Consider the following 115,343-nt stretch of genomic DNA (forward strand, 5'->3'; position numbering starts at 1 on the left):
GGCCAGGTTAAAAGTGCTGATAGCCTGTTGGATCTAGCGCTCAGTTTCCCTAAAGAATTCGGCGGCGAGGGTGGTAACACCAACCCTGAACAGCTTTTTGCTGCGGGCTATGCGGCTTGTTTTCATTCTGCGTTGAAATTGGTTGCCGACCGTGAAAAAATCTCTCTAGGGGAAACAACTGTTAATGCCCAAGTCAATGTGCATCCAACGGATGATGATGGCTTCTTTCTAAGCGTTGCATTGCACATTACTGCACACCACGTAATGCAAGCTGATATAGAAGAATTGGTAAATAAAGCACATCAAGTATGTCCTTACTCAAATGCAGTAAAAGGAAATATTGACGTGACATTAGCGGTTAGTATCGCTTAAGTGCAACACACAATTAATGACAGGTTTCTTCTTCATGGAGGGACCTTCTATATCTTATTTTTAGGTGACTGTAATTTTTACAGTGCAGAAAATACACCTTATGCCTCTATAAACCCATTACCTTTGGGATCGTAAAATAAAATATTTGGATGGTTTATTAAAAAATATTCTAAAAATACCTTTTACTATATACATCAATAGGAATGCAAATGTATAAAAAAATACTAAACTCACTCACTTTCACAATGCTTTTGGTAACACTGGTGACCTCAGCCAATAGTCCTACGTTACCAGAGAAAAAAACAATAATAGAGGTTTCTGATCGAGAAATGGATAATGTGAAAAAGGAAAAAAATGTAGCGCATGTTTCAACCAAAGCAGAGTTGATTTCTGCAGTAGCCGATCAAACTATCAGAAAAATTCTCGTATATGAATCACTTTATGATGTGCCTAATTTAAGCCTAAAACCCGGACAATCATTGATCGGTACAGGACCAAATTTATTTATTGATTTTTCAAAAGATATTGATGGATTGCAGCTGAGTGAAAACAATACTATTAGTAATATTACTTTAAAAGTTACACCTACTAAGAGAGCTATATACAATACCTATAATATATTATCTTTTGGTAAGTTTGAACTGGAGGATATTAAAACCATAGGCCAAGTGCAAATTGTAGCTAAAGATAAATTGATTCAAGGCGCACTCAAGATTAATAATCTTCATGTTATATTTTCTGATACTACAGCCACACCAGAACGCCCTAGCACTGGAATCGGCAGCAAAGCAACAAGTAATATTGATATATTACAAGGTGCGGTTACGTTATTGAATCTCCAACAAAGTAAAAACTCTATTATAACTGCGGAAATTCGTGGATTAACGATTGGATTGGCAGAACAACCTGTATATGGTTCAGGACTGCTTATTTCTGGCGGTAAAGGAAATATCTATACCCACTCAGGAGATACTTTAGGTGGACAAGTCAAAGTATCCGTTGTAGAAACTGGTGATGTTTTTAATGATTCTAAGATCCCGGCGGGTACAGATAATCTCATATCTGGCAGCGTATTTATTGCATATGCTAATGCTGAGCAGGTAATCAATCGTGGACGAACTATTTCATACGGCACTAATGGTCTTGGACTCGACAATTGGGGACGAGTGAAAAACTGGACGTCTATTGGCCCAGTTGAAACCTTCGGTGACAGTGGGATGGGAGTTGTCAATTTCGGCGTCCTAAATTATCTATCAGTTGCGTCCATCCAAACTCATGGTAACGGTGCCAGAGCGTTTAATGTACTGACAGGTACTGTTGATAATGCTTATTTTGGTTCGCTGAAAACCTATGGTAATGGTGCGACTGCGATTTTAATATCTCAACCGATTGGCCGCCTCTCTGTTAATAGTAATATTGAGACATTTGGTGCCAGTGCCAACTCACTTACCGCTGGCATTCTTGACAAACAACCTTCCGCGGCTTTGAGAATGTTATCTGGTTCTGCCAAAGAGATATTCATTGGTGGAAATATGGTGACCAGAGGAGAAGGTAGCGGCGCTATTGAGCTTCAGGATGCCACGTTAGAACGATTAGTTGTTCAGGGTAAAATTCAAGCCAGCGGAAAAAATTCCAATGCATTAAAAGTTGTGAACAGTAACTTACCCTTGATTAACCTAGATCTAAAATCTGCTTTCGATAGTGCAATATTTCTCTCTAGAGCCCATATTGTAGCGTTAAGCGGTGTTAAGGCTTCAGGTATACAAGGTGATTTGGTTGTGGAACAAGATTCTTCCATCGTGACGAGATCCCAAAGCACGGAAGCACTTTCCTACAGTTTTGGTAACCACTTCAATATTAGTGGTGCTGATAAGTTAACTATTGAAAATAACGTATTTGTAGACGCAGCCGATTAATGGTTCTGTCGTATTAACAGAGAGATCGCGAACGAAAGTATCTTGATGTATTTGAAAAGCGTTCAAACGTCTACACTATTCTATTGATATTATCACCCAGTGTGTCCACTGGTACCTCGCTTGTGCCTTGAGGTCGACCATTCCACGTTGTGCCGCTGGGTTCTCCGACTGTCTCTATCTACTGGATAAGGCATTCCGTCGGTGTAAGCGTACTATAGGGCGGCGTTGGCGAATAGATGAAACCTCCATAAAATCAATGGACAGTGGAAATATTTGTACCGGGCGGTCGATATGCCAGGTTAGACTGTTGACTTCCTACTGACAGCCAAGCAGGCTACCGTAGCCGCGTTGCGCTTCTTTATATATCAGTAAAAACATATTGCAGCGTCGGTTAAAAGGCGTGATAACCCGTAGCGAACTCAATAAGCCAGCAGTAGCGCTGACAAATAAAAATGCCCGAATAGTGTGGCTACGGGTCAACCAACAATCGAGTTATGAAGCGCGATGGATAACCCTTTATGTAGCAAAAGTAAAAGCCCATAATTTGATGTAACTTAATGACTGACAGGTAGTGCCGACTCTCTGTGAACCTGGTAAACGGATCAGTCTATCGAGACTGTTGAATTAATGAGGACAGAGAGTACGGGTTTTCATCAGGGCTCACTGCAGCCGAATATATGTTTGCGACTATATTGTCATGTCAGAAAAATTCACCCTCCACTTGAATTAAGTCGGTGTCCATATATCGGGTTATCTATATATCTCGGCAGTTCCATTTAAATTATTCTGACCAAAAGCAGAAGTAATACGGAAATATTTCGCTCCAGACTCATTAGCTTTTTGGGATAATTGTTCAGTGAGTGTATCTAGGGTTTCTGCTCCTGTTACGGAAATGACCCCAACTTTCTCTCCGACAGGGGATTTGACTTCAGTAGCAGCTAATGAACCAAATGAAATAGCACTTAATGCTAATAAAGCAATAATACATTTTGAACTTTTCATCTCGTAATCCTATGTTAGTTTTCGACTTACGAAAAAAGCTATACGGTATTTTTCAATTGACAGAATAGTCAGGTACACACTATAAAACCTCAAGTTAACTTTATGTCAATAGATATAAAGAAAAATAAAGGCATTGATTTTAATAGAGCTTTTATTATGGAGCTGGTTGAACAGCCGAAGAGAATCTCACCCTCATACTCTCATGCAACTGACGTTAGGGTAGGAGAGTGAAAATTTCCCTGTTCCACATATCGGGTAGAGCCTGTCAGCGTTGCTGAATGCCCGCAGGGATAAATAGTGTTACGGCTGTAGTAATAAATAATCTGATATTAAACCAGCCCTGTTCTTATCCGTTGCGATTTTTATTGGCAGTGTTCACCGATTCAGAAACTCAGCATACAACGACAGCCAGTTTTCCAAGAGAGATACGACCTGATCACTCTCTTCGCCATATTGAGCCATGACAATGGCACCATCGATAAGCAATGTCATTTGCTTAGCCAGAACCGGCCTTTCCGATGTGGCAGGCAGGAATGTTGCGAGGATTTCTGTCATTTCCTGCTTATGAGATTGCACAACAGGCTGTATTTCCGGTAATGCCTGAGAAAATTCAACGACAGAATTGATGAATGCGCAGCCGCGGAATTCTGCGCTCATAAACCATTTTTTCAGGACTGCTGGAAGCGCTTTTACAAGGGTGCCATAGGCAGACATATCCGCAGCTAATGTCGTACTAAACCAGTGAATCCAGCGCTGATGTCGATAGTCGAGAAAAGCCATAATCAAATCATTTTTAGAGGGAAAATGCCGATAGAAGGTCACTTTGGTGACGCCGGCTTCCTTGATGATACGATCTATCCCGGTGGCCCTAATCCCTTCTTGATAAAAGAGATCATGAGAAACCTGGAGAATACGTTCACGTGCAGTTGAGCTATTTTTTGACATAGAACCTCCTTTAATAAAATTATCAACTAAGTAGACAGAGTTGTCTAAACAAAGAAACCGCGATTGAAAAAGTTCGTTTGGCTGAAGATGCCTGGAACAGTTGTGATCCTGAGAGAGTTTCAGGTGTATACGCTCCAGATACTCATTGGCGAAATCGTGCAGAGAGTGTTGATGGGCGTGAAGCCGTAGTGGAATTTTTACGCCGAAAATGGCTCAAGGAGCTGGAATACCGATTGATTAAAGAGTTATGGGTCTACGATGAGAACCGTATTGCAGTCAGATTCTCCTATGAATGGCATGACGATTCAGGCAACTGGTTTCGTAGCTATGGTAATGAAAACTGGGAGTTTAATGAACAGGGGCTTATGATCAACAGATATGCCTGTATTAATGATATGCCGATCAGGGAAGAAGAACGCCTCTTTTTATGGCCGCTGGGGCGCAGACCTGATGATCACCCTGGGCTTTCAGAATACGGGCTTTAATGGTCTGTTTTGGCATAAATACAATGAGTGATAAGAAAGGATATCTCTTGGTCAGTTAAAACTAGCCAGCATGATTTTAAACTATTTCTTTAGCTTATTGAGGGGTAGATCATATTTATCATGCACTTTATTCTCCCTCGTTCTGTGAGGGAGAATAAAGCAAGTCCAAAATTATTGGATATAAATATTATTCTGTAACAATTAAATATATTGCCTCATACGGTTTAATGTTCATTGCATTATCTATTTTTGTCGCCGATGGATAATTACTGATTAATACCTGCCATGCTTTGTTGGCAAGCGAAGGTTCTGGAGACCAACGCTGTGTTTCATCGCTTAAATTGGCAATGACCAGCAAAGTTTGCTCCTGCCAACGACGTAAATAGCACCAGAGTGATGGATGCTCTGGCAGCAGATCCTGGTAGTCACCGTAGGTCAGAATCGGTTGTTGTTTTCTCAATTTAATCAAATCGCGGTAGCAATAGAAGATAGAATCTTCATCCTGTAATGCGACTTTGGTATTAATTTCTGAGTAATTACGGCAAGGTGCGATCCACGGTATCCCCGTTGTGAAACCGGCGTTTGCCGAATCATCCCATTGCATAGGCGTTCGACTATTGTCACGGGATTTCTGCGCCAGAATGGCCAGGATATCCTCTGGTTGCATACCTTTCTCAATACGCTCTTGATACATATTCAGGCTTTCAATATCCCGATAGCCCTCAATATGCGTAAAGTGAGGATTCGTCATCCCCAATTCTTCCCCCTGATAGATATAAGGCGTACCCTGCATGCCATGTAGCACCATTGCCAGCATTTTAGCCGATATTTTGTGGTACTGATGCTCATCGCCAAATCGGGAAACAATACGGGGTTGATCATGATTACACCAGAAGAGGGCATTCCAGGCTTTTTGGTGCATACCTTGCTGCCAGGTTGAGAAGATCTTTTTCAGTTCAACATAATCGGGTTTCGCGAGAGACCATTTTTCTCCATTTGGATAATCAACTTTTAGGTGGTGAAAATTAAACGTCATGGATAACGCTGTCCTATCCAGAGTACTATAGCGTTGACAGTGTTCAAGGCTCGTGGAGGACATTTCACCAACAGTCATCAACCCTTTGGGTTGGAAAACATCACGGCTCATTTCTTGCAGAAATTCATGTATCCGCGGGCCATCAGTATAGAATCGGCGGCCATCGCCGTACTCATCATCAGGATAGGTTTGCTGTTTTGAGACAAGGTTAATGACATCCAACCGCAAACCATCAACGCCACGATCCGCCCAGAACTCACAGATTTTTTTCAGTTCAGCGCGAACAGGCTCATGCTCCCAGTTTAAGTCAGCTTGTTCTACTGCGAACAAGTGGAGGTAATATTGCTGACTCTCAGCATGCCATTGCCATGCATTACCGCCGAATTTAGATTTCCAATTGTTAGGCAGGGCGTCTTCTGTGCCATCCCGCCAGAGATAAAACTGGCGGTAGGGGCTATGAATATCTTGCGCGGCCTGAAACCACGGATGTTGGGTTGAGGTATGATTGAAAACCATATCCAGGATGATACGAATACCCCGTTGGTGGGCACTTTTCACCAAATGATCAAAATCCGCCATGACACCGTAATCAGGGTTGATAGCACAGTAATCAGCAACATCATAGCCATTATCAATTTGTGGCGAGGGATAAATGGGTGTGATCCAGATGGCATCAACCCCAAGTTGTTGTAGATAATCCAGCCGTCGGGTGATCCCGTTGATATCGCCGGTGCCACAACCTGTACTATCCTGAAAGCTCTTGGGATAAATTTGGTAGATAACGCTATTCATCCACCAGGGTTTTTGTTCCGTCATAAAAAGATACCTAACAAAATTAATTGGCGAGTTCGTTTGCCTTGGATAAGGCGGCTTTGCGTTCATGTCTGTGATAAGCCATAACAGTCAGGAGTAATGGCACAACCACGGCAACGAGCATCGCAATCAGATAAATAACCCAGAATTGTGGCTTAATGGAGAGGATGCCTGGTAGCCCGCCTACGCCGATACCATTGGCAGTCACATGGTTCAGCCCACAAATCAGCCCGGCCAGAGACGAGCCAATCATTGCACAGAACATCGGGTAACGATATTTAAGGTTAATGCCGTACATGGCTGGTTCGGTTACCCCAAGATAGGCTGAAATTGCCGCAGGAATAGAAACTTCGCGCTCTTTTTGCTTCTTGCTTGCCCAGATAATGCCCGCAACCGCAGAACCTTGGGCAATATTAGACAGCGCAATAATCGGCCAAATCGGTGTTCCGCCGGTGCTTTGGATCATTTGCAGGTCGATGGCCAGCGTCGTTTGATGTACACCCGTGATCACCAATGGGGCGTAGAAGAAACCAAATAGCGCGGCGCCGATGGGGGCAAGACTCCCTGTCATTAATCCTTTCACCACCCAGGCAACACCATCGCCAATCGCCCGTCCGGCAGGGCCGATCAGAGCATGGGCGAGGAAGACGGCCAGAAGCAGAGAAGTCACAGGAACAATCACAAGATAGAGGTAGTCTGGAACCCATTTTTTCAGCCGCGTTTCAATCCATCCTAATGCCAGACCGGCTAATAAGGATGGGATGACCTGTGCCTGATAACCGACCTTAGCAATGGTAAACCAGCCGAAATTCCAGACTTCAGGCGTTTGCTGACCAAGCAGATAAGCATTCATCAGTTGCGGGGAAACCAGCGTAATGCCGAGAATAATCCCCAGGATGGGTGTTCCGCCCATTTTTTTGACGGCAGACCAGCAGATACCTACCGGGAGGTAGAAGAATATCGCTTCGCCGATGAGCCAGAGAAAATCATAGACACTTTGCCAGACAGGGTAGAGTTGAGCGAGTGATTTACCTTCACTAAAAGGGATATCCCCGATCAGATTACGAAAACCGAGGATTAAACCGCCGCTGATCAGAGCTGGCAGTAATGGGAAAAAGATCTCAGCAAAATGTGAAATTGCGTTTTCATACCATTTCATATTTTGACGAGCTGCTTGTTTCACCTCTTCTTTATTAACAGATTGTTTCCCTGTGGTTGCTAGCAGTGCTTGATAATAGACATCCACATTCGTCCCAATCACTACCTGAAACTGCCCGGCATTAGTGAAACACCCCTTGACCATAGGTAACGCTTCTATGGCTTTGGCATCGGCATTTTCGGGGGAATTTAGAACGAATCTGAGTCGGGTAATACAATGACTAACGGAAGCGATGTTCTCTTTTCCACCAATCAGCGTAATAAGGTTATCAATATCCTTTTGATTTATTTGTTTTTTCTTCATGCCTTTTCTCCTTATGTGGCAGGAGTGATAAATAACGGGATTTTTCGATTAACAGTGCGATTAACAGAATGATTACTCTCGTGATGAGATAATAAATAGACTGAATTAATAGCGGTTTAATCCTAGACAGATCTTCTTATTCTGGATATGAAAATATGTTTTGTTTGGGTCAAAGATCACATTTCATATGATTGATTTTAAATTAAAGAATTTTTACCTTTTCAAGATTTTTTGTTTTAGTACGTTGAGCTTCTCTGAGCATTAATAGATACAGGTTATGATTGTGTGCCATGGCACGCTTTTTTAATCAATGAAGTGACGTTTCTCTGGCTTGAACCTAAGTCATCAAACAATATACGGAAACGCTCAAAAATAAATCAGAAAAAATATCTACAGCCAAAAATGAATAACATGGCCCTTAATTGGCTGAGGTGATCTGAAAAATACACTTTTTCATTTTTGTTAATGTATGCAATTAAATCCCGTCATAAGAAATCGGTCATGAAAAAATCGTTGCGACAGAAATGGTGACGATGAAATACGTCCGATAATCATGGCGATGTCTTGCCCTACACCAATGCACAGGGTGCATATTGCAGAGTATATTTTTTTGAGTGAAATAAGTGCTATGGATTTTTTAATAATAAAATAATTTGATTTGAACCGGGTTAGGTGCTAGTACTTAACGTAAGCGGATTTAAGGTTATTAACGCCTGATTTTGTTTTTGTATCATTAAGTTAAATTTTCGGGTAGAGAATAAAAACAGCTGAACTACCTTATGTCATGAGTAACGAAAATTTTCAGGTTGATTTTATCATCATAATCAGGCGTTATATTTTTCCCATGATATTAATGAAATGAAATTCTTGATTTACGGTTCTTTCATTGTCTTGACAGCCTATTTTTTATCGTGACTTTTTATTTTTACGTCTAAATTTGTTTTATCTGCTCGATGAGACGATACCTATCAATACTGATCTTTCCCCTTTTTCAACAAACAATTTCCCGTAAAATACGGAGCACGGTATCCGCGCCGCTGCGATTAGGGTTAATGCGGATCATACGTTGTTCCAGTATGGGAGCGGTTTTTTTAAGATAAGGGATTTCAATAAAAAATAGGGGGGATTTCGAAAATTCCCGGCTGTTTGTATTTGGGGGCATAGATGAGTGGGGAAGAGGCATTCATTGAAGTGGAAAATGGCAATAAAAATGATTGCCATTTTCCTCGCGATCAGTCTCGCAATTAAGCGGCTTTAACGTTTTGTGCCAGCCAGTTAGCTACCTGCTGTTTCTGTTCATCGCTGAGCCACATACCTAGTTTTGTACGACGCCAGATGGCATCATCTAACTGGGTTACCCACTCATAATCAACTAAATAACGTAGTTCTGCTTCATATAAACCATGACCAAAGAATTCGCCGAGATCAGCCAGAGTTTCCGCACCTTTTAGGATGATTTGGCTGTGACTGCCGTAAGTACGGGCATAACGCAGTGCGACTCCTTCAGGTAGCCAGGTATAGCGCTGACGTAACAGACGTGCATAACCATCACGGTCGCAGCCTTCCAGCTCACCACCCGGTAATTGACCATTTTTCGTCCATGCTTTGCCTGCGCTGGGATAGTACTGTGCCAACTTATCTATTGCGTGTTCAGCCAGCTTACGATAGGTGGTCAGCTTGCCACCGAAGACGGACAGTAAGGGGGCTTGCCCTTTTTCATCCTGTACATCCAACGTGTAATCACGGGTAATCGCTTGTGGTGAATCAGATTCATCATCACACAGCGGGCGAACGCCAGAGTAGGTCCAGACAATATCATCGCGAACAAGCTGTTTTTTGAAGTGGTCGTTATAGACTTTCAGCAAATAGTCAATTTCTTTATCTTCAATGTTGACGTCTTTTGGATCGCCTTTGTATTCAACATCCGTGGTGCCAATGATCGAAAATTCGTCATTCCATGGGATCACAAACACGATGCGATGATCTTCATTTTGCAGAATATACGCCTGAGATTCATCGTGGACGCGAGGCACAACGATATGGCTGCCTTTGATTAAACGGATACCATAAGGTGATTTCAATTGCATGCCATTGTCGAAGAAGTTTTTCACCCACGGGCCAGTTGCGTTAACTAAACCTTTTGTGCGCCATGTATTGGTTTCACCAGTCTTGAGATCTTTGGCCTCAACCATCCAGTCGCCATCTTCACGCCATGCGCGAGTCACATGGGTACGGGTGCGTACTTCGCCACCGTGTTTTTGAACTTCCTGTGCATTCAGAACAACCAGTCGTGCATCATCAACCCAACAGTCAGAGTATTCAAAGCCACGGCTGATAGAAGGTTTCAATACTGAATTTGCACCAAATTTCAGTCCCTTACTACCCGGTAAGCTAACACGTTTACCCAAGTTATCGTACAGGAACAGACCAACACGGATCATCCAGGCCGGACGCAAGTGTGGTTGGTGTGGTAAGCGGAAACGCATTGGAAATGCAATATGTGGGGCCAGTTTTAACAGCACTTCACGTTCTGCCAATGCTTCACTGACCAAACGAAATTCATAGTGTTCCAGATAGCGTAAGCCACCGTGGATCAGCTTAGAGCTGGCTGATGAGGTCGCGCTGGCCAAGTCTTGACCTTCCAACAGCAGGACAGAAAGTCCCCGGCCAGCAGCATCTGCTGCGATACCCGCGCCGTTAATTCCGCCGCCGATTACAATCAAGTCTTTGGTTTCCATTGCGTATCCTCTGAGATGTTCGAAATAGTTCTTTAATGCTCGTTTTCGCTCATGGATTGTAATCAAAAATTCATCAACCGCCAACTATTAACTGAGAAAAAATACATTTACGTGATACTGGTAACCTATTTTTTACCATAGACATAAGATAAATAGGGTTTTTGCCGGATAATAAGTTGTGTCAGACGATCTGTCCGCGATAGGAAACCCCGCCAGATCTGGTGGGGTTAGGATGACGAGAAAACGTGATCAGCACAGCTCCAGCCTGACACTATGTTGTTCAATAATTTTCTGGAGGTAGGGAGGTGGCGCTTTATCCGTGAACAAGAAATCAATGAGGTTCATATTACCGAGATTCACCATCGCACTCCGGCCAAATTTTGAATGATCGGCAACCAGCATGACACAACGGGAGTTTTCAATAATAGCGCGTTTGGTACGGACTTCGTGGTAATCGAATTCCAGTAGGGAGCCATCATTATCAATGCCGCTGATCCCAAGAATGCCGAAATCAAGGCGGAACTGAGAAATAAAATCCAGAGTTGCTTCACCAATAATGCCGCCATCACGGGGACGTACTTCACCACCTGCTAAAATCAGACGAAAATCTTCTTTGCCCATAAACAGCGTGGCGACATTGAGGTTGTTGGTGACAATCCGTAAATCGCGATGGTCGAGCAGAGCATGTGCTACGGCTTCTGGTGTTGTGCCAATATCAATGAATAAGGTTGCGCCATTTGGAATTTGGGTAGCCACTTGCTGGGCAATACGGGCTTTTTCATCCGATAACATTATCTTACGATCATGATAGGCGGTATTGACGGAGCTGGAGGGCAGTGCGGCACCGCCGTGATGACGCTGGATTTTATTTTTATCTGCGAGATCATTTAAATCACGTCGGATTGTCTGCGGGCTAACATCAAAATGTTCAACCAGCTCTTCAGTGCTGACATAACCTTGAAGGTGCACCAACTCGATTATTGCATCATGTCGCTGAGTTTGCTTCACAACATTCCCCTAATGTTTTTTGCGTCGATGAATTATAGTTGACCCCAATGATCCCCACCCTTTCATGCCGCTGTTGCAACATGAAATGTCTTGGATTTTTGGGCATATTATTGATTTTTTTGTTTACGCAAATTATCCCACAGCCCCATCAATAACCCGATAATTAATCCTGCAACATGGGCGGCATTGGCGATATTTAATGAAAAAAGATCCCAGTAGCCCACCAATAACCAAATGACAGAGATAGCGATTAATCCTCTGGGGGCGCTGATTCCGCGCTTGGGGGACATTTCACCGGTTAACCAGCTATACCCGATCAGGGCGTAAACCACCCCGGATAATCCCCCGAAAGCCACGCCACTGAACAGCGATTGTGCCCAGCCACTGAAAACCGCTGAGACGATTGTGATTTCAAAAAGTTTACCGCTGCCAATCTTTTTTTCTATCTGGCTGCCGAAATACCACCATAATGCGAGATTAAAGAGGAGATGTGTCAGCGAGAAATGCAGCAGAGCCGGGCTGAATAAGCGCCACAACGCCAGGTACTGTTCACGATCTTGAGGCCACGCCAGCCAGTTCATCACAGCCTGATCGCCTGCCACTGCCATCCAAAAGTAGACGAGGATACAGAGTATCGTGATAGCGATTGTCAGCGGCCCCGATTGACTTTTGAGCGTACTCAAATTCAGGTTGTTTGGATACTTAAAGGCGATAACAGGTTTGCCCGTTTGCCAACTGGCTGCTTGATAACGTTCATGAAGCGGATCGCGGGTAAAAAGGTGAAGTTCCTGTTCAACCCGGTTTAGTTGGCTATCATCTTCTAACCAAAGCTCAATGAGTTGCGACTCCTTGTCGGGCCGAATAATCAAATGAATATTTTGGGTCGCCATATAATCAATAAAGGCCTGAGCCAGTCGAGGGTTGGATATAGAGGTTACATGGATCATGGCTCGTCTTCTCTCTGCCTCAAGTTGAAGTGAGTTGTACAGGGATTAATCGTATTTCAATTAGTGTGTTAAAGATTCACAGGGTATGGATAGCCTGGGGATAGGCTTTTTGCCAGGCGGCAAAGCCGCCATTGATACTAAAAACGGCCTCAAAACCTATATTGATCAAGTATTGTGCTGCGCTTTGACTACTATGACCGTGGTAGCACATCACCATAACGGGCTGATCAAAATCGGTTTCCTGTAGAAAATGATTCATTGTTTCATTCGTTAGATGAAATGCGCCTGCTGCGTGCCCGGCACGAAAACTTTGTGGATCGCGGATATCAACCATCACTGCGGTTTTATCGAGCCAATGTTGGTAAGCCTGTTCAGGGTTTATCGTTTGAAAGTGGTCCATAAATACTCAACGTTGTTTCTCAAAATTGCATTTTCAATATATTTATTGCTTGATCGTCGTTGGGTATGACCTTCACACCGTCCCAACGTTTATCGCATTGACGCTGGAAAGGCGTGAAGGTGCGGATATACCCGTCGTCTATGAAAAATCAGTAATAGGAATGTTCACCGCGCTGGTGTTCAGTCAAATCTTTCACGCCTTTCAATTCAGGGAACATCTGTAGTAACTGTTTTTCAATCCCTTCTTTCAGGGTGACATCGACCATTGAACAGCCGTTGCATCCCCCCCCAAATTGCAGAATGGCATAGTTTTCACCCGTGATTTCCATCAGGCTGACACGGCCACCATGCCCTGCCAGTTGGGGATTGATTTGCGATTGTAGAACATATTCAACGCGCTCAATCAGTGGGGCATCATCGTCTACTTTACGCATTTTGGCGTTCGGGGCTTTCAGGGTCAATTGCGAGCCCAATTGGTCGGTGACAAAATCAATCACGGCTTCTTCCAAGAAAGGAGCACTAATTTCATCAACATAGGCAGAAAGTTGGTCGAATTTGAGTTCAGTATCAGTGGCTTCAACAGCATCCGGTGGGCAATAGGAAACGCCGCATTCAGCAGTTGGCGTGCCTGGATTAATGACAAAAACGCGGATCTGTGTGCCCGGCTCTTGATTTGCCAATAGCTTGGCAAAGTGTGCTTGCGCTGCTTCAGTAATATTAATCATGTCATTTGCTCAATAGTTGACTGTTCTAGTTGGTTATAATACGCCCATTTATAAAGGAACTACAAGGTTCGGCATATTGCCCAAGCTTGTACCGAGCAAGCGCCCGCACGAATTAGCAACTGTGAAGCTTCATGTATCGTTGTGCCCGTGGTGATCACATCATCGAAGATGGCGACATGTTGATCAGTAACATGGCCTCGTAATTGAAAGGCGCGTTTAAGATTGGTTTTCCTTTGGGCGGCAGAAAGGCTCTGCTGTGAGAGTGTAGCACGTGAGCGTCGCAAAAAACCGGGGTGATACGGGCATTGCAGCCAATGTGACAGGGAATGGGCTATCAGTTCAATCTGATCAAACCCGCGTTGCCAGCGTTTTCTACTGTGCAGAGGAATACCCAATATGCGATCCGGTTTATGCCAGCGGTTTTCACGATAGCCTTGTAACCAATGTAACAGAAATAAGCGAGCCAGCACCGGTGCAAGTTGTGGTGTGTTGTGATACTTGTAACGGTGGATAAGCTGGCTTAATGGTGGCGTGTAATCGGTGATCGCGATCAAATGTTGCCACGGAGGGGGTTTTCTCACGCATCGCCCACATGGAAAGCGGCCGGATTCAGCAGGCAGCGCACAGCGCGGACAGACAGGTTGCCGCCGCTTTACCTGTTGATGACAAAGACAACAGATCCCATGATGGGGGAAATACAAATTTTGCTGGCATAGCCAACAGTACCCAACCATTGTTAGCATAGTTTCCTTCCTTGGTGACAAATAAAGTGAGAATAACAATGAATCAGTTGTTTTGGCAGACAATCGGTGATGCACCTCGTGATCTTGTGATGCTGCACGGATGGGGGCTAAACGCTGAGGTTTGGCGTTCAGTAGAAACACGATTGGCTTCGCATTTTCGTTTGCATCTGGTGGAGTTGCCGGGATATGGTCGTAGCCAATCTTATCCGGCGATGTCTTTGGCGGATATGGCTGATATTGTCTGGCAGCAGGCACCAGAAAATGCCTTATGGCTCGGTTGGTCTTTGGGGGGATTGGTGGCCAGTCGGATTGCGTTGGATCATACGGCACAGGTTGCGGGGTTAGTGACGGTGGCTTCTTCACCAAGATTTAGTGCTGATGGGGATTGGCCAGGGATTAAGCCTGAGGTTTTGTGTGCGTTTGAACATCAATTGAGGGTGGATTTCCAAAAGACAGTCGAACGTTTTCTGGCTTTGCAGACACTGGGAACCGATAGCGCCCGTCAGGATGCGCGAGAATTGAAATCAGTCATACTGAATCAGCCGATGCCGTCAGTCGATGTACTCAATGCCGGGTTAGAAATCCTGCGTACTGATGATTTAAGGGAGGAATTATCCCGGCTACCATTACCTTTTCTGCGCCTTTATGGTCACCTCGATGGTTTAGTCCCCCGCAAAATTGTTTCACTGCTTGATAGTGCATGGCCACATACGCATTCTGTTATTATGCGTCATGCCGCACATGCTCCTTTTATTTCCCATCCTGATGAGTTTGTCGAAATATTAATGAACTTTGCTTCCAGTATGGAATGGTAATGGATCATTCATCATAAAAAATTACCCATAACATGAAAATGTATGGGTAATAAATCGCATTATTAGACTGGATAAATCTCAGTGACAATTTCTGGTGTATTGACGATGGTATCGAGAACAGGGCAATGATGTTCGACAAACGTAATAAAATCTCGGATCTCTTGTTCAGTATTATCGGCTTTAACGTAAAATTTGGTGGTGATTTTTGAAAATCCTAGTTTGGCATTTTTATTGATCCCGGTAAAACCATCTGTATCCAGCTCACCTTCTATTTTAACCTGAATATCAATTAAATTGATTTTTTGCTGGCGGGCAAAACTTTTTGCCACAATACATTGACATGCACCCAATGCAGACAGTAATGCTTCCACGGGATTCATTGCTTCATCAGTCCCACCGAGATTTTTTGGCTCATCGACATGAAAAGTAAAATCCCGTGATGAACATTTCATTTTGAGATTGCCAGCTGACTCAACTGTCGCAGTAAATAACGCTTTAGGCATAGTAATATCCTTTGGTTATTAATAATGATAGAAATGCAAGTCAAATAATAAGTGTTATTTTTTATTTTTCAATTCTGATCAAACTCATTAAATATTGCGGCCAAACCGATGGGAACATTGATGAGGGAAATCCACCCCCAGTGATAATTGTCGCTAATCCATCCACCGAGGATTGGGTCACAAACCGGGGCAATAATGATAAACAGCCGTACTTCCCCCACCTATTTTGCTAACCAGCCAGTCAAAGGGATAGAGATCATATTAGCAACACCAAATGACGTGATAACCCAAGTTCCTTGTGACACGGATGATCCAAGATCACCGGCAATAGTTGATAATGCTACGTTAGCTATCGTCAAATCCAATATTTGTAGAAACGCAATCATCGCCAAAGATAGGATTAGCCAGTTTATTCAAGCAAAATGAAAGCGCTATCGTTAGATTTGCGTTTGCGAAAACCTTCTTATTAGAAATATTTATTTATGCATGTTTGATATAAAAGTTCGCTCAATGGCGATTGAAAAACACATAATGACTACTGGGATAGATTAAATGTTAAAATCTACTGAGCCGTATGAAAAAATAAAGGAAGTAAATGGTGATGATATGAAATGGTTAATAGAAGATAGTAAATTTATCTATAGCCTTTCAACTGACGAGCAACAAAAATTAAAAAATTACATTATTAGAGATGCCCTTGATAATTTGATTGGTAAGGTAATACAACGACGCAATCCGCTTTTATGTGGTGAACTTAACCACCAATATCTGTCTGGGCTGAATGTGCAAATAGCACTGAAATTAATAAAAGCTGAGTACGAAATATTGTATGATTAATAAGGGAAAAATATCAGGTTGATGGATGGGTTTGGTGTCTGGGGAATAAGGATGTCACTGATTGGTTAACCTTGTCGGTCGTGTATTCAACCTGTTGATTGGCCATCAATAATAGAACTCACGCTCGATGAATGTGCCAATGATCTTGTCATGCATTTCAACTGACTTAGAATAACCCAGCGTCTTGCGATTGAGTCGCTTTAGCCTGTTACGCAGGTTCAGATTTTCTCGTTCAATACGTTGAGTATAAAGTTTACCGGTGATATGTTTCTCATCAGCCAATATGTCATATGCCCCGAAATTATCGGTGCACCAGAATGCCACATCAAAAGCGGATAACTTTTCCAGCAACGTCCTGAGTGTCTGTTTGCTACGGGCGCCAAAAGCGTGAGCGACAATACGTTTCAAGCGAGGCTCCCACGCGTACCACAACCAGCGTTGCCGTTTTTTGTTACTGATGAATGACCACATTTCATCGACTTCACAGATAAGCTGAAGCTCAGGGGTATCCAGCGGCAGCGTGGTTACACATCGCGGCGCGAGTTTTTTAAAGTGCGTACAACAGCGTTAATGCTGACATGAAGTGCCCGTGCCGTATCACGAATACCGGCGTTATTCATGGCAAGCTTGACGATTTGCTCTTTTATACCCGAATGGCAAGCCCGGTAAGTGTATTCGAGCTGGAAGGTTCTACGACAGGACTGGCAATAATATCGTTGATGCCCACCTTCTCCTTTACCGTGTTTTTTAACAGGCGTGGTTTGGCCACAAAACCGACACTTCACTTCAACTAATGCCATCACTATCCCTCACGTATTTACCCTCATTATACGTGAGAAACAACGGGATGAATACGTGACCTTATTTTTTTTTAATATCCTGAATCGATATTTGGGTGTCCATACGATATGGTATTGACAACACCAAAGCACATGCGATGCTTTCTTGAATCTACTCATGGTTAAATCCTTATCTGTTATGGGGATAACGGCTTCGGATTTTCCCATGAGTAGCATTATTGGCAGAGCCAATTTGTTGATGACCACGCCATCAGGGCGTGGTTTTCAGTTATGAATAAAAATTTTTTCGAATCAGTTTATTGTTTCTGGCATTTGCTGTAGTCAATAAAAATCAGTCGCTAACTTAATGACCATTGCAAAACAATCGGTCTAATTCATTGGGTTTAAACTTATTATAGTTGTGTTCATTATACTCATTTAACTTCAAGGTTCTGGTTTGATTTTAAGGTTAATTATTAACATTCAATAATATGAATCGTACCTTCTCATGCATCTTCAAGTTTATTGCGTATATAATTCTTCAGGAATATATTAAGGTATCATTTACTTATCAATTAAAAATCATCATCATTGTTTTCTTCATGAGCTAATGCTGTTACTGTATTAGCCTTAATTTCACGATTAATACTAAAAGCAACCACAAGAGAAAGCATAGAAACTTTAAATAGTATAGTGGCTGAATATAAAGGTATAAAAATAGATTGACTACGTACAAGATATTTATCTAAATCCTTTAACGCATTTACCTTGTTTAATATGTTATAACGGATAAAATTAACGCCTCCTGTCTTCATATAGGGTATGTTTTTTAATGGTAAATAAATATTTTTAAATGCATTCACATTAATATCCACTCCACCACTCGATCTTGGTACTACATTACTTAATATATCCCCCACGCCTTGACGTTCTGCTGATTGTATATTAAACCCCATTTTTTCTAAAAATGGGTACATATTTTCTCGTATAGAACTAGGTGTATATGTTGCTTTAGGTAATTTAAGTACTAATGAACGTTTACCACTATATTGAGGAAATTCAATTTCCTCAATCCATCCCGAGTTTACTGCTTTTTTAAAGGCTTGCCTCACATTTGCTGGCAAAGTAGATGCTCCTCCCTCTACTACCATTCCGGAACGACGACTCAAAACAAATCCAGCTTCTCTGGCTACTTTAGCCGAACGGTAAAATGCTGTAACACCTAATCCACCTAACAGACCCACAACTCCCAGTCCTAAAAATACCCAGCTAAGGATCGCGGAAGCCCTCGGGTCACTCTCTTGAGTCGCCGTGCTGGCAATCCCGCAGGCATCCCCCACAAAACCTACCGCAGTTATAACCCCCATTAAAAGAGCTAAAGATGCGCCACCAGTTGGTACGGCCGAAATTATTCCTAATATCCCTAATCCTAGCCCTATGAACATGCTAATCCCACCAAACACCAGCCCCAGAATACTCACATGTCCACTCGGATCTGTCCGGTTGATGGGATCACCCAAGCAGTAGGCATATGGGTTCAGCCCCCCCTCCCCGAACGGGCTTAAACTGTCCGGCGCCGTAAACCGCATCAGCACCGGATTATACGTGCGGTAGCCGTTGCCTAGATGATACCCTCCCCCAGTTGAGTCCTGCCACTCCCCGTTATAACCCGGTAACGCCGGGTCGCTGTTTGCTGCCGCCTGCTGTCCGTAAGGGGTATAGCGAAAACGCGCGGTCGTGCCATTCTTAACACTCAGCAGCACACTGCCCGGCTTATCCGTGCCCAGTAAATGCACCCCGCTGTCCGTCACCATGGCCGCCGGAACGCTATCAGCTTGTACCAGTCGAGTCACCGCCCCGTTTTCCCGTTGGATTTCTGCTACTCGGCATGAGCCCTGATAGTACAATTCACGGGTGGCCTCTTTGTCACGCTGCTGCAGTGCTAGCCGTCCAATCGCATCATAGCGGTAAGTCTGCGTGGTATCCTCCTGCGTGACTGATGCCAGTCGCCCCAATCCATCATAAGACAATACCCGCCCAGCCTCATCCTCAATCAGCCGACCGGCTTTATCATAAGTAAGTATGATAGTAGACGGATAGGCTGGGTGGCTGTGAGTGATACGCGTGAGCTGACAGGGATCATCCAGATTATCGTAACAAAAGTGAGCACTATCCTGACTACCATCCTCCAGAATAGTGATGCAGGTAAGTATGTTTCCCAGCCGATCATAGGTAAATTGCTGGCGACTCAAGGTATTCCCATACGCATCCTGCGGACATTCGATCCCCGTACACTGGTAATCTATCAGCCAACTGCGGGCCATATCGTAAGTATAGTGTTCTTCTCTCAGCCGCCCAGCATATGATGAATCGGTAATGCGGCTCGCCAGCTGCCCGGTGATGGTATAAGTTTGTTTCAGGGTCAACGTATCCGTCCCATTCTCGATCTGCCGCTCTATTTCCCGGTTGAAATCATCAAAGGTAAGGGTCGTAGTCAATTGTTTCTGGGTTTTATTGTCTAGTACCGTCCAGCAATCCATCCGGCCGGTTGCATCATAGCGCAGGGTCACTGTCACCTCATCATCCACCGCCGCCATGGGACGACCCAGCAAATCAAACTGCAGCTGGTACGATCTTCCGGTCATGTCCTGATAGGCCGTCGGCTGGCCAGTAGGGGAATAGTGATACATTGTACTGTGCGCTGGACCGGCTCCGGCATCGTCAAACTGTACCGTCTCCTGTTGTAACCACCCTTCCGTGGTGTAAGTGTATTGCTGTGTGGCTTGCCCGACAGCTTCAGCCCGAGTCATTTCCCCGCTCTTGGCATCATAGGTCAGTTTCTGAGTAAGGTTTGGCGACTCTACCCGAATCGGGACATTACCCAACCGAGGTTCATACTGAAACTGCACCCTTTGCCCCAGTGGATCAGTCACTATCTCTGGCTCTGGACAAGCCCCCTGATAAGTGGCAGTCTGAGTCCGACCACCAACCGTCGTGGATGTGACCCGCCCCAGACTATCAAATTCACGCAGCCCCAGTGTCTTGCCGTCCACTTCAATTTTAACCACTAAATCACCAGCACTGAACGGCGCGTAGGTTTTCCGCACCTTGGTGTCGTCACTGTACTGAATCAGGCTGACCCGATTAAAGGCATCATAGGTGTAAACGGTTTTCTGATCCTGAGCATCAATGCTGACCCGCAATCTGCCTAGGCCATCATACTGATACCTATGCTGGCCGGCCTGTTGTCCCGCACTGTCATACTGGGTCACACTCAGAGGCTGATGTTGCAAATTATACAGAGTCTCTGTACGACTGAATTTCAGACTCCCGGCTTCGGTCGTCTGCTGGGTGGTAAGGGTCACCGGGTCATAATCCTGCCGAAACTGAGTGCCCGTCGCATCCGTTATCAGGCAGACCTGCCCCCAATTATCATAACCGGTCTGTCGGCTGACTGAAATTTTCTCTAATTGTGCCGGATCTGTTCCGGTCGGTAGCCAGTCGTAATGCGTCTCGCTCACCACCCGCCCCCAGCTGTCCCGTTCAGTCTCAAGAACTCGCAGCCATCCTTGAGCTTCCTGCCCTTTCCGCATTACTTCGTGCTGGTAAGCCTGCCCCTGCCCGTCAAACCAAGTACGACTTAGATTGCCTAAGGGATCCGTCTTCATCGTGTTCACCATCCCCGTTTGTTCAATGGCGTAAGCATATTCGATATTCCGGGTATACTCCGTTCCTATATTAGCCACCTGTTTCAGCAGCCGACCAATAACATCATAATGGTACTGAGTCGTGCAGCTCTGACTGTCTTCCTCATACCACACCTTGCCGCTAAGATAAGAACGGCTTTCTGTATGGGTATCTGTCAGTCCATCGTGACCAATCCACTGTACGGTGCGTTCCAGTGCTCCTTGCTCTGTCAGGGTATAATGGAAGGCCTGCCGATGAGTCCAGCTCTGACCAGCCTGCAATATTCCTGCACCCTGCCCACTGTAGACCGTTTTCTCAACCGTATCCATCCGTCCGTGATGAGGGGAATCCAACTGGTTGACATACCGAGTGCAACTTTCATGCAGTAACTGCCCAGCACTGTACACCCCCTGATACGTGCGCACCACCGCATAAGCACACGGGGCACCCGGCAAGGTTGGTAAGGTATCATAGCGGTAAATAACCTGATGTATTGGTGCATCATCATAGCTACCTACTAGAGAAGGTGTGCCCGGCGTGACGGTTTTTGATTTAACATAACGGACAAACCCGTGCGGGTCAGCGGGACAAGCATCTTTATCGCCTGCCGCCGGATAATACACCCAGTCAGTGCGGGTGCCATCCGGCGCGATCTGGACGGTGGGATTGCCTGTCGAATCAAACTCGGTTTGGGTTTCTTCCTCTCGCTGACCGCTGTCGCTGATAAAGCGAACCGTGGCGGATTCCGGCAACTGGAACTGCTTCGGCTGTTCATCAAATGTCAGCCCTATTCGGGCATAATATTTCGTCTCATGCTGCCGCTGGCAGCTGTTTTGTTGCACATTTTCTGAAATCAGCAGATGGTAGTTATTGTAAAGTCGGGTAATGCTACGCTGCTCATGGCCATTGTCCCAATATTCAGTTGAGCCGTAGTGATAGTCTGTCAGGACACCATAGAGATAATCTTCATCCTCATTCCAGCTCTCTTTACTCCCATAACCCAGAAAATTAGATTCGGTATATTCATAGTGTCTGATGATTTCAGGATTTTGTTTTGAATGTTGTATGTACCGGGTGACATACGGCAAAGGCGGCAAATCTGCCTCTTCGGGAAACTGATGACCGTCAAAATCGTAATCCACAAATTCAGTGTTGCCTGTCGGAGATAAAACTCGGGTTAAAAAACCGCTGTCTGAGTCATATTCCAGCTTCCAGATTAACGTTTGGTTACTCGTCTCATTGTTAATCTGAGTGACTTTATCATTCTCAAAAAGTAACCGGATACCATAAGATTCCGATGATTCAGGCCAGACCGTAATATAGGTATAGGCGGCCGTTTTTTCATGGATTTTTAACAGTATCTGCCCTTCGTCCGATACAGCAGTAAGACGGGGCATGGCTCCCGTATCATAAATCCAGTCCAGTTTCAGGGTATATCCCAACGGGTTGACTATTTGAGTAGGCACTTTGAGATCATAGAGATGCCGGGAACCGTTGAGGATCTCCACTAGACCGGATTTATGGATCACTCGGTAGACATTCTGCACGACATCTTTTTCAAAGCGAACCACATCCTGTTTATATTGTTTTAAAGTGACCTTTTCATCCGTTTCAAACACTTTATACTGCTCACCCGTTGAGAGCATTAAAAGTCGGTTTTTGGCATCATATTGAGTGAGTCCCAGGGAAAAACCGATGCCAAATCCCCTATCCACCCCGTTGAGGGGACTATAAGTAAGTGCGAAAATTTGCTCTGGACCAAGACGGTTATTGCCGATAAGGTGAGCCACCGGCATCACGTAATTAAATAGTCCGGTACGCGGATCGACTCGACCTGTTGCTGTGCTCTGGAAATTAGTCGCCTGAGAAAAGAATTCAGTGCTCATTTTTTCTCCCTATTTTTAACATAATGGAAAATTAATTTTTAGTCCTATAAGTTTCATTCGACTTCGGAAGAAGCAGTAATCCTAATGATTTTTATTTTTTTAATTTAAAATTAAAGCATTCCTGCCAAACACACAGAGTGCATTAATATCTATCTTTAAGATTAACCTGTTCTGTGTCGTCCTGATTTGTATTATTTGGCATCACCCATAACTCTACTTTATTACCATACTGGTCATACACATCAAGATCAAAATCATCTAACCATATATCACTAATATTGATATTTTTCATCTTTACATATAATACAGTAAAACAAATACAATCAATTTTTTCTCTTATTATACAAAAGTTCTACTGCCTCAGTAGTGTATAAATTTAACATACCTACTTCCATATTGATCAGTGGTTTTTTCGCTAAATGATAAATAAGTATTTTGAGCAAACACAGTAAATTCTTTAGCATTATATTTATGTAGGTCCTGAAGTACCGCCTGCATATCCATATCATCCAGACTGTATTGTCTTGCATAAATGGGACGTAACAAAACAAACTCTTCACCTTGATCTCCGTTTAATCCTGTTGAATGCTCACCATCTGGCGCCTTTACTAATACAGCAATTGGTTTATCTTTACCCAATGCACTCGGTAAACAATACACATAATGCCTTATTCTATTTTTATGTTTTTCCTCTTTCTGTGAAGATTGCTGTTTAAATGAAGAATTACTAAATGGTATGGATGTAGTAAATCCATTCGATGAATAAGCATAAGACCATTTATAATCACCACTTTCCAAACAGCAGTTATAGCAGATCTCTTCACCTGTATTAAAATCAATAAGATATAAATTAACAACGATATCTTTATCTGGAACTGAAATATTATTTCTGTTTTTGTCAATTGGTTGTATATAGACATCAATAATTACCTGATGCATACCATTAGAAAAAATAGAAGCTCTGTCACTTCTATCAGCTAATCTAATTTCCAAAGTTGACACACTATACCATGATGGAGATTCTTCATTATTTTTTAAGGTATCCATAATCATCACCTAATCATAGAATGAAATATATAAAACATGCTCCATGTTAAATAACATAATTAGTTTATTTCACTAAAAACCATTCTCATTCACTTAAATAGAATAAAACCCTCATATATAATGTTAGTCTTGATTTGAAATTTATCCATGGGATTTTTTAAAAAAAAACATAACATCAATTAAAGTTATCAAAAACAAAAACAGGAATCACCAGTGAAAATAATAACTAATTATTATTTTTAAATAGTGTTTCAATACTATATTTTCTGGCAATGAGTAAGCATTAAAATAATTGGTCGTGTATTCAACCTGTTGATTGGCCATCAATAATAGAACTCACGCTCGATGAATGTGCCAATGATCTTGTCATGCATTTCAACTGACTTAGAATAACCCAGCGTCTTGCGATTGAGTCGCTTTAGCCTGTTACGCAGGTTCAGATTTTCTCGTTCAATACGTTGAGTATAAAGTTTACCGGTGATATGTTTCTCATCAGCCAATATGTCATATGCCCCGAAATTATCGGTGCACCAGAATGCCACATCAAAAGCGGATAACTTTTCCAGCAACGTCCTGAGTGTCTGTTTGCTACGGGCGCCAAAAGAAAGGGCGACAATACGTTTCAAGCGAGGCTCCCACGCGTACCACAACCAGCGTTGCCGTTTTTTGTTACTGATGAATGACCACATTTCATCGACTTCACAGATAAGCTGAAGCTCAGGGGTATCCAGCGGCAGCGTGGTTACACATCGCGGCGCGAGTTTTTTAAAGTGCGTACAACAGCGTTAATGCTGACATGAAGTGCCCGTGCCGTATCACGAATACCGGCGTTATTCATGGCAAGCTTGACGATTTGCTCTTTTATACCCGAATGGCAAGCCCGGTAAGTGTATTCGAGCTGGAAGGTTCTACGACAGGACTGGCAATAATATCGTTGATGCCCACCTTCTCCTTTACCGTGTTTTTTAACAGGCGTGGTTTGGCCACAAAACCGACACTTCACTTCAACTAATGCCATCACTATCCCTCACGTGTTTACCCTCATTATACGTGAGAAACAACGGGATGAATACGTGACCACCTTGTCAGGTGTTAGTAATCCTTTGTACTGAAAGCAATAGGAGTGTGATGAGCTGGCTCAAACCAGTTTACGCTTCGAATTGGATCGGTTTAATAACGAAGATGGAGTTTTAATTATGCGAACAATGCCGGCATTTTTCCTCTTGTTCGGAACTTTGTTCACTGCAGGTGGATATGGCGCTACCTTTCTTATTTCTGAATATTTTCGGTCACAAGGGGGGAGTGATATTGATACAGGGACGACCCTTAGCGTAGCGCTGATCGGCACTTTAATAGGCGTCCCTTTGGTTGGATGGTTTTCCGGACAGTTGGAAGCGGCGCGTCTTGCAGCCTTCGCGGCATTGTTGATGTCTTGTGGTTATTTTCTTTTCGGTGGCTTCGGTGGTGAACTGAGCTACATACAGAATATCGCGGCGCTTTTGATTGGACTCGGTTGGGGAATGTTTTATATCAGTGGTCCTATGGCTTTGTCGGAACGGGTCACTGACGCAGACAGGGGACATTGGTTTACTCGTTTTAGTGCGTTTCAAATGACGGGAATTTGCGGTAGCCCCATTCTCCTTAGTGTAGTGGTTGAACAGGGTGGGTTTTCAATCCAGATAGCGTTTCTTCTGGTTGGGATTGTTGGGGTTTTCGCTTCACTTCTTCTGGCGATTTTCGGAATTAGGGAGCCGCTTGAGCAACGGAAACTGTTACTGCGGCCTTGGGTGAGAAAAATAACGAAGATCGCGACAACGAGTACTATCCGCCCGATTATCATGGTTGGGTTAGGGGGATGTGTATTCTCTGGAATGATGTCATTTCAGGGGTCACTCGTCGAAGGGACTCGTGCGAATGCAAGTACATTCTTTGCTGTACATGCGGCGACTGCGGTCGTATCGCGTCTTTTGTTGGCACGATATTTATCGATAGTACCCCGTATTCCTCTGATGATTGTGTTGATGTCATGCTTAATCATTGGCCTTTTATCCTTGTTAGGTATACCCGTTCATCCTGTGTTCCAGATTGTTGCGGCCATGTTGACAGGAATAGGGTATGGATTAGTCTATCCTGTCATTCAAACATGGGCAGTAAATGATTCTCCTCTTGAGGATCGCCATGCCGTCCTCACCTGGTTTGTTGTCGCCTATTTTGCGGGTATATTTGGATTTCCGTTGATCGGTGGATGGATATTAGTTGATGCGGGAAAACCTCTTTTTATTCTGGTTCTGGCTGCAATCGCCTTGATTGAGCTCGTAGTCGCGTTATTGGGAGAACGGTGTTTTTGTGACATTAAGTGGCCTAAGCGGGGATGATGAGGCCAGGTACTGAGTTCTCCTCTTGAACAAAACCCGGTTAATACGGGATAGCGCCTTATTGGCATTGAGTCTCAACAACGGAGCGATTCCTTACGTTTTTACGGCGAGCTGGTACACTTTGGTATCACATTTTTGTGTTTCCGGGCACTGCTTGCAGCCCCCGCTGAGGCAGGAGGAAGTATCTACTTCCTCCAGTTTACCCATCATGACAAGCTGTTTGAGTATGGCTTCTACCATTGGCAACGGTACTGAAAACTGATGGCTCAATGATCTCGCATCAGTCCGCCCATTAAGGGCAACCGCATCTCTGATTTTCAGCAGGTCAATCATTTAGGATCCCTCGTCTAATGGCAGTTGCCTTTTGAGCATTCGCAACCACGGTTAGCACTGTTAGTAAACGTCATGGTCACTCTGCTACGTGCACGGCGTAAGCCGATAAAAACCAGTATGTTAAACAGAACCACAGCGGAAATGGTGATCAGGCTGCTTTGTGGATGTGCTGAAAACGTGGCGATTTGGTAAAACAGCGCGGACAGGGAATAAGCGACGTTTAACCCCCACAGAATGGAGAATGTCATCCAGCCACGGCTGGTTTCTCGGGCAATGGCTCCCATGACGGAAACGCAAGGTACATACAGCAGCACGAATATCAGGTAGCTGTAAGCGGAAATCGCAGAGCCAAATTTGGCACTCATGGTGCCCATCGAGCCGCGATCCATATCACCATCACCTTTGCTGGCCTCAATCGGGTTAGAAAGTGCACTTAAGGTAAAGGTTTCTTTCAGGCTGTCCCATGTTTCCGCGACAGCGCCTTTTAATTCATCCAACAGATTAAATTCATCGGGATTGAATGGCGCTTGCGTAATATTTTCTGCGGTATAGAGGGTATTTAGGGTTCCTACCACCACCTCTTTTGCCATGGCGCCGGTGATAAGCCCGACCGTTGCTTGCCAGTTGTCAGAATGAACGCCAAGGGGTTGCAATACCGGTGTGAGTACTTGACTGACGGAAGCTAACGCTGATTCGTTGATGTTGTCTACGGTCTTACCGGAGAAGGAAAAACTGTTCAGGGCGCCAATCAACATACTCGCCGCAACAATCACTTTACCTGCCCGTATCACAAAGCCTTTCAGCCGTTGCCATGTCTGGAGCAGCAAGGTTTTGGCATGAGGAACATGATAGACCGGCAGCTCCATCACAAACGGCGATGCTTCACCACGCATGAGCGTATATTTGAGCAACAATCCGGTCAGAATAGCAACGGTAATGCCCAATATATACAGGGAGAAAACGAGGCTTGCTCCGTTTTTGCCGAAGAAAGCCGCAGCAAAGACTGCAAAGATGGCCAACCTTGCCCCGCAGGACATAAACGGGGCCATCATGATCGTAATCAGGCGTTCACGAGGGGCGTCAAGGGTTCTCGACCCCATGACAGCAGGCACGTTACACCCAAAGCCAACAATCAGAGGCACGAAGGATTTACCCGGTAATCCCATTGCCTGCATCAGTCTGTCCATGACAAACGCTGCCCGCGCCATATAGCCGGAGTCTTCCAGAAAGGAGAGGAACAGATACATCATGCCGATTTGGGGAACCAGTGGCAGTACTGTGTTGATGCCCCCACCAATGCCTTGAGCAAGGAACACGGTTAACCAATGCGGGAAATGGAGAGTATAACCGAGCCATTGCACCCCATCGATAAAAATGGCCGCAGAAACCCCTTCAAAGATGGGTTGTAAGGCGCCCCCGATATTGATGGCGAGCACAAACATCAGGTACATGGCAAACAGGAAGATCGGCACGCCTAACCAGCGGTTAAGGATCACGCGATCTAAGACTTGAGTCAGTTTATTTGGCATGGCGGTGCGGGTATCCATGACGGTCTGACAAATTTCACTGATTGCCTGATAGCGCGAACCTGCAATGATGAGGTCAGGTTCTTCCATCTGTTGTTCTTGCAGACGCGCTTTACTTTCCGCTAGCTGTTCGTGTGTCAGGCCAGAGATCTCACGGCCATAAATATCGCCTTCCAGCACTTGCAAAGCCAGCCAGCGGCGCTGTTGTGGCGTGAATTTCCCCGTGATTTGGCCGGAAAGACAGGAAATTTCTTGCAATAATGCAGCAGGATAATTCACCTGTAAGCGGTTAAGCCCTGGTAAGGACGGGGGGGAGTCAGCGTCGATCGCGTTTTTCAGTGCATCTATGCCTGTGGCACGAGTGGAAACCAGCGGAATAACCGGACAGCCGAGCCGTTTTTCCAGCGCGGCAATATCAATCTCAATACGTTGACTCTGAGCAATATCCAGCATGTTCAGTGCAACAATGCAGGGAATGCCCAATTCAAGCAATTGCAGTGAAAGATAAAGGTTACGTTCCAGATTCGACGCATCAACAACATTGATCAACATATCGGCTTCGCCACTGAGGATATAGTGGCAGGCAATCTGTTCATCAATGGACGTTTGTTCAGAAATGGTAGTGAGCGAGTAAGTCCCCGGGAGGTCTACAAGCTCGACGTTATGGTCAGGGGTGGTAAAGTGACCCGTTTTGCGTTCAACCGTAACGCCAGCCCAGTTTCCTACGCGTTGTCGGGAGCCGGTAAGCTGGTTGAAAAGTGTCGTTTTTCCGGCATTAGGATTACCGATCAGACCTATAGTTAATTGTTTCATTATACTTTCTGCCAATCAGGAAGCGATTTTCGTACTCTAGTGAGACAACCAGATGGACGAGGGTTGTTCTGAATTACCTTGATTCAATCCGTTATGCGCCCAGATCTTCATGCAACATGAGAAATGCTAAGTCTTGTTGACGAAGAGTAAGATTGACTCTGCGAGTTTCGATTTGTATTGGATCACCCAATGGCGCAGTGCGAATGACCCGAAATGTTGAGCCCGGCAACATGCCAAGTGACAGTAATTTTTGCCGATAAGCGGGGCTAATTTGGGGAGAAAACCCCAGAATTTTGTACCGACGTTCTGGCGTAATAACCATATAACACTCCATTAAAACTGAAAAAATAAGTGATTATAAGAATTATTATCCTCTATAAAGTGAAATCCACAAGAAAAAAGTTCAGTAGTGACGCTGGATTTTAATTGGTAATGATAACAATATGCAACTGTAATACGGGTTATTTATACGGAATAATGCTGGAGCAATTTGATATTAATCAAATTAATGACGACTTTGTTGAAAATAAATCGCGTGCGGGCGTGCTTAATGTTTGGCAGATTTCTTTGTTGATAAGCTCTGCCAAGAACTAGCAGAGCTTGTTGATTTTTTATTGATCTTCAAGGAGAGAACGTAATTCACTCAAGGGAACTTGCATACGCTGATCATCTTGATGTTGGCGCCAGGCATCTGAGTCGTAAACCCACCACGCCTCAATTTTCAGCTCATAGAAACGGCGGATGGCATGGCCTTTATAGTCACTGATAGGGCGTGCTTTTTGCTTTCTGATAACGGGATCAGGGTAAGTTTTTAAGAAAAAGTAGTCATAGGTTGCTTTTATTTGATCATCAGGGACTTGGCGGGCTTGACCAATAAATTGAGAACCAACCAGATCCAGCGACGAATCAGGCATGCTCTGACTACTGTAGATTGTCCCGCTGACACGGGGATTGATACATAATGCTTTCGAATGTTGGGTATCTAACTTTGAATACCAGATTAGCGTCAGTGGATTGTATTTCGGGATATAAAATAGGGTCGATGACCAGACTGAGTTCGCATCGGGATTGAGTGTAGAAAGGCTGAAGAAACGTATATGACTGAGTAAATCTAAACTGCTTTGGACATATTTTTTCATGGTTTTTCCTCAACAGTGTCAATGCATTCTATACCTGTATTTCTGTAAACATGAAGCCCATAGGTATAAGAACATGATGATGTTATGCGTGATTTATATTTTTTATTATTCAATAAGTTTCCCATGATGATGGGATTTATTGCGAAATGAATGATACGAAATATTAATGAAAAGAGGCAGGTGTTATCACTTATTTTAATTTGGCATGCCAGCAATAAATAAAAATATCTTTTTGGTGTAATCAATTATTTATTTAATTAAAAATATATTGAGTGATGTTTAATCACTGAGAAGGTCTCTGAACTGGCTCCATGGAACCAGTTCAGGATAGGATTCAGGTAAACAACCGCTTAACGTTTTTGTTACCGTTTTTTACTAAAGGCTGCTGCTAGTGCATCACTCATGGCGCTGTTTGCTAAAGGCGTAGAACCTGAACGCGAATGAGGGCGGTTTTTACCATGATTGTTTTTATCATGATTGTTGCGATTATGGCGGTTCTGATCATTGCGGTCCTGCCGGTGACCACCTTGAGAAGCCCGGCGTACCTGAGTTTCACCCGGTTGCTCATCAAGACGCATGGTCAGTGCAATACGCTTGCGGTGAAGGTCAACATCCATCACTTTCACTTTCACGATGTCGCCTGTTTTGACCACGGTATGTGGATTTTCAATAAAGCGGTCAGACAGTGAGGAGATATGAACCAGACCATCCTGATGAACACCGATATCGACAAAGGCACCGAAGTTAGTCACGTTCGTCACCGTGCCTTCCAGAATCATCCCTGTTTGCAGGTCGTTCAGGGTTTCAACACCATCGGTAAATGCGGCAGTCTTGAATTCAGGACGTGGATCGCGCCCCGGTTTTTCCAGCTCTTTCAGAATATCGGTGACGGTCGGGATACCGAATTTCTCGGTGGTGAAATCCTGTGCGCTCAAACTACGCAGGCTGGCAGGATTCCCCATCAGTTCAGGCAGCGTCTGTTCAGTTGTGGTCAGGATCTTTTCAACGACAGGATAGGCTTCTGGGTGAACTGTTGATGCATCCAGCGGATTATCACCCTGATTGATGCGCAGGAAGCCAGCACATTGCAGGAAGGCTTTCGGCCCCAGACGATGTACTTTCAGCAGTTCGTTACGGTTGTTGAAACGGCCGTTTTCATCACGCCAGTTCACAATATTTTGGGCGACGGAACGGCTCAGACCTGCCACACGGGTCAGCAGGGCGACAGAGGCCGTGTTCAGGTCAACGCCGACACTGTTTACACAGTCCTCAACCACGTTGTCCAGTTTTTTGGCCAGTTGGATCTGGCTGACATCATGCTGATATTGCCCCACCCCGATGGATTTAGGTTCGATTTTCACCAGTTCAGCCAGCGGATCTTGCAGACGGCGAGCGATGGACACCGCGCCGCGCAGGGAAACATCCAGATCAGGGAATTCCTGTGCGGCTAATTCAGAAGCGGAGTAGACAGAAGCACCGGCCTCGCTGACGACGACTTTCTGTGCGGTGACGTCAGGATACTGTTTCTGGATGTTGGCAAAGAAACGCTCAGTTTCACGGGAGGCAGTGCCATTGCCAATGGCGACCAGTTCCACCTGATGTTTGGTACACAGTGTCGCGACAGTTTGCGCTGCTTTGTTTTCTTGTCCGGTATGCGGGTAAATGGTGTCGGTGGCAATCAGTTTACCCGTTGCATCAACAACAGCGACTTTAACCCCGGTACGCAAACCAGGATCCAGTCCCATTGTTGCGCGCATACCCGCCGGTGCCGCCATCAGCAGGTCATTCAGATTCCGGGCGAATACATTGATCGCCTCATCTTCCGCTTTCTCGCGCAGTGTGCCCATCAGTTCGGTTTCCAGATGCAGCAGCACTTTGATTCGCCATGTCCAGCTCACCACGGTTTTGCGCCAGCTATCAGCCGGTGCATTGTTCAGGCGCAAATTAAGGTGATCCGTAATAATTTGTTCGCAGTAGCTTTCGGTTGGTGCTTCTTCATACTGAGGATCGGCATTCAAAGACAGTTGCAGGATACCTTCATTGCGGCCACGGAACATGGCAAGGGCACGATGGGAAGGGACAGTCGCAATGGCTTCATGATGATCGAAATAGTCACTGAACTTGGCACCGACTTCCTCTTTGCCTTCGATAACTTTTGCAACCAGGTGCGCATTTTTCCACAGGTATTCACGCACTTTCGCCAGCAAAGCCGCATCTTCGGCGAAACGCTCCATCAGGATATAACGGGCCCCATCTAAGGCGGCTTTGGTATCTGCCACGCCTTTATCTGCATCGACATAGTCAGCCGCTGCCTGCTCTGGCACATGTTGCGGATCTTGCCACAAGAGATCCGCCAGCGGCGCCAGCCCGGCTTCAATCGCAGTTTGTCCCCGGGTACGACGTTTAGGTTTATAAGGTAAGTACAGATCTTCCAATTCAGTTTTGCTCAGCGTGGCGTTAATCGCCCCGGCAAGCTCAGCGGTTAATTTGCCCTGTTCCTCAATCGATTTCAGAATCGTCTGACGGCGGTTGGACAGTTCACGCAGATAACTGAGGCGGCTTTCGAGCTGGCGGAGCTGTGTATCGTCCAGACCACCGGTCGCCTCTTTACGGTAACGGGCGATAAAGGGAACGGTATTTCCCTCATCGAGCAGAGTAATAGCGGATAGGACTTGCTGCGGTTGAGCCTGTAGCTCACCGGCAATGATTCGACTTAAAGATTCATTCATGGTCTGTTTTTCTTCAACTTTCTTGATGTCTGTCGATATCCTGAAATATCGCCAGACAGAGCCGGATAAGATCAAATTTCATCTGAAATAGTATCGGCATGGTTCAAACTGGCTTCATTTATACGTGCTGAGCGCGATAATTTCCAGTTTAGTACGCTATTTCGGTCACGTTGCGACAGAATTCATCGAATATCTTATGGGTTAGGATAGGGTTGAGATATAGTACTCCCCCATTAATCCTCTTCTTTCAAGTGAGTTTTTTCATGGCCAAAAGTCACTATATTACCCGAGAAGGCTGGCATGCGCTTGATCAGGAATTGAAATATCTTTGGAAAGTTGAACGCCCTAAGGTGACTCAGGCCGTTTCAGAGGCCGCTGCTTTAGGGGATCGTTCAGAGAACGCAGAATATACTTATGGTAAAAAAAGGTTAAGAGAGATTGACCGTCGAGTACGCTTTTTATCTAAGCGTCTGGATGTTCTGCAAATTGTCGATCCGGATCCGCGACAAGAAGGAAAAGTCTTTTTTGGGGCATGGGTAAAAGTTGAAAACGAAAATGAAGAAGAGCATGTTTTCCGTTTAGTGGGTCCCGATGAATTTGACCCGGCCAAGAAGTGGATCTCCATTGATTCTCCGGTGGCAAGAGCACTACTGGGGAAGCAGATTGATGATGAAGCCACGGTGATGACACCGAATGGCAGGGTGACCTATTGGATACGGGCAATTGGCTATCAGCCTTTGACATAAGCTAACGTGGTCGTGTGATGAAAATAGTCAGCACAAAGATAATGGGCAGAACAAGGATAAAAACTCAAGCATAAGCAAGAGTTGCTAATGCAATGAATAACCTTAAAATACATGCGGTTAGTTTCTATTAAAGTGTGGGTTTTCTGTGAAGGTAATGGATGTTACGGGCATGGAACATCTTAGGAGCTGAAACATGCAAGAGAGTTATAAAATCCTTGTTGTTGATGATGACATGCGTTTTCGGGCGTTGTTAGAACGCTATTTGTCCGAACAGGGATTTCAAGTGCGTAGTGCAGCAAATGCAGACCAGATGGATCGTTTGTTGACCAGAGAATCCATTCAACTCATCGTTCTGGACTTAATGTTGCCGGGCGAAGATGGCTTGTCTGTCTGTCGAAGGCTGAGAAGCCAGCAAAACTCGATTCCGATCATTATGGTGTCCGCGAAAGGGGAAGAAGTGGATCGGATTGTGGGTCTGGAAATTGGTGCGGACGATTATCTTGCTAAACCTTTTAATCCGCGTGAATTATTGGCACGTATGCGGGCGGTCCTGCGGAGACAAGCGAATGAATTGCCGGGTGCGCCGGCATCAGACAATGCCGTCATTAACTTCGGAAAATTTAAACTGGATCTCGGCGCACGTGAAATGTTTCATCAGGATGAGCTGTTACCCTTGACCAGCGGGGAATTTTCCGTGCTGAAAGTGTTGGTTTCTCACCCCCGCGAACCGCTATCACGCGATAAATTGATGAGCCTGGCACGGGGACGAGAGTATGGCGCAATGGAACGTTCCATTGATGTACAGGTTTCCCGTTTACGCCGCCTGATTGAAGAAGATCCTGCCCATCCGCGTTATATTCAGACGGTTTGGGGATTGGGATATGTTTTTGTTCCTGACGGAAGCAAGGTATGAAAAAACCCTGCGTGCCACAGCTTTGGCTTTCTTTACGTTCCTGCTTTTTCGCTGTGCTGTACCTGATGCTGGGCAGCTTGCTGTTCAGCGTGCTGGTCGCTTTGCTGCTGGCGACCGCTGAAAAATTGATTTTCAGCGTGGTATTTCCTTATCTCTTTATCATGCTGTTTGGTACGGGATTACTGGTGTTCGCGATATCCTGGCGGTATGTCACTCTCCAGAAACGCGCCTTGCAAAGTTTGCAACAAGCCATTATCGAGACAGGAAAAGGAAGACGTGTATCACCACTGCCTGAAAGGGGAACCGCGGCCACTCGTTCGGTTATCAGGGCGTTCAACCAATGGTTGGTGATGCTGAAATCACAGGCGAGTGATCGAGCGGTATTGATGGCGGGCGTGAGCCATGATTTGCGTACTCCGCTGACCCGCATTCGTCTGGCGATGGAAATGTTGGCAGGAAAAGATCACGGCTTGGCAGAGGCTATCTATCAGGATATTGAAGAGTGTAATGCCATGATTGATCAATTCATTGATTATCAACGGGCGGAACAGGCTATGCCTCTGACATGCTGTGAATTGAATACGTTGCTTGACGAGGTGATTGAGGCAGAACGACGTTGCGTGGTAAAACAGCCTGATCTGGCTGATGTCGCTATCGAAAACGGCTTATCGGCAGGTTCGATTTTTATTTTAGCGCATCCCCTTTCTATCAAACGTGTCTTGCTCAATCTGTTGACGAATGCCCGGCGTTATGGTCATGGATGGATTCGGATCAGTAGTGGTTCAACCGAAAAATTTGGCTGGTTTCAGGTTGAAGATAACGGTCGCGGGATGACGAAAGAAGAAGCGGCTATTTTGTTCCAGCCTTTCGCGCAAGGGGTCAGTGATCGCCGTCGCCACAACCCAGGCGGCGTTGGATTGGGGCTTGCCATCATCCATAGTATCATTGCGATGCATGGGGGCGAGATTCAGGTGGGCAGCAGCGAAAAAGCGGGGCTGTCGATTCGTGTATATATTCCAATCGCGTTACCTTGAGTGCATGATTGAACGTCAAATTGAATGTCAAAAAGGACAACCTACCCGCCCTGTCATCAAAACCCTGTCATAAAAATGTCATAATTTATACATTTTATTGTCATTGAATTCGCCTATTTTCCCTGACGATCCCTTTTTTTAACCTAAAATCAATTTGTCAGTCAGGTTTGGCACTTGTTTTTACATTAATGATGCGTATCCCAGTAGGAGGGAATATGAAATCAATGCGTACCACCGTGGCCGTCGTCTTGGCCATGACATCCCTGTCATCATTTGCGAGCACCAGCTTGACAGGGGCTGGTGCGACATTTCCCGCACCGATATATGCCAAATGGGCGGATTCTTATCAGAAAGAAACGGGTAACAAAATTAATTATCAGGGCATTGGTTCTTCAGGCGGTGTCAAGCAGATTATTGCTAATACTGTTGATTTTGGTGCATCTGATGCGCCTTTGACTCATGAAAAACTCGCCAACGACGGTCTGTTCCAGTTTCCGACGGTCATTGGTGGCATTGTGTTGGCGGTGAACATTGCCGGTGTTAAATCGGGTCAGTTGGTTCTGGATGGTAAAACGCTGGGTGACATTTATCTGGGGAATATCAAGAAATGGAATGACCCGGCGATTGCAAAACTGAATCCTCACCTCAAACTGCCCGATCAAAACATTGCTGTCGTCCGTCGTGCCGATGGCTCAGGGACTTCCTACGTCTTCACGAGTTATCTGTCTAAAGTGAGCCGCGACTGGAAACAAAAAGTCGGGTCAGGTTCGACCGTCAAATGGCCAACCGGATTAGGAGGCAAAGGCAATGATGGGATTGCGGCTTTTGTTCAGCGTCTTCCTGGCTCGATTGGTTATGTTGAATATGCCTATGCAAAGCAAAATAACCTGGCTTATACCAAATTGATCTCAGCGGCGGGGACAGTGCTCACGCCGACGGAAGAAAACTTCAGTGCCGCAGCGAAAGGCGCAAACTGGAGTCGCGGCTTTGCCCAGGATCTGACAAACCAGAAAGGCGATAATGCCTGGCCAATCACTTCCACCACCTTCATTCTTATCCACACACACCAGGCAAATGCTGCGAACGGTGCTGAACTTCTGAAATTCTTCGATTGGGCTTATGACAAAGGCAGACAACAGGCGCAAGATCTGGATTATGCCGTTCTGCCAAAAGAGGTGGTTGACCAAGTACGTGCCGCATGGAAGAGCAATATCAAAGATAGCAGCGGTAAACCGCTATATTGATGACTTTGTGCATTGATGATGATGACATTTCCCCCTTTATTATTCAGGGGGAAATCACCCAAAATGAGAATTCAGCGTATGGCCGAACGTAAAACGGCATTGAAAGCACCAAGTAAAAATGGCGATATTATCTTCGGCGCGCTGGTTAGACTGGCGGCGTTGCTGACTTTATTTCTGTTGGGGGGCATTATCATTTCGTTGATCATCGCTTCCTGGCCGAGTATACAAAAATTTGGTTTTGCTTTTTTGTGGGGCAAAGATTGGGATGCCCCCGCCGGCGTCTTTGGCGCATTAGTCCCGATTTATGGCACAGTCATGACCTCACTCATTGCCTTGATCATTGCGGTTCCGGTGAGTTTTGGCATCGCCTTGTTTCTGACTGAATTGGCACCGAATTGGTTGAAACGTCCGTTGGGTGTAGCGATTGAGTTATTGGCGGCGATCCCCAGTATTGTTTATGGCATGTGGGGGCTATTTGTTTTTGCGCCCTTGTTTGCGACCTATTTTCAGCAACCCGTTGGTGATGTGCTTTCCAGCATTCCCATTGTGGGCGAGTTATTTTCTGGTCCGGCGTTTGGCATCGGCATTCTGGCGGCGGGTGTCATTCTTGCCATCATGATCATCCCCTATATTGCCGCTGTCATGCGGGATGTATTTGAACAGACCCCGGTAATGATGAAAGAGTCTGCCTATGGCATCGGTTGTACGACGTGGGAAGTGATTTGGCATATTGTCTTGCCTTATACCAAGAATGGTGTGATCGGTGGCGTCATGTTAGGGCTTGGCCGGGCATTGGGAGAAACCATGGCGGTTACCTTTATTATTGGTAATACCTACCAACTGGATAGCTTGTCTCTGTATATGCCGGGGAACAGTATCACCTCTGCGTTGGCGAATGAATTTGCCGAAGCAGAATCGGGTCTGCATACCGCTGCATTAATGGAGTTGGGGCTGATTTTGTTTGTTATCACCTTTATTGTGTTGGCGTTATCAAAATGGATGATCATGCGCCTGGCAAAAAATGAGGGGCGTTGAAATGACAACGATCAATCATCAACCGTCACGGTTATCCGGTACAGTCAACGAAGCCGAGATGAAAAACCGCCTGCGTATGCAGTCATGGCGTCGTCAGAAAAATCGCGTGGCGTTGATGTTATCCATGGCGACAATGGCATTCGGCTTATTCTGGCTAGGCTGGATTTTAATCTCCACCGTCACTAAAGGCATCGATGGGATGTCGCTGGCGTTGTTTACGGAAATGACACCGCCCCCCAATACCGAAGGCGGTGGGCTGGCAAACGCGATTGTGGGGAGTGGCTTACTGATCTTCTGGGCAACGGCGTTTGGTACACCGCTGGGGATGATGGCGGGGATTTATCTGGCGGAATATGGCCGCCGTTCATGGCTGGCAGAAATCATTCGCTTTATTAATGACATTTTGCTTTCAGCTCCGTCAATTGTGGTCGGTTTGTTTGTCTACACGGTGGTTGTGGTGAAAATGCAACATTTTTCCGGTTGGGCCGGGGTGATTGCCCTTGCGTTGTTGCAAATCCCCATCGTTATTCGTACCACAGAGAATATGCTGAAACTGGTGCCAGATAACCTGCGCGAAGCTGCTTATGCCCTGGGAACACCAAAATGGAAAATGATCTCAGCCATTACATTGAAAGCATCAATATCAGGCATCATGACCGGTATCTTGCTGGCCATTGCCCGTATCGCTGGTGAGACGGCGCCACTGTTGTTCACTTCGCTGTCTAACCAATTCTGGAGTACCGACCTTAGCCAGCCAATTGCAAACTTGCCTGTCACGATTTTCAAATTTGCCATGAGTCCGTTTGCGGACTGGCAGCAGTTGGCCTGGGCGGGTGTCTTGCTAATCACGCTGTGCGTACTGTTAATCAACATTGTGGCGCGTGTGCTGTTTGCAAAGAAGAAGCACTAATATTCTTTTAAATCAGCCATGCTTTGATGGCATGAAAGCATAAAGGGATTAAAGAGATAAATACTGATGAATAAAGCGAATGATCTCGTCGTTAATCAAATGGCAGTCAATAAAAGCGCAGTAGATAAAGTCGCCGTGGAAAAAATAGCTGGCAGCAAAATACAGGTACGTGATTTGAATTTCTATTATGGCAAATTTCACGCCCTAAAAAATATTACACTGGATATTGCACAAAATAAGGTCACGGCTTTCATTGGGCCATCGGGTTGTGGTAAATCCACATTGCTGCGTACTTTCAACAAAATGTATGAATTGTACGGCGAACAGCGCGCGGAAGGGGACATTATTCTGGATGGCATCAATATCCTGACAGACCGGCAAGATGTGGCTTTGTTGCGCGCTAAAGTGGGTATGGTCTTCCAGAAGCCGACACCCTTTCCGATGTCGATTTACGACAATATTGCTTTTGGGGTACGTCTGTTTGAAAAACTGCCCCGCACAGAGATGGATGAGCGTGTCCAATGGGCGTTAACAAAAGCCGCCCTGTGGAATGAAACCAAAGATAAATTACATCAGAGTGGGTATAGCCTTTCTGGTGGTCAACAGCAACGCCTGTGTATCGCCCGCGGTATTGCTATTCGCCCGGAAGTTTTGTTGCTGGATGAACCTTGTTCGGCACTTGACCCGATTTCAACAGGGCGCATTGAAGAGTTGATCAGTGAATTGAAATCAGAATATACCGTGGTGATTGTGACTCATAACATGCAACAGGCGGCTCGTTGTTCTGATTACACGGCATTTATGTACCTGGGTGAACTGATTGAATTCAGCCCGACAGATCGATTGTTCACCACACCGAAAATGAAGCAGACCGAAGATTACATTACTGGCCGCTACGGTTGATATGAGGATAGCATAAGATGGAAAATCTGAATCTCAGCAAACACATCTCCGGCCAGTTCACGGCCGAGCTGGAGCACATTCGCACAGAATTGATGACAATGGGCGGGCTGGTGGAAGAGCAGCTCAGTAAAGCCATTCTGGCGATGCACAATCAAGATGCAGTGTTAGCACAGCAAGTCATTGAAGATGATCAGAAGGTGAATATGATGGAGGTGGCGATTGATGAGGCTTGTGTTCGCATCATTGCAAAACGCCAGCCGACGGCCAGCGATCTGCGCCTGATCATGGTGATTTCAAAAACCATCGCCGAACTGGAGCGGATTGGTGATGTTGCTGATAAGATCTGTCAAACCGCGCTTGAAAAATTCTCACATCAACAGCAATCTTTGCTGGTCAGTTTAGAATCACTGGGACACCATACTATCCAAATGTTGCATGATGTATTGGATGCCTTTGCCCGCATGGATCTGAAAGAAGCGATCCGCATTTACCATGAAGACAAAAAAGTGGATCAGGAATATGAGGGGATTGTCCGTCAACTTATGACTTACATGATGGAAGATCCGAGAACGATCCCGAATATCATGACTGCCCTTTTCTGTGCCCGCTCGATTGAGCGCATTGGCGATCGTTGTCAAAATATCTGTGAATTTATTTTCTATTACGTTAAAGGGCAAGACTTCCGCCATATTGGTGGCGATAAGTTGGAAAAATTGCTGACCCAAAAAGAATAATATCGCTGTTGTTTTTAATTACCTGAAACGCTGACTATTTTTCGCCAGCGTTCGCTTTTTTATATTCTTTATTGCTATAAACATAGTATTTTATATTATTTCAAGTGCTATGGCGAAATTGATAGCTTTTGTTGGTCATATAAAAATTGATAACTAACAGGGGTGTACAATGAAAATTCGCAATAAATCTCGCATAGCAGTGGCCGTTTTGCTGAGTAGCCTGGCATGGGTTTCAGGTGTGGCAAAGGCGGATAAACTTGATGATATTAAAAAATCTGGCACGGTACGTATTGCGGTATTTGACAGTAACCCACCCTTTGGTTTTATCGATCCTCAGACGAAAAAATTGGCAGGCTATGATGTTGATATCGCTAATGCGATTGCCAAGGATTTAGGGGTGAAATTAGAACTGCGCCCAACCAACCCGGCGAACCGAATTCCCCTGCTTGCTGCCAAGAAAATTGACTTAATCGCTGCGAACTTCACGGTCACTGACGAACGTGCCAAACAAGTTGATTTCTCTATACCTTATTTCTCGACCGGCCAGAAATTTATTGCCCGCAAAGGTGTTTTAACTCATCCAGACGATATTGCCAAACTGCGTATAGGTGCAGACAAAGGGACGGTGCAGGAAATTACCCTGCGTGAGCGTTACCCAACGGCTAAGGTGATCTCTTATGACGATACACCACTGGCATTTGCGGCGCTGAGAAATGGTAATGTACAGGCAATCACGCAGGATGATGCGAAACTGGTTGGCTTGTTGGCAAACGTCCCCGAAGCGCAAAAAGCCGATTTTGAAATTTCCCCTTTCAGTATTACCCGTGAATATCAGGCGGTCGCGGCAACCAAAGGAGAAGGGCGGCTGATTGATGCGGTTAACCAGACGTTACTGCAATTAGAAAAAGAGGGTGAGGCTAACAAAATCTACAACCGTTGGTTTGGCCCGGAAACGCAGTCAGCCCAACCACGAGGTGATTTTAAATTTGCGCCATTGGAGAGCCAGGCAAAACGGTAATGTCGTCGTTTATGCTTAGCGCTTTGGTTTAAAAAACAAAGACTGAAATTAGCCCCGTTATCTTGGGGCTTTGCTGTTTTTTTATGCGGTGAATAATGAATATGTTTGAGCAATTTATTACCGAGCACTTACTGGCTTCTGAATATCGACAATGGTTGTGGCAGGGGTTTCTGATCACCTTGTGGCTTTCGGCTTGCACGATTGTCTTTTCCACGTTGTTAGGCTTTTTGATTGCTGCGGCACGAGATAGCCAAATTAAGCCACTGCGCTGGCTGGTCACCGCTTATACCACGGTATTTCGTAATACGCCTTTACTGGTACAACTGTTTTTCTGGTATTTCGCATCCGGGCAAATGCTGCCACAAGGGGTGATGATGTGGTTGAACACGCCCCACGATATCCTGATTTTGGGGCTGACACTGGGATGGCCATCTTTCGAGTTTCTGGCGGGATTGATAGGGCTTACCCTCTATTCAGCGCCATTTATTGCGGAGGAATTACGCGCAGGCATTCAGGGAATCGGACGTGGGCAGAAATATGCGGCTCATGCATTAGGCTTAACGGGTTGGCAGGCCATGCGCCACGTCGTCTTACCACAGGCGCTGAAAATAGCGATGCCACCGCTGTTAGGGCAATACATGAATATCGTTAAAAATTCATCACTAACCATGGCGATTGGGGTAGCAGAACTCTCCTACGCATCGCGTCAGGTGGAAACTCAAACCTTACAAACCTTTGAGGCATTTGGTGTCGCGACAGTACTTTATATCGCCATTATTGCCGTGATGGAAGGTTGGGGACAGTGGCGTCAGCAGAGAACATTGGCAAGAGGGAATTAATATGGACTTTACCGTTATCGCAGAAAACTGGCGTTATTTGCTATTGGGTACTTTTCCTGATGGGCCGTTGGAAGGCGCGGTATTGACGTTGATCATCAGCATCATGGCGGGCGCTATCTCCATTATATTAGGCACCTTAGGCGGCATTGCATTGGCAATGCTGCGTGGTTTTTGGGTTAATCTATTGGCGGCCGTGCTAGGTTTCTTCCGTGCTATTCCAGTTATTATGCTGATTTTCTGGACATATTTTTTGCTGCCCGTGGTATTGGGAATGGAAATACCTGAAATAACGACCGTCGTTTGTGCACTGGCATTGATTACTTCGGCTTATTTGGCTCATGGCGTTAAAGCGGGCATTCTGGCAATGGGTGAGGGTCAATGGCGGGCGGGACTCTCTCTTGGATTTAATCGCTGGGAAGTGCTTTGGTACATCGTTTTACCACAGGCACTGCGTATGATGGTGCCCTCATTCATCAATCAATGGATTGCATTAATTAAAGATACATCATTGGCTTATATTGTCGGTGTCGCGGAGCTGTCATTTTTGGCGACTCAGGTGAATAACCGCAGCATGGTTTATCCGATGGAAGTTTTTTTATTTGTTGCGCTGGTTTATTTTGTGATGTGTTTATCACTGGAGTTGACGGCAAATTATATTGCGCGCCGTTTCTCGATAAGGCGTGAAAAAATAGCGCATAAAATAGCGTCGCCCAATGAATATGCCCAACAATCATAATGTTATTTAACTCGTTGATTATACGCATCGCAAACGTTTTCTTTTTTGTCCTTCCAGGGTAACGATTTATAGGGGTTTCCTGTAGGATAGGTCGAAAACTTTGCTTTTTGGGGAAATCACATTACATGAGCACAATAACTCCTGGTCCTAACCATCGTCAGGGCTTGCTTCAGCGTGTGTTTAAGTTAGCGGAACATGGTACGACGGTGCGTACTGAAATGATTGCCGGGCTGACGACGTTTCTGACAATGGTGTATATCGTCTTTGTTAACCCGCAAATTCTGGCCGTTGCCGGTATGGATATTAAAGCGGTATTCGTCACAACGTGTCTTATCGCCGCGGCAGGCAGCATGATGATGGGATTGATAGCGAATCTGCCGGTTGCGGTTGCACCCGCAATGGGATTGAATGCATTTTTTGCCTTTGTCGTGGTTGGTGCAATGGGCATTTCATGGCAGGTCGCCATGGGCGCTATTTTCTGGGGCGCGGTGGGATTGTTGATCTTGACGCTCTTTCGTGTCCGTTACTGGATGATCGCCAATATACCCTTGAGCCTGCGCGTGGGTATCACCAGCGGTATTGGCTTGTTCATCGCCATGATGGGGCTGAAAAATGCGGGCATGATCGTGCCTAATCCCGATACGATTGTCTCTATTGGCAACGTTGCTTCGCATCATGTTTTATTGGGCACATTGGGCTTTTTCATTATCGCCATTTTAGCGGCGCGCAATTTCCACGCGGCCGTATTGATTTCTATCATCGTGACAACCGTCATCGGTTTTATGATGGGATATGTGGAATATCACGGTATCTTTGACTTGCCGCCGAGTGTGATGAGCGTGGTGGGTAACGTTGATGTCAAGGGCGCGCTGGATATCGCTTTGGCCGGCGTTATTTTCTCGTTCATGCTGGTCAACTTGTTTGATTCTTCCGGTACATTAATTGGCGTGACGGATAAAGCCGGTATTGCAGACCATCGTGGTAAATTCCCGCGCATGAAACAAGCGCTGTACGTGGATAGTATCAGCTCGGTGGCAGGATCTTACATTGGGACGTCTTCGGTGACCGCCTATATTGAAAGTTCGTCAGGGGTTTCTGTTGGGGGGCGTACAGGCTTGACGGCGGTTGTCGTTGGGATGTTGTTCTTGCTGGTGATGTTTCTCTCTCCACTGGCAAGTATGGTGCCTGCCTACGCGACTGCGGGTGCTTTGGTCTATGTTGGCGTGTTGATGACATCCAGCCTGACACGGGTGAAATGGGATGATCTGACCGAATCCGTTCCGGCATTTATCACCGCAGTGATGATGCCATTTAGTTTCTCTATTACCGAAGGTATTGCACTGGGTTTTATGGCTTATTGCGCCATGAAACTGGGCACCGGCAAATGGCGTGAAGTAAGCCCGTGTGTGCTTGTTGTGACGTTATTGTTTATCTTGAAAATGGCGTTTGTCGATACCCACTGATCCCATTCAGGTATTGATCAATTTGACGGTGTGATATCAGAAAAGCCTGACAGGGTGTTTGTGTCAGGCTTTTTGTTGCCAGAAGAGCCGAAAGGGGCATCGATTATTACGTCCGCCTGGGGGCGATAAAACCAATGCAGATGGTTTCCAACTCAGCACCTGGATGTGCCTGGAAGGTGAATTCTTCTTTGTGGCTGAGCATTAATGAAGGCCATTGTGCAAACGTTTGTTGGAAATTTTCCGCTGTGCACGCTTTTCCCCTCCCATCCACGAGCAATGCACCATGTTCTAAGATCTCGCTTTCTTTGAGCGCGCGGTTATAGATATTGGGCGGGGTATTGTTCTCTAATGTCCAACGTTGTATCGTTTCCGGGCGATAGTGGCTATAAAATGTCAGCCATTGATGCAGATAGTCTTCACCAACAAAACGCAGTGGTGTTGAATACAGTTCGTTCCAGCGTTGATCCAGTTGACAGGCAAAGGTTTTTATACCCACAAATTTTTGCCCGGCATTACGGACATTGCCCAGCATCACACTGATATAACCGAGCAACACGAAAGCACCCAATACGGTGAGCCCCAGTAATGTGCCTCGCAGGGATTTGTTGGGGAATACCGTTATCGATCCGACCAATAATGCGGGTGAAACGGACATAAAAGGTTGTAACCATTCGGTCATGCGCCCGCCCTGATTGAAAGAAAACCAACCGTAAATGATGAATAGTGGTAGCAGGATCACGCTATTGACCAGCGCATTGGATTGCTGTTTTGGCCAACCAATCCGTCCACCGAGCAGATAAATAAGGCCGCTGACAATGATTAACGGATAGAACACGGACAGTACGGCACGTGTGGTATGTAGATTAAAGCCTTTCTGAATTTGGGAATCGACCCACTTAAACGCGGCGAAGTCGTTATGTAATAGCCACCAAAAGTTCGGTAGCACCAAGGCGAGCCAGATGGCAATGGCGAGATAAAACAGAGGCTCCCGATAGTGGCGGCGTACTTTGGGGACGAACAGGGAAAGCAAAAAGACAGCGCCGACGATGGCAAGCGAAGAATACTTTCCCATCGTTGCTAGCCCGATGGTTAGGGCGAACGCCAGCCACCATTTGGGATGATCGTCAATGGCTCGCAGGAAAAACAGCAATGACCACGGCCAGAGCATAACCAAAAGATAATTATCATTATAAGGAATGATGTCAAAATTGATGATACCGGATAGGTTCAATGTCAGCATGGCAAGCCAGGCGAGTACAACTTTACCGGTCAATCGGAAAGCCAGTTGCCAAACGCCGAGCATACCGATGGCAATGGCGACAAAGTGGATGAAGTACCAATAAAAACTAAGAGAAAGGGCGCTGATCGCAATCGCGGGCAGCATCATGACGCCCACTAGCCATGGGTTTTTCGGTGATCCCCATTCTCCATTCATACCCCAGTTCAAGGCTTCTACGGCATCATAAGGAACGGTCGGATCGAGAATGTAGCTCGTGATTATCCATAAAACAGCATAGCCAGTGACCCAAAGATACAATGGCATGCGATAAGACGAAGTATCAAAAAAGCGCATGGTGGTGATCATATTATTTGAGTTAACTTGACCTAGAATAGTAGTCTAATTTTGAACGATCAGTGAATGGCATTGGATGTTGAAGGTCGTTTCTGTTAGATTTCGCCGAAAATGTCTTGATTAAAGTGAGTTGAGTCACAAATGATGAGCCAGGTAAAGAGAAAATCACCAGCGAAGCCTTCTGCTGGTCAGCAAAAAAGGAAAAGTCGCGCAGAATTGGATGCAGAAGGGCGCGAGCGTAAACGCCAGAAAAAACGCCGTGGTAACCCCACTGGCAGTCGCAGTAGCGAGAATGGCGGCAATAAAAAGCGTCCCGCCGTCAGGCAGGAAAAAGATCCGCGCATTGGCAGTAAAGTGCCAGTTGCGCTGATTGTCGGTGAAAAGGCGGCAACCGTGAAACCCGCACTGAAGCCCGCAGTAGAAAAACCACAGCCTCGCCTGTCACCGCAGGAAGAGCTGGCAATGCTGGAGAATGATGAACGGTTGGATAGCTTGCTGGCACGTCTTGAACAAGGGGAAAAACTGTCTCAGGAAGATAACCTTTATGTCGATAATACGCTGGATCGCATTGATGCGTTGATGGAAGCGCTGGGCATCAATCTGGAAGAAGAAGACAGTGAAAAAGAGCCACAAGAAGATATCATGCAGCTGTTGAAGGGGAATTAATACCTTCATCAATAACGTGTTATCGTAAAAGGCGGATTCATTCTGATAACCACAATACTCATAATGACGGTATTAATAACCACAATATTAGTATGTTATTTATTGTGGTTATTGGGTAAACTAGGGCGGCTATCACGACGCAAACGTCGGTTACGCAGTGTCATCATGGCACGACATTTGACTGCCACAAAAATGCTAGGTTTTGGTGGGCGAAATCCGCGGAAGGAATAAGCATGTCAGAGCAAACCATTGTTTGGGATCTGCCTTTGATCCAAAAATACAATTATTCAGGGCCTCGTTATACGTCGTATCCGACAGCATTAGAATTTAACCACCAGTACGATGCGACGGCTTTTTCCCAGGCCGCTGCCCGTTATCTTGAGCGCCCTCTCTCCCTGTATATCCATATCCCATTCTGCCATAAGCTTTGTTATTTCTGTGGCTGCAATAAACAGGTCACCCGGCAAAAACACAAAGCAGATGAATATCTGACGGTGCTGGAAAAAGAGATTGCTGCCAGGGCTAAATTATTTTCTCAGCGGAAAGTTAGCCAGATGCATTGGGGAGGCGGTACACCAACCTATCTGGACAAAACACAAATCAGTCGATTGATGTCGATGTTGCGAAACCATTTCCATTTTCTGCCGGATGCTGAACTTTCCATTGAAATTGATCCACGTGAAATTGAACTCAATGTCATTGATCACCTGCGCAATGAAGGCTTTAACCGCCTGAGCATGGGGGTACAGGATTTCAATAAAGACGTACAGCGTTCAGTGAATCGTGAGCAGGATGAAGCATTTATTTTCAACCTGATCAATCGCGCTCGTGAAACCGGTTTTACCTCCACCAGCATTGACCTGATTTATGGTTTGCCAAAGCAAACTCCTGAAAGTTTTGCTTTTACATTACAGCGCGTGCTGGCATTGTCACCTGATCGCCTGAGTGTCTTTAACTATGCCCATTTACCGGATTTATTTGCGGCGCAGCGTAAGATTAAGGCGCATGATTTACCGAGTGCGATGCAGAAGTTGGCTATTTTACAAGAAACGATTTCAACCCTGACAGGTAACGGCTATCAGTTTATCGGCATGGATCACTTTGCCCGTCCGGAGGATGAATTGGCGATTGCTCAACGAAAAGGTCTCTTACATCGCAATTTTCAGGGATATACCACGCAGGGGGAATGCGATTTATTAGGTATGGGCGTTTCTGCTATCAGTATGTTGGGGGATAGCTATGCTCAGAACCAGAAAGATCTGAAAACTTACTATGCTGCGGTAGAAGCACAAGGAGAGGCTTTGTGGCGGGGGTTGGTACTGACGCCGGATGATTGTATTCGCCGTGATGTGATCAAAGATCTTATCTGTAACTTCCGGCTGAATTTTGCTGATATTGAGCAGCGTTATGGACTGAATTTCGCTGATTATTTTGCCGAAGACCTGCAACTGTTAGCCCCATTGGCAGAGGACGGACTGGTGGAACTGACGGGATCGCAGATCCAAATATTGCCAAAAGGGCGCTTGCTAATCCGGAATGTTTGTATGTGTTTTGACCGCTACCTGCGTAATCAGATGCGTCAACGGCAATTTTCCCAGGTGATATAAGGGATGACGAAAACCGGTGTAAATTCCCGATAAGTGTGGGGAGCTATAACCCCAACTCTTTCAATTTCCGCGTTATTGTATTTCTTCCCCAGCCCAGCAAACGGGCTGCTTCCTGTTTATGTCCATTAGTATGCTCCAGCGCACAATTTAGCAAAGTACGTTCCAATAAGGGTAACGCATCAGCAAGGAGATCGGTTTTCCCGGCGTTTAAGGCATTGTTGGCCCACGCAGCCAAGGGTTGTGACCAATGCTCAGTTGACGCCAGATGAGGAACCGGCACGAGGTCTTTCTGCGCTGCGATTTGTTTCTCTGTCAATTGCTTCTCAATCAAATCAGCAGGTAGATCCTGCACCAACACTTCTTTACTGGCTGCCATCACCGTCAACCAGCGGCAGACATTTTCCAATTGGCGAACATTACCAGACCACGGTAAGCGCATCAGAGCAAGTTCAGTATCAGGGTGCAGTATTTTGGCTTCGACACCCAGCTCTTTCGCCGTTTGTTGCAGAAAATGATGTGCCAGACGTGGGATATCTTCCACCCTTTCCCGCAATGGAGGGAGCTGAATACGAATCACATTCAGACGGTGGTAGAGATCTTCCCGGAATTTACCTTCTGTAACGCGTTGCTCTAGATTTTGGTGAGTGGCGGCGATGATGCGGACATCAACTTTCACTGGCGCATAACCCCCGACCCGATAGAACTGCCCTTCGGCCAGCACCCGTAGCAATCGGGTTTGGATATCCAGTGGCATATCCCCAATTTCATCCAAAAACAGGGAACCCCCATTCGCTTGCTCAAAACGACCGTGGCGTACCTGATTTGCGCCGGTAAAAGCCCCTTTTTCGTGACCAAACAGTTCGGATTCAATCAAATCTTTCGGGATTGCCGCCATATTCAGAGCAATAAAGGGGTTTGAGGCGCGTGGACTATGGCGATGAAGAGCATGGGCGACTAACTCTTTTCCCGTACCCGATTCACCATTGATTAACACACTGATGGAGGAGCGGGACAGACGGCCGATAATCCGGTAGACCTCCTGCATAGAGGGCGCTTCTCCGATCATATCTGAAACGGATACGGGTAACTGTGGATGAGGTATCGATTGGCACCGTTCCTGATAGTGATTCAGTGCGCGCTCAACCAGTGCAACAGTTTCATCAATATCGAAAGGCTTTGGCAGATAATCAAACGCGCCGTGTTGATAAGCACTGACCGCTGCATCCAGATCAGAATGTGCTGTCATAATGATGACCGGCAGTTGTGGGTGGCTCTGCTTTATCTGGTTGAGAAGGCTTAGCCCATCCAGCCCGGGCATACGGATATCGGAAAGCAGCACTTCAGGATGGCTGTGTGAGAGGGCAGCCAGAACCGCGTCGGCGTGTTCAAAACTGGTGCATTCCATGCCTGCGCCGCTCAGCGCCCGTTCAAGTACCCAGCGAATAGAACTGTCATCATCAACGATCCAGACTTTTCTTCGTTGCATTGTCGCCCTCGATTTCTTCATCGGTGTTTTGATTGGTTGGCTATTTCTTGATCGGCAGGTAAATGGAAAACGCCGTATGTCCCGGCCAACTGGTAAATTCAATTTTGCCAGCATGTTGATCGACAAGATTGCGCGCGATGGATAATCCAAGCCCGGTACCGCCTTCATGTCCACTGATCATGGGGTAAAACAGTGTATCCTGAATAGGGGGAGGAATACCCGGCCCATTATCTTCAATATCAATTCTGGCCGCCAGGCGGTAGCGCTCACCCTGTAAGGTAACCTGAAACGCAGTGCGTGTTCGCAGGATGATAGAGCCCCCTTTTTCGCCCAGCGCCTGTAAAGCGTTCCGGGTGATATTCAGTAATACCTGTTCAATTTGGTCAGGATAATGGGACAGCTCAGGTAAACTCGGATCATAATCTTTGAGTAACGTCACACTGGCAGGTTTCTCCAGAGAAACTAATTGATACACCCGCTCGACCACATGGTGGATGCTTTGCCGGGTTTGTGTTCCCGGATGTTGCGGCCCCAGTAAGCGATCAACAAGCGCGCGTAGCCTGTCAGCCTGTTCAATGATAACTTGGGTATATTCCCGCAGAGAGGGATCGGGCAGGGCTTTGGCGAGTAGCTGTGCGGCGCCCCGTAGCCCCCCCAGGGGATTTTTAATTTCATGTGCCAGCCCCCGAACCAATTCCCGAGCCGCCACCTGCTGTGCCTGTTGTATCTGCTCTTGGCTTAAACGGCGTTGACTGTCCATAGTCGCCAGTTCCAGCAAGATAGAGTGCTCGGCAATGGGTTGGGCGCTGAGCGACATTACATGAAAATGATTATTGATGACCAGAATGACTTCGTTATCGGTAAACCCGTGACCGTTAATCAAACTTGAGCGCATCAACTCTGTGTCCAGCGAGAGATAACTAAATAAAACCGGCAGTGGCGTTCCGAATAACTTATGTGAACTTTGCGCCAAAAGTTGCAGAGCAGAATGATTGGCGTAGCGGATAATTAAATTATTATCCAGCACCAATACGCTGTTTATCAGCGAATTGAGTATCTGTTCTGCGTGGGTAACCTCAGCCATTGCTATTCAATTCCTGCACTTTTTTGGTGCATTGTAGCTTATTTAAGTTATAACTTGATGGATTATTCTACTAAAAATGCCTTCTTCTTCTCATTTTTGAGGCACGGAAACCGGCCTCAGTATGGGGAATCAAGCGTATTGGTCGTGAAAAGCGCCCATCCAACGATGGGCTAAAAAGTTTCACGGCAACAAAAAAACACGTCGGGAGCGGTGGATCATCAACAGCATTACACACTGTAATAGAGTTCAAATTCCAGGGGGTGTGGCGTCATACGGATACGCTCAATTTCACTTTGCTGTAATTTGATATAAGCATCGATCGCATCATCAGTGAAAACACCACCGCGTATCAGGAAGTCACGATCTGCATCCAGAGCTGCGATGGCTTCTTCCAGAGAAGAGGCGACAGTTGGGATCTCTTGTGCTTCTTCTGCGGGTAGATCATATAAATTTTTATCCATGGCATCACCGGGATGAATTTTGTTGATGATGCCATCCAAACCTGCCATCAACAGGGCAGAGAAAGCCAAATAAGGATTCGCGGCGGGATCAGGGAAACGAACCTCAATACGGCGGGCTTTGGCGCTGGCGACAACCGGAATACGGATCGAGGCGGAGCGATTGCGGGCAGAATAAGCCAGCATTACCGGCGCTTCAAAGCCCGGCACTAACCGCTTATAGGAATTAGTGGTCGGATTGGTGAAAGCATTCAGAGCACGGGCATGTTTGATGATGCCGCCGATATAGTACAGCGCCAGTTCTGACAAACCGCCATATTTATCACCGGCGAAGAGATTCGTACCATTTTTGGACAGTGACATATGGCAGTGCATACCGGAGCCATTATCTCCCACCAGCGGTTTTGGCATAAATGTGGCGGTCTTACCAAATTTATGAGCAACGTTATGAACGACATACTTATAAATCTGGGTTTCATCGGCTTTTTTGGTCATCGTATTAAAGCGAGTCGCGACTTCGTTTTGCCCGGCAGTGGCGACTTCGTGGTGATGCGCTTCAACAATCAAGCCCATTTTCTCCATCGTCAGACAGATAGCCGAACGTAGATCCTGGGACGAATCCACGGGAGGCACAGGAAAATAGCCACCTTTGACGGCAGGGCGATGACCTTTATTCCCATTTTCATAACGTGTACCACTGTTCCATGCTGCCTCAATATCATCAATGTGGTAATACGAGCCAGAGATAGCGTTGCCGAAACGCACGTCATCAAACAGGAAAAATTCCGGCTCTGGCCCAAATAACACCGTGTCGGCGATGTCACTTGCCCGCAGGAAATCTTCTGCGCGTTTGGCAATGGAACGAGGATCACGTTCATAGCCTTGCATCGTGCCAGGTTCTAAGATATCGCAACGTATAATCAACGTGGCATCATTAAAGAATGGATCAAGCATGGCCGTATTGGGATCTGGCATTAACACCATATCGGACTCATTAATACCTTTCCACCCACCGATAGAGGAACCATCAAACATTTTGCCATCTTCAAAGAAATCTTCATCAATCTGGTGGGCTGGGATGGTGATATGTTGCTCTTTACCTTTGGTATCAGTAAAACGTAAGTCAATAAATTTCACCTGATGTTCTTCAATCATGGACAAAACATGCTCAATGGACATACTGAATTCTCCTGGGTTACGTCAGCCTGATAGAACGATGCATGAAGAAGGTCGTTTTATCTTAAAGGGGCATTTTTGCGATTAATTTTTATAAAATCGGGATTGAAAAGATAAATGCTAAAAGCGTGCCAACATTTATAAATTATTTAATATCAATATATTATATTGTGGTAACGCAAGGAGCATGGGGAAAGAGAACAATTTTTAAAGCAGGTTGCCCTAAATTAGGGAAAAATAAAAATCATTTTGCACAAAAATGGTGCAAAAAGTGTTTAAATCATATCGATAGATGAGAGGCGATATTGTTATTGATCAAGGAAAGGGAGTAAGAGGCGCAATCAACATGGATTGCGCCTGTGGGGCTAACGTAAACTATCGATGATTTTGGTATCGAATGCTATATTAATCCATATAATAGGTTAACTTACCATTCAGCAGAGATTGTACTTCGCTGCTACTGCCACCCCCCGCAATTCCTCCCCAGGTATAGACTTTGTTATCTGCTGACAGCGCAAGGAATGCGGTTCCCGTCGAGTAAATGGCCCTGATATCTTTCATGTCGGGTTGAGCAATTGAAGGAATATTATAAGAATCAGGATGTTGCCAAGTAGCCACCTGGCCATTTTTTCTTAATACGGCAAACCCATTCGCAGAGCCGGTTATTTGAACGATATCGGTGAGGTTTAAAATGTCTCCCCCTAGCGCGTCTACTCCTTCTGCTGAGTACGTGCTCAGTTTGTTACCCCTTAGTACTAAGATCGCTTTTCTGGTGGATGATAAATCTGTTGCTGGCTCATGGTCGTTCCCATTAATACTGTAGTAGCCATTGCCTAGCGTCCATCCCCATACATACACGCTACCATCGCGGCGAATTGCTACGTTACCTAATGGTTCCAGAGGCTCAAACTCTTTTTCCCCACGGTAACTAAGTCCGGTGGTACATATAAGATCCTGAGATGAAGGGGAAAAAGGCTGAAAGAGGCTTAAATCACCCCAAATGGAGAGATTACCATTCGGGTCGGCAAGCGCGAAACCTCTTGGCATTGCTGTGAGGAAACGCGGCGGTGAAACAAGATAAGGTGCATTGGGATCCAGTACCCACCCATACGAATGTATGGCGGTTCCCCAAAGAGTTTGTATTTTTCCAGAATGACTATTATAGGCTGTACAACCAAGCAGATTTCCGACAAAAAGATTTTTCCCATCACCAAGAGAATCATACGGATAATACCCAGAAGCACTATTCTCTCCCCAAGCGCCCTCCCAAGCGAATATTTTCCTGGTCCCTTTTTCGACAGCAAAAAAGCTTCTGCCACCCGCTGCTACATCATCAAAATTTCCGGGGGGGATACGCATATTCGTGCCGTAAGCCCATAATGTTGAATCCGTTTTAAGCCCGGCATAAGAATCGCCAGTGGTAGTAATGGATTTTATGCCTGATTGCGTAAAGTAATTACCGAAGACGCCACCCCAGCCAACCATCGTATTGTCATTGAGTAGCACAGCAAAAGAAGACGGGGACGGAGCAAGATAGTCATATTCATGGTCTATTGGATCGTTATACGCGCCCACAGGGAGACCGAGCGTACCACCGTTACCAATCACATTGATTGGGCTTATTTTAAGCGTGTCAGTTCCGTGGGTAACTTTAATCGCGAGCCAGGGCGCAGTATCGTAGAAAAATGAAGAACTTTCATATGAAAAAGGAGAAAAGAGTGGTGATTTACCACCTATGTATTCCCACTTCACTGAAAGTGGATTACCATTTTTATCCCAGGCGGTCAGTCGTTGTGGTGCTTTAAGCCCGTTAGCGATAACTAAATCAGAATAGCGAGCCCCCATAACAATAAAGGGTTCTCCGTCTGATGGATTTGGTGGGGTTGTCGTTGGTGACGACGTGCCATCAATAACTTTTACAGATGTAATATTTGAGCTTCTAGTTTCTGAATCGGTAAAATGTCTAATAAAATAATACAATTGATATTCACCATCTGGGAATTGTGATATATCTATTTGGGCAATTTGGAATGGATCTTTCAAGCTTTCAGGATTAGGTACTGAATAAACATGAGGTACAGATGTAAAATGAAGTGTAATTTGATCTTTTTCAGCAATACCTTCATATTTTGGTATCTCTACTATAATCTTATTATCGGTTATTTTAGACTTATCTAAAACACCATTTACAGCTTGAGGTAATATAGGTGCTGATAGGTAACTCATAAGTTAGTCCTTTTGTGAATTTTAATTATATAATCAGATTGGTTCATGGATAATTTACACAAAGCTATATTTTAAAACTAATGAAAACAAGCTATCGGAATGATGAGTGTAAATTATCGTTGCTTTAGAACAAGAATCTTCCAATTAATAATGATTATTTGTTTTTTACATGGTAATATATTTTATACTTGAGTTGTTAGTTTTAATTAAACATAAGAATAGTAAAGTAACCTCCTGATATTTTTTGTATTAATCATTAAATCATAAATAAATTATTAAATTGATTGAAATTAGTTATCACATAAGAAAACTATGGCGTACAATCAGGAGGCGTCCCAGGAAGAGCAGTTGAAATTCTGCCTTTCCAAACTTTTGTATGGGAAGATTTATCATCATTATCAATGAAATATGTAAATTGAATCATACCTGTATGACAATTTTCATATTCAGAGCATCCTGTTAAGTAATTGTATGGAATTTCTATTGTTCCAACTGCTGTTATGCCATCACTCCCTGGTTGGTCTGGTATCGATCCATTAAACCATTTATCAACATTCCTATATCTTGCATTAATTTTTAAGTGTAATCTTATTTTTGATCCCAATGGTGGCTTCGTCATATCATTTGGATCGTTAGTCCCTGTGATCTGAACAAATAATCCAGTACTATTTAAACCATTATTAGATATATTTTCACAGGTAACAACATTGTTGTACTTAATATCAACACAATCCATATTGTCAAAATCGTCTATAATATTACTAGGATCACTAGCTCCAAAACTAGAATAAACTACACATTTATCATAATAAACTGGAGCCGGCCATGGTTCACCGGTATATGTTAATTCTAAAGGATTGGATATTAAAATATTAGCGCTATCTGTATGAACTATCTTATAATAAAACTCGGAAACAACTCCAACAGGAAAAATATAATAAGGCAATGATATAGAAAATTTATCTAATTTATCTATATCTACAAGAGGGTAATCAACACCGGCATCATGGTTATTAACATAGAATCTGATTGTATCATTTTCTCTTGCACCCAAATAATGAGGTATTTTTACAAGAAATTTTGTATCACCATGGTTCACTAATTCTCCTCCATTAAACCCTTCGATTTCAGGAGAAGGTAGCTTATGTGTTACACCTGCAGGATCATTGTGAGTAATATTTAATGTGTCAGACGAAGGTTCTGCACCACCAACACCAAAAACTTGAGTATTTAGACTTAAAATTAAAGCTTCATCTAGTTTGGGATAAATATAGAACGATAACCTTCCATGCTGATCTGATGCCAAATATATTCCTTTGTAATAGAAAAAATTTTGAACATTTACTGGAGTATGATTATCATATTCATAGATATTAATTTTATCAAGAAGATTATCATCATTTGTATTTATTAATACGGCGAGATAGGGAATTGGATTATTCTTTTCATCTTTAATCAGAGTACTGACACGAGTAGATATTCCTTTAGGAGGAGTATTTTCACTAGTAGGTACATCTAGAGAAGTTCGATCAAAATTCAGGCGTAAAGAATCATTATTTAACGTTCTGGCGGTATATTTAATTTTTTGTGAAGGAAAGCCTCCTGAACTAGATGATGGAACTATATCAAAACTGACAGTATCACCACTATTAACTGTTGATGATATCCTTAATTGTATTATAAATGTTCCTGTTGTGCCATTTTCAGAAAGATTTATATTAGGAATTGGGCTTTCTAGTGTAACATTAGTTTTATTTTCCAAATATATATACGAGCCAGGAGATATTGCAGTATCAGATGTTAAAGTTACATTCAGTATTAATATTTGTCCTTTAATGACACTGTAGTTATCAGGGGGGAATGCAACTGTATTGTTACTCATTATGTTACCTCATTTTATGGAAATAATAATTTATGTCGAAATAATTTTATGGGTTAATAACTATGATTTTAATTTCTATTTATTGATTCTTATATTCTATTGTCGTATTCCATTAACTATAGCCACATAGTTATTATATGACTGTAAAATTAAATATTTTCAGCTACATTTTAGTGTAAATAGTTATCATGCATAGGGGTCTGTGTCTATCTCACTTTTCCAAACTTTTCCGTATGTAACATTAAGATCAGTATCATCTCCTATCTGATAATCAAAGAAAATATGGCCATTTGTACCATCTTCATATCCCATATTATTTTTTATATCACTATGATCTATACTAATTTTTAATGTGGCTGTCTTTCCTCCTATATCATCTGGATGTGTTTGCATTGTTTGATTATAAGATTTTGTAACTGTTCTGGTGCTTGAATTAATATACATATTTAATGTTATGTTAGCCCCAAAAGGTACTTTGCTGTTATCATTGGGATCGTTAGTTCCTGTTATTTTAACAAATAACCCTGCATTCTCTGGATTTTGTTCGGCTATGGTGGCATCGTTAATAACATCGTAATCTTCATTTACAAGAGCACCACCACTAGAATACACTTTGCATTGTTCGTATGTTCGATAAACATCCGTCCAGGGTTTATTGGGTCTGCCTTTGTAAGTTAAAGGTAATGCGTTTGATTTTTCTTCTATAATATCTCCAGAATCTCTGATAAGAACATAGAAGAAATTAGAGTATATATCTTTTTTAAAAATGCCATATGGCAATTTAGTGAAAATATGTGCATTACTTTGGTCTTCTACCCGAATGTAATAATTAGTATACTCTTCATTCACGAATAACAAAATATAATCACCTAATTTTTTCTTGTCATAATTTGGAATGTCAACTTCAAATTTACTATCTCCGTCTGATTTCAAGTTTTCGCCAAAAAAATTAAGTATTTGTGGCTGGTCAAATTTAGTTTCCATGCTATCCAGCGAATTATTAACAATAAAGACAGTATGTTTAGCAGCTACTAATTTGGTTGATCCAGTTACATTAGAATATAAGTTTAAAATAACAGGAAGAGACTGATATGGTTTAATGAAAAATAATATCTTCCCTTGTCCATCGGTATTTATCAGAAATCCTTCTTTGTTATCTTGTGTGATTATAGGAATCTCATTATTTTGATCTGCATCATAAATTTTGACTCTATTAAGATTTCCTGAAATAGAATCAGATATAAATATTTGAGTATTAGATAAATAATCTCCATTTATATCTACAACTTGTGCAGTGACTGTTATTTTTTCATTATCATTAGTAGTGGGTAGATTAGGGACGGACAAGAAATAGTTATCCATATTTAATCTTAATGACTCGAGATTTATTTCATTAACATTCATTCTACTTTCCTTTTTTAGTGTGTTGACATTCTAAATGTCAATTAATCTATTGACGTTTTTATAATTATAATTATAATTATGATGTTTTATGTTGTATGATTCCTTGGATTCATTTGTTATGACGAATACAAGGCCATTTATATACTAATAAATTTATATTTTTACTCTATTGTGTTTGCTTTCTACTGAAATTTCATAGTTGTAATGATTTTTTATTTTCAGTGTTGCTGAAAATATTTTTACTTAAAACGACATAAAGATTATTTTATATCACTTTATAAATAATCATTTTATTCAGTGTCAATTTTTCCTTGCCAAATGTTCCCATAATATTTGGTTTCAATGTTTCCTGGGTCAGAAGGATCATAAGCATAATAGTCAAAATAGATGTTTCCAGCAGAACTATTAGGATATGATTCTATATGATTGAGATAATCAATAGGAATACCGTATACATATGTTGCTGTATGATCGAAACCTTTATCAAGGTTTGTGGGCATAGTAAAACTAAATGAGTATTGACTTTTCTTCTTATAAGAATCTATATATAACGTTAATACAATGTTAAAGCCAAATGGTACTTTGGTTTTGTCATTAGTATCATCAGTTCCTGTTATTGCAATATATAATGCTGAGTGTCCTGTGTTATTATAATAACGAGATATAGAGAAATAGTTTATTAAATCATGTTGTTGGATTAGTGCTGTTTCTTTTAAAGCACCAAAACTAGAATAAACAACACATGGATCGTAAATCCTATTGATGTTATCAAGAGGTGCAGCCTTACCGCCGCCATTATAGGAGAATCCTAGTGATGCTGATTTTTTTATGCTTGCATCATGTGTGGCAATGATATAAGACAAAGCAACATCTTCATTTTGCGGTAATATTGAATAAGGTAAATCAAAAAAATAATTATCTAGGTTATTTGTGTTTCCAACAGAAATTTCTTGATTGGAATATTTTCCATTCACATAGAATAGTATAATATCATTTTTATTAGAATAATCGTATCGATCAACTTCAACAGAAAAAGTTGTTGAATCAGGATCCCCTATTAATGCACCGCCTGATGCCTCTAGAATAGAGGGTGGGGCTAAAAAATCAGTATGAATATTTGAGAGTTTACCTGGATCAGTCGGATTATCATCAATAACAAATAAACTATTTTTTGATAGTTGAAAATTTTGTGTGTTGGTTACTCCAGCTTGTAAATTAAGTACAAATTCGGTATTGGTAGCCGGATAAACATAAAAAACAATCATGCCATTTTCTTCTGTTTTTAAATAAAAAACCGATTTATTATATAAAGTTTCTTTTTTTACCTCAGATGCCGCATCTTTATGATTTTTGAAAATCCTGACACTATCTAATTTAGTATTATTATTTGACATTATAGTGATAGGGATTCCAGACACACCTTGACCATTTTTCTTATCTTTTATTGTGGCAAAAACTTTAGAATATATCAGGCCATTTGGTGGGATGTTAGTATTAACATTTTCTGTTTGAGTTATGGAGTTTAAATATCCATTGCCAAAGGTAAGGGCTAATGAATTATTATCAATTTCTACAACCGTATATTTAAAGGATGTTCTAGTAAATCCATTTATATTCTTAGGTACAATATCAAAACTAATTTCACTTTGATCTGCTAGTCCTTCTTTAATAATAAATACAATTTCGACTGAGTATGCGTTTTTTGGCATTGTATAACTGGTTTTTTCTGGCGTAAGATTAACCGGATTTTGTATTTCAAATCCGGCATAAGGTGTAATACTTTTTTCAGAAGTGTTAAAATAAATCGTCATTCTTAGTAATTGACCATCGACTATATTTGATTTTGGTGGAAGAGATGACGTTATAGTATTTGCCATGGTAGATCCCTATGATTTTAAAATATTATTTAGAGATTAAAATATTTTTGCTGTTTTTTTATATACCATTAGATAGCCAAGTTTCTTGCCGAAGAGATTATGCAATACTTATTTGTTTGTATAATGAAAAAAAATTATCAGTTGATAACTAAATACTATTAGAGATAAATAAAAGATTTGGAACTATCCTGACTTATCTTAGTTGTCTAGGATAGTCCCGAATATTTATTAGTTGATTGCGAGAATACTCAACCATTTTGACTATTTACAAGGGTTAGGATCATTGTCAGCTGGAATCGTTACAATAGATGCATTCCATTTTTTACCATATGCTTTTTTATTAGTATCTAAGGTAAAGCTATAATCAAAATAAATATTTCCTCCAGCGCCACCCTCATATGTTTCGACATTAACAAGATCAGTACATGGGACATGAATAATTGCAGAAAATGTATTGTCAACTTGTTTTTTTATTGGCTGAGCTGGGTAAGTTCTTATATAGTTTTTATTTTGGGAGTTGAGATATAAATTTAATGTTATTTGAGTACCATTTGGTATCGCTGGTGTTCCTCCACTTTGCTCACTTAAAATTTCAATATATAATCCAGTACCATCACCATGAACATATTTCATTATTGCAGCATAATTAACTGCATTATTATTTGGTATAATATTATAATCCCTGACTCCTAGGCTAGTATGAACTATACAACTAGCATAGTCTCTTTTTACATCAGGATCTGGTTCATATGGTGTTCCTCCTGTATAAGTGACGGGTAAATGTAGTGAGGCTCTCATATCTCCTCGTTGGTTAATAACAACATACGAAAACTTACTGGGTTTATTAAGTTCAAAAATTTGATAAGGTAATTTAGCAACGGTATTACTTTCTCCTATTTGACATTGAGGGTCAGTAATCAATACATTATAGCCACTATAATTAGAGTTAATAAAAAATAATATTATGTCATGTTCTTTTGCATCCGGGTATTCTACTGACACATCAAATTTTCTTATCCCTGGGCTAGCATAAAGATTTCCTCTATCAAGTCCCCATACTATTGGAAATGGTAAGGATTTAAGAAAGCTAGGAGGGTCACTATTGATAATGTAAAGTTTCTGAATTGCGTAAACTGAACTATCATCCACACCTGGAATCATGGATATAAATTCTACTATTTCAGATAATGAGTTTTTGGGATAAATATAAAACACTATATTTCCTTGGTTATCTGAATTTATAAAGAAACCCTTTGTGGAATTATCGAGAATTTGTGGATAAATTTGAGAAGAGGAGGCAGTGTTTGAAGCATAAATTGAAATCTTATCTATATCATCAAATAAACTTGATGTTATAAATATTGGGGCATTGGCTAAATATTGGTTATTTTTATTTTTTATGGTTGCCGTTACTGCACTAGATTTATGGCTGCCGTTATCTGGAGGAAAATTAGGTGCGCCATCAGCGGGTATATTTAAATATGGCTGAGATAGGTTGAGAGCCATTGAATCTAAGTTAACGGTATTAATATTGATAGCTTTACATTTAAAAGTTTGTAAGGAAATATCAGGAATGTTATTTGGAGTTATATTAAATGTAATATAAGAATCATCTTGGGTGGCACTGGATACCTCCAAATTAAAAGTCGCTATATAGATATTTTTATTGTGAGAAGATTGAATGAAGTGTTTAGGCGCATTTGAATCAGAATAAATATTAACGCCTTGACTAAAAGAAACAGATGAATTGCTGGGTAGTAATTTACCCGGTGGCAGAGTAATAGTAACAGTTAAGACAATAGTTTGACCTATAATCAAATTTGCATTGCTATGCAAGGAATAGGTAATATTGATATCTGTATTTTGCATTTTATTATCCTATTATTAATAATATTCAATAATTAATTTAAAGTTACTTTATTGATATATTCAGTTGAACAGATAAATATAACAGAAATGGTTTATGGAAACTATCAACGAAGGGGAAGTTTAAAATCGGTTTAGTATTGGTGAACGTCAGTAAAGCTCCCCCTTCATAGAAGGGAGAGCTTTACTTTATTCTGGTTGGGTGGAAATCAGCCCTTCCCAAATTTTTCCGTATTGTTTTTTGTTTTCAATGCTTAATTCATAATCAAAATAAATTCTACCCTCAAAACCAACAAGAATATCTTTAGGTATGTGAAATTGCAATATTGCGATACCATCCGTATTAACCTGTGTTGGCATGGGATATAACCATTGTTTTTTTGTAGAATAACTTGTTGTATCAATATACATGTTTATTTTCACGTTGTAACCTAATGGGATCTTTCCTGGTATGTTATCTCCTCCTAATATTTCAATAAACAACCCTGTATTGACAGGGTTATTATTATCCAGATATCTCTTTATACCATCGTAATTGATGTATGTACCCTCTGGTATTTCAACAACACCAGCACCAAGGCTAGTATATACTTTGCAAGTATCATAATTCCGTGTTACATTTTCCAGAGGATAATATGTAGCACCGCCCATATAAGTCACGTTTGTGGATTGAGACGTTAGGCTACCAGCGGCTTCCCCAAGAATTACGACATAGTTAATATCGGAAGGAACATTGTATTCGAAAATATCATAAGGTAATTTGTAAAAATAATTACTTGCACCCAGCTCTGCTTCAGGATTACCTACAATAACATAATGGCCACTATATTCACGTTTAGCCCCTGGCTTCTCCAGGTTTTTGGTGAAAAATACTATATAATCATCAGGTTTAGCTGGTGAGTATTTGGGGATGGCAATATAAAAATCCGATTCGCCACCTTCAGAAGTTAAGGGACCAGGAAAGCCCCCCAAAATATTTGGTGGTAATAAACCATCTGGAAATTTAGGAATTTCAGTATTAACAATAAAAAGGGGAGAGCTAGCTGCTACTGGTTTATCGACATTTGCAATCCAGGATTGTAGTTCAAGCACCATGGAATCTGCTTTTTGTGGATAAATATAAAATTTTATATTTCCATCCTTGTCTGAATTGACCGATACTCCGGAATAATCCCCGATTTTTTGTATCGGAATTTCAGTTTTATTATCAGAGTCTAATATCTTACAATATGATAAATTTTCTGGTATTTGTGATCTAATAAAGACAGGCGTATTGCCCAGGGGAATTGCCTTTTTATCACGCAAAAGGGTGGTAGCCATAGCCCCTTTTACTGGTTGGCTTGGATTTCTATTGGGTGTATCCAAGAACATATCACTTAACATCAAAGGCAAGGTATCCGGGTTTATAGTTCTTGCTGTACCCGTAAAAACGAATGGAGCAGCATTAGAGCCGTTTACTGTAATGGTAAATTGTATTGAATCATGTTCTTTTATGACGTTAGGATCACTGCTGACCACTAGTTCTGTTATATAGACATAAGCATTGTTTCCCATATCCTTTAATGTCAGATTGCCAGCTGGAACCGAAATATTTGGACTGGCACCTGTAAATGTAATGTTTACATTTTGCGTGTTTATTGCGCCGTTTGTTGTTAGCGTCACCATTAAAGGAACGGTCTGACCGATGATAAGGTCAGCATTGCTTGGAATAGTGGTTGTTAATACCCCGTTTTTCGTGACCATGATTTTATCACCTTATAAAGAGTTGCAGTCTCAATCATATCGAGATAAATACAGCTATATCCCCAAAAAAATCAGTGGGAATTTTATCTCTTAGATTTTTTTGTAAATATAATTTAATTAACTCCAAACAAAATATAGTTAACTTTTATAACCGATCGTTGTTAAATTATTTTTTATCCATTTTTGTATTTTTTACGTTTTTTTTAATTTGAAATTTTTTATTCAGTTTCTTATAGAGTATTTAACATTGACTGAAAAAGACTTGCTATAGTAACTGACTATTTTTATAAAACGCCAATGAACAGCTTAATTAATTATCGTCGCCGTCATCACCTTCATCTTCTGTTGGATACTCTGAGCGGGTATCAATGCCTCCCGCCCAAATTTTCCCATATTTAATATCGCTTCCATAACCAACTTCATAGTCGAACCAAATGCTCTCCGCGCCACCAAAGATATTGACAAGATGTTTCTTTTCAATATGAAAAATTAAGGAGTAACGCCCAGTCTCCTGATTTTTTGTGATCGGCATAATGTCCTGCCCAACAGCCTTTTGGGTATTACGGTTTGCTGCTTGAATATACATATTTAACGTCACCTTCGCGCCCAAAGGAACTTTTCCCTGTGAATTGTTATCTCCGACAATCTCAACAAATAATCCGGTCACTGGTGTGTTCGGATCCTTAGGGTGATTATACAGATATTTTTTTATACTGTCATAACCCAGGGTAATACCTTGTGGGATAGGTGTGTTGCTAGGAATAAGGCCAAGGCTGGTATAAACATTACAGGGGTCATAGTCCCTTTTTATTGTTTTATCTGGAGAATATGTCGCTCCTCCCATATAAGTGACAGTGGTTAGTGAAGACGTTATCGAACCGGCCCCTTGCCCCAGAATGGCTACACAATTAAAATTATAGGGAATACTGATTTCAAAAATATCATAAGGCAGTGAATAATAATATTTTCCTAATCCTAACTCTATATTTGGATCTTTTACAGTAACATAATGACCAATATATTTACGCCCCACTTTTTTATTATTTTCTTCTTGTGTAAAAAACAGGATATAATCGGCCTTTTTTTGCATTAGGATATTTGAACACTCCCACATGAAAGTTTGATTCCCCCCCTTGAGCGATTAAAGGTTGGGCAAATGCCCCCAAGATATTTGGTTCTGGCATAGTATCTAGAGCATTGGGGATTTCAGTGTTAACAATAAAAAGAGGAGAGGAAGCTGGTACTGGTTGATCGACATTTACAATCCAGGATTGTAGTTCAAGCACCATGGAATCTGCTTTTTGTGGATAAATATAAAATTTTATATTACCATCCTTGTCTGAATTGACCGATACCCCGGAATAATCCCCGATTTTTTGTATCGGAATTTCAGTTTTATTATCAGAGTCTAAGATCTTACAATATGATAAATTATCCGGCACTTTTGCCATGATAAAGACAGGCGTATTGCGCAGAGGGCTGTTTTCTTTATCTAGCAAAAGGGTAGTAACCTGAGCACCTTTCGCTGGTTGCGTTGGATTTATATTGGGTGTATCTAAGAACACATCATGTAACATCAAAGGCAAGGTATCCGGGTTTATAGTTCTTGCTGTACCCGTAAAAACGAATGGATCCGCATTTAAGCCGTTTACTGTAATGGTAAATTGTATTGGATCGTGTTCTTTTATAACATTAAGATCGTTGCTGACCGTTAATTCTGTTATATAGACATAAGCATTGTTTCCCATATCCTTTAATGTCAGATTGCCAGCTGGAACCGAAATATTTGGACTGGCACCTGTAAATGTAATGTTTACATTTTGCGTGTTTATTGCTCCGTTTGTTGTTAGCGTCACCATTAAAGGAACGGTCTGACCGATGATAAGGTCAGCATTGCTTGGAATAGTGGTTGTTAATACCCCGTTTTTCGTGACCATGATTTTATCACCTTATAAAGAGTTGCAGTCTCAATCATATCGAGATAAATACAGCTATATCCCCAAAAAATTCAGTGGGAATTTTATCTCTTAGATTTTTTTGTAAATATAATTTAATTAACTCCACACAAAATATAGTTAACTTTTATAACCAATCGTTGTTAAATTATTTTTTATCCATTTTTGCGTTTTTTTAAATTTGGGATTTTCTAGTCAGTTTCTTATAGAGTATTTAACATTGATTGGAAAAGACTTGCTATAGTAACTGACTATTTTTATAAAACGACAATGAACAGCTTAATTAATTATCGTCGCCGTCATCACCTTCATCTTCTGTTGGATACTCTGAGCGGGTATCAATTCCTCCCGCCCAAATTTTCCAATAACTTTATTTGAAATTTTTTAGTCAGTTTCTTATAGAGTATTTAACATTGACTGAAAAAGGCTTGCTATAGTAACTGACTATTTTTATAAAATGCCAATGAACAGCTTAATTAATTATCGTCGTCGTCATCACCTTCATCTTCTGTTGGATACTCTGAGCGGGTATCAATCCCGGCCGCCCAAATTTTTCCATATTTAATATCGCTTCCATTACCAACTTCATAGTCGAACCAAATACTCTCTGCGCCACCAAAGATATTGACAAGATGTTTCTTTTCAATATGAAAAATTAAGGAGTAACGCCCAGTCTCCTGATTTTTTGTGATCGGCATAATGTCCTGCCCAACAGCCTTTTGGGTATTACGGTTTGCCGCCTGAATATACATATTTAACGTCACCTTCGCGCCCAAAGGAACTTTTCCCTGTGAATCTTTATCTCCGACAATCTCAACAAATAATCCGGTCACTGGCGTTTTTTTATCCTTAGGGTGATTATACAGATATTTTTTTATATTGTCATAACCCAGGGTAATACCCTGTGGGATTGGTGTGTTACTAGGAATAAGGCCAAGGCTGCCATAAACATTACAGGGGTCATAATCCCTTTTTATTGTTTTATCTGGAGAATATGTCGCTCCTCCCATATAAGTGACAGTGGTTAGTGAAGACGTTATCGAACCGGCTCCTTGTCCCAGAATAGCTACACAATTAAAATTATAGGGAACACCAATTTCAAAAATATTATAAGGCAGTGAATAATAATATTTTCCTAATCCTAACTCTGTAGTTGGATCGTCTACAGTAACATAATGGCCAATATATTTACGTTCTGCATTTGTTGTATGTTTTTCTTGCGTAAAAAACAGGATATAATCGCCTTTTTTTGCATTAGGATATTTAAATACTCCTACAGCAAAATCTGATTCCCCCCCTTGAGCGATTAAAGGTTGGTCAAATGCCCCCAAGATATTTGGTTCAGGCATAGTTTCTAGAGCATTGGGGATTTCAGTGTTAACAATAAAAAGAGGAGAGGAAGCCGGTACCGGTTGATCGACATTTACAATCCAGGATCGTAGTTCAAGCACCATTGATTTAGTATTTCGTGGATAAATATAAAATTTGATATTGCCATGCTCGTCTGAATTGACTAATAACCCAGAATAATAACCTACCATTTGTGGTTGAATTTCGGTTTGATCATCAGAACCCAAAATCTTACAATATGGTAAATTTTCTGGCACCTGTGACATGATAAAGACAGGCGTATTGCTCAAGGGGAGGCTATTGTTATCCAGTAAAAGGGTGGTAACCTGAGCACTTTTCGCTGGTTGTGTTGGATTTATATTGGGTGTATCTAAGAACACATCATGTAACATCAGAGACAAGGTATCCGGGTTTATGGTTCTTGCTGTACCCGTAAAATTGAATGGATCCGCGTTTGAGCCGTTTGCTGTAATGGTAAACTGTATGGGATCATGTTCTTTTATGACGCTAGTATCACTACTAACAATTAATTCTGTGCTACCGATATATTCAGAAGTAGAACCTTTTAATGGTTGAAAACTTATTTCATTAGATGAAAACGAAATATTTTTATCTCCTGTTATTGTAAAATTTTGATTAACAGGGTTTAATATATTATTTACTGTTAAGGTTATAGTTAAGGGAAAGCTCTGCCCGATAATAAGATCGGCTTTTTTTGAAATGTTGACGGTCAATATATCTTTTCTTGTTGCCGGCATTTTATTTCTCCATATATGATTGTGTGAATTATTAAATTCTATATAGCCTGGTTTGTTTAATGGCTTTATTGCTGGTTTAAATATTTTAATGAACTCCTTCAAACTAAACTCATTAAGATAAAAAGTATAATAATAAAATTTTATCACCTGATAACCATAAGCTATCTCTGCGAGAATATAATGTATTTAAATATAAAACAAAATTTTAAAATTAATTTTATCCATAAATTGATGACTAAAAATAGTTTTCGTTTGAAGAATGAGTATTAAATATTTTTCAAATACCTCCTGTTAGTAGGATAGATGGTAGGGCAACCGCATGAATGTTCAAATATCATCCAAACCGGAAAACCCTGCTTGTAATACCTGCTCCAAAAAGCCGATTTTCATCCAGGCTCGTTTACGTTTCATTCTGATACTTAATTTAGTCGTTTCTTTTTTTAACATATTTAACGCGACCCGTCTCAATATCGCGATGTTTTCCGCTGCATTTTTACGGTAAATTTTGCAGTCATCTTCCCGAAAGGAGACATCCAGTATCCAGTGAAGATTATTTTCGATCTGCCAGTGGCTACGTATGGCCTGAGCAAACTGTTCTTCTGTTAACTCTGCAGAACTGATGGCGTAACGGTATTCCAGGCTGGCGGATTTTCCTTTTTCTTGCCGGTATCCGACTGTCACGCCAACTGTTTTTAATTCAGGCCATTCCGGGAAATGGGCGACTAATGAACTCGCATCCATGACATGACTTTGCCTAATTTCAATACGTCCATGCCCCTGTTCTATGTGTACTTTTTCTCTTGTCAATGACCCGGAGAGTTGTCCCGCCAGTGCCTCCCTGACTACACGGTGGAGATTTTTCTGATTGTCTTTCACACTCAGCAAATAATCAGCGCCGCCTCAATAATGTCCCGGGCTATCTGGGTTTGACATCCCATTGCATCAATGGAAATGAGGGCGCCTTTCAGTTCCAATAACTTAAACAGTTCAGGGATGGCAGTGATCTCATTTGACTTACTTTGTGTTCTGACCTGACCAATGACGAGTTGGTTTGCAGCGGCGTAAGCACTCACCATGTGGAGAGTTGAATAACGATCTTCACGATGATAAGAGCCACGCAATACTTTACCGTCGATCGCCACTAATTCCCCTTTGGTGAGTTGGTGAACAGAACGCATCCAGTTGATAAAACAGAGATTAAATTGTTCTGGTTTGATGCGAGAAAGGACCCGGGCAATGGTGTCATCAACAGGAACGCCTTCTTTGAACATACCTTGTTTAAGAAACCAGTCATGATGGCCTTCAGTATATTCCTGAATATCACTCCAGCCCTCCGCCCCCGCAATAATCGCGCAAAGGGTGGCAAACAAAATGTCAAATAAAGGATAGGCCACTTTGGCCGTCTGGCGTGGGTCTTTGATATCGGAGAAATGGTCAGTGAAACTGTCAAGGTACATGGTATTGACTCTCAAAAGAGAGTATAAGATCACAGCTATTTACTCGAATCAACTTAATTTACCGTTGGCTAAAAAACATTCGCGATCTTGCCCTGGGATAGATGGCTTCTTTATCAGGCCATGTCGCATTACGAGTTAATCAGAGATCTCGAGGTTGATTGTTTTTTATCCTGCAAATCGATAAAATTGTTCCGCCACCGATAGACACTTACCTTCCTTTATTGATAATCACTACCGTCGGTTTGCCGTCAGCAAGAAATCAATGGTCTGCCCGTTGATATCAACCACCCGGTAAAATCATTGCTACTGGTCTTTGACTTTAGTACATTTTTATAAAATCCCAATGACCAGCTTAATTAATTACCATCATTTTCATCGTCTGTTAGATCCTCTGAGCGGGTATCAATCCTCCCTGCCCAAATTTTCCCATATCTAATATCGCTTCCATGACCAACTTCATAGTCGAACCAAATTCGACCTGCGCCACCCGTGATATTAACAAGATCTTCCTTTGCAATATGAAAAATTAAGGAGTAACGCCCAGTATCCTGATTTTTTGTGATCGGCATAATTTTCTGTCCAACAGGCTTTTTGGTATTACAGTTAGCCGCCTGAATATACATATTTAACGTCACCTTAGATCCCAAAGGGGCGCTTGTTTTGACATTTGTATCTCCGACAATCTCAATAAATAATCCGGTCACTGGCGTGTTTGGATCCTGAGGGTGATTAGACAGATATTTTTTTATACTGTCATAACCGAGGGTAATACCTTGTGGAATAGGGGGATTATTAATAACACCAAGGCTGTTATAAACATTACAGGGATCATAATGTCTTTTTATTGTTGTATCTGGAGAGTATGTCGCACCTCCCATATAAGTGACAGTGGTTTGTAAAGACGTTAGCGAACCAGCTCCTTGCCCTTGGATAATGATATAGCTAAAATTATAGGAAACACCGGCTTCAAAAATATTACAAGGTACTGAATAAAAATATTTTCCTAAACCCAACTCTGTTTTCGGATCGTTTACAATAACATAATGACCACTATATTTAATCGCTGAATTTTGTATGCTTAGGTCTTGTGTAAAAAACAGGATATAATCGCCTTTTTTTGCATTCGGATAATCATAGACTCCCACCTGGAAATCAGGCTCTCCCCCCTCAGAAACTAAAGGTCTGGCAAATGCCCCTAATATATTTGGCTCTGGAACAGAATGCATGAAATCAGGTATTTCGGTATTAACAATAAAAAGGGGAGAGGCCGCTGGCTCTGACTTACCGACATTCACAATCCAGGATTCTAATTCAAGTACCATGGAATCTGATTTTTGTGGATAAATATAAAATTTTATATTTCCATCCTTGTCTGAATTGATGGATAATCCGGTATAATCCCCGATTTTTTGTAGCAGAATTTCAGTTTTATTATCAGAGTCCAAAATCTTACAATATGATAAATTTTCTGGTATTTTTGATCTGATAATGATGGGGGTATTGCTCAAGGGATTGTTCTCTTTATCTAGCAAAAGGGTGGTAACCGTAGCCCCTTTTACTGGTTTTTTTGGATCGTTATTGGGTGTATCTAAGAACATATCACTCAACATCAGAGACAATGTATCCGGATTTATGGTTTTTGCTGTACCTTCAAAATCGAATTTATCAGCATTAGAACCGTTTGCTTCAATGGTAAATTTTATTGGATCACGTTCTTTTATGACGTTAGGATCACTGCTAACAATTAATTTTGTGCTAGCGGTATATACAGAAGTAGAATCTGGTAATCGTGTAAATTTTATGTTTTCAGATGAAAACGAAATGTTTTTCGCACCTGCACCTGGTGTTATTATAAAGCTTGCATTAGTAGGGTTTATTGCATTTTTTGCTGTTAAGGTTATAGTTAAGGGAACGATCTGCCCTATGATAAGATCAGCTTTTTTTGCAATATTGACGGTCAATATATCTTTTATCAATGTTGGCATATTATTTCTCCATATATGGTTGTGTGAACTGTTAAATTTTATATTACCAGTTTGTTTAATGACTTTATTACTGGTTTAAATAGTTTAATGAACTTCTTCAAACTAAACTCATTAGAATAAAAAGTACAATAATAAAATTTTATCACCTGATAATCATAAGATATCTATGCGAGAATGTAATGTATTTAAATATAAAGCAGAATTTTAAAATTAATTTTATCCATAAACTGATGACTAAAAATAGTTTTCGTTTGAAGAATGAGTATTAAATCTTTTTCAAATACCTCCTGTTAGCAGGATAGATGGCGTCTTTATCTGGTCATGTCGCATTACGAGTTAATCAGAGATCTCGAGGTTGATTGTTTTTTATGCTGCAAATCGATAAAATTGTTTCGCCACCGATAGACACTTACCTTCCTTTATTGATAATCACTACCGTCAGTTTGCCGTCAGCAAGAAATCAATGGTCTGCCCGTTGATATCAACCACCCGGTAAAATCATTGCTACTGGTCTTTGACTTTAGTACATTTTTATAAAATACCAATGACCAGCTTAATTAATTACCATCATTTTCATCGTCTGTTAGATCCTCTGAGCGGGTATCAATGCCTCCTGCCCAAACTTTCCCATATCTAATATCGCTTCCATGACTAATTTCATAATCAAACCAAATTTTACCCGCACCACCAAAGATATTAACAAGCGTTTTCTTTTCGATATGAAAAATTAAAGAGTAACGCCCTGTGTCCTGATTTTTTGTGATGGGCATAATGTCCTGCCCAATAACCTTTTTGGTATTACGGTTTTCTGCCTGAATATACATATTTAACGTCACTTTAGATCCCAAGGGAGCGTTTGTTTTTGAATTTTTATCCCCAACAATCTCAATAAATAATCCGGTCACTGGCGTGTTTGGATCTTTAGGGTGATTAGATAGATATTTTTTTATACTGTCATAACCGAGGGTAATACCTTGTGGAATAGGAGGATTATTAATCACACCAAGGCTGTTATAAACATGACAAGGGTCATAATCCCTTCCTATTGTTATATTAGGGGAATATTTTGCACCTCCCATATAAGTTACGGGCTCTGGTATGGAAGTTATCGAACCGGCTCCTTTCCCCAGGATAACTATATAGTTAAAGGCACAGGGAGTACCGATTGGAAAAATATCATAAGGTAGTGTATAAAAATATTCACCTAAGCCTAGTTCTGTCTCCGGATCGCCTACAGTAACATAATGACCACTATATTGACGTTTTGCATTTTGTGTATGTCTTTCTTGTGTAAAAAACAGGATATAATCGCCTCTTTTTGCATTCGGATAATCGTAGACTCCCACATAAAAGTTTTGCTGACCCCCTTGGGCAATTAAAGGGCCTGGATATCCTCCTAAGATATTTGGGCCTGGAATCGTTTTCATGAAGTCAGGCATTTCAGTATTAACAATAAAAAGGGGAGAGGTCGCTGGCTCTGACTTACCGACATTTACAATTGAAGATTCTAATTCAAGTACCATGGAATCTGCTTTTTGTGGATAAATGTAAAATTTTACATTGCCATGCTCGTCTGAATTGATGGATAATCCGGTATAATCCCCGATTTTTTGTGGAAGAACTTCAGTTTTATTATCAGAGTCTAAAATCTTACAATATGATAAATTTTCTGGTATTTGTGATCTGATAAAAACAGGCGTATTACCCAGAGGTCTATTCTCTTTATCTAGTAAAAGAGTGGTAACCATTGTTCCTTGCACAGGTTGGCTTGGATTTTCATTGGGTGTATCTAAGAATATATCACTCAACATTAAAGGCAATGTATCCGGGTTTATGGTTCTTGCTGTACCCGTAAAAACGAATGGATCCGCATTAGAAGCGTTTACTGTAATGGTAAATTGTATGGGATCATGTTCTTTTATGATGTTAGGATCACTGCTAACAATTAACTCTGTGCTAACGGTAAATATAGAATCAGAACCTGGCAATAAATTTATGTTATTGTCTGAAAAAGAAATATTTTTCGTTCCTGCTGTTAATATAAAAAATGAGAGAATAGGGTTTATTGCATTTTTTACTTCTAAGGTCATAGTTAAGGTGACAATCTGCCCTATGATAAGATCGGCTTTTTCTGAAATGTTGACTTTCAATATATCTTTTTTAGATGATGGCATATTATTTCTCCATATATGGTTGTGTGTACTATTAAATTTTATATCGCCAGTTAGTTTAATGGATTCATTGCTGATTTAAATGGCTTAATGAACTCCTTCAAACTAAACGCATTAAAATAAAAAATACAATGATAAAATTTTATCACCTGATAACAATAAGTTATTCCTGCAACAATATAATGTATTTAAATATAAAACCGAACTTTTAAATTAATTTCATCCATAAATTGATGACTAAAAATAGTTTCTGTTTGAAGAATGAGTATTAAATATTTTTTAAAGGCTTCCTGTCAGCAAGATAGATAGTTTCTCTATCATTATGGTAACTGTATTATTGTATCATTCTTTGCCGATACCGAAGGGTGAAAGGTGATTTTTTTCACAGTATACCAATTAGCAGGCTCAGCAGTTTGCACGACCAAAAGCTCCTGAAGTTAGCTGTTGAACACTGGAGATCGCTGCACTGTTTTGCCCTGAATCAGGTGATTGAGGGGAGAAACAATATTTGAAAAAAGCGCCTTGCAAGTCAATTGAACTAATTTGTTCTATTGAACACTGTTCTTCATATTCTGCTGATATATTCAGTATTGCCTATTGAAGCTGCTTTGGGGAGGGAACTATGACATTCGTTCATAACGTGGGTACGTATTGCCTTCAATTCTTGCTATGAATAGAGTTATACCTTTTTCAAAGTATAACTCTATTTTGAGGATGTTATTTATATTGAAAAACAGCATTACAATGATTTAACGTCCTGGTTAGTGTAATGATAAGTGCAAATTACGAACCCTATGTCGTTGGGATCCATAGAATAAGTTTCAGTTAGAGGATTAAATATAACAAAATTTGGATATCCTCCACTTGTCAGTTTGTATTTAATGGGTTTTTTAGGATTAAATCTATCTATATCACCTTCATGACCATAAAAAAGACCCCAATCAAAAAGATTGTCAAATTCAGAATCTACTTGATATTCTCCACCTTCTTTCAGAAAGTCCTCAACTCTAGGGGTTATAAAGCCACCATAATTTTCACATTTCGTGTCGTCATTAATTGTATGATAACCTCGATGAGGGGGAGATTTTATACCGTAATTAAAAGAATAAGTAATTGTTTGTTTGATATTGATTCGATAATAATAGGCGTAAATCCTCCCATCTTTTTTTGTCACTTTCGCTGTTATTGTTGCTTTTCCCCATGGCCCAGTAAAAATCATAGGCCCTTTATGATCTTGCCCGAGTTTAACTATATTAGGGAAAAAATTGTTCTGATCAGGATTCAAATCGTAATAAACATCATCGTTACTTTCATCAAAGGGTCCTGAAGTATCTTCTCCTAACTTCCCAATTATTATGTCTGGAATAACATTGGCTGGGTGGTATTCGGTGGTAAAATATCTATATTTTTTGAGGTTATTTTTATTATAAATAAACATGATTGCCTGTTTAGATACAGGTTCAAAACTAACCTGATTAGCAGCATCCTTATCTTTTGGGTTATTACCGGATAATTCATCCGGTATCGTCAATGTTACTGTGACATCATTAACCCCAACATAACTGTCTAATGTTGCATATAAATATCCATCACCATCTGTTTTTAGTGATGTTCTGTCAGGTTTAGGTAAGTATTTATAGTCGATTTGGGTCTGATTGCGTGTCCATTCTACATCACTAAATGCATGATTTGGAATTTTTGCTTGGCCTTTACTTCCTTTTTTTGTAATCAATGCCCTGTACTTGTATTTGTCAGCACCATTACCAAGCAGAGGTTTTTTCTGATCAAAGGGTTGTTCAGTACCGTTGACCTCAACAGCATAAACTTCAACACTGCTAATCTCAAAATCCACTGGTGGAGATTTAAAATTAATTGAATCTACACATTTATGAGTGGTTGGTGATTGAGGAGCATCAACAACAGTCAGACAGATTTTAGCATCGGCAACAGCCGGTTTATCCTTTGTGCTGGTTAATTCTGCGTTTAATATGCCATCAGAGACCGCCTTTACTTCTCCGGCTGGTGATAAAGATAAACCCTCATTGTTTGGATTTGCTGGTGATTCAATATGCCATTTAAAGGGAATATTTGTTCCCGTATAGTGAGTACGGCCATCAGCACCAAATAGGGTTGCTGTAAATTTATATGCTCCCCCGGGGAGAATGGTTCCATTGGGGGTATCTGCGCTTAAGGTCACATCCTGAATTGATGGCCATTTGAAATCTACTTCAGTTTGCGAAGGATTAGAATCATTGATGGACGCTTTTACTGTTATTACTTGTTCCACCGTGCTGGTAAGTGTCATTGTGGCTTTACCATCACTATCAGTTGTCGTGTCCTGCTTGAGCACTTTAGGTGAGTCACCTGAAAGCGTCCAATTAACGTGTAAGCCTTTTCGGTTTTGGCCATCCATACCTTTAATTTCAGCCGTGATTGTAGATTCTTCACCGACCAGTATCGGACCTGAAGGGGTGTGTGTTAATTGAATCTGTGCAGATTTGAAAGAAACGGCTTTGGCTGATTTTTCTGGATGTCCTTCAATCGAAAGCGTCACAATGACATTATCTACCGGCTCAGAACTCTTCAATGTTGCGGTTAATTGACTTTCACTATCGGTTTTATCTCCATTAGGGACTAATTTCAACGTCGAGATCGCTTTATGATTGTGATCCCATTTGATATCGGCGATGGATGTGTTGGGAGGGACTGAATTATTATTTCCATCGAAGACAACCGCTTTATAGGTATAAGTCTGCACCCCATCCGCGGTTAAAGGCTCTGTTAGATTGTCTGGTGAAATTTCTATGGTTTTTATCTGAAAACGTGAAGTATCTTCCCCAAAACTGACCGTGCCCACTTGTGTTTTAGGCATTCCATCCATTTGCAGGAATACTTTTACATCTTTGATCGGCTTGGAACTCATTAAAGCTGCTTGCAATTGTCCTTTATCATTGGTTTGGGTTGTTTTTTCCGGTTTGCCCCACTGTAAGCCTGATTCTTTTTCATCAATTTTCGGTTCAGTTGTCCATTGAACATTGTTAAATTTAACTTGTGCTAAAGGCTGGTTGCCCACGGCATCGTAGGTTATCACAGGGGTAAAGATATATACTTTTTGACCATCAGCAGGTAATGTGTTTGTCGGATTAACTTCTTTTTCTTTTACGACAAATGGTCTGACAATAATGGTGAATATTCCATTGTGAGATGTGTTTTTTGCAGTACTATTTTCAAATATGTTGAAATGAATCGGATAATTATTGGTTTCCCCGTTCCCAAATTGATATGTCGGAAATGTTATGGCGACTTGGTTTCCTTGAGCAACTATTTTTCCGCCATTTTTTATAAACTCTTTATTCTCTTGCAGGTTAATTTTGTTATCAGGCTGATTTGTCACTGATATCGTTTTTTCTTCGTGGCTATAACCGGTTAAAGTAGTTGGTATAGACAGTTGAATAATGGGTTGTTTAATATGATCCAGCACAATATTGTTGTTTCTATCCACCAGATCATAACGGCTGCCTGCCAATGTACGCATTGAAGCCACATTTTCTGGCGATAGTTGCGTACTAAGAGGTACGCCCAATTTATAATTGAAATTAGCTAAAAACTGCGTTTCAGTATGACCACTTTCACCTTGTTTATAATCCACTCCCATTGTTAAAAGTGGGATCGGCGTATAAGTTAAGCCCAATTTAGCCAGACTTGGATTTTTCTGTTTGGTATCACGATTAAATAAGGTAACGTTATCACCGAAATATTGTTCATAGGTGAGTTTAGCGCCCAGATTGGGGTAAGCAGGCAGAAAAAACTCACCGTTAATGTCATATCCATTGGCGGGGCGTTCATGGTAGTCCTTAAAATTTTGTGAATGTTGCCAGTCACTTAAACGATAATAGGTATTCGCTGAGAGTTTAATGTAGTCTCCCCAAATTTCGCCCCCTAATCCCAGACGCTGATTCTGACCGGTTAAATCATGATCATAAAAGGTATTCAGACCATACATCCAGTTTTGATAAAAATAACGTCCGCCCAGCCCCACGTTAATGGTATTCCGGCTGTCTTTGTTTCGATAACCGAATTGAGAGAAAAGCAGCCAGTCCGTTTTATTGTCATAAAGCGGTAGCAATAGCTCTAAGGCGTTATTTTCCAGGGTTCCTTTTTTATCCAGACCAAAATTGATTCTGGCAGTACCAAACTGCGATAACCATTTTTGTACTTCAGAAGTGATGGTGCTGTTGAATTTACCTAAAGCATAGGATTTAGCTTGCTCAGTCAAATCTGCAGGGGAAGATGATAGAATATTGCCGACAGTTTGAAGATTTCTGGCGATGAAATGCGGCGTACCATATTTTGAGGTCTCATTGGTATTGTCATGAATTCTTTTTTTACTTGATTCATTAACAAAAAGATCTACGTTATCTTTATTATTTTCTGCTTTGGTGTATATGCCGCCAGTAGTTAAATGATCCTCGGCAAAGGCATTCATTAGCGTAGAAGGCAGCAGTAACGCATAAATAAAAATAAAAAAACCAATGATATTACGAATATATGATGACATATATTAGTACCCCAAACACATCCAATTATCGTTAATAGTCTGATTCTTTTGCTGATTCAGTAAAAAAGAACAGACTATCCCCCTGATCTCCCATATTAGAAAGTATTTTTACTATTTTCATGAAGGATAGTTATCAGACGATAATTAAAAGTTATTATGTAAGGCACGATGGTGTGTTTTACGTCAGCTTGATAGATGTATTCCAGTTGAACAGTCCAATTGCCGGATAAGTAGATAAAGCATTTTTTATCAATTGGATGCAGTCAGTTCATCAATTGACTCAAAGGGGAGTTAATTGCCATTGATGGCAACGTATTATGTGGCTTGTATCATCGTGAAGACCCTCTATCTGGTAAGCGTTTATGCTAGCGCCAACAAACGGGTTCCTTGGTCAGGACACAATTAAAGTCTATTCCGTTAGACTTTCATCGACAATGTGAATAAATTTACCATTATTTTAAATGGTTGCATTTGGTTCAAAACAAGGCATTGTTGTATTGACCCTCGTGTCAACTAAACCTTTCCAAACCTTTCCATGCTTTATATTACCCCCAATAGACACTTCATAATCAAATTGAATAGTGCCTGGCGTTCCTGCAGGATAGTTAATTAGGTCACTGCAAGGTATATGCGTCATTATATACTTTGTATTAGTCTTAGCATCGATATATGGTGCTTTGTTTGGTTGGTAGGATTGCTTAAACTTGCCGGTATTATCTTTCCCACCATCGGATGTAGCTATATATACGGTTAATTTTGTTACTATAGCATTTAATGGCACGGCACTTTTATCTGTATCAGATTGCATTATTGCATTATTGCATTATTGCATTATTGCAATATTCAAACCTGTTCTTGAACCTGCGGGTTCTGAGCTATTTGGATAATACTTGAGGTTGTCATAATTAACATAAGTACCTGCCGGTACTGACTCCCCTAAAGCAGGGCCAAGGCTGGTATAAACTATACATGGATAATAATCTCTTACAACGTCTGGGTCTGGCTTAGGATTTGCTCCTCCCTGATAAGTTAATGGTTTAGGAATTGAAACTTCTATAGTCCCATTTTTCAAGATGACAATATACTTAAATAAGACAAATTTACCACGTGGAAACATATCATAAGGTAATTTAATATTATAATGACCTAAATCTTTATCAGGGTCTTGGATTACCAGAGTATGTTCGGTCCTTTGTGTGCCGATATAGAAGACTATTATATCGCCTTCTTGTGCATTGTCATATTTTGTTAATTTAACCCAAAAATGATCATCACCATCAGAAATTAAGTCCCCTGACTCAAAACCGTCAATATCTGGCCACCGTAGATAATCCAGCGATATGATGTTAGAACCGATAGTGTAAACAGGTGTGGTGGCAGGTATAGGATAGAAAGTAGATTCTTGGCCTTCAATCACAGAAGATAAATGAAGCACTGTTGGTACAAGTTCTCATGAATAAAGATAAAATGCGACATTTCCACTGCTATCTGAGTTGATATAGAGTTTATCAACACCTTTATCTATTGTTGGTGTAACGACCTGATTAGATGTGGAATCAAAGATTAGAAATTTATTTAAGTTACCGGCTACATTATCAGTGATTAATACAGGAACACCTGATAATGGCTGGTGATCCGAACCTTTTATGACAGTATGTACTTTTGTACAGTAAGTAGAGCCTGGTTTGGCAGGACAAGGTCCACCTGTTGCAGTAGGTGGTGTCGATGGCAAATCCAGATATTTGTTGTCAACAGTAAGTATTAATGTTTCAGGATCAATGTCTTTTGGTGTGCATTGAAATGACACAGGTTCAAAACCAGGTACGTTTGTACTAACGGTAAATATTATTTTATCACCCGGTGGTATCTTACTATTAACGGATAGCCTAACAGTTATAGTTGCAGATAGTTTATTTTCATCGAAAGTTAAAGCAATATCCCTATTGAGGGTAACAATATTTTTTAGATTGCTAAACGTTATTATAGGTATAGCCATTGTGATCGCTGTTGTTGATTTTAATGTGATAGTTAATGGAAAAGATTGCCCTTTTATTAAATCGGCATCCAGGTTTAAAGAAAAATCCATTTTTTTTGTTTCTATTGATTGTTTATTCATGCAATCACCTCAAGTTTTTAGATGTATCAATTAATATGTAATTATAGGTTGAGGTAGGTTAAGTGCTTTAAAATGATATTTCCAATAAAAATAAGTTATTATTTGATAACTTATTTGTTTTGAATTTAAATTTATGACGTAACAGGAGTCAATCTGCTATCCAAATAAGTAAGTGCACCATCGTTATTTTGGAAGATTCAGGTTACCATTTGTATGATAACCTGAATATATCAATTAATTATTATCGTCGTCAGGTGCATTCGCAGGAACAGTTTCAATTTCTGCTGACCAAATTTTGCTATATGATTTTTTCCCTTTATATGTAAACTCATAGGTAAACTTGATATTTCCCATTTCAATGTCATCAATAGATTGAATATTATAGAGATCATCGTAAGGAATATGAATTTCTGCATATAAGGTATCATCCTTTTGCTTTTTGACTTCAGTTGGTGGGTATGAGATAATTTTATTAACATTTCCCGAGTTAATGTATGATGTTAAGGTTACTTGAGTACCTACTGGCACCCTACCTTCTGTAGGATCGTCAGTTCCCAATATTTGAATAAATAATCCAGTTCCTTCACCACCTGGATACTGAGTTATAGAATCTAAGTTGACTATAGTATGGTTTGGTATAATTGTATGCTGGGAGATTCCAAGACTGGTATAAACAATACAAGCTTGGTAATCCCTGTTTACTCTTTCGTCAGGGATATATGGTGTTCCTCCCATATAAGTTAATGGCAGAGACATGGATGTTAATGAATCACCTGATATTCTGACGATAACATAAGAAAAATGAGATAAAACTCCATATTCAAATATTTGATAAGGGACATGGATGCTGGGCGTTCCTATATCATTTTGTATATCTTCAATCGTTTTAGAATAACCCGAATATTTAGCATTACCATCCCCCTTCGCTACGAGAAAGAAAACAACATCACCAGCTTTTGGCTTGCTATATTCACCTATTGTAACAAGAAAATTTTTCTGGCCATCAGAAGTTAAATTGCCGGGAGGGTAATACCCCACAATACTTGGAAATCGGGTGGAATGTTCAAAATCGACAGGCGGGCCGCCATAAATTGCATAAATAGGCTGAGAATAACCCTGCTGATAAATGCCTGGAATAGTAGACACTAACTGTATTCTTCCTGACAATAATTTTTGTGCATGAATATTAAAATAGACTTTCCCTTCGGAATCTGAATGTAATAAAAGACCTGTTTGATAATTAAGTGTAATAATAGGTATAGGATTTTGATCATTAGCATCAAAATAATCAAAGAGTTTTATCTTGCTTTCCTGCATTGATGATATAAATATAGGCACATCAGACAGGGCATTTTTATTTTTTTTGTCATGTATGACAGTGTGTACTGCGGTTTTTGAATCACTTTCTGGATCAGTATTAGAGTATGGCGATGTTAAATATACATTATCAACAATGAGATTTAATGTGTCATAGTCAATATCCTTCGCCTGACGTCGATATTGACGATCGATGAAACCGTCAACGGATTTTGCACTAATATCAAATGTAATATCTTCTCCATAATTTGTGGTGCTTTCAACAGAAAATAGAATGGTGACTGAAGCACTTTTATTATCCGGGCTGTTTATAAGAGGAATGCTAACAGATGAATTGATTGGGATATAGTCTTTAATATGAATGTTTTTTGATATATTATTAATTATAATAGATGCTGTAGGATCTATAAGTGATGTTGACGTTATTTTAATGGTTAGTGGGAATGTTTGCCCAATGATAAGATCTCCATTTTCCCCTAAAGAATATGTTACGTTTGTTTGTGATTGTGCTGTTCCGTCCATTTCAAACCTCATAGATAAAATAGTTAATATTTCATTATGTGTATTTTTATGATAAATATATCGGATTTTTTCTATCTATTATTTTTTGTAAAGGTGGCTTTTTCGTTCCATACCAGATATTTCAGTGCATAGAATATTATTCAAATATGATGAAATATAATGATAAATAGTTATCACTCGATGAAAAAATGTTATCAGGATATTTATTGAATATAATGACTATAAATTCAGGCATATAAATATATATAATCACATATTAAAGAGTTACCTGAACCTTAGATTTGTTATTCAATAAATTTTGTCGTTCAGTGTCAGCCACTACATGTGGTCGGCATAAATACGCCAATAAAATATTGGCAAATTGGTTTGACAGTACCAGAATTGCGTCGGATGGTTTTGCCGGGTTATCCCGATATGGTGTCATATGTCAACAAACTGACCATTGACATCAATTTAATTACCAAATCATGTTGGTCGCCGTTGACGAAAAAGCATGACTTTTTCGGATGGGATGAAATTATCCGTTTGAAAGCATAACATCCTATTTTTATTGTGAAAATTTCGTTTCTGACTTGTCCGTCCGGTCGGCAATCCAACCCCCCCATTCCCCCGACAAACAAACTTTCAGAGTGATGCACCTCACATTTATTTCACTCTCTAGCCATAACGTGTAAAATAGCAGCATATTTGTATTAGATGAATGTAACGGCATTCTGCTACGCAACATTTATATAATATTCTTTCAAATAGCTAAAACGGTAAAAATACTTGTCAATTAATAACTTAAGAAATATCGCCATTATCGCTCACGTCGACCATGGTAAAACCACGCTGGTTGATAAACTCCTGCAACAGTCAGGAACTTTTGATGAGCGTGCGACAACGACTGAACGTGTGATGGATTCCAACGATCTGGAAAAAGAGCGTGGCATCACCATTCTTGCGAAAAACACCGCCATCAAGTGGAATGATTACCGTATCAATATCGTAGATACCCCGGGTCACGCCGACTTTGGCGGTGAAGTTGAACGTGTAATGTCAATGGTAGACAGTGTTTTGCTGCTGGTTGATGCGATGGATGGCCCCATGCCACAGACTCGCTTCGTTACTCAGAAAGCGTTTGCTCACGGTTTAAAACCGATCGTTGTTATCAACAAAGTTGACCGTCCGGGTGCCCGCCCTGATTGGGTTGTGGATCAAGTATTCGACTTGTTCGTCAACCTGGGCGCAACCGATGAACAGCTTGATTTCCCAATCATTTATGCTTCTGCACTGATGGGGATCGCAGGTAAAGAGCATACCGAAATGGCCGAAGATATGACGCCGTTATATCAGGCTATTATTGAACATGTTGAGCCACCTAAAGTTGACCTTGAAGGCTCATTCCAGATGCAAATTTCACAGCTGGATTACAACAACTATGTGGGTGTGATTGGTATTGGTCGTATCAAACGCGGTACGGTAAAACCAAACCAGAACATTACTATTATCGATAGCGAAGGCAAAACCCGTAACGGTAAAGTCGGTAAAGTCTTCAGCCACCTGGGACTGGATCGTATCGAGTCAGATAAAGCAGAAGCCGGCGATATCATCGCAATTACGGGTCTGGGTGATTTGAACATCTCCGATACCCTGTGTGAAGTTAATGCGGTTGAAGCATTGCCAGCACTGGCCGTTGATGAACCAACCGTCAGTATGTACTTCTGTGTTAATACCTCTCCATTCTGTGGCCGTGAAGGTAAATACGTCACTTCCCGCCAGATCCTTGATCGCCTGAAAAAAGAGCTGGTTCATAACGTTGCATTACGTGTTGAAGAAACTGAAGATCCAGACGCATTCCGTGTATCTGGTCGTGGTGAGCTGCACTTGTCTGTTCTGATTGAGAACATGCGTCGTGAAGGTTTCGAACTGGGGGTTTCCCGTCCAAAAGTGATTTTCCGCGAAATTGATGGCCGCAAACAAGAGCCATTTGAGCAGGTCACTTTGGATATCGAAGAGCAGCATCAGGGTGATGTGATGCAGGCTCTGGGTGAGCGTAAAGGTGATATGCGTGACATGCTGCCAGATGGCAAAGGCCGCGTTCGTCTGGATTACGTTATTCCAAGCCGTGGTTTGATTGGCTTCCGTACTGAATTTATGACCATGACTTCCGGTACGGGTCTGCTGTATGCAACATTCAGCCACTATGATGACATCCGTCCGGGTGAGATTGGTCGCCGTCAGAATGGGGTATTGATTTCCAACGGTCAGGGCAAAGCGGTTGCTTATGCACTGTATAGTTTGCAGGAACGCGGTAAATTGTTCCTCGGTCACGGTACTGAAGTGTATGAAGGCCAGATCATCGGTATTCACTCACGTTCGAACGACCTGACAGTGAACTGTCTGACGGGTAAAAAACTGACTAACGTGCGTGCGTCAGGAACGGATGAAGCAACAACCCTGTCCCCACATATTAAGAAAACCCTGGAGCAGGCTCTGGAGTTTATCGATGATGATGAATTGGTCGAAGTGACGCCACAGTCAATTCGCCTGCGTAAACGTCATCTGACTGAAAATGATCGTCGTCGCGCAAATCGTAACAAAGAAATTTAATTTCTGCGTGATGTTTTACCTGATGGCAGATTGATGTTGACGAGCTTAGGGTACTTCGGTGCCCTGAGTTTTTTTATGCGATCCCTGCCGTAATTTTATTATCCCGCCTTGAATTTCTGTTAGAACAGTCAGTTATACATTCAACAATAGATCATCAGTAACGTGATCCGCTTATTTTTTGTCTTCTCCTCCTTTTTTCTTCACAAAATTATGATAAAAGTACTAAATAGTGCGCGTTAGTCAGGAGGGGTTATGCTGTATATTTTCGATATGGGTAACGTGATTATTGATATTGATTTTAAAAGAGCGCTCGCCGTTTGGAGTAATCTGAGTGGGACACCGCTGGCAATGCTGACCGCGAAATTTTCATTAGGGGATACTTTTGAAAAACATGAGTGCGGGCAAATCAGTGATGCTGAATTTGTAGAAAGAATGTGTGATGAAATGGATGTTTCACTCAGTTTTGAGCAATTTGCGGAAGGCTGGCATGCAATATTTATTGATGTCAGGAAAGACGTGATTGATTTAATGAACCAGTTGCGTGCCCAAGGGCATCGTGTGGTTATTTTGTCAAATACGAACCGTCTGCATTTTGAGTATTGGTCAGTGCATTATCCTGTAATTGCAGCATCCGCAGATTGTCTTTATTTATCTCAAGCATTGGGAATGCGTAAACCGGATCCTGATATTTTTAAATATGTGCTTGCAGCAGAAGGTGTCACTGCGGATCAGTCCATATTCTTTGATGATATTTTAGAACACGTTGAAGCAGCGAAAAAATCAGGTATCCATGCAATTCATGTGGCTGACCGACGTGTCATCCCGGATTATTTTAAGACACATGATTTCTCAATTCCCTCAAAAAATTAACGCATTTCCTTGCCGGGATTTCAGCCGTGGGCAAGGGAAGCCGTTTTGTGGTTGCTGCATAATTTATCGCTATTGATACCTCCGGTAGATTTCAATTGTAGCCAGCAGAACAACATCATATACATGGATTTCGTATCTGTGATTTTCTATCTGATACAGATAGTTAAACCGAATACCGATGACTAAACAGATAACAGGCAAGAAAAATGATCGCATTGATTCAGCGGGTAACACAGGCAAAGGTAGTTGTTGAAGGTGAGACGATTGGCGAAATTGGGCAAGGGCTGCTGGTGTTACTGGGGGTTGAAAAAGACGACACGCCGCAGAAAGCGCAGCGTTTATGCGACAAGGTGATGGGATATCGGGTATTTAGTGATGAACTGGGAAAAATGAACCTGAATGTTCAGCAGGCCGAAGGGAGCTTGTTGGTTGTCTCCCAATTTACATTGGCGGCGGATACACAGAAAGGCTTAAGACCCGGCTTTTCTGGTGGTGCTGAACCGCAAAAAGCCGATGAACTTTATCGCTATTTTGTTGAACAGTGCCGTAAAACAGGTGTAAAAACAGACATGGGAAAATTTGCAGCCGATATGAAGGTCAGTTTAACCAATGACGGGCCAGTGACGTTCTGGTTGCAAGTATGAGCGGGATGAAAGATGACAACGACGTGATTGTTCATCATAAGACCGCCTTTCAGTACGATACCGTTAAGACCATGCTTTTAACATAATGCATTGAAAAAAATAAAATAAACCATAGCGTGCTGCATACGTTTCCCTGACGACACAATCACGACAAGAGAAGGGGCTGTATTTATGTACCATCTGAGAGTACCTCAAACAGAACAAGAGCTGGAAACCTATTACCAATTTCGTTGGGAGATGTTGCGTAAGCCGCTCCATCAGCCCATTGGATCAGAAAAGGATGGTTACGATTCGATGGCTCATCATCAAATGGTGGTGGATGAATATGGTAAGCCGCTTGCTGTTGGGCGTTTATATATCAATGCGGACAATGAAGGCGCTATCCGTTTTCTGGCTGTCCATCACAATGTGCAGCGAAAAGGATTGGGAACACTGATTGCGATGGCACTGGAGTCTGTCGCCCGGCAGGAAGGTGTGAAACGCATTGTTTGTAGCGCACGGGAAGAAGCCGTTAATTTCTTCGACAAATTGGGTTTTCAAAATCGGGGATTGATCAATGGGGCGAAAACGTCACAGATTAATCATTATCTCATGTTTAAACCGATCATGAGCCTTGATGATATCTTGCACCGCCCTGATTGGTGCGCAGAGTTGCAACAAGCCTGGTATAAGCAAATTCCGTTAAGTGAAAAGATGGGGCTGCGGATCGTCCAATATACCGGGCAACGTTTTATCACCACGATGCCAGAAGCAGGAAACCAGAATCCCCACCAGACGATTTTCGCCGGTAGTTTATTTTCTCAGGCCACATTAACGGCATGGGGATTGATTTGGTTGTTGCTACAGGAGCGCCAATTGGGGGGGGATATCATTTTGGTCGATGCCAATATTCGTTATCGGCAGCCGATTACCGGGCGTCCCAGTGCAACGGCAGATTTTAATAACATGAGCGGCGATCTTGCCCGTCTTGCCCGTGGCAACAAAGCGCGGGTAAAAGTGGAAGTGCAGGTCAGCGGTGAACACGGCGTAGGTAGCGTGTTCACCGGTACTTATATTGTCCTGCCTCCCGAGCGTTTTGCTACAACCTGATTTTGGCGCAGGTTTGCTTCTCTCCGGTTTGATGTTCCTCGGTGTGAGGGGCTGTTGTTGCGTGATGAGCTTCAGGGTTATCGACGGAAGAAGGTGTGGTTGGAATACAGCGACTCGTTGAGATCAAGCCTTGCTCAATAGATTGTGATTCTTTTTCTGATGATGTGTTTTCTGCCACTAATGTGCCGTTAATGGTTTCTTTCACATTGTCAGCAGAGAGATCCCCCGTAATGGCGAGTGAAAAATTGCCCTCTCCCTGCATATTGAGTGGCACCCAACCCCATTGTGGCAAGATCCTGAAATCCGCATTCATCCCTTTGAAACTAAGATGAAAAGGCATTTGAGTGGTGTGCTGTTCAATGGTGCCTGTCGCTTGCAGTAGCCCTTCACCGGTAAAGCTATTCAATTTATTAATGCTGATTTTGTTATCCATGGCATGGAGTTGCAGATAAGGGCGGGCGACTTCGATTTTGTTAAATGTCCCTGCGGCCGCTTGCAGAGAAGCCTGGCCATGCCATAATCCCCATTGGCCATTTTTTAAGATATCCATATTGTCAATGTGCGCAGTCAGGGTTGTGAGCTGGAACGGGAAATCAGGATTGGTATCAATCAGTAGCGTATTATTGATATTAATATCATGAAGTTTTAGACCTGAAATCCATTCCGGCGCCGGTTGTTTGATCGCATTGAGCCATGTGGACGGCAGCACATAAAGTAGACCCGTCACAGAGCTGTTTTTAAGGGTCAGCAGCCGATTTTTACGATCCCATTCAGACTGGATATTGAACAAGCCTTTTTGATAATGGGTGGTCAGGTTATCAATAGCGAAAATGTCCCCTGAAAAACGGAATTTTCCAAGCGTGTCGCTGAACAGTTCATTGTCCAGCGTCATGTTCATCACATTGAAGTCAATCAATCCATCGTTGGTCTCCCAGCTGCCATTGACCAATCCCAGATTTTTCATGGTGCTGCTCAGATAATCGACAGACCAGTTTTGTCCTTGCAGCTTGGCATTGGTGATGTTGAGATCGTTGACATATGTTGCCGGAAGCTGGCTGATTTTTTTCTTTAACTCGCTTAGCGTCATCGGCGTTTGCCAGCGAATGTCACTGATCAGAAGATTATTCCAATGCCAGCTATTGTCGGGTCGTTGTTGCCCATTACCCGACAGGAAGCCGCGCAAAAATGTTGCGCCGAAAGAGTCGATAGTGAGTGTTTGATTCTGATAATGGCCCTGTATTACCAAATTTTCAACCGGGATACCGTTGAAACGGAATGTACTGGCGCTGAATTGATATTTTCCATGCCCAAACACGTTACCCACATCAGGAGACCAGGGCGTCATTCCACCCGTGATATTTTCTCCCTGAATGTGCGTATTGGCATTATCTAGCTGAACGTTCATCTGGTTCAGTTGCAGAATATCCGCCTGTAAGGGGAAAGGAAATGAGGCGCCGGACAATGTCACCGCGCCTTGTTGCAATGTCAGCCGGTGGAGGTTGTTGAGAGACAGTAAATGCGGCCATTTGAAATCGAGAGAAATGGTTTCGGCGGTGAGAGAGAAAGGCCCCTGTGTGTCACGAATATCAACATGATTAACGATTAAGGTCGCCGGTTGTAACCAGCTATGGCTGATGCTGTCGATGCTGACTTGATAATGCCCTTGTTTGTTGAGCCATTGGCTTAACTGTTTGGCTCCCCAATGCGTCTGAATAACCGCATAGATAACGATGATTGCTAAAACCAGCAATAATAGAAGAGCAACAAACGATTTCCCTAACCACCTCATTATTTCACCTCAGCTTAACCTTCCAATAGAAACTCTTTTATGCCGTAAAACGGGTTGTCACTCAATAGGTGATTCAGATAAAACATGATTTATCCCTCCTGCGGATAACGCCGGAGGGAAAATGCAGATAAAATAAAGGTTATTTTTCCTGAGGGAAAATCAGGTTGAGTAGAATAGCCGTCAGTCCCCCTGCGGCAATGCCTGAAGAGAGTAAATTTTTCACCCAATCAGGGGCAAACTGCAAAATCAGCGGTTGTTGAGAGACGCCTAACCCAACGGCCAGAGACAGTGCGATAATCATAATAGAACGGCGATTAAGTGGCTCACGGGAAACGATTCTGACGCCAGAGGCCGCGATGGTGCCAAACATCACAATCGTTGCGCCTCCCAGAACGGGTTCGGGAATATGCTGAACAAAACCCGCTACGGCGGGGAACAATCCTAATATCATCAACATCGAAGCAATAATATAACCCACATAGCGGCTGGCAACGCCAGTAAGCTGGATCACACCATTGTTCTGACCAAAACAAGAATTCGGAAACGTGTTGAACACCGCGGAAACCATGGAGTTGAGACCGTTTGCCAGCACGCCACCCTTGAGACGTTTCATATAGAGAGGGCCGCTGACAGGCTGCCCGGAGACATCCGACGTTGCTGTAATATCGCCAATTGTTTCCAGCGAGGTCACCATAAAAATTAGAATAAGTGGGATTAACAGATGCCAATCAAAAGACAGTCCATAATAAAATGGGGATGGAATCGACATGATTGGCCTCTCTTCTTTGGGGGCTGAGAGGGGTAGCATATCCATGTACCAGGCCACTAGATAACCGACTGCCATGGCAATCACCAGGGAGGCGATGCGCAGATAAGGGTTATTTTGGCGATTGAGCAACACGATCACACCAAGAACAATCCCCGCTAACAGTAAGTTTTCGGGGGCGCCGAATGTACCGTTCTGAATAGCAGAATAACCGCCGCCTATTGACGTTAATCCAACTTGAATTAACGACAAGCCAATAATCATCACCACGATCCCGGAGACTAAAGGGGTAATAATCCGTCTTGCTAAATGCAGTACACGTGAGAGTAGCACTTCTGTCGTTGAAGCGAGCATCAGCGTGCCGAATAAGGTTGCCATCATGGTTGGAATATCAGCTCCCCCATTTTTCAATGCCAGCCCCCCCATGATAAGTGGAGCGACAAAATTAAAACTGGTGCCCTGAATTGAAAGCAAGCCTGAGCCAATTGGCCCCCAGGAGCGAATTTGAATCAGTGATGCTAAGCCAGAGGCAAACAGGGACATACTGATAATACGTTGAGTATCTTGTTCAGGCAGTCCTAACGCCTGACAAATCAACATCGCTGGCGTAATGACGGCCACAAACATGGCCAGTAAATGTTGGCAAGCCGCAAATATGGCATGTGGTAGTGGGGGTTTTGCTTCCAGTTGATAGATAAGTTCATTGTCTGATGGATGAGGCACATCGAATGAATCGGATTCACGGGGTAAATTGACCATGTTGTGAAATTCCAGATGGACAAAAAAGAGCGATTTTAATGATCTGCACAATTAAAGCAATCGTTTGCGTTGAATTTTCATAATAGAACAGAACTTTATTGAGTCACATTTTTAAACGTTTTAACTTGTGTTTATGAGCGAATTTCTTTCTAATCCAACCCTTACCTGCTCTTGGCGTTCTTATAGGATGATTATAACGTCACATTGACTTTACATAATTTTAACAATATATGAGGTACATGAATGTATCATCTGGATATTTATGGCACGCTTGTTGCTGCCACACTGGTTTTGTTACTAGGAAGAAAGCTCGTAAAATCAGTCCCATTCCTTAAAAAATATACGATCCCTGAGCCGGTCGCAGGTGGATTACTCGTTGCTTTCGTTTTATTGGCGATGAAACAATCCATGGGTTGGGAAGTCAGTTTTGACTTATCCCTCCAGGTACCCCTCATGTTAATGTTCTTTGCCACAATTGGCCTGAACGCTAACCTTGCCAGCCTGAAAGCAGGCGGAAAATTTTTGGTTATTTTTGTTTTCGTGGTGGTTGGCCTGTTATTGGTACAAAACACCGTGGGTATCGCATTGGCGAAAATGCTTGGCCTTGACCCGTTGATGGGATTGCTGGCAGGTTCCATTACCCTTTCGGGTGGACATGGAACCGGAGCGGCCTGGGGCAAAGTATTTGCAGAGCGTTATGGCTTTGAAAATGCGACAGAGGTAGCGATGGCATGTGCGACATTCGGCCTGGTATTGGGTGGGCTGATTGGCGGCCCGGTTGCCCGGTTACTGGTAAAAAATACCCAAACACCCGGATTGGAAGTCGAAGAAAATGAGATCCCAACAGCATTTGAGAAGCCTTATACTGGCCGGCTTATCACGCCATTAGTGATGCTGGAAACCATTGCCATGATCTCCATTTGTTTGTTGGTGGGACGTTTTATTGAGAATCAGCTAGAAGGCACGAGTTTTGAATTACCAACCTTTGTCTGTGTTCTGTTTGTGGGTGTGATTCTCAGTAATGGGCTGTCCTTCCTGGGTTTTTATCGGGTATTTGACAGAGCGGTTTCGGTTTTGGGGAACGTCAGTTTGTCGTTGTTCCTGGCTATGGCATTGATGAGCCTGAAATTGTGGCAGTTGGCTTCCCTTGCGCTGCCTATGTTAATCATCCTTACCGTGCAGACGGTGGTGATGGCTTTATATGCTATTTTTGTCACTTACCGCATTATGGGCAAAAATTTTGATGCCGCCGTCTTGTCAGCCGGTCACTGTGGTTTTGGCCTGGGAGCAACGCCAACGGCTATCGCTAATATGCAAGCGATTACTGACCGTTTTGGGCCATCGCATGTGGCATTCTTACTCGTGCCAATGGTGGGCGCGTTCTTTATTGATATCGTGAATGCGGCTGTCATCAAATTGTATTTGTTGCTGCCCATATTTCCAACGATAGCTGGTTAGCGAATTCATAACTAACTTGTTGATCTATTGACGATATGCCGCTGACATGTTCAGCGGCATTTTTTATTTATCCTGACGGTTTTTTCCACCTGATTATTTGGAGGTTGGCGTTTACGCATGACTATATTGGGCACTATCCGGCAACCAGCGTTCAATTAATGCCTTGGCATGTTCAGGATAGTGCTGGTGGAGATAGCGCGCAATACGCTGAACGTCGGGCAGCATATTTTGATCTCGTAATAAATCCGCGATCCTGAATTCGGCATTACCCGTTTGGCGGGTACCCAATAATTCGCCCGGCCCGCGGATCTCCAAATCTTTTTGAGCAATGACAAAACCATCATGACTGTCCCGTAATACTTGCAGGCGAATTCTGGCTGTATTGGTCAGTGGAGTTTTATAGAGCAGGACACAGTGTGAGGCCGTGGCACCACGACCGACACGGCCACGAAGCTGATGTAACTGAGCCAATCCGAGGCGTTCAGGGTTGTCGATAATCATCAGGCTGGCATTGGGCACATCAACCCCGACTTCGATCACCGTAGTGGCAACCAACAGTTGGAGTTCACCTTGCTTGAAGGCCGCCATGATGGCCTGTTTTTCGGCTGATTTCATTCGTCCATGCACCAAGCCAATTTTTAGCTCAGGTAATGCCAGTACCAGTTCTTCATGGGTCACTTGAGCTGCCTGCGCTTCCAAAACTTCAGAATCTTCTATCAAAGTACAAACCCAGTAAGCCTGACGCCCTTCATCCAAACAGGCGTTTTTGATGCGTTGGATAATGTCATTGCGGCGGGTATCAGGGATAGCAACGGTTGTAACAGGTGTTCGCCCTGGTGGTAATTCATCAATAATAGAGGTATCCAGATCGGCATAGGCGGTCATTGCCAATGTACGCGGAATCGGCGTTGCGGTCATGATCAATTGGTGGGGATGGAAGCCTTGTTCGCGCCCCTTCTCCCACAAGGCGAGGCGTTGATGTACACCGAATCGGTGTTGCTCATCAATGATAACCAGCGCCAATCCGGCGAACTTGACCTGATCCTGAAACATGGCATGAGTGCCCACCACCATGTTCACCTGGCCACTTGCTATCGCTTCTTGCTGCGCTTGACGCGCTTTACCTTTTTGTTTACCGGCCAACCAGCCAACTTGAATACCGAGTGGCTCAAGCCATTGACGGAAGGTATTGGCATGTTGTTCTGCCAGCAGTTCGGTGGGCGCCATCAATGCCACTTGCTTACCGTGAACAATGGCACGGACAGCTGCCAGTGCTGCCACCAATGTTTTCCCCGAACCGACATCCCCTTGTATCAGGCGCATCATGGGAACATTTTTTTCTAAATCATGTTCTATTTCTGCAACGACACGGGCTTGGGCACCTGTTGGGGAGAAGGGTAACTGGCTCAGGAATTGCTGTTTTAGTGAATCATCGGCTGTAAGTGGTTGGGCGTGAAAACGTTGTGCTCCGGCTCTGACCGCCAGCATACTCAAATGATGTGCCAACAACTCTTCCAAAATTAACCTGCGTTGGGCAGGATGTCGGCCATTTTCCAGCTCAGTCAGAGAAATATCCGGGGGGGGATAATGTAATATGTGCAGCGCGTTGGGCAGGCTGATGAGATTCCGGCTGAACTCTGCCGGCAGTAACTCATTAATGGCGCAAGTGTCCAATATTTCCAGTGCTTGTTCGATGAGCTTTCGCAGCGTGGTTTGGCGCACACCGTCGGTCGTGGGATAGATGGGGGTTAATGTTTCTTGTAGTTGAACCGAATCAGCGTGCTGCTGGACTTTATATTCTGGATGAATGATCTCTGGCCCTTGATTTCCGCGCCGGATTTCACCATAGGCAACAATGTGTTTTCCATCAGCCAGGTTATTTTTCATGGCAGCTGTAAAATTGAAAAAACGCAGAGTCAATATGCCAGTACCATCGCTGATTTGGCAGGTCATGATGCGCCGCCGCCCAAAAATCACATGAGTGCGCAATACCTGACCTGTTACCGTGGCATAAATACCGGGCTGTAATTCATTAATGGAATACAGACGGGTTTGATCCTCATAGCGGAGAGGTAAGTGCAAAAGTAAATCTTGTAGATTGACCAACCCTAATTTGGCAAGTTTGGTGACCTGACTGGTTCCAACACCACGCAGAGTGGTTAAGGGGATGGCATCAAGTAGTTGGCCTTTCATGTGATCAGTTTCGGTTGCGGCTGACTCGCATCACATCTGGCATGACACGTATCTTACGCATAATATTTGCCAACTGGATACGGTCTTTGGTCGTCAGCCTGATGAAAGCACAATAAACCCGGCCATCCTTTTCCTCCGTATTCATGCTTTGAATGTTGGAGTTTGCGTCATTAATGGCTGCGGTTAGATTCGCTAGGGCGCCTTGATGGTTAAACATATCGACTTTAATTTCAGCAATAAAGTCGCTGTTAATCTCTTTATCCCACTCAACCGGCATGAATTTTTCCGGTTCCTTCTGATATCCACGGATATTTCGACAGGATTCGTGATGGATCACCAGACCTTTTCCGGGGCTAATGTGGGCAATGATCGGGTCACCCGGGATTGGACGACAGCATTTGGCAAAGGTAATCAAAATACCGTCAGCACCCTTGATAGGCAGTTTTCGGGTCGCATTGCTGTTATTGTTTGGCGTTTTCTCCGCTGAACCCAGTAATAAATTGCGGGCAACAACCACACTCATGGCGTTACCCAACCCGATTTCTGCCAGTAAATCATCCAACGTGGCGAGCTTCATTCTTGATAGCTCCTTATGGATATTTTCTTGCGGTATATCGGTGACTTTTGTGCCGTTACCAAGTGCATGATTGAGCAGACGACGCCCCAGGCTAATAGAATCATCCCGTTTTAAATTTTTCAGTAACTGACGAATTTTAGCCCGTGCTTTAGAGCTGACGACAAAGTTCAGCCAGGCCGCATTCGGGCGAGCGCCCGGCGCCGTGATAATTTCAACCGTTTGTCCACTGCTGAGCGTTTGTGAAAGAGGATAGGGCAGACGATCAACGCGTGCGCCAACACAGGCGTGACCGATATCCGTATGAACAGCATAGGCAAAATCGACCGGTGTTGCACTGGCCGGTAATTCAACAATTCGTCCTTCTGGGGTAAAAACGTAAATCTCATCAGGAAACAAATCAGATTTCACGCTTTCAATAAATTCAAAAGAGCTGCCGGCGCTTTGCTGGAGTTCCAACAAGCTCTGCATCCAGCGCTGAGCACGAACTTGCGCCGTTGTCCCGGATTCTCCTTGTTCTTTGTAAGCCCAGTGTGCGGCGACCCCCATTTCTGCCATCTGATCCATATCTTCGGTACGGATCTGTACTTCGACCGGGACGCCATGTGGGCCGATCAGCGATGTGTGTAGAGATTGATAGCCGTTGGCTTTGGGGATAGCAATATAATCTTTTACTCTGCCGGGACGCGGTTTGTACAGACTGTGCATTTGTCCGAGTACGCGGTAGCAGGTATCAAGATTGCTGACGATGACCCGAAAGGCGTAAATATCCATGATTGAATGGAAACGCTGTTCTTTTAGGCGCATCTTACGATAGATCGAATAGAGATGTTTTTCGCGGCCACTGACAGTACATTCAATACCGGCGTCCGTTAATCTGCCTTCAATCTCCGACAGAATTTTTTGGATCATCTCCTTGCGATTGCCGCGGGCGGCTTTCACAACCTCTTTAATGACGCGGTAACGGTTTGGGTATAGCGCTTCAAAGCCAAGTTCTTCCAGCTCCGTTTTTAGGTGATGAATCCCTAAACGGTGAGCCAGCGGACTATAAATTTCTAGCGTTTCCCTGGCAATGCGCCGTCGTTTATCGGGGCGCAGGGAGCCAAGGGTTCGCATATTGTGTGTGCGGTCTGCCAGTTTGATCAAAATGACGCGGATATCCTGCACCATCGCCATGATCATTTTGCGGAAGTTTTCAGCCTGCGCTTCCTTTTTGTCACGGAAGTTCAGCTTATCCAGCTTAGATACACCTTCCACCAATCCGGCAACAGTTGAGCCAAAAAGCTGTTCTATATCCTGAAATGTTGCAGGCGTATCTTCGATGACATCATGTAGCAGCGCCGCCATGAGTGTTTCATGGTCAAGTCGCATTTCAGCCAGAATACAGGAAACGGCGACGGGATGAGTGATGTATGGCTCACCGCTGGAGCGGGTTTGCCCTTCATGGGCATCCCGCGCGACGATATAAGCCTGTTTAAGCAGATCGATTTGATCTTCAGGCAAATATTTCAGAACCAGCTGATTCAGGCTTTCAAACAGGTACAAGGCAGACCTACCGTAAAATTAACGACGACCTTCAGCGATGGCAGAAACAGCTTTAATTTCGGCAGCTTCTTGCTCTTTTTGTTCCTGACGTTCACGTACATCAAGGATCTTATTGTTGATGAGGCCTTGCTCGATTTCACGCAGAGCGATAACCGTCGTCTTATCGTTTTCTTCTGCAACAAGGGGATCTTTGCCACCTACTTGCAACTGGCGTGCTCGGCGAGCAGCGACCAACACAAGGTCAAAACGGTTACCAATTTTTTCTACTGCGTCTTGAACAGTTACGCGTGCCATATGTGTGCTACTCCACTGGTAAATAAATGACTGGGCATAATACTGAAACTTGGTTCAGTCTGCCAATAATTTGCTGATTAAGGCATCATGCCGCTGAATCTGACGATCTAATCGTAGACGTTCTGAACGAATAATGGATTGTAAATCGGCCAGTGCCGTATTGAAATCATCGTTGATGATAACGTAATCATATTCGTTATAATGTTCCATCTCCGCAACAGCCTGAGCCATCCGTTTAGCAATGACTTCTTCGCTGTCCTGACCGCGTCCGCGCAGGCGGCGGAGCAATTCTTCCCTGGAGGGGGGCAGAATGAAAATGCTGCGAGCGGCTGGCATCTTCTGGCGGATTTGTTGTGCACCTTGCCAGTCAATATCAAGAAAAACATCCACCCCGCTGGCGAGTGTATCTTCAATGACTTTTCGGGATGTGCCGTAATAGTTACCAAAAACACAGGCATATTCCAAAAAATCATCATGGCTGATCATCTTTTGAAATTCATCCACCGTGGTGAAAAAATAATGTTCACCATGATTTTCGCCTGGACGAGCCTGACGTGTCGTATGTGAAACAGAAACCTGTGTGTCATACAAAGGCTGAGTCTTTAATAAAGCCTGAATAAGGCTTGATTTGCCTGCTCCACTCGGCGCAGAAACAATATATAACGTTCCTTGGTTCATGATGATTTCTTGAGTGATTGGGTATAAATAGGTGCACACGCGAGAATATAAAATCCCATATAGTATACACGGATACGTTAATCCATGCAGCGTTACAATACATGCCAACGGACGTTTCAACAAAATTTTTTATTAACACATTGGCATTAATTGAACATTCTGCGAAACAATTTGAGTAAAAATAAGCTGTTGCAGAAATTGTTCATTTATTTTTTGAAACACACCGCAAACTTATCTTTTCCACCTTGGTAAATATTTTTCCGCTTTTTATTCTGTGCCCGTGTATTAGGAAGCGACGGAGCAAGGATGCTTAATTTTCTCATCAGTTTTCTCATAACAGTATGGCTACTGTTATTTGGCATACCCGTAGCCTTTGCAAACAACAAGGGCCATTGTCCTGAATGGCCACAAGAAAAACTTCAGCATGAAACTCACGCTCTAACAACGCGGGTAGCTGAGTGGAATCGGCTCTATCACCAGCAGGGTATGAGTGACATAGATGATGAAATCTATGATCAATTACTGGAAACGCTAAGGCTTTGGCAACACTGTTTAAAGCAGGATACAAACCGCGTGATGAACGCAGTTGCTGATATGGACATGCCAATGGTGGCACAGCGACAGACAGAAAAACAGCGTCACCCTGTCCAGCATACGGGGTTGAGTAAATTGAGGACGGTTCAGGACATTGATCGTTGGCTACAGGGGCGGGCAGGGGTTTGGCTACAACCTAAAGTTGATGGTATTGCGGTGACGTTGGTCTATGAAAAAGGCCAATTAGTGCAATTAATTAGCCGTGGTGATGGTATTGAAGGAACAGACTGGCGGGATAAAAGCCCATTTATTCCCACTATTCCTCAGCAGATTACAAATGCGCCGGCGCGTTTGGTATTGCAAGGGGAGCTGTTCTGGCAGCAAGTGGATCATCGACAGTTCCTGTCTGGAAGTCAGGGAGGGCGTAGTAAAGTGGCAGGGTTAATGGCTCGAAAAACGCCGGCGCCAGAACTGAAACAGATCGGCATTTTTATTTGGGGTTGGCCGGATGGACCAAATGAACTGGCTGAGAAATTGGCGAGATTGGCTGGTATGGGTTTTCCTATGACCCAACAATATAGCCACCCTATTACGACTACAGAAGATGCTGAAAAAAGATGGAAAGATTATTTTGTTCAGCCTCTTCCTTTTGCTACGGATGGGGTAGTTTTACGTCAGGAGGTTGAACCGACAGGCCGACAGTGGCGTAGCGGATCAAACAGTTGGGCAATTGCATGGAAATATCCGTTACGGCAACAAATGACAACCGTAAAACACGTGAAGTTCACCATCGGCCGGACAGGAAAAATATCCGTTGTATTAGCGCTGGAGACAGTCAAGGTGGATGATCGGCAAGTGAGTCGGGTCAATATTGGTTCTATCAAACGTTGGAAGCAGTGGAATGTGTATCCCGAAGATAAAATCACGGTGGCACTGGCCGGGCATGGTATCCCCAAACTTGATAAGGTGGTGTGGCGTATGGCGGAACGTCCAGATATTCAACCGCCTAATGAGCAAGATCACCATTTTCTGAGTTGTCTGGCATTGGGTCATGGACGTCAGCGTAATGATGAACATTGTCAGCAGCAGTTTATTGCCCGCCTGACATGGCTTGGCGAAAAATTGCGCATGAAAGGTGTTGGACAAGGAACCTGGTCTGCGTTGGTAAGACAAGGATTGGTGACAAATTTAACCGATTGGCTGGATTTGGATAAAGAACAGCTGGAGGCCGTGCCCAATATAGGTGCTAAACGTGCCGCGTCCATTTTCGCTCAATTCCAGCAGGCAAAACGGCGTCCCCTCGCACTATGGCGTGAAGCCATTGGTCTGCCTTACGCTAATCGCCTGACAGACAACATAGGATGGTCGTGGGCAATGACACCATCATATACCAAGACGGAAGAGGCATTAACCACAACACAACGAGAAAAAATTTTGGCCTTTTTACAACATCCTGAGATTAAGTCAGCCATTGCGCATTTGGTTTCACGAGGGATCACGGGGGAGAAAGAGGCTGAGGAGACAAGTCTGACAGGGAAGGATGTGGTTGGAAAAGGGAAGGATATACCGGTGGATCAGGGCATCAGAAAAGAGGGGGGCAAAAAAGTTGCCCCACATGCTCATAACCGCTTTTAATGCTCTGAGTCTGAACCATTGTAATTGAAAATGGGTAAACCAAGACGATACCGAATGGCGATCAAACGGGCGGTCAGACCGGCAATCAGCGTAATCAAAACCACGCTGTTTGGGGGCAACGGCGTATGCTGTAAAGCGATATAGAGCCAGGCGGAAGCAAAAGAGACACCCGCATAAATCTCTTTTTGAAAGACTAATGGAATCGTATTGCAAAACATGTCGCGTAATACACCCCCAAATACGCCAGTAATGACGGCGGCAATGGCTGCGATGATCGGGCTATAGTGCATTTCCAATGCGATTTGTGCCCCCAGGATGGAGAAGACGATTAAACCAATTGCATCAAGAACAAGAAACAAGCGGCGTAAATGTTTCATCATGGGGGCAATCCAGATAGTCAGTACGGCAGCACAGGCAACTGTCACGATATATTCTGGATTTTTTACCCAGCCAAGGGGGTAGTGCCCCAAAATGATATCACGGACGGTGCCACCGCCGATGGCTGTCACGGAAGCGATAATAATAACGCCGAAAACATCCATTTTTCGGCGACCCGCGGCTAAAGCACCTGTCATAGCTTCAGCCGTAATACCAATAATATAGAGGACACTGAGTAACATAAATTTTATTAAATGAGATATAACATGGATATAAAGAGTACTGTCGAAATAATCACGTCTCGACTGAAATTTTTTTGTTAAGTTTGAATCAAATTAGTTTTTATTATCCGAAAATGTGCAATATAAGGTCGCGAAATGGTTTTTAAAGAACGCCAGATAACATTTGATCGCTGTAGTCATCAGATAACTAACATAAATATCTGGACGCCTGATAGCCAGTGGTTGGTATATGACGTGCGTCCTCACGGTGCTTCTTTTACCGGTTTAACGATAGAAAAAATTCATGTTAAACATGGACAAACGGAAGTGATCTATCAGGCAAGGGATGGTGCTCATGTCGGTGTTGTGACGGTAAGTCAACAAGAGCCGGTGCGTTATGCCTTTATTCATGGGCCAGAAAATCCAGATGCGCAGTGGCAGTATGATTTTCACCATCGCCGAGGGGTTATTGTCTCTGATAGACAGCCAAATGTGGCAATGAACATTGATGCGATGGATATTACGCCACCTTATACTGCAGGTGCCTTGCGTGGAGGCACTCATGTTCACGTTTTCAGCCCTGATGGGAGTCGTCTCAGTTTTACCTACAATGACCATGTGATGCATGAGTTAGATCCTGCGCTTGATTTACGCAATGTCGCAGTGGCCGTTCCGTTGCACGCGGTGATGCCGGTCAAAAAACATCCGAGGGAATACGGGGGCAGCTATTTCTCGGTTATTGTCAGCCAGACTACGGCATTCCCGCATCCCGGTAGTGATGAGATTAATCGAGCCTATGAAGAAGGGTGGATTGGGCTGCGGGGATATCGAAAAAACAATGGCCAATGGCAGCGTTGGGCGCTGGCCTTTATTGGGGATACATACGCTGTCAATGGTGAAAAAATACCGGAAATTTATCTTGTTGACCTGCCTGAAAACGACGACGATTATGCGGTTTCAGGTGCGCAGCCTTTGACTGGTACAGAAACAACCTTGCCAGCCCCTCCTGAAGGAGTACAACAAAAACGTCTGACTTTTACGCATGACAGGCGTTGGCCAGGGGTGGTGAATGTGCCTCGTCATTGGCTCAGAACATCGCCAGATGGCAGTAAAATTGGTTTCCTGATGAAAGATGACGAGGGAATTGTCCAGCTATGGTCTATCTCACCCAATGGCGGTGAGGCCGTGCAGATAACTGACAGTAAGTACAGCATACAATCTGCATTTAGCTGGGATAGCCGTGGGCAGTTTATTGCCTGTGTCTGTGACAATAGTGTTGTGCTCTTTGATAGCCAGACGGGAAAAATGCAGCGTCTAACAGCGCGTACCGATGACGCGCCTTCTGCTGATGCAATCGTGATATCACCCGATGATGATTATGTTGCTTTTATGCGTGATATTGATGGATATCGGCAAATTTTTGTGGTTGAAACAGGGATTGGTGCTTACGGTGTCTGATCGCTGACTGTCTCTGATATCGACTGTACGACGATGGGATTTTTATCCCGTTGCTCTATGCGATGCTTAGGAGATTGCGCTGCGCTGTCTTGATCGGAGCGAGCATAATCGTAGGGAAGCAGTAATGTGTCCAGGAAGGCAGAAAAAGGGAGGTCGATGGCAAGCATAGGTTTCATAAACCATCCTGTTTTGTCATCCTGCAGCATATCAATATTCGCTTTGGCGCCAGAATAATAACCTTGATAAGGGCCGCTGTGTGTCATGATGCTGGAACAACCCGTGACAAGCAGACATCCCAATGTAGTACATAGTAGTAGAAACACTTTACACGTTTTCATCTTTTCCATGATCTCAATGAGTTAATTTGCCAATGTTGTATTCGCTATTTAACGCCACTTTTCCAAAATAAGATGGGTGTAACAGTGTAATACTGTTTACCCTTAATACTGTTTACTATAGTCAGGTCATATTCAGTTTGCTATAGCATTTATCGTTAAGCTTAATAATCTTTTATCCAAAACTCAGGTTACTTAAGTATTATTATTAGATTCGTTAAATGTGCACTAGATCACAGTACGCTGCTAAAACTACGATCCTGTTCTCAGGTAACAGTCCTCGTTATCATCTTGCTCCCTCTCCTAAATGAGGGAGCTTTTTTTACGTTATTCACCACTGCCTACACTGTTGGTAGATCAGTGTCCGGCTTCGTGATGTGCTATCTCAATTTCTTCAGACAAAATACGAATGCCCTCTTCAATCTTTTCAATCTCAGGGACATAGTTCATTCGCATACATTGATGAGCATGTGGCCAATCATGTTCCAGCCCCGGGAAGAAGAAATGCCCCGGCACCATCAGGACGTTTCGCTTTTTCAACCGCTGATAAAGCTCTTCTGTCGTGATGGGTAAGTTTTTGAACCAAAGCCAGAGGAATATTGCCCCTTCGGGTTTATGGATTAGGCAACGATCTTCTGATATATGGCGGCGAATGATCTCAATCACGTTGTCTACGCGTTGCTGATAAAATGGTCGAATGACATTTTGTGACAAGCGAAACAGGTCGTTACGTTTGATCATTTCCAACGCAATAGCTGGCCCAACGCCACCAGGAGACAGGCTGATAATGCCATTCATATTACTGACAGCATTAATAATTTTTTCATTGGCGATGATAATGCCGCAACGGGAACCCGGTAAGCCCAGTTTGGATAAACTCATACAAAGAATGATATTGGGATTCCACAGTGGGGTTGCTTCGCTAAAGATAATACCGGGGAATGGTACACCGTAGGCATTGTCTATCAGTAAGGGGATTTGATGCTGTTGAGCCAGACCATCCAGGCGCAATAATTCTTCGTCGGTGATGACGTTACCGGTTGGGTTGGTCGGGCGAGAGACACAAATCAGGTTAATATCTTCGGTGATATTCAGGTGCTCGAAATCAACGTGATATTTGAATTGGCCGTTGGGTAATAATTCGATATTCGGTTTATTTGCAACAAATAACCCCTCATCTAACCCCGAATCCGAGTAGCCAATATATTCAGGCGCCAGTGGAAACAAAACACGTTTTATGGCACCGTCTTCTGTGCGACCCGCCAGTAAGTTAAATAGGTAGAAAAAGGCACTTTGGCTGCCATTGGTCAAAGCGATATTTTGTGGGTGGATGTCCCAGCCGAGCTTTTCTCTTAACTCTTGCGCCAATGCGGTGATTAAGGTGTTTTTCCCTTGTGGCCCGTCATAGTTGCATAATGTTTCGCTTAATTGACCGTCTAACGCCATGTCAGTCAATATCTGCTGGAAATAATCATCCATTTCCGGGATGTGTGCGGGATTACCGCCGCCTAACATAATCGCGCCCGGTGTTCTCAGGCCTTGATTGAGATCGGTCATCAGGCGGGTAATTCCCGAATCTTGTGTGAATTTGTTTCCGAATTGCGAAAATTTCATAGCGGCGTTTGCATCTGTATGTGTATGAGAAAAAGACACCATACCCCGCCCACTGGTAGGGTGCAATGGGGTGAAACGGGTGTTTCATGTTTTTATATGTTGTGTTTTTTAGTATTGTTGAATTTTAAAACTGGATATTTAACATTAATCCAGCTTTATGTATTGAAGTGATATTTTTGTTTATTTTTATACACTAATTTTACTTTTTCACGATAAATCACTTAGTCTCGAAACCGATAAGTGATTCCCGGCATAAACAGTTGATGAGATGATCGTTGACTAACCCCGCAGCCTGCATAAACGCATAGCAAGTCGTGCTGCCAATAAATTTAAATCCCCGTTTTTTCAGCGCTTTTGCAAGTGCATCAGAATGTGCTGTTTTGACCGGCACTTCTGACGGGGTTTGCCAGTGGTTGATCAGTGGGGCGTGATCAACGTATTGCCAGAGAAAAATACTGAAATCTTCACCTCGTTCGGCCATTTTTAGGTAAGCGCGTGCGTTGTGGATAATTGCACTGATTTTGGCCCGATGGCGGACAATGGCGGATTCGTTCATCAGACGCTCAACATCTGCTTCATCCATTCTGGCGATTTTGACCGGATCAAATTGGTGGAAACATCTTCGATAACCTTCCCGTTTTTTCAGAATTGTTAGCCATGACAGACCCGCCTGTTGCCCTTCCAGACAAATCAGTTCGAAAAGTTGTTGGTTATTTTTTTGTGGGTTCCCCCACTCGTTATCGTGGTAGGCCAGATAATCAGGATCGGATGTTACCCAAGCACAGCGAGTTATTTCCTTGCTCGTCATCAAATGTTACCTCGGAGAATGGTTGATAATCACACTCATATTAGCTGTAGAACGCGAGAGAATACAAAAGGCTACGATTGCGTGCTGTTATACTGATTGGTTTTTTTATATTTTGGCAAAATTGGCAGGCAATCAGTGCTGTATATCTTACATTCAAAGGGTATACTGACCACTTTCGTTTAAATTCATATGTATCGCGTGCGGATTCAACATGCAAAAGTTTGATACCAAAACCTTTCAGGGGATCATCCTGACACTACAGGATTACTGGGCGCGTCAAGGCTGTACCATTGTCCAACCACTGGATATGGAAGTCGGCGCAGGAACCTCTCATCCTATCACTTGTCTACGTGCGTTAGGGCCTGAGCCTATTGCTGCAGCGTATGTTCAGCCTTCCCGTCGTCCAACTGACGGCCGTTATGGCGAAAACCCGAACCGTCTTCAGCACTACTACCAATTTCAGGTGATTATCAAGCCATCGCCAGAGAATATTCAGGAGCTTTATCTCGGCTCCTTAAAAGCATTAGGGCTTGATCCGACGGTTCACGATATCCGTTTTGTTGAAGATAACTGGGAAAACCCAACATTGGGTGCCTGGGGACTGGGTTGGGAAGTCTGGCTGAATGGTATGGAAGTGACTCAGTTCACTTACTTCCAGCAAGTGGGTGGCCTTGAGTGTAAGCCTGTCACGGGTGAGATAACTTACGGTCTGGAACGTCTGGCAATGTATATTCAGGGCGTCGACAGTATTTACGATCTGGTATGGAGCGATGGCCCGTTGGGTAAAACCACTTACGGGGATATCTACCATCAAAATGAAGTTGAACAATCGACTTATAACTTCGAATACGCTGATGTCGATTTCCTGTTTACCTGCTTTGAGCAATACGAAAAAGAAGCTGGAGAGTTACTGGCTTTGGAAACGCCACTGCCACTGCCAGCTTATGAGCGCATTCTAAAAGCGGCTCACACGTTCAACTTGCTGGATGCCCGTAAAGCGATTTCTGTGACTGAACGTCAGCGTTATATCCTGCGCATCCGTACCCTGACCAAATCAGTTGCTGAAGCTTATTATGCCTCCCGCGAGGCGCTTGGCTTCCCGATGTGTAACAAAAAATAAGAGGCCATCATGACTCAACAAACTTTCCTTGTGGAAATCGGCACCGAAGAGCTGCCACCAAAGGCGTTGCGTTCATTGGCTGAATCCTTTGCAGCCAGTGTTGAAACAGAATTGAATAACGCCAATCTGGGTCATGGTGAAGTTAGCTGGTTTGCTGCTCCTCGTCGTTTGGCGCTGAAAGTAGCAAATCTGGCGGCGGCACAGGCTGATCGTGAAGTTGAAAAACGTGGCCCGGCAATCGCGCAGGCGTTCGATGCCGAAGGTAACCCCACCAAAGCAGCAGAAGGTTGGGCACGTGGTTGCGGTATTACCGTTGCTCAGGCTGAACGCATGGTAACGGATAAAGGAGAATGGTTGCTTTATCGTGCTCAGGTCAAAGGCCGTGAAGCAAAAGAATTGCTGGCGGATATGGTCAGTCGTGCGTTGAGTAAATTGCCAATTCCTAAATTAATGCGTTGGGGGGATAACGAAACTCAGTTTGTTCGTCCGGTTCATACGGTCACGATGCTGTTGGGCAGCGAATTGATTGAAGGTGAAATTCTGGGGATCAAATCCGATCGCATTATCCGCGGTCACCGTTTTATGGGTGAAGCGGAATTTACCATTGAGAATGCCGAACAGTATCCTGCCATATTACAGGCGCGTGGGCGGGTTATCGCAGATTATGAAGTACGTAAGGCGATGATCAAACGTGATGCAGAACAGGCCGCGATGAAACTGGGGGGAATGGCTGATCTGAGTGACGGCCTGTTGGAAGAGGTGACGTCTCTGGTCGAATGGCCGGTGGTACTGACCGCAAAATTCGAAGAAAAATTCCTCGATGTTCCCGCGGAAGCATTGGTTTATACCATGAAAGGCGACCAAAAATATTTTCCGGTTTACGATAAATCCGGCAAGTTGATGGCAAACTTTATTTTTGTTTCCAATATTGAATCGTCTGATCCTCAGCAGATCATTGCCGGTAACGAAAAAGTGGTACGTCCACGTCTGGCAGATGCGGAATTCTTCTTCAAAACTGACCGTAAACAGCGACTGGAAGATAACCTGCCTCGTCTGGAAACCGTCCTGTTCCAAAAACAGTTGGGGACATTGCGTGATAAAACCGATCGTATTCAGGCTCTGGCTGGCTGGATTGCGGACAAAATCGGGGCAGATGTTAATCATGCGACGCGGGCAGGTTTATTGTCCAAATGTGATCTGATGACCAACATGGTATTCGAGTTCACTGATACGCAGGGCGTGATGGGGATGCATTATGCGCGTCATGATGGAGAAGCGGAAGATGTGGCGTTGGCACTGAACGAACAGTATCAGCCCCGTTTCTCTGGTGATGAATTGCCATCAACTGGGGTGTCTTGTGCCGTAGCGATTGCCGATAAAATGGATACATTGGCGGGTATCTTCGGTATTGGCCAGCATCCGAAAGGGGATAAAGACCCGTTTGCGTTGCGTCGTGCCGCACTGGGTGTTCTGCGTATTATTGTGGAGAAAAAACTGCCGCTCGATCTCCAGACTTTAGCAGAAGAAGCGGTGCGTCTGTATGGTGATAAGCTGACCAACGAACACGCGGTCGATGATGTCGTTGAGTTTATGCTCGGTCGTTTCCGTACCTGGTATCAGGAATTAGGTTACAGCGTTGATACTATTCAGGCGGTACTGGCGCGTCGTCCGACCCAACCAGCAGACTTTGATGCCCGCATGAAAGCCGTGACGCATTTCCGTACGTTGGATGAAGCGGTTTCTTTGGCGGCAGCCAACAAGCGAGTTTCCAACATTCTGGCAAAATCAGAAGAACAGCTGAATGACTCGGTGCTTGCTGCTGTACTGAAAGCACCGGAAGAGATCAAACTAGCGACACATCTTGTCGTGCTGAAAGAGAAACTGGCTCCACTGTTTGCCGAAGGCAACTATCAGGATGCGCTGGTTGAATTGGCGTCCTTGCGCGAAGTCGTCGATGCGTTCTTCGACAATGTGATGGTGATGGATGAAAACAGTCAGGTCAGAGTCAATCGTTTGACACTGTTAAATGAATTGCGTGACCTGTTTTTGCGTGTCGCAGATATTTCACTGCTCCAGTGATGGCTAATCTATTCGTCTGATAATGGGTTTCGTGTCATCTGTTTCACGGGCAAAGCCTTACCTTTTTGGGTAGGGCTTTTTTTATTTCTATTTTCATTTTCTGAAATAATTGCCGATAGCCTATGTTGTCACCGTCATTTTGGGCAATTTATCGTCAATTAACTACTTATCTTTAAAAAGGTATTGACGGTTTGTGGCTCTGGAAGTAAGATGCGCTTCGTTTTCGGCGAGTAGCGCAGCTTGGTAGCGCAACTGGTTTGGGACCAGTGGGTCGGAGGTTCGAATCCTCTCTCGCCGACCAGATTCTGAAACCCTGCTTGTATAAGCAGGGTTTTTTTACGTCTTAATTCAACATCCTTCAAAGAGTTCCTGCCGGGTTCAACCTGTTTCGTAAAACTTTTTCATACTCTTGACGGTGTATTATTTAGGGAATGGGTCACAATTTCCAAATTATCATCATCAGAGCTTAATTCTTTTTATTGCGACCATTTCTAGTGAATTTGTCTATTTTGTGTGCATTCCGTCATGTTTTTTAACCACCATTGTTAATATTTCTTTTCTTTTGTGTTTTTCTTGTATTTCTTTTGTTATCAGTGATGATGTTGACGTCAGTCATCACAATTGATTAATTGATAGACGAAAAATAATAAAACAGGCTAGGACAGTGGCATTTAGGGATAAAACCCTGGGCTGGCTACAGCGTCATAAACATAAAATAAATGGGGTTAACGTCATGACAATCTTCAAGAAAAAACAGCCCAGTTTGTTAACGCTGGGTGTTGGTCTTATTGCGCTGACTATAACGGCCAGTATTCAGGCAAAAACGCTGGTTTATTGCTCTGAAGGTTCTCCAGAAGGCTTCAATCCACAATTATTTACTTCCGGTACAACTTATGATGCCACTTCCAGACAGATCTATAACCGCCTGGTAGATTTTAAAGTAGGTACAACGAGTATTATTCCAAGCCTGGCCGAAAGCTGGGATGTGAGTGATGATGGTAAGGTTTATACCTTCCATTTGCGCAAAGGAGTGAAATGGCACAGCAATAAGGCATTTGAACCTACTCGTGATTTTAATGCGGATGATGTGATTTTTACTTTTATGCGCCAGAAAGATAAAAATCATCCGTACCATCAAGTCTCTGGCGGCAGCTATGAATATTTCATCGGTATGGATATGGGAAGTATCATCAGCAAAATAGAAAAAGTCGATGATTATACGGTTCGCTTTGTGCTATCCCGTCCCGAAGCACCTTTCCTGGCGGATATCGCAATGGACTTTGCCTCCATTTTGTCTAAAGAATATGCTGATGTCATGATGAAGGCGGGTACACCGGAAAAAATTGACCTTAACCCGATTGGTACAGGTCCATTCCAGTTAGTGCAATACCAAAAAGACTCCCGCATTCTCTATAAGGCATTTAAAGACTATTGGGAAGGACCGGCGAAAATTGACCGCTTAGTCTTCTCCATTACCCCTGATGCCTCTGTGCGTTATGCAAAATTGCAGAAAAATGAATGTCAGGTCATGCCGTATCCAAACCCTGCTGATCTTGCCCGCATGAAACAAGATAAAAATATTGTTTTGCTGGAGCAGGCAGGTTTGAACGTGGGTTATCTCTCTTTCAATGTGACTAAGCCACCATTGGATAGTGTGAAAGTGCGTCAGGCACTGGTGATGGCAGTGAACAAAGACGCTATCCTTGAGGCCGTGTATCAGGGCGCCGGACAGAAAGCGAAAAACCTGATCCCTCCCACAATGTGGGGTTATAACGAAGATATCAAAGATTACACCTATGATCCCGCCAAGGCCAAGGAACTGTTGGGGGAAGCGGGTTTATCGAATGGTTTTGAAACCGATCTGTGGGCGATGCCGGTACAGCGCCCATATAACCCGAATGCGCGTCGTATGGCGGAAATAATTCAGGCGGATTGGGCAAAGATTGGCGTTAAAGCCAAGATCGTTAGTTATGAATGGGGTGAATACCTGAAGCGAGCCAAAGAGGGTGAACCAAAAACCGTCATGATGGGGTGGACAGGGGACAATGGTGATCCTGATAACTTCTTCGGCACCCTGTTTAGCTGTGCCGCCAAAGAAAGAGGCTCCAACTATTCCAAATGGTGCTACAAACCCTTTGAGGACGTTATCCAGCCAGCGCGTGAAACCGCGGATGTTAACAAGCGTACGGAACTTTATAAACAAGCACAAGTTGTTATGCATGAACAAGTCCCTGCATTGATTATTGCTCACTCCACAGCTTATGAACCCGTACGTAAAGAAGTGACAGGATATTTGGTTGATCCCCTTGGCAGACATATTTTTTACAATGTTGATCTCAAATAATTCTTGCTGTTGAGCGGTTGTGATTAACCATCCTCTGGATTTTTCTGTGAGGATGGTTTTGCTGCTTTGCTGATCAAGTCGGCCTTTGTTGTCTACCAAGCGGCCTGAAGAGCCATAACTGGTATTTAAAAAGGAATCCAGGATATGCTGCAATTTATCCTCCGACGTTTGGGATTGGTGATCCCGACGTTTATTGGTATTACGCTGCTGACTTTTGCGTTTGTGCATATGATCCCCGGCGATCCTGTTCTGATTATGGCGGGCGAGCGTGGAATTACTGCTGAGCGTCATGCCCAATTAATGGCGGAAATGGGGTTGGATAAGCCTCTCTGGGAGCAATATTTTCATTATATCAATGGAGTATTACATGGTGATTTGGGGATCTCATTGAAGAGCCGCATTCCTGTGTGGGATGAGTTTGTCCCACGTTTTAAAGCGACTTTTGAATTGGGCATCTGCGCTATGCTATTTGCCATCTCTGTCGGTATTCCGGTGGGTGTTCTGGCGGCGGTCAAACGGGGTTCTGTCTTTGATCACACTGCGATTGGTTTGTCATTGACCGGCTATTCCATGCCTATTTTTTGGTGGGGGATCATGTTGATCATGCTGGTTTCCGTCCAATGGAATTTAACCCCGGTCTCTGGCCGGATCAGTGATAGCGTCTTTCTGGATGACAGCTATCCCCTGACCGGATTTATGCTGGTTGATACCCTGATTTTTGGGGAAAAAGGCGATTTCATTGATGCGGTGATGCATATGCTGTTGCCTGCTATTGTGCTGGGAACGATCCCGTTGGCGGTGATTGTGCGCATGACACGTTCTTCCATGCTGGAAGTCCTGAGCGAAGATTACATCCGCACTGCCCGCGCAAAAGGTTTGAGCCGTATTCGGGTCATTATCGTTCATGCGTTGCGTAACGCATTATTGCCCGTTGTCACCGTGATTGGGTTGCAAGTCGGTATCATGTTGGCGGGTGCCATTCTGACCGAAACCATATTCTCATGGCCTGGTTTGGGGCGTTGGCTGGTTGACGCCTTGCAACGTCGGGATTATCCGGTCGTACAAGGCGGTGTACTGCTGGTCGCGACGATGATTATTCTGGTTAACCTGGTGGTTGATTTGCTGTATGGCATCGTCAACCCGCGCATTCGTCATAAAAAATAAGGAGCACATGATGACTCAAGCAACTGAGCCCGTTGTATTCGGTGCACCGAAATTAATGACGCCAATGCAGGAGTTCTGGCACTACTTTAAACGTAATAAAGGTGCAGTCATTGGTCTGGTCTATATTATCCTGATGCTATTGGTGGCGTTATTGGCGGGGATACTGGCACCGCATGGTCCGGCAGAACAGTTCCGCGAGGCTTTGTTGACACCTCCGGTCTGGCAGGAGGGCGGCAGCTGGCAATTTATCCTCGGTACAGATGACGTTGGCCGCGATATCTTATCCCGCCTGATGTATGGGGCTCGTCTTTCATTGTTGGTTGGCTGTCTGGTTGTGGTGATGTCACTCATCATGGGCGTCATGTTGGGTTTATTGGCGGGCTATTTCGGTGGCGTGGTGGATACCATCATCATGCGTATCGTTGACATTATGCTGGCTTTGCCAAGCCTGCTGCTGGCATTGGTACTGGTCGCGATCTTCGGCCCCTCCATCGTCAATGCCTCATTAGCATTAACATTTGTTGCTTTGCCTCACTATATTCGTCTGACAAGAGCGGCAGTACTGGTCGAAGTTAACCGCGATTATGTGATCGCATCCCAGGTGGCGGGTGCTGGCGCCATACGCCAGATGTTCGTCAATATCCTGCCAAACTGTCTTGCACCGTTGATTGTGCAGGCATCATTAGGGTTTTCGAACGCGATTCTCGATATGGCAGCCTTAGGGTTTCTGGGGATGGGAGCACAGCCACCGACACCAGAGTGGGGGACGATGCTGGCAGATGTGTTGCAATTTGCCCAAAGTGCGTGGTGGGTCGTGACCTTCCCCGGAGTGGCTATTCTATTGACGGTATTGGCATTTAACCTGATGGGCGATGGGTTGCGTGATGCACTTGATCCTAAGCTCAAGCAGTAGGGGTATTGTGAAATGGCATTGTTGAATGTAGAGCAATTATCGGTGCACTTTGGGGATGACAATGCACCCTTCCGCGCCGTTGACGGTATCAGCTACCGTGTTGAGCAGGGAGAAGTTGTGGGTATTGTCGGCGAGTCAGGCTCAGGTAAATCGGTCAGTTCATTGGCGATCATGGGGCTGATTGACTATCCGGGCAAAGTCATGGCTGAAAAACTGGAATTCAATGGTTGTGATCTGACCAAAATTTCAGAAAAACAGCGGCGCCAGTTGGTTGGTGCAGAAGTGGCGATGATTTTCCAGGATCCCATGACCAGCTTGAATCCGTGCTATACCGTCGGTTATCAGATTATGGAAGCCTTGAACGTCCATCAAGGCGGTAATCGGAAAACTCGGCGTCAGCGGGCAATTGACTTACTGACTCAGGTCGGCATTCCTGATCCGGATTCTCGTCTGGATGTTTATCCGCATCAATTATCCGGGGGCATGAGCCAGCGAGTGATGATTGCCATGGCGATTGCGTGTCGTCCGAAACTCCTGATTGCCGATGAACCGACAACCGCACTGGATGTTACCATTCAGGCGCAAATCATCGAATTGCTGTTAGCGTTGCAGCAACGGGAAAACATGGCATTACTCTTGATCACCCATGATCTGGCGCTGGTGGCAGAAGCAGCTCATCACATTATTGTGATGTATGCCGGCCAGGTAGTTGAGATTGGTAAAGCCACGGAAATCTTCCGCGCCCCTCGGCATCCTTATACACAGGCGTTGCTGCGGGCATTGCCGGAATTTGCTGCGGATAAAACCCGTTTGGCCTCATTACCCGGCGTCGTTCCCGGAAAATATGATCGTCCCACTGGCTGCCTGCTTAACCCGCGTTGCCCTTATGCCAATGAGCAATGTCGTCAGAAAGAACCTCCATTGAAATCAGTGGGAGGGCGTCAGGTTAAATGTCATATGCCGCTGGATGATGGCGGGAGGCCGACAGTATGAATACTCAACAAAATTGGGAACAGGAAAAGGCTGCGATTTCTTTAAAAACCACCGAGCCTTTACTCAAAGCCACTGAACTGAAGAAATACTATCCGGTGAAAAAAGGGTTATTCTCACCTGAGCGTGTGGTGAAGGCGTTGGATGGCGTTTCATTTGAACTGGAAAAAGGGAAAACACTGGCCGTTGTCGGCGAATCGGGTTGCGGAAAATCCACATTAGGTCGTCTACTGACACTGATTGAAAAACCGACGGAGGGGGAGCTTTATTATCTGGGGCAAGATCTCTTATTACCCAATAAAGAAGCCGAAAAACTGCGTCGCCAGAAAATCCAGATCGTCTTTCAAAACCCCTACGCTTCTTTAAATCCGCGTAAAAAAGTGGGGCAAATTTTAGAAGAGCCTTTACTGATCAATACCTCACTGAGTGCGGTTGAACGCAGGGAACACGTCTTGCAGATGATGGGAAAAGTGGGGTTAAAACCGGAGCACTATTCACGCTATCCACACATGTTTTCAGGTGGCCAGCGCCAGCGTATTGCCATTGCCCGTGGGTTAATGCTAAATCCGGACGTGGTCATTGCCGATGAACCGGTTTCGGCATTGGATGTTTCGGTGCGGGCACAGGTACTGAATCTGATGATGGACTTGCAGCAGGAACTGGGCTTGTCTTACGTCTTTATCTCTCATGATCTTTCGGTTGTTGAACATATTGCTGATGAAGTGATGGTGATGTATCTGGGGCGTTGCGTTGAAAAAGGCAACAGAGAAATGATTTTTAACAATCCGCGTCACCCTTACACTCAAGCTTTGTTGTCAGCGACGCCTCGTCTGAATCCTGAACTGCGCCGTGAACGCATTAAACTGACAGGGGAATTACCCAGCCCAATGAATCCACCTGCGGGATGTGCGTTTGCTGCCCGTTGTCGCCGTGCATTCAGTCCTTGTACGCAATTACAACCGACATTAAAACAATATGGTGGACAACTGATCGCCTGTTTTGCCATTGAACAGGATGAAAGTTCATTCACTTAATCTTATTTAACCGGGGTATAACGTATTAGCATGACAGTAAAAACGTGAGATATTCACGCTATTAGGTGATGCCGTTATATCTCGGACACTTTTCTCTTTTTAACCTATCAAAATAAGACGACCGCAAGTGAAATCAAGTATACTCACTTTTATTGTTAGGGTGTACTTGTCCGTCTTTTACTATTATTTATTTGGATTAAGATGAAATTGCGTGTCAAACGTTCTTTAACCATTAAGCAGATGGCCGCAGTGACTGGCGTCACTTTGGTTACCGTTGCTATTTTCATCACTATCCAACTTTTTCACTTATTACAGCAACGTAAAGATGATTACATTCATCAACTGACCCACGCTGCCACACAGATCAAACTCCCTTTGGAAGAAGCGCTGCTGAATGCGGATCTCAATAACGTAAAAACGCTGTTGCTTGGCTTAAAAACCTCAGGCATTCTTGGTCGGGCAGATGTGCTATTGTCTGATAACGTTCGGGTGATGAGTCTGGATTTTGCCACCCATCGTCCGATACCTGAACTGGCAAAGACCGTTTTTGGTATTCCCGTTGAGGTCAAGATTCCCCTCTATATTGAGGGTGTTTCGCCAAAAACAGCCGCGCCACAGGGGCAGTTGATTTTGCAAGTTGATGCCAATCGGGTGTACCGCTTTGTGTTGAATACACTTGCGTTCATGTTGACCACTTATTTATTACTCACACTTATTCTGACCGTGTCGATAAGCTGGTGTATTAATCGCATTATCATCCATCCATTGCGCGATATCACGCGAAAACTAAATGAAGAACAGCCACTGGTATCTCTGCCTTGCCCTAAAACTCATCAGGACGATGAATTGGGATGGCTGGTAAAAGGCTATAATCGTCAGGTGAATAAGCAGAAAACACCATCAAAATGAAACCTTACACGATGAATAACAGTCTAAGCCTTGATGATAATATCTAGGGATGGCTGATTGTCTTAGGTTTTGCAGGATAAAATTAAACAGGTAGGGGTAAGTAAGCATGCTGTGCAACAAAATCGGGTATCTTATGGGTGGTGCGATTCTGGCGACGACTTGTTTGGTACAGGCTGAAACTTTGCAGCCTGATCCGGCCTGGCAACAAGGTAAACTTGACAATGGATTCAGTTGGCAGCTTCTGCAAACACCACAACGACCTAATGACAGAATACAGTTGCGGTTATTGGTAAAAACCGGTTCTTTGGCCGAGAAAAACCGACAACGTGGCTATACTTACCTTATTCCTAAAATTGTTTTGTCCAGCAGTAAGGATTTATCCTCGCAGAAATTGGAAAATTTGTGGCACAACATCATAGAGACTAAAAACCCGTTACCTCCTGCCATTGTGTCATATGATTTCACCCTTTATAGCCTGAGCTTACCGAATAATCGTCCGGATCTGTTACAAGACGCATTAATATGGTTATCCGACATTGCGGGTGGGGCAGTGTTTACACCAGAAACATTGGCGCAGGCGATGAAAGAAGGGGAGCATCCTGTCACAACTTTTCCCGCTGATACCCAAGATCCCGTATGGCGTATGCGACTGCAAGGTTCGACACTTATCGATCATGATCCTGG

Annotated in this window: 87 protein-coding genes, 1 tRNA gene and 5 pseudogenes (2 of these 93 running past the window's edge); 39 read left to right on the forward strand and 54 right to left on the reverse strand. The window is 43.2% G+C overall.

All coding sequences use genetic code 11. The features are described 5' to 3' along the window. From XPG1_RS00490 to XPG1_RS17850, 3 genes and pseudogenes are all read left to right on the forward strand, one after another. Positions 1-372, forward strand: partial view of an organic hydroperoxide resistance protein gene (locus tag XPG1_RS00490; protein WP_045957342.1) — the 3' portion only. Its footprint begins 54 nt before the window's first position; only the last 372 of its 426 coding nucleotides appear in the window; its start codon lies beyond the left edge, outside the window; it ends in the stop codon at positions 370-372. 209 nt (positions 373-581) lie between these two features. Next, the gene (locus tag XPG1_RS00495) at positions 582-2,288 is read left to right on the forward strand and encodes a hypothetical protein (protein ID WP_045957343.1); all 1,707 of its coding nucleotides are present in this window, start codon (positions 582-584) and stop codon (positions 2,286-2,288) included. A gap of 82 nt (positions 2,289-2,370) precedes the next feature. Beyond that, positions 2,371-2,588: pseudogene (locus XPG1_RS17850) on the forward strand (DDE-type integrase/transposase/recombinase); the annotation flags it as partial. Between the two features lie 450 nt (positions 2,589-3,038). Here the strand turns inward: XPG1_RS17850 and bhsA are convergent. Further along, positions 3,039-3,290 carry a multiple stress resistance protein BhsA gene (gene bhsA, locus XPG1_RS00500; protein WP_045957344.1) on the reverse strand — a complete coding sequence of 84 codons (252 nt, stop codon included), beginning with the start codon at positions 3,288-3,290 and terminating at the stop codon, positions 3,039-3,041. Between the two features lie 375 nt (positions 3,291-3,665). Beyond that, positions 3,666-4,235, reverse strand: coding sequence for a TetR/AcrR family transcriptional regulator (locus tag XPG1_RS00505; RefSeq protein ID WP_045957345.1), 570 nt, complete (start codon positions 4,233-4,235; stop codon positions 3,666-3,668). Positions 4,236-4,285: 50 nt separating this feature from the next. On the opposite strand from XPG1_RS00505, the pseudogene XPG1_RS00510 reads away from it, so the two are divergent. Next, positions 4,286-4,720 (forward strand): annotated as a pseudogene (locus XPG1_RS00510) (nuclear transport factor 2 family protein); the annotation flags it as partial. 187 nt (positions 4,721-4,907) lie between these two features. Here the strand turns inward: XPG1_RS00510 and treC are convergent. The 9 genes from treC to gntX form a co-directional block, all read right to left on the reverse strand. Continuing rightward, positions 4,908-6,572 (reverse strand): alpha,alpha-phosphotrehalase, encoded by a 1,665-nt coding sequence (gene treC, locus XPG1_RS00515; RefSeq protein WP_045957347.1) that lies wholly within the window; start codon positions 6,570-6,572, stop codon positions 4,908-4,910. A gap of 19 nt (positions 6,573-6,591) precedes the next feature. Then, the gene (gene treB, locus XPG1_RS00520; protein ID WP_045957348.1) at positions 6,592-8,031 is read right to left on the reverse strand and encodes a PTS trehalose transporter subunit IIBC; all 1,440 of its coding nucleotides are present in this window, start codon (positions 8,029-8,031) and stop codon (positions 6,592-6,594) included. 991 nt (positions 8,032-9,022) lie between these two features. Further along, positions 9,023-9,214, reverse strand: a complete 192-nt coding sequence (locus XPG1_RS19210) for a hypothetical protein (RefSeq protein ID WP_436286815.1) — start codon at positions 9,212-9,214, stop codon at positions 9,023-9,025. Positions 9,215-9,275: 61 nt separating this feature from the next. Then, positions 9,276-10,769, reverse strand: a complete 1,494-nt coding sequence (glpD, locus tag XPG1_RS00525; protein WP_045957349.1) for a glycerol-3-phosphate dehydrogenase — start codon at positions 10,767-10,769, stop codon at positions 9,276-9,278. Between the two features lie 249 nt (positions 10,770-11,018). Then, entirely contained in the window at positions 11,019-11,777 is a 759-nt protein-coding gene (locus XPG1_RS00530) for a DeoR/GlpR family transcriptional regulator (protein WP_045957350.1), read from the reverse strand. A 107-nt stretch (positions 11,778-11,884) separates the two neighbouring features. Continuing rightward, positions 11,885-12,724 carry a rhomboid family intramembrane serine protease GlpG gene (gene glpG / locus XPG1_RS00535; RefSeq protein ID WP_045957351.1) on the reverse strand — a complete coding sequence of 280 codons (840 nt, stop codon included), beginning with the start codon at positions 12,722-12,724 and terminating at the stop codon, positions 11,885-11,887. A 76-nt stretch (positions 12,725-12,800) separates the two neighbouring features. Then, entirely contained in the window at positions 12,801-13,124 is a 324-nt protein-coding gene (gene glpE, locus XPG1_RS00540; RefSeq protein WP_045957352.1) for a thiosulfate sulfurtransferase GlpE, read from the reverse strand. Positions 13,125-13,272: 148 nt separating this feature from the next. Next, positions 13,273-13,848 carry a Fe-S biogenesis protein NfuA gene (nfuA, locus tag XPG1_RS00545; protein WP_045957353.1) on the reverse strand — a complete coding sequence of 192 codons (576 nt, stop codon included), beginning with the start codon at positions 13,846-13,848 and terminating at the stop codon, positions 13,273-13,275. A 59-nt stretch (positions 13,849-13,907) separates the two neighbouring features. Continuing rightward, a complete protein-coding gene (gene gntX, locus XPG1_RS00550; protein WP_045957354.1) occupies positions 13,908-14,591 on the reverse strand; it encodes a DNA utilization protein GntX in 684 nt (227 codons plus the stop codon). 38 nt (positions 14,592-14,629) lie between these two features. Between gntX and bioH the strand changes: the two genes are divergently transcribed. After that, positions 14,630-15,406: a pimeloyl-ACP methyl ester esterase BioH gene (bioH, locus tag XPG1_RS00555; RefSeq protein WP_045957355.1), complete on the forward strand. Its 777-nt coding sequence runs from the start codon at positions 14,630-14,632 to the stop codon at positions 15,404-15,406. A 62-nt stretch (positions 15,407-15,468) separates the two neighbouring features. Here the strand turns inward: bioH and XPG1_RS00560 are convergent, their stop codons facing one another. Together XPG1_RS00560 and XPG1_RS17855 are read right to left on the reverse strand one after the other, a co-directional pair. Further along, positions 15,469-15,909, reverse strand: a complete 441-nt coding sequence (locus XPG1_RS00560) for an OsmC family protein (RefSeq protein ID WP_045957356.1) — start codon at positions 15,907-15,909, stop codon at positions 15,469-15,471. A gap of 92 nt (positions 15,910-16,001) precedes the next feature. Then, positions 16,002-16,295, reverse strand: a pseudogene (locus tag XPG1_RS17855) (MFS transporter); the annotation flags it as partial. A 166-nt stretch (positions 16,296-16,461) separates the two neighbouring features. Between XPG1_RS17855 and XPG1_RS00570 the strand changes: the two are divergent. Next, entirely contained in the window at positions 16,462-16,746 is a 285-nt protein-coding gene (locus XPG1_RS00570; RefSeq protein WP_045957358.1) for a hypothetical protein, read from the forward strand. A gap of 105 nt (positions 16,747-16,851) precedes the next feature. Here XPG1_RS00570 and XPG1_RS17860 read toward each other — a convergent pair. The 5 genes and pseudogenes from XPG1_RS17860 to XPG1_RS17865 form a co-directional block, all read right to left on the reverse strand. After that, positions 16,852-17,546 (reverse strand): IS1 family transposase gene (locus tag XPG1_RS17860; RefSeq protein WP_157879406.1). Its coding sequence is split into 2 segments (ribosomal slippage): positions 16,852-17,297 and positions 17,297-17,546, totalling 696 coding nucleotides; the frame shifts between segments, so codons are not numbered across the junction. Positions 17,547-17,609: 63 nt separating this feature from the next. Beyond that, positions 17,610-17,705, reverse strand: a pseudogene (locus XPG1_RS17220) (IS200/IS605 family transposase); the annotation flags it as partial. Positions 17,706-18,100: 395 nt separating this feature from the next. Continuing rightward, the gene (locus XPG1_RS00585) at positions 18,101-23,098 is read right to left on the reverse strand and encodes an RHS repeat domain-containing protein (RefSeq protein WP_045957359.1); all 4,998 of its coding nucleotides are present in this window, start codon (positions 23,096-23,098) and stop codon (positions 18,101-18,103) included. A 360-nt stretch (positions 23,099-23,458) separates the two neighbouring features. Next, on the reverse strand, positions 23,459-24,145 hold the full coding sequence (locus tag XPG1_RS00590) for a hypothetical protein (protein WP_045957360.1): 687 nt from the start codon (positions 24,143-24,145) through the stop codon (positions 23,459-23,461). Positions 24,146-24,468: 323 nt separating this feature from the next. Next, a protein-coding gene (locus tag XPG1_RS17865) for an IS1 family transposase (RefSeq protein ID WP_157879407.1) occupies positions 24,469-25,163 on the reverse strand; the annotation gives its coding sequence in 2 pieces (ribosomal slippage) (positions 24,469-24,914 and positions 24,914-25,163; 696 coding nt in all). 178 nt (positions 25,164-25,341) lie between these two features. Here XPG1_RS17865 and XPG1_RS00605 point away from each other — a divergent pair. Next, positions 25,342-26,520 carry an MFS transporter gene (locus tag XPG1_RS00605; protein ID WP_045957362.1) on the forward strand — a complete coding sequence of 393 codons (1,179 nt, stop codon included), beginning with the start codon at positions 25,342-25,344 and terminating at the stop codon, positions 26,518-26,520. A 93-nt stretch (positions 26,521-26,613) separates the two neighbouring features. On the opposite strand, the gene XPG1_RS00610 is transcribed toward XPG1_RS00605, so the two are convergent. The 5 genes from XPG1_RS00610 to XPG1_RS00630 all read right to left on the reverse strand — a co-directional run bounded on the left by XPG1_RS00610 (position 26,614) and on the right by XPG1_RS00630 (position 33,060). Beyond that, complete coding sequence (locus XPG1_RS00610; RefSeq protein ID WP_045957363.1) at positions 26,614-26,853, reverse strand: FeoC-like transcriptional regulator; 240 nt, start codon at positions 26,851-26,853, stop codon at positions 26,614-26,616. Between the two features lie 14 nt (positions 26,854-26,867). Continuing rightward, positions 26,868-29,192 (reverse strand): Fe(2+) transporter permease subunit FeoB, encoded by a 2,325-nt coding sequence (gene feoB / locus XPG1_RS00615; protein ID WP_045957364.1) that lies wholly within the window; start codon positions 29,190-29,192, stop codon positions 26,868-26,870. A 91-nt stretch (positions 29,193-29,283) separates the two neighbouring features. Continuing rightward, entirely contained in the window at positions 29,284-29,514 is a 231-nt protein-coding gene (feoA, locus tag XPG1_RS00620; protein WP_045957365.1) for a ferrous iron transporter A, read from the reverse strand. Positions 29,515-29,803: 289 nt separating this feature from the next. Next, entirely contained in the window at positions 29,804-30,331 is a 528-nt protein-coding gene (locus XPG1_RS00625) for a hypothetical protein (RefSeq protein ID WP_045957366.1), read from the reverse strand. Positions 30,332-30,693: 362 nt separating this feature from the next. After that, positions 30,694-33,060 carry a Tex family protein gene (locus tag XPG1_RS00630; protein ID WP_045957367.1) on the reverse strand — a complete coding sequence of 789 codons (2,367 nt, stop codon included), beginning with the start codon at positions 33,058-33,060 and terminating at the stop codon, positions 30,694-30,696. 263 nt (positions 33,061-33,323) lie between these two features. On the opposite strand from XPG1_RS00630, the gene greB reads away from it, so the two are divergent. The 12 genes from greB to XPG1_RS00690 all read left to right on the forward strand — a co-directional run bounded on the left by greB (position 33,324) and on the right by XPG1_RS00690 (position 44,635). Beyond that, complete coding sequence (gene greB / locus XPG1_RS00635) at positions 33,324-33,806, forward strand: transcription elongation factor GreB (protein WP_045957368.1); 483 nt, start codon at positions 33,324-33,326, stop codon at positions 33,804-33,806. Between the two features lie 193 nt (positions 33,807-33,999). Further along, the gene (gene ompR, locus XPG1_RS00640; protein WP_045957369.1) at positions 34,000-34,719 is read left to right on the forward strand and encodes an osmolarity response regulator transcription factor OmpR; all 720 of its coding nucleotides are present in this window, start codon (positions 34,000-34,002) and stop codon (positions 34,717-34,719) included. Beyond that, positions 34,716-35,753 (forward strand): ATP-binding protein, encoded by a 1,038-nt coding sequence (locus XPG1_RS00645; protein WP_231853034.1) that lies wholly within the window; start codon positions 34,716-34,718, stop codon positions 35,751-35,753. Before ompR ends, XPG1_RS00645 begins: the two co-directional genes overlap by 4 nt. A gap of 215 nt (positions 35,754-35,968) precedes the next feature. Further along, positions 35,969-36,997: a phosphate ABC transporter substrate-binding protein PstS gene (gene pstS, locus XPG1_RS00650; protein ID WP_045957370.1), complete on the forward strand. Its 1,029-nt coding sequence runs from the start codon at positions 35,969-35,971 to the stop codon at positions 36,995-36,997. A 78-nt stretch (positions 36,998-37,075) separates the two neighbouring features. Next, positions 37,076-38,032, forward strand: a complete 957-nt coding sequence (gene pstC, locus XPG1_RS00655; RefSeq protein WP_045960281.1) for a phosphate ABC transporter permease PstC — start codon at positions 37,076-37,078, stop codon at positions 38,030-38,032. Between the two features lies 1 nt (position 38,033). Continuing rightward, positions 38,034-38,942, forward strand: a complete 909-nt coding sequence (gene pstA / locus XPG1_RS00660; protein ID WP_045957371.1) for a phosphate ABC transporter permease PstA — start codon at positions 38,034-38,036, stop codon at positions 38,940-38,942. A 99-nt stretch (positions 38,943-39,041) separates the two neighbouring features. Further along, on the forward strand, positions 39,042-39,845 hold the full coding sequence (pstB, locus tag XPG1_RS00665) for a phosphate ABC transporter ATP-binding protein PstB (protein WP_045960282.1): 804 nt from the start codon (positions 39,042-39,044) through the stop codon (positions 39,843-39,845). Between the two features lie 17 nt (positions 39,846-39,862). Further along, complete coding sequence (gene phoU, locus XPG1_RS00670; protein WP_045957372.1) at positions 39,863-40,579, forward strand: phosphate signaling complex protein PhoU; 717 nt, start codon at positions 39,863-39,865, stop codon at positions 40,577-40,579. A gap of 169 nt (positions 40,580-40,748) precedes the next feature. Further along, the gene (locus XPG1_RS00675; RefSeq protein WP_045957373.1) at positions 40,749-41,597 is read left to right on the forward strand and encodes an ABC transporter substrate-binding protein; all 849 of its coding nucleotides are present in this window, start codon (positions 40,749-40,751) and stop codon (positions 41,595-41,597) included. Positions 41,598-41,698: 101 nt separating this feature from the next. Then, the gene (locus tag XPG1_RS00680) at positions 41,699-42,436 is read left to right on the forward strand and encodes an amino acid ABC transporter permease (protein ID WP_045960283.1); all 738 of its coding nucleotides are present in this window, start codon (positions 41,699-41,701) and stop codon (positions 42,434-42,436) included. A gap of 1 nt (position 42,437) precedes the next feature. Then, the gene (locus XPG1_RS00685; protein WP_045957374.1) at positions 42,438-43,172 is read left to right on the forward strand and encodes an amino acid ABC transporter permease; all 735 of its coding nucleotides are present in this window, start codon (positions 42,438-42,440) and stop codon (positions 43,170-43,172) included. 125 nt (positions 43,173-43,297) lie between these two features. Beyond that, positions 43,298-44,635: an NCS2 family permease gene (locus XPG1_RS00690; RefSeq protein ID WP_045957375.1), complete on the forward strand. Its 1,338-nt coding sequence runs from the start codon at positions 43,298-43,300 to the stop codon at positions 44,633-44,635. 106 nt (positions 44,636-44,741) lie between these two features. Here the strand turns inward: XPG1_RS00690 and XPG1_RS00695 are convergent, their stop codons facing one another. After that, complete coding sequence (locus XPG1_RS00695) at positions 44,742-46,208, reverse strand: glycosyltransferase family 39 protein (RefSeq protein ID WP_045957376.1); 1,467 nt, start codon at positions 46,206-46,208, stop codon at positions 44,742-44,744. A 144-nt stretch (positions 46,209-46,352) separates the two neighbouring features. Between XPG1_RS00695 and yihI the strand changes: the two genes are divergently transcribed. Together yihI and hemN are read left to right on the forward strand one after the other, a co-directional pair. Beyond that, entirely contained in the window at positions 46,353-46,874 is a 522-nt protein-coding gene (gene yihI / locus XPG1_RS00700) for a Der GTPase-activating protein YihI (protein ID WP_045960284.1), read from the forward strand. Positions 46,875-47,107: 233 nt separating this feature from the next. Next, a complete protein-coding gene (gene hemN, locus XPG1_RS00705) occupies positions 47,108-48,481 on the forward strand; it encodes an oxygen-independent coproporphyrinogen III oxidase (RefSeq protein ID WP_045957377.1) in 1,374 nt (457 codons plus the stop codon). Between the two features lie 43 nt (positions 48,482-48,524). Here the strand turns inward: hemN and glnG are convergent, their stop codons facing one another. The 20 genes and pseudogenes from glnG to XPG1_RS00805 all read right to left on the reverse strand — a co-directional run bounded on the left by glnG (position 48,525) and on the right by XPG1_RS00805 (position 81,872). Next, on the reverse strand, positions 48,525-49,967 hold the full coding sequence (gene glnG / locus XPG1_RS00710; RefSeq protein ID WP_045957378.1) for a nitrogen regulation protein NR(I): 1,443 nt from the start codon (positions 49,965-49,967) through the stop codon (positions 48,525-48,527). 40 nt (positions 49,968-50,007) lie between these two features. Next, the gene (glnL, locus tag XPG1_RS00715) at positions 50,008-51,051 is read right to left on the reverse strand and encodes a nitrogen regulation protein NR(II) (protein ID WP_045957379.1); all 1,044 of its coding nucleotides are present in this window, start codon (positions 51,049-51,051) and stop codon (positions 50,008-50,010) included. A gap of 227 nt (positions 51,052-51,278) precedes the next feature. Next, positions 51,279-52,688: a glutamate--ammonia ligase gene (gene glnA, locus XPG1_RS00720; RefSeq protein WP_045957380.1), complete on the reverse strand. Its 1,410-nt coding sequence runs from the start codon at positions 52,686-52,688 to the stop codon at positions 51,279-51,281. 402 nt (positions 52,689-53,090) lie between these two features. Then, the gene (locus tag XPG1_RS00725; protein WP_045957381.1) at positions 53,091-54,911 is read right to left on the reverse strand and encodes an RCC1 domain-containing protein; all 1,821 of its coding nucleotides are present in this window, start codon (positions 54,909-54,911) and stop codon (positions 53,091-53,093) included. Positions 54,912-55,221: 310 nt separating this feature from the next. Beyond that, on the reverse strand, positions 55,222-56,793 hold the full coding sequence (locus XPG1_RS00730; protein WP_045957382.1) for a hypothetical protein: 1,572 nt from the start codon (positions 56,791-56,793) through the stop codon (positions 55,222-55,224). A 186-nt stretch (positions 56,794-56,979) separates the two neighbouring features. After that, positions 56,980-58,197 (reverse strand): hypothetical protein, encoded by a 1,218-nt coding sequence (locus XPG1_RS00735; RefSeq protein WP_045957383.1) that lies wholly within the window; start codon positions 58,195-58,197, stop codon positions 56,980-56,982. A 290-nt stretch (positions 58,198-58,487) separates the two neighbouring features. Further along, on the reverse strand, positions 58,488-60,074 hold the full coding sequence (locus tag XPG1_RS00740) for a hypothetical protein (RefSeq protein WP_045957384.1): 1,587 nt from the start codon (positions 60,072-60,074) through the stop codon (positions 58,488-58,490). Positions 60,075-60,335: 261 nt separating this feature from the next. Next, entirely contained in the window at positions 60,336-61,943 is a 1,608-nt protein-coding gene (locus XPG1_RS00745; protein ID WP_045957385.1) for a hypothetical protein, read from the reverse strand. Positions 61,944-62,129: 186 nt separating this feature from the next. Beyond that, positions 62,130-63,683 (reverse strand): hypothetical protein, encoded by a 1,554-nt coding sequence (locus XPG1_RS00750; RefSeq protein ID WP_045957386.1) that lies wholly within the window; start codon positions 63,681-63,683, stop codon positions 62,130-62,132. A 310-nt stretch (positions 63,684-63,993) separates the two neighbouring features. After that, positions 63,994-64,773, reverse strand: coding sequence for a hypothetical protein (locus XPG1_RS00755; protein WP_045957387.1), 780 nt, complete (start codon positions 64,771-64,773; stop codon positions 63,994-63,996). Then, positions 64,724-65,620, reverse strand: coding sequence for a hypothetical protein (locus tag XPG1_RS00760; protein ID WP_045957388.1), 897 nt, complete (start codon positions 65,618-65,620; stop codon positions 64,724-64,726). The genes XPG1_RS00755 and XPG1_RS00760 overlap by 50 nt, the downstream gene beginning before the upstream one ends. A 494-nt stretch (positions 65,621-66,114) precedes the next feature. Further along, a complete protein-coding gene (locus tag XPG1_RS00765) occupies positions 66,115-67,746 on the reverse strand; it encodes a hypothetical protein (RefSeq protein WP_045957389.1) in 1,632 nt (543 codons plus the stop codon). A 327-nt stretch (positions 67,747-68,073) separates the two neighbouring features. Then, positions 68,074-69,203 (reverse strand): annotated as a pseudogene (locus XPG1_RS00770) (ISAs1 family transposase). Between the two features lie 356 nt (positions 69,204-69,559). Further along, positions 69,560-71,188 (reverse strand): hypothetical protein, encoded by a 1,629-nt coding sequence (locus XPG1_RS00775; RefSeq protein WP_045957390.1) that lies wholly within the window; start codon positions 71,186-71,188, stop codon positions 69,560-69,562. 557 nt (positions 71,189-71,745) lie between these two features. Next, complete coding sequence (locus tag XPG1_RS00780; protein WP_045957391.1) at positions 71,746-73,362, reverse strand: hypothetical protein; 1,617 nt, start codon at positions 73,360-73,362, stop codon at positions 71,746-71,748. Positions 73,363-74,098: 736 nt separating this feature from the next. Then, entirely contained in the window at positions 74,099-77,917 is a 3,819-nt protein-coding gene (locus XPG1_RS16905) for an inverse autotransporter beta domain-containing protein (RefSeq protein WP_052708208.1), read from the reverse strand. A gap of 457 nt (positions 77,918-78,374) precedes the next feature. Beyond that, the gene (locus XPG1_RS00790) at positions 78,375-78,725 is read right to left on the reverse strand and encodes a hypothetical protein (protein WP_045957392.1); all 351 of its coding nucleotides are present in this window, start codon (positions 78,723-78,725) and stop codon (positions 78,375-78,377) included. 15 nt (positions 78,726-78,740) lie between these two features. Further along, positions 78,741-79,352, reverse strand: coding sequence for a hypothetical protein (locus XPG1_RS00795; RefSeq protein WP_157879408.1), 612 nt, complete (start codon positions 79,350-79,352; stop codon positions 78,741-78,743). Positions 79,353-79,367: 15 nt separating this feature from the next. Next, the gene (locus XPG1_RS00800; protein WP_045957394.1) at positions 79,368-80,033 is read right to left on the reverse strand and encodes a hypothetical protein; all 666 of its coding nucleotides are present in this window, start codon (positions 80,031-80,033) and stop codon (positions 79,368-79,370) included. Between the two features lie 234 nt (positions 80,034-80,267). Then, positions 80,268-81,872 (reverse strand): hypothetical protein, encoded by a 1,605-nt coding sequence (locus XPG1_RS00805; protein WP_045957395.1) that lies wholly within the window; start codon positions 81,870-81,872, stop codon positions 80,268-80,270. Positions 81,873-82,238: 366 nt separating this feature from the next. Here XPG1_RS00805 and XPG1_RS18170 point away from each other — a divergent pair, with 366 nt between their 5' ends. The 5 genes from XPG1_RS18170 (at position 82,239) to fabY (ending at position 87,067) form a co-directional block, all read left to right on the forward strand. After that, a complete protein-coding gene (locus XPG1_RS18170) occupies positions 82,239-82,409 on the forward strand; it encodes a hypothetical protein (protein WP_157879409.1) in 171 nt (56 codons plus the stop codon). 231 nt (positions 82,410-82,640) lie between these two features. After that, positions 82,641-84,464 (forward strand): ribosome-dependent GTPase TypA, encoded by a 1,824-nt coding sequence (gene typA / locus XPG1_RS00810; RefSeq protein WP_045957396.1) that lies wholly within the window; start codon positions 82,641-82,643, stop codon positions 84,462-84,464. A gap of 252 nt (positions 84,465-84,716) precedes the next feature. Beyond that, the gene (gene yihX / locus XPG1_RS00815; RefSeq protein ID WP_045957397.1) at positions 84,717-85,334 is read left to right on the forward strand and encodes a glucose-1-phosphatase; all 618 of its coding nucleotides are present in this window, start codon (positions 84,717-84,719) and stop codon (positions 85,332-85,334) included. Positions 85,335-85,540: 206 nt separating this feature from the next. Next, positions 85,541-85,978 carry a D-aminoacyl-tRNA deacylase gene (gene dtd / locus XPG1_RS00820; protein WP_045957398.1) on the forward strand — a complete coding sequence of 146 codons (438 nt, stop codon included), beginning with the start codon at positions 85,541-85,543 and terminating at the stop codon, positions 85,976-85,978. Between the two features lie 171 nt (positions 85,979-86,149). Further along, positions 86,150-87,067: a fatty acid biosynthesis protein FabY gene (fabY, locus tag XPG1_RS00825; RefSeq protein ID WP_045957399.1), complete on the forward strand. Its 918-nt coding sequence runs from the start codon at positions 86,150-86,152 to the stop codon at positions 87,065-87,067. Here the strand turns inward: fabY and XPG1_RS00830 are convergent. Both XPG1_RS00830 and XPG1_RS00835 read right to left on the reverse strand, forming a co-directional pair. Next, on the reverse strand, positions 87,057-88,856 hold the full coding sequence (locus XPG1_RS00830) for an AsmA family protein (RefSeq protein ID WP_045957400.1): 1,800 nt from the start codon (positions 88,854-88,856) through the stop codon (positions 87,057-87,059). The two genes, fabY and XPG1_RS00830, sit on opposite strands and share 11 nt — an antisense overlap. Positions 88,857-88,995: 139 nt before the next feature. Further along, entirely contained in the window at positions 88,996-90,381 is a 1,386-nt protein-coding gene (locus XPG1_RS00835; protein ID WP_045957401.1) for a nucleobase:cation symporter-2 family protein, read from the reverse strand. Positions 90,382-90,624: 243 nt separating this feature from the next. Here XPG1_RS00835 and gltS point away from each other — a divergent pair, with 243 nt between their 5' ends. Continuing rightward, positions 90,625-91,839, forward strand: coding sequence for a sodium/glutamate symporter (gene gltS / locus XPG1_RS00840; protein WP_045957402.1), 1,215 nt, complete (start codon positions 90,625-90,627; stop codon positions 91,837-91,839). A gap of 111 nt (positions 91,840-91,950) precedes the next feature. On the opposite strand, the gene recG is transcribed toward gltS, so the two are convergent. Genes recG through gmk form a run of 4 tightly spaced genes read right to left on the reverse strand, consistent with a single transcriptional unit; the run spans position 91,951 to position 97,123 of the window. Beyond that, entirely contained in the window at positions 91,951-94,032 is a 2,082-nt protein-coding gene (gene recG, locus XPG1_RS00845; protein ID WP_045957403.1) for an ATP-dependent DNA helicase RecG, read from the reverse strand. 4 nt (positions 94,033-94,036) lie between these two features. Further along, positions 94,037-96,151, reverse strand: a complete 2,115-nt coding sequence (gene spoT / locus XPG1_RS00850; protein WP_045957404.1) for a bifunctional GTP diphosphokinase/guanosine-3',5'-bis pyrophosphate 3'-pyrophosphohydrolase — start codon at positions 96,149-96,151, stop codon at positions 94,037-94,039. 18 nt (positions 96,152-96,169) lie between these two features. Beyond that, the gene (gene rpoZ, locus XPG1_RS00855) at positions 96,170-96,445 is read right to left on the reverse strand and encodes a DNA-directed RNA polymerase subunit omega (RefSeq protein ID WP_045957405.1); all 276 of its coding nucleotides are present in this window, start codon (positions 96,443-96,445) and stop codon (positions 96,170-96,172) included. A gap of 54 nt (positions 96,446-96,499) precedes the next feature. Then, on the reverse strand, positions 96,500-97,123 hold the full coding sequence (gene gmk, locus XPG1_RS00860; protein ID WP_045957406.1) for a guanylate kinase: 624 nt from the start codon (positions 97,121-97,123) through the stop codon (positions 96,500-96,502). Positions 97,124-97,429: 306 nt separating this feature from the next. Between gmk and ligB the strand changes: the two genes are divergently transcribed. Next, entirely contained in the window at positions 97,430-99,292 is a 1,863-nt protein-coding gene (ligB, locus tag XPG1_RS00865) for an NAD-dependent DNA ligase LigB (RefSeq protein WP_071825282.1), read from the forward strand. Here the strand turns inward: ligB and XPG1_RS00870 are convergent. Continuing rightward, the gene (locus tag XPG1_RS00870; protein ID WP_045957407.1) at positions 99,289-99,912 is read right to left on the reverse strand and encodes a trimeric intracellular cation channel family protein; all 624 of its coding nucleotides are present in this window, start codon (positions 99,910-99,912) and stop codon (positions 99,289-99,291) included. The genes ligB and XPG1_RS00870 overlap by 4 nt on opposite strands. Positions 99,913-100,047: 135 nt before the next feature. Here XPG1_RS00870 and XPG1_RS00875 point away from each other — a divergent pair, with 135 nt between their 5' ends. Further along, the gene (locus XPG1_RS00875) at positions 100,048-101,349 is read left to right on the forward strand and encodes a YidR family protein (protein WP_045957408.1); all 1,302 of its coding nucleotides are present in this window, start codon (positions 100,048-100,050) and stop codon (positions 101,347-101,349) included. Here the strand turns inward: XPG1_RS00875 and XPG1_RS00880 are convergent. From XPG1_RS00880 to XPG1_RS00890, 3 genes are all read right to left on the reverse strand, one after another. Further along, positions 101,337-101,687 carry a YceK/YidQ family lipoprotein gene (locus XPG1_RS00880; protein WP_045957409.1) on the reverse strand — a complete coding sequence of 117 codons (351 nt, stop codon included), beginning with the start codon at positions 101,685-101,687 and terminating at the stop codon, positions 101,337-101,339. The genes XPG1_RS00875 and XPG1_RS00880 overlap by 13 nt on opposite strands. Positions 101,688-102,041: 354 nt before the next feature. Next, positions 102,042-103,298 (reverse strand): valine--pyruvate transaminase, encoded by a 1,257-nt coding sequence (locus XPG1_RS00885; protein WP_045960287.1) that lies wholly within the window; start codon positions 103,296-103,298, stop codon positions 102,042-102,044. A gap of 217 nt (positions 103,299-103,515) precedes the next feature. Further along, complete coding sequence (locus tag XPG1_RS00890) at positions 103,516-104,106, reverse strand: DNA-3-methyladenine glycosylase I (RefSeq protein ID WP_045957410.1); 591 nt, start codon at positions 104,104-104,106, stop codon at positions 103,516-103,518. Between the two features lie 211 nt (positions 104,107-104,317). Between XPG1_RS00890 and glyQ the strand changes: the two genes are divergently transcribed. The 10 genes from glyQ to XPG1_RS00940 form a co-directional block, all read left to right on the forward strand. Further along, entirely contained in the window at positions 104,318-105,226 is a 909-nt protein-coding gene (gene glyQ / locus XPG1_RS00895) for a glycine--tRNA ligase subunit alpha (protein ID WP_045957411.1), read from the forward strand. 9 nt (positions 105,227-105,235) lie between these two features. Continuing rightward, positions 105,236-107,305, forward strand: a complete 2,070-nt coding sequence (gene glyS / locus XPG1_RS00900) for a glycine--tRNA ligase subunit beta (protein WP_045957412.1) — start codon at positions 105,236-105,238, stop codon at positions 107,303-107,305. A 224-nt stretch (positions 107,306-107,529) separates the two neighbouring features. Beyond that, a tRNA-Pro gene (locus XPG1_RS00905) sits at positions 107,530-107,606 on the forward strand. A 432-nt stretch (positions 107,607-108,038) separates the two neighbouring features. Continuing rightward, positions 108,039-109,649 (forward strand): dipeptide ABC transporter periplasmic-binding protein DppA, encoded by a 1,611-nt coding sequence (gene dppA / locus XPG1_RS00910; protein WP_045960288.1) that lies wholly within the window; start codon positions 108,039-108,041, stop codon positions 109,647-109,649. Between the two features lie 144 nt (positions 109,650-109,793). After that, positions 109,794-110,813: a dipeptide ABC transporter permease DppB gene (gene dppB, locus XPG1_RS00915; protein WP_045957413.1), complete on the forward strand. Its 1,020-nt coding sequence runs from the start codon at positions 109,794-109,796 to the stop codon at positions 110,811-110,813. Positions 110,814-110,823: 10 nt separating this feature from the next. Further along, positions 110,824-111,726, forward strand: a complete 903-nt coding sequence (dppC, locus tag XPG1_RS00920) for a dipeptide ABC transporter permease DppC (RefSeq protein WP_045957414.1) — start codon at positions 110,824-110,826, stop codon at positions 111,724-111,726. Between the two features lie 12 nt (positions 111,727-111,738). Then, the gene (gene dppD / locus XPG1_RS00925) at positions 111,739-112,719 is read left to right on the forward strand and encodes a dipeptide ABC transporter ATP-binding protein (RefSeq protein WP_045957415.1); all 981 of its coding nucleotides are present in this window, start codon (positions 111,739-111,741) and stop codon (positions 112,717-112,719) included. Continuing rightward, complete coding sequence (gene dppF, locus XPG1_RS00930) at positions 112,716-113,750, forward strand: dipeptide ABC transporter ATP-binding subunit DppF (RefSeq protein WP_045957416.1); 1,035 nt, start codon at positions 112,716-112,718, stop codon at positions 113,748-113,750. Before dppD ends, dppF begins: the two co-directional genes overlap by 4 nt. Positions 113,751-113,951: 201 nt before the next feature. After that, on the forward strand, positions 113,952-114,659 hold the full coding sequence (locus tag XPG1_RS00935; protein ID WP_045957417.1) for a HAMP domain-containing protein: 708 nt from the start codon (positions 113,952-113,954) through the stop codon (positions 114,657-114,659). Between the two features lie 106 nt (positions 114,660-114,765). Next, positions 114,766-115,343, forward strand: partial view of a M16 family metallopeptidase gene (locus XPG1_RS00940; RefSeq protein ID WP_045957418.1) — the beginning only. It continues 892 nt past the right edge of the window; the window shows 578 of its 1,470 coding nt (coding positions 1-578); the start codon lies at positions 114,766-114,768; its stop codon lies off the right edge, out of view.

Origin of the sequence: Xenorhabdus poinarii G6, assembly GCF_000968175.1 — a bacterium.
In the GTDB taxonomy this organism is placed as follows: Bacteria; Pseudomonadota; Gammaproteobacteria; order Enterobacterales; family Enterobacteriaceae; genus Xenorhabdus; species Xenorhabdus poinarii.

Excerpts from the sequence above, each read along its gene's own strand:
- XPG1_RS00495 (WP_045957343.1), top strand. The coding sequence starts at position 582 with ATGTATAAAAAAATACTAAACTCACTCACTTTCACAATGCTTTTGGTA.
- bhsA (WP_045957344.1), bottom strand. The coding sequence starts at position 3,290 with ATGAAAAGTTCAAAATGTATTATTGCTTTATTAGCATTAAGTGCTATT.
- XPG1_RS00505 (WP_045957345.1), bottom strand. The coding sequence starts at position 4,235 with ATGTCAAAAAATAGCTCAACTGCACGTGAACGTATTCTCCAGGTTTCT.
- treC (WP_045957347.1), bottom strand. The coding sequence starts at position 6,572 with ATGACGGAACAAAAACCCTGGTGGATGAATAGCGTTATCTACCAAATT.
- treB (WP_045957348.1), bottom strand. The coding sequence starts at position 8,031 with ATGAAGAAAAAACAAATAAATCAAAAGGATATTGATAACCTTATTACG.
- XPG1_RS19210 (WP_436286815.1), bottom strand. The coding sequence starts at position 9,214 with ATGCCTCTTCCCCACTCATCTATGCCCCCAAATACAAACAGCCGGGAA.
- glpD (WP_045957349.1), bottom strand. The coding sequence starts at position 10,769 with ATGGAAACCAAAGACTTGATTGTAATCGGCGGCGGAATTAACGGCGCG.
- glpG (WP_045957351.1), bottom strand. The coding sequence starts at position 12,724 with ATGATCCATGTAACCTCTATATCCAACCCTCGACTGGCTCAGGCCTTT.
- glpE (WP_045957352.1), bottom strand. The coding sequence starts at position 13,124 with ATGGACCACTTTCAAACGATAAACCCTGAACAGGCTTACCAACATTGG.
- nfuA (WP_045957353.1), bottom strand. The coding sequence starts at position 13,848 with ATGATTAATATTACTGAAGCAGCGCAAGCACACTTTGCCAAGCTATTG.
- gntX (WP_045957354.1), bottom strand. The coding sequence starts at position 14,591 with ATGCTAACAATGGTTGGGTACTGTTGGCTATGCCAGCAAAATTTGTAT.
- bioH (WP_045957355.1), top strand. The coding sequence starts at position 14,630 with ATGAATCAGTTGTTTTGGCAGACAATCGGTGATGCACCTCGTGATCTT.
- XPG1_RS00560 (WP_045957356.1), bottom strand. The coding sequence starts at position 15,909 with ATGCCTAAAGCGTTATTTACTGCGACAGTTGAGTCAGCTGGCAATCTC.
- XPG1_RS00570 (WP_045957358.1), top strand. The coding sequence starts at position 16,462 with ATGTTAAAATCTACTGAGCCGTATGAAAAAATAAAGGAAGTAAATGGT.
- XPG1_RS00585 (WP_045957359.1), bottom strand. The coding sequence starts at position 23,098 with ATGAGCACTGAATTCTTTTCTCAGGCGACTAATTTCCAGAGCACAGCA.
- XPG1_RS00590 (WP_045957360.1), bottom strand. The coding sequence starts at position 24,145 with ATGGATACCTTAAAAAATAATGAAGAATCTCCATCATGGTATAGTGTG.
- XPG1_RS00605 (WP_045957362.1), top strand. The coding sequence starts at position 25,342 with ATGCGAACAATGCCGGCATTTTTCCTCTTGTTCGGAACTTTGTTCACT.
- XPG1_RS00610 (WP_045957363.1), bottom strand. The coding sequence starts at position 26,853 with ATGATTGACCTGCTGAAAATCAGAGATGCGGTTGCCCTTAATGGGCGG.
- feoB (WP_045957364.1), bottom strand. The coding sequence starts at position 29,192 with ATGAAACAATTAACTATAGGTCTGATCGGTAATCCTAATGCCGGAAAA.
- feoA (WP_045957365.1), bottom strand. The coding sequence starts at position 29,514 with ATGGTTATTACGCCAGAACGTCGGTACAAAATTCTGGGGTTTTCTCCC.
- XPG1_RS00625 (WP_045957366.1), bottom strand. The coding sequence starts at position 30,331 with ATGAAAAAATATGTCCAAAGCAGTTTAGATTTACTCAGTCATATACGT.
- XPG1_RS00630 (WP_045957367.1), bottom strand. The coding sequence starts at position 33,060 with ATGAATGAATCTTTAAGTCGAATCATTGCCGGTGAGCTACAGGCTCAA.
- greB (WP_045957368.1), top strand. The coding sequence starts at position 33,324 with ATGGCCAAAAGTCACTATATTACCCGAGAAGGCTGGCATGCGCTTGAT.
- ompR (WP_045957369.1), top strand. The coding sequence starts at position 34,000 with ATGCAAGAGAGTTATAAAATCCTTGTTGTTGATGATGACATGCGTTTT.
- XPG1_RS00645 (WP_231853034.1), top strand. The coding sequence starts at position 34,716 with ATGAAAAAACCCTGCGTGCCACAGCTTTGGCTTTCTTTACGTTCCTGC.
- pstS (WP_045957370.1), top strand. The coding sequence starts at position 35,969 with ATGAAATCAATGCGTACCACCGTGGCCGTCGTCTTGGCCATGACATCC.
- pstC (WP_045960281.1), top strand. The coding sequence starts at position 37,076 with ATGGCCGAACGTAAAACGGCATTGAAAGCACCAAGTAAAAATGGCGAT.
- pstA (WP_045957371.1), top strand. The coding sequence starts at position 38,034 with ATGACAACGATCAATCATCAACCGTCACGGTTATCCGGTACAGTCAAC.
- pstB (WP_045960282.1), top strand. The coding sequence starts at position 39,042 with ATGGCAGTCAATAAAAGCGCAGTAGATAAAGTCGCCGTGGAAAAAATA.
- phoU (WP_045957372.1), top strand. The coding sequence starts at position 39,863 with ATGGAAAATCTGAATCTCAGCAAACACATCTCCGGCCAGTTCACGGCC.
- XPG1_RS00675 (WP_045957373.1), top strand. The coding sequence starts at position 40,749 with ATGAAAATTCGCAATAAATCTCGCATAGCAGTGGCCGTTTTGCTGAGT.
- XPG1_RS00680 (WP_045960283.1), top strand. The coding sequence starts at position 41,699 with ATGTTTGAGCAATTTATTACCGAGCACTTACTGGCTTCTGAATATCGA.
- XPG1_RS00685 (WP_045957374.1), top strand. The coding sequence starts at position 42,438 with ATGGACTTTACCGTTATCGCAGAAAACTGGCGTTATTTGCTATTGGGT.
- XPG1_RS00690 (WP_045957375.1), top strand. The coding sequence starts at position 43,298 with ATGAGCACAATAACTCCTGGTCCTAACCATCGTCAGGGCTTGCTTCAG.
- XPG1_RS00695 (WP_045957376.1), bottom strand. The coding sequence starts at position 46,208 with ATGCGCTTTTTTGATACTTCGTCTTATCGCATGCCATTGTATCTTTGG.
- yihI (WP_045960284.1), top strand. The coding sequence starts at position 46,353 with ATGAGCCAGGTAAAGAGAAAATCACCAGCGAAGCCTTCTGCTGGTCAG.
- hemN (WP_045957377.1), top strand. The coding sequence starts at position 47,108 with ATGTCAGAGCAAACCATTGTTTGGGATCTGCCTTTGATCCAAAAATAC.
- glnG (WP_045957378.1), bottom strand. The coding sequence starts at position 49,967 with ATGCAACGAAGAAAAGTCTGGATCGTTGATGATGACAGTTCTATTCGC.
- glnL (WP_045957379.1), bottom strand. The coding sequence starts at position 51,051 with ATGGCTGAGGTTACCCACGCAGAACAGATACTCAATTCGCTGATAAAC.
- glnA (WP_045957380.1), bottom strand. The coding sequence starts at position 52,688 with ATGTCCATTGAGCATGTTTTGTCCATGATTGAAGAACATCAGGTGAAA.
- XPG1_RS00725 (WP_045957381.1), bottom strand. The coding sequence starts at position 54,911 with ATGAGTTACCTATCAGCACCTATATTACCTCAAGCTGTAAATGGTGTT.
- XPG1_RS00730 (WP_045957382.1), bottom strand. The coding sequence starts at position 56,793 with ATGAGTAACAATACAGTTGCATTCCCCCCTGATAACTACAGTGTCATT.
- XPG1_RS00735 (WP_045957383.1), bottom strand. The coding sequence starts at position 58,197 with ATGAATGTTAATGAAATAAATCTCGAGTCATTAAGATTAAATATGGAT.
- XPG1_RS00740 (WP_045957384.1), bottom strand. The coding sequence starts at position 60,074 with ATGGCAAATACTATAACGTCATCTCTTCCACCAAAATCAAATATAGTC.
- XPG1_RS00745 (WP_045957385.1), bottom strand. The coding sequence starts at position 61,943 with ATGCAAAATACAGATATCAATATTACCTATTCCTTGCATAGCAATGCA.
- XPG1_RS00750 (WP_045957386.1), bottom strand. The coding sequence starts at position 63,683 with ATGGTCACGAAAAACGGGGTATTAACAACCACTATTCCAAGCAATGCT.
- XPG1_RS00755 (WP_045957387.1), bottom strand. The coding sequence starts at position 64,773 with ATGCAAAAAAAGGCCGATTATATCCTGTTTTTTACACAAGAAGAAAAT.
- XPG1_RS00760 (WP_045957388.1), bottom strand. The coding sequence starts at position 65,620 with ATGGTCACGAAAAACGGGGTATTAACAACCACTATTCCAAGCAATGCT.
- XPG1_RS00765 (WP_045957389.1), bottom strand. The coding sequence starts at position 67,746 with ATGCCGGCAACAAGAAAAGATATATTGACCGTCAACATTTCAAAAAAA.
- XPG1_RS00775 (WP_045957390.1), bottom strand. The coding sequence starts at position 71,188 with ATGCCAACATTGATAAAAGATATATTGACCGTCAATATTGCAAAAAAA.
- XPG1_RS00780 (WP_045957391.1), bottom strand. The coding sequence starts at position 73,362 with ATGCCATCATCTAAAAAAGATATATTGAAAGTCAACATTTCAGAAAAA.
- XPG1_RS16905 (WP_052708208.1), bottom strand. The coding sequence starts at position 77,917 with ATGTCATCATATATTCGTAATATCATTGGTTTTTTTATTTTTATTTAT.
- XPG1_RS00790 (WP_045957392.1), bottom strand. The coding sequence starts at position 78,725 with ATGCAATCTGATACAGATAAAAGTGCCGTGCCATTAAATGCTATAGTA.
- XPG1_RS00800 (WP_045957394.1), bottom strand. The coding sequence starts at position 80,033 with ATGAATAAACAATCAATAGAAACAAAAAAAATGGATTTTTCTTTAAAC.
- XPG1_RS00805 (WP_045957395.1), bottom strand. The coding sequence starts at position 81,872 with ATGGACGGAACAGCACAATCACAAACAAACGTAACATATTCTTTAGGG.
- yihX (WP_045957397.1), top strand. The coding sequence starts at position 84,717 with ATGCTGTATATTTTCGATATGGGTAACGTGATTATTGATATTGATTTT.
- dtd (WP_045957398.1), top strand. The coding sequence starts at position 85,541 with ATGATCGCATTGATTCAGCGGGTAACACAGGCAAAGGTAGTTGTTGAA.
- fabY (WP_045957399.1), top strand. The coding sequence starts at position 86,150 with ATGTACCATCTGAGAGTACCTCAAACAGAACAAGAGCTGGAAACCTAT.
- XPG1_RS00830 (WP_045957400.1), bottom strand. The coding sequence starts at position 88,856 with ATGAGGTGGTTAGGGAAATCGTTTGTTGCTCTTCTATTATTGCTGGTT.
- XPG1_RS00835 (WP_045957401.1), bottom strand. The coding sequence starts at position 90,381 with ATGGTCAATTTACCCCGTGAATCCGATTCATTCGATGTGCCTCATCCA.
- gltS (WP_045957402.1), top strand. The coding sequence starts at position 90,625 with ATGTATCATCTGGATATTTATGGCACGCTTGTTGCTGCCACACTGGTT.
- recG (WP_045957403.1), bottom strand. The coding sequence starts at position 94,032 with ATGAAAGGCCAACTACTTGATGCCATCCCCTTAACCACTCTGCGTGGT.
- rpoZ (WP_045957405.1), bottom strand. The coding sequence starts at position 96,445 with ATGGCACGCGTAACTGTTCAAGACGCAGTAGAAAAAATTGGTAACCGT.
- gmk (WP_045957406.1), bottom strand. The coding sequence starts at position 97,123 with ATGAACCAAGGAACGTTATATATTGTTTCTGCGCCGAGTGGAGCAGGC.
- ligB (WP_071825282.1), top strand. The coding sequence starts at position 97,430 with ATGCTTAATTTTCTCATCAGTTTTCTCATAACAGTATGGCTACTGTTA.
- XPG1_RS00870 (WP_045957407.1), bottom strand. The coding sequence starts at position 99,912 with ATGTTACTCAGTGTCCTCTATATTATTGGTATTACGGCTGAAGCTATG.
- XPG1_RS00875 (WP_045957408.1), top strand. The coding sequence starts at position 100,048 with ATGGTTTTTAAAGAACGCCAGATAACATTTGATCGCTGTAGTCATCAG.
- XPG1_RS00880 (WP_045957409.1), bottom strand. The coding sequence starts at position 101,687 with ATGAAAACGTGTAAAGTGTTTCTACTACTATGTACTACATTGGGATGT.
- XPG1_RS00885 (WP_045960287.1), bottom strand. The coding sequence starts at position 103,298 with ATGAAATTTTCGCAATTCGGAAACAAATTCACACAAGATTCGGGAATT.
- XPG1_RS00890 (WP_045957410.1), bottom strand. The coding sequence starts at position 104,106 with ATGACGAGCAAGGAAATAACTCGCTGTGCTTGGGTAACATCCGATCCT.
- glyQ (WP_045957411.1), top strand. The coding sequence starts at position 104,318 with ATGCAAAAGTTTGATACCAAAACCTTTCAGGGGATCATCCTGACACTA.
- glyS (WP_045957412.1), top strand. The coding sequence starts at position 105,236 with ATGACTCAACAAACTTTCCTTGTGGAAATCGGCACCGAAGAGCTGCCA.
- dppA (WP_045960288.1), top strand. The coding sequence starts at position 108,039 with ATGACAATCTTCAAGAAAAAACAGCCCAGTTTGTTAACGCTGGGTGTT.
- dppB (WP_045957413.1), top strand. The coding sequence starts at position 109,794 with ATGCTGCAATTTATCCTCCGACGTTTGGGATTGGTGATCCCGACGTTT.
- dppC (WP_045957414.1), top strand. The coding sequence starts at position 110,824 with ATGACTCAAGCAACTGAGCCCGTTGTATTCGGTGCACCGAAATTAATG.
- dppD (WP_045957415.1), top strand. The coding sequence starts at position 111,739 with ATGGCATTGTTGAATGTAGAGCAATTATCGGTGCACTTTGGGGATGAC.
- dppF (WP_045957416.1), top strand. The coding sequence starts at position 112,716 with ATGAATACTCAACAAAATTGGGAACAGGAAAAGGCTGCGATTTCTTTA.
- XPG1_RS00935 (WP_045957417.1), top strand. The coding sequence starts at position 113,952 with ATGAAATTGCGTGTCAAACGTTCTTTAACCATTAAGCAGATGGCCGCA.